The 112,180-nt window shown below is 68.4% G+C and carries 104 protein-coding genes and 2 tRNA genes (1 of these 106 cut by a window edge); 57 read left to right on the forward strand and 49 right to left on the reverse strand.

The features are described 5' to 3' along the window. Positions 1–266 (reverse strand): 3-oxoacid CoA-transferase subunit A (locus BM004_RS25135; protein ID WP_143072505.1); only part of this gene is annotated, 266 nt, incomplete at its 3' end. 138 nt (positions 267–404) lie between these two features. Here BM004_RS25135 and BM004_RS25140 point away from each other — a divergent pair. Further along, complete coding sequence (locus tag BM004_RS25140) at positions 405–1,196, forward strand: IclR family transcriptional regulator domain-containing protein (RefSeq protein WP_093217773.1); 792 nt, start codon at positions 405–407, stop codon at positions 1,194–1,196. A gap of 42 nt (positions 1,197–1,238) precedes the next feature. Here the strand turns inward: BM004_RS25140 and BM004_RS25145 are convergent, their stop codons facing one another. The 10 genes from BM004_RS25145 to BM004_RS25190 all read right to left on the reverse strand — a co-directional run bounded on the left by BM004_RS25145 (position 1,239) and on the right by BM004_RS25190 (position 11,577). Further along, on the reverse strand, positions 1,239–2,249 hold the full coding sequence (locus BM004_RS25145; RefSeq protein WP_093130357.1) for a Bug family tripartite tricarboxylate transporter substrate binding protein: 1,011 nt from the start codon (positions 2,247–2,249) through the stop codon (positions 1,239–1,241). Between the two features lie 130 nt (positions 2,250–2,379). After that, a complete protein-coding gene (locus tag BM004_RS25150; protein ID WP_256220040.1) occupies positions 2,380–3,393 on the reverse strand; it encodes a branched-chain amino acid ABC transporter permease in 1,014 nt (337 codons plus the stop codon). Positions 3,394–3,416: 23 nt separating this feature from the next. Further along, entirely contained in the window at positions 3,417–4,280 is an 864-nt protein-coding gene (locus BM004_RS25155; RefSeq protein WP_093130359.1) for a branched-chain amino acid ABC transporter permease, read from the reverse strand. Continuing rightward, positions 4,273–5,007: an ABC transporter ATP-binding protein gene (locus tag BM004_RS25160; protein WP_093217776.1), complete on the reverse strand. Its 735-nt coding sequence runs from the start codon at positions 5,005–5,007 to the stop codon at positions 4,273–4,275. Before BM004_RS25160 ends, BM004_RS25155 begins: the two co-directional genes overlap by 8 nt. Before the next feature lie 154 nt (positions 5,008–5,161). Further along, positions 5,162–5,881: an ABC transporter ATP-binding protein gene (locus tag BM004_RS25165; protein ID WP_093130361.1), complete on the reverse strand. Its 720-nt coding sequence runs from the start codon at positions 5,879–5,881 to the stop codon at positions 5,162–5,164. 11 nt (positions 5,882–5,892) lie between these two features. Next, a complete protein-coding gene (locus BM004_RS25170) occupies positions 5,893–7,146 on the reverse strand; it encodes an ABC transporter substrate-binding protein (RefSeq protein WP_093217778.1) in 1,254 nt (417 codons plus the stop codon). 50 nt (positions 7,147–7,196) lie between these two features. Further along, positions 7,197–8,660, reverse strand: coding sequence for an aldehyde dehydrogenase family protein (locus tag BM004_RS25175; protein ID WP_093217949.1), 1,464 nt, complete (start codon positions 8,658–8,660; stop codon positions 7,197–7,199). 134 nt (positions 8,661–8,794) lie between these two features. After that, the gene (locus BM004_RS25180; protein ID WP_093217779.1) at positions 8,795–9,802 is read right to left on the reverse strand and encodes a hydroxyquinol 1,2-dioxygenase; all 1,008 of its coding nucleotides are present in this window, start codon (positions 9,800–9,802) and stop codon (positions 8,795–8,797) included. Between the two features lie 142 nt (positions 9,803–9,944). Continuing rightward, positions 9,945–10,457 (reverse strand): cupin domain-containing protein, encoded by a 513-nt coding sequence (locus BM004_RS25185; RefSeq protein ID WP_093217781.1) that lies wholly within the window; start codon positions 10,455–10,457, stop codon positions 9,945–9,947. Between the two features lie 157 nt (positions 10,458–10,614). Further along, positions 10,615–11,577, reverse strand: a complete 963-nt coding sequence (locus BM004_RS25190) for a LysR family transcriptional regulator (RefSeq protein ID WP_093217782.1) — start codon at positions 11,575–11,577, stop codon at positions 10,615–10,617. Positions 11,578–11,707: 130 nt separating this feature from the next. Between BM004_RS25190 and BM004_RS25195 the strand changes: the two genes are divergently transcribed. The 16 genes from BM004_RS25195 (at position 11,708) to BM004_RS25270 (ending at position 28,306) form a co-directional block, all read left to right on the forward strand. Then, positions 11,708–12,841: a nuclear transport factor 2 family protein gene (locus BM004_RS25195; RefSeq protein ID WP_093217784.1), complete on the forward strand. Its 1,134-nt coding sequence runs from the start codon at positions 11,708–11,710 to the stop codon at positions 12,839–12,841. After that, positions 12,808–14,292: a L,D-transpeptidase family protein gene (locus BM004_RS25200; protein WP_093217785.1), complete on the forward strand. Its 1,485-nt coding sequence runs from the start codon at positions 12,808–12,810 to the stop codon at positions 14,290–14,292. Before BM004_RS25195 ends, BM004_RS25200 begins: the two co-directional genes overlap by 34 nt. A gap of 413 nt (positions 14,293–14,705) precedes the next feature. Then, positions 14,706–14,888, forward strand: coding sequence for a Flp family type IVb pilin (locus BM004_RS25205; protein ID WP_093130368.1), 183 nt, complete (start codon positions 14,706–14,708; stop codon positions 14,886–14,888). 1 nt (position 14,889) lies between these two features. After that, a complete protein-coding gene (locus BM004_RS25210; protein ID WP_256220042.1) occupies positions 14,890–15,396 on the forward strand; it encodes an A24 family peptidase in 507 nt (168 codons plus the stop codon). A gap of 72 nt (positions 15,397–15,468) precedes the next feature. Further along, on the forward strand, positions 15,469–16,482 hold the full coding sequence (gene cpaB / locus BM004_RS25215; protein ID WP_093217787.1) for a Flp pilus assembly protein CpaB: 1,014 nt from the start codon (positions 15,469–15,471) through the stop codon (positions 16,480–16,482). 208 nt (positions 16,483–16,690) lie between these two features. After that, positions 16,691–17,857 (forward strand): type II and III secretion system protein family protein, encoded by a 1,167-nt coding sequence (locus tag BM004_RS25220; protein WP_371270530.1) that lies wholly within the window; start codon positions 16,691–16,693, stop codon positions 17,855–17,857. A 36-nt stretch (positions 17,858–17,893) separates the two neighbouring features. Beyond that, complete coding sequence (locus BM004_RS25225; protein ID WP_093130371.1) at positions 17,894–19,177, forward strand: CpaE/TadZ family protein; 1,284 nt, start codon at positions 17,894–17,896, stop codon at positions 19,175–19,177. Positions 19,178–19,181: 4 nt separating this feature from the next. Beyond that, entirely contained in the window at positions 19,182–20,495 is a 1,314-nt protein-coding gene (locus tag BM004_RS25230) for a TadA family conjugal transfer-associated ATPase (protein WP_093130372.1), read from the forward strand. Beyond that, positions 20,488–21,492, forward strand: a complete 1,005-nt coding sequence (locus BM004_RS25235) for a type II secretion system F family protein (protein ID WP_256220043.1) — start codon at positions 20,488–20,490, stop codon at positions 21,490–21,492. Before BM004_RS25230 ends, BM004_RS25235 begins: the two co-directional genes overlap by 8 nt. 35 nt (positions 21,493–21,527) lie before the next feature. Further along, positions 21,528–22,445, forward strand: coding sequence for a type II secretion system F family protein (locus BM004_RS25240; protein WP_371270533.1), 918 nt, complete (start codon positions 21,528–21,530; stop codon positions 22,443–22,445). Continuing rightward, positions 22,442–23,332: a tetratricopeptide repeat protein gene (locus BM004_RS25245; protein ID WP_093217791.1), complete on the forward strand. Its 891-nt coding sequence runs from the start codon at positions 22,442–22,444 to the stop codon at positions 23,330–23,332. The genes BM004_RS25240 and BM004_RS25245 overlap by 4 nt, the downstream gene beginning before the upstream one ends. After that, positions 23,329–23,775, forward strand: a complete 447-nt coding sequence (locus tag BM004_RS25250) for a DUF3613 domain-containing protein (RefSeq protein ID WP_093217793.1) — start codon at positions 23,329–23,331, stop codon at positions 23,773–23,775. The genes BM004_RS25245 and BM004_RS25250 overlap by 4 nt, the downstream gene beginning before the upstream one ends. Before the next feature lie 36 nt (positions 23,776–23,811). Further along, positions 23,812–24,285: a TadE/TadG family type IV pilus assembly protein gene (locus tag BM004_RS25255; RefSeq protein WP_093130375.1), complete on the forward strand. Its 474-nt coding sequence runs from the start codon at positions 23,812–23,814 to the stop codon at positions 24,283–24,285. 14 nt (positions 24,286–24,299) lie between these two features. After that, on the forward strand, positions 24,300–24,824 hold the full coding sequence (locus BM004_RS25260) for a TadE family protein (RefSeq protein ID WP_093217794.1): 525 nt from the start codon (positions 24,300–24,302) through the stop codon (positions 24,822–24,824). A gap of 10 nt (positions 24,825–24,834) precedes the next feature. After that, positions 24,835–26,868: a TadG family pilus assembly protein gene (locus tag BM004_RS25265; RefSeq protein ID WP_093130377.1), complete on the forward strand. Its 2,034-nt coding sequence runs from the start codon at positions 24,835–24,837 to the stop codon at positions 26,866–26,868. A gap of 10 nt (positions 26,869–26,878) precedes the next feature. Then, positions 26,879–28,306, forward strand: coding sequence for a sigma 54-interacting transcriptional regulator (locus tag BM004_RS25270; RefSeq protein ID WP_093217795.1), 1,428 nt, complete (start codon positions 26,879–26,881; stop codon positions 28,304–28,306). Between the two features lie 53 nt (positions 28,307–28,359). Here BM004_RS25270 and BM004_RS25275 read toward each other — a convergent pair whose 3' ends face one another. The 7 genes from BM004_RS25275 to BM004_RS25305 form a co-directional block, all read right to left on the reverse strand. Then, positions 28,360–29,940: a TolC family protein gene (locus BM004_RS25275; protein ID WP_093130379.1), complete on the reverse strand. Its 1,581-nt coding sequence runs from the start codon at positions 29,938–29,940 to the stop codon at positions 28,360–28,362. After that, positions 29,937–31,253 carry an HlyD family type I secretion periplasmic adaptor subunit gene (locus BM004_RS25280; protein ID WP_093130380.1) on the reverse strand — a complete coding sequence of 439 codons (1,317 nt, stop codon included), beginning with the start codon at positions 31,251–31,253 and terminating at the stop codon, positions 29,937–29,939. Before BM004_RS25280 ends, BM004_RS25275 begins: the two co-directional genes overlap by 4 nt. Before the next feature lie 36 nt (positions 31,254–31,289). Continuing rightward, positions 31,290–33,107 carry a peptidase domain-containing ABC transporter gene (locus BM004_RS25285; RefSeq protein WP_093217797.1) on the reverse strand — a complete coding sequence of 606 codons (1,818 nt, stop codon included), beginning with the start codon at positions 33,105–33,107 and terminating at the stop codon, positions 31,290–31,292. Between the two features lie 75 nt (positions 33,108–33,182). Continuing rightward, positions 33,183–33,485, reverse strand: a complete 303-nt coding sequence (locus tag BM004_RS25290; protein WP_177206600.1) for a hypothetical protein — start codon at positions 33,483–33,485, stop codon at positions 33,183–33,185. A gap of 14 nt (positions 33,486–33,499) precedes the next feature. Beyond that, on the reverse strand, positions 33,500–36,697 hold the full coding sequence (locus BM004_RS25295; RefSeq protein WP_093217799.1) for a glutamate ligase domain-containing protein: 3,198 nt from the start codon (positions 36,695–36,697) through the stop codon (positions 33,500–33,502). A gap of 108 nt (positions 36,698–36,805) precedes the next feature. Beyond that, on the reverse strand, positions 36,806–37,309 hold the full coding sequence (pal, locus tag BM004_RS25300) for a peptidoglycan-associated lipoprotein Pal (RefSeq protein WP_093130384.1): 504 nt from the start codon (positions 37,307–37,309) through the stop codon (positions 36,806–36,808). A gap of 80 nt (positions 37,310–37,389) precedes the next feature. Beyond that, positions 37,390–41,280 (reverse strand): hypothetical protein, encoded by a 3,891-nt coding sequence (locus BM004_RS25305; RefSeq protein WP_093217800.1) that lies wholly within the window; start codon positions 41,278–41,280, stop codon positions 37,390–37,392. Between the two features lie 486 nt (positions 41,281–41,766). Between BM004_RS25305 and BM004_RS25310 the strand changes: the two genes are divergently transcribed. Then, a complete protein-coding gene (locus tag BM004_RS25310; RefSeq protein ID WP_081271722.1) occupies positions 41,767–42,201 on the forward strand; it encodes a DUF1841 family protein in 435 nt (144 codons plus the stop codon). A gap of 11 nt (positions 42,202–42,212) precedes the next feature. On the opposite strand, the gene BM004_RS25315 is transcribed toward BM004_RS25310, so the two are convergent. Further along, on the reverse strand, positions 42,213–43,214 hold the full coding sequence (locus BM004_RS25315; protein WP_093217802.1) for a LysR substrate-binding domain-containing protein: 1,002 nt from the start codon (positions 43,212–43,214) through the stop codon (positions 42,213–42,215). Between the two features lie 104 nt (positions 43,215–43,318). On the opposite strand from BM004_RS25315, the gene pcaH reads away from it, so the two are divergent. Both pcaH and pcaG read left to right on the forward strand, forming a co-directional pair. After that, positions 43,319–44,053, forward strand: a complete 735-nt coding sequence (gene pcaH / locus BM004_RS25320) for a protocatechuate 3,4-dioxygenase subunit beta (protein WP_093130387.1) — start codon at positions 43,319–43,321, stop codon at positions 44,051–44,053. Between the two features lie 17 nt (positions 44,054–44,070). Then, a complete protein-coding gene (pcaG, locus tag BM004_RS25325) occupies positions 44,071–44,682 on the forward strand; it encodes a protocatechuate 3,4-dioxygenase subunit alpha (RefSeq protein WP_093217803.1) in 612 nt (203 codons plus the stop codon). Between the two features lie 80 nt (positions 44,683–44,762). Here pcaG and BM004_RS25330 read toward each other — a convergent pair whose 3' ends face one another. Further along, positions 44,763–45,455: a c-type cytochrome gene (locus BM004_RS25330; protein WP_093130389.1), complete on the reverse strand. Its 693-nt coding sequence runs from the start codon at positions 45,453–45,455 to the stop codon at positions 44,763–44,765. A 151-nt stretch (positions 45,456–45,606) separates the two neighbouring features. Here BM004_RS25330 and BM004_RS25335 point away from each other — a divergent pair, with 151 nt between their 5' ends. From BM004_RS25335 to BM004_RS41545, 12 genes are all read left to right on the forward strand, one after another. Beyond that, positions 45,607–46,461: an AAA family ATPase gene (locus tag BM004_RS25335; protein ID WP_093130390.1), complete on the forward strand. Its 855-nt coding sequence runs from the start codon at positions 45,607–45,609 to the stop codon at positions 46,459–46,461. A gap of 4 nt (positions 46,462–46,465) precedes the next feature. Beyond that, positions 46,466–46,711, forward strand: a complete 246-nt coding sequence (locus BM004_RS25340) for a hypothetical protein (protein WP_093217805.1) — start codon at positions 46,466–46,468, stop codon at positions 46,709–46,711. A gap of 34 nt (positions 46,712–46,745) precedes the next feature. Further along, positions 46,746–47,333: a GNAT family N-acetyltransferase gene (locus tag BM004_RS25345; RefSeq protein WP_093217806.1), complete on the forward strand. Its 588-nt coding sequence runs from the start codon at positions 46,746–46,748 to the stop codon at positions 47,331–47,333. A gap of 63 nt (positions 47,334–47,396) precedes the next feature. Further along, complete coding sequence (locus BM004_RS40815) at positions 47,397–48,263, forward strand: tetratricopeptide repeat protein (protein ID WP_143072506.1); 867 nt, start codon at positions 47,397–47,399, stop codon at positions 48,261–48,263. 48 nt (positions 48,264–48,311) lie between these two features. Continuing rightward, positions 48,312–49,499, forward strand: coding sequence for a vWA domain-containing protein (locus BM004_RS25350; protein WP_093217808.1), 1,188 nt, complete (start codon positions 48,312–48,314; stop codon positions 49,497–49,499). A gap of 64 nt (positions 49,500–49,563) precedes the next feature. Then, complete coding sequence (locus BM004_RS25355; protein ID WP_093217810.1) at positions 49,564–51,519, forward strand: autotransporter assembly complex protein TamA; 1,956 nt, start codon at positions 49,564–49,566, stop codon at positions 51,517–51,519. 67 nt (positions 51,520–51,586) lie between these two features. After that, complete coding sequence (locus BM004_RS25360) at positions 51,587–55,678, forward strand: translocation/assembly module TamB domain-containing protein (RefSeq protein WP_371270625.1); 4,092 nt, start codon at positions 51,587–51,589, stop codon at positions 55,676–55,678. 63 nt (positions 55,679–55,741) lie between these two features. Then, a tRNA-Arg gene (locus tag BM004_RS25365) sits at positions 55,742–55,816 on the forward strand. A gap of 101 nt (positions 55,817–55,917) precedes the next feature. Continuing rightward, entirely contained in the window at positions 55,918–56,490 is a 573-nt protein-coding gene (locus tag BM004_RS25370; RefSeq protein WP_143072507.1) for a hemagglutinin repeat-containing protein, read from the forward strand. Beyond that, positions 56,474–56,971 (forward strand): hypothetical protein, encoded by a 498-nt coding sequence (locus BM004_RS40820; protein WP_143072508.1) that lies wholly within the window; start codon positions 56,474–56,476, stop codon positions 56,969–56,971. The genes BM004_RS25370 and BM004_RS40820 overlap by 17 nt, the downstream gene beginning before the upstream one ends. Positions 56,972–57,102: 131 nt before the next feature. Next, positions 57,103–57,504: a VOC family protein gene (locus BM004_RS25375; protein ID WP_093217813.1), complete on the forward strand. Its 402-nt coding sequence runs from the start codon at positions 57,103–57,105 to the stop codon at positions 57,502–57,504. 564 nt (positions 57,505–58,068) lie between these two features. Beyond that, on the forward strand, positions 58,069–58,224 hold the full coding sequence (locus BM004_RS41545) for a hypothetical protein (RefSeq protein WP_177206601.1): 156 nt from the start codon (positions 58,069–58,071) through the stop codon (positions 58,222–58,224). 93 nt (positions 58,225–58,317) lie between these two features. On the opposite strand, the gene BM004_RS25380 is transcribed toward BM004_RS41545, so the two are convergent. Then, positions 58,318–58,650, reverse strand: a complete 333-nt coding sequence (locus BM004_RS25380) for a YdcA family protein (RefSeq protein ID WP_256220045.1) — start codon at positions 58,648–58,650, stop codon at positions 58,318–58,320. Between the two features lie 75 nt (positions 58,651–58,725). Between BM004_RS25380 and BM004_RS25385 the strand changes: the two genes are divergently transcribed. Both BM004_RS25385 and BM004_RS25390 read left to right on the forward strand, forming a co-directional pair. Next, positions 58,726–59,349: a site-2 protease family protein gene (locus tag BM004_RS25385; RefSeq protein ID WP_093217816.1), complete on the forward strand. Its 624-nt coding sequence runs from the start codon at positions 58,726–58,728 to the stop codon at positions 59,347–59,349. Between the two features lie 44 nt (positions 59,350–59,393). Continuing rightward, on the forward strand, positions 59,394–61,070 hold the full coding sequence (locus BM004_RS25390) for a methyl-accepting chemotaxis protein (protein ID WP_093130399.1): 1,677 nt from the start codon (positions 59,394–59,396) through the stop codon (positions 61,068–61,070). Positions 61,071–61,117: 47 nt separating this feature from the next. Here BM004_RS25390 and BM004_RS25395 read toward each other — a convergent pair whose 3' ends face one another. Together BM004_RS25395 and BM004_RS25400 are read right to left on the reverse strand one after the other, a co-directional pair. Further along, complete coding sequence (locus BM004_RS25395) at positions 61,118–61,414, reverse strand: hypothetical protein (protein WP_143072509.1); 297 nt, start codon at positions 61,412–61,414, stop codon at positions 61,118–61,120. A gap of 101 nt (positions 61,415–61,515) precedes the next feature. Then, on the reverse strand, positions 61,516–61,767 hold the full coding sequence (locus tag BM004_RS25400) for a hypothetical protein (protein WP_093130401.1): 252 nt from the start codon (positions 61,765–61,767) through the stop codon (positions 61,516–61,518). A 235-nt stretch (positions 61,768–62,002) separates the two neighbouring features. Between BM004_RS25400 and BM004_RS41815 the strand changes: the two genes are divergently transcribed. Further along, the gene (locus BM004_RS41815; protein ID WP_177225562.1) at positions 62,003–62,152 is read left to right on the forward strand and encodes a hypothetical protein; all 150 of its coding nucleotides are present in this window, start codon (positions 62,003–62,005) and stop codon (positions 62,150–62,152) included. A 139-nt stretch (positions 62,153–62,291) separates the two neighbouring features. On the opposite strand, the gene BM004_RS25405 is transcribed toward BM004_RS41815, so the two are convergent. From BM004_RS25405 to BM004_RS25430, 6 genes are all read right to left on the reverse strand, one after another. Then, the gene (locus tag BM004_RS25405; RefSeq protein WP_093217819.1) at positions 62,292–63,038 is read right to left on the reverse strand and encodes a lysophospholipid acyltransferase family protein; all 747 of its coding nucleotides are present in this window, start codon (positions 63,036–63,038) and stop codon (positions 62,292–62,294) included. A gap of 49 nt (positions 63,039–63,087) precedes the next feature. Further along, positions 63,088–64,374 (reverse strand): dihydroorotase, encoded by a 1,287-nt coding sequence (locus tag BM004_RS25410; RefSeq protein ID WP_093217821.1) that lies wholly within the window; start codon positions 64,372–64,374, stop codon positions 63,088–63,090. A gap of 139 nt (positions 64,375–64,513) precedes the next feature. After that, positions 64,514–65,476: an aspartate carbamoyltransferase catalytic subunit gene (locus BM004_RS25415; RefSeq protein WP_093130404.1), complete on the reverse strand. Its 963-nt coding sequence runs from the start codon at positions 65,474–65,476 to the stop codon at positions 64,514–64,516. 89 nt (positions 65,477–65,565) lie between these two features. Further along, on the reverse strand, positions 65,566–66,063 hold the full coding sequence (gene pyrR / locus BM004_RS25420; protein ID WP_093130601.1) for a bifunctional pyr operon transcriptional regulator/uracil phosphoribosyltransferase PyrR: 498 nt from the start codon (positions 66,061–66,063) through the stop codon (positions 65,566–65,568). A 5-nt stretch (positions 66,064–66,068) separates the two neighbouring features. Beyond that, on the reverse strand, positions 66,069–66,527 hold the full coding sequence (gene ruvX / locus BM004_RS25425) for a Holliday junction resolvase RuvX (RefSeq protein WP_371270549.1): 459 nt from the start codon (positions 66,525–66,527) through the stop codon (positions 66,069–66,071). After that, entirely contained in the window at positions 66,524–67,123 is a 600-nt protein-coding gene (locus tag BM004_RS25430) for a YqgE/AlgH family protein (RefSeq protein ID WP_093130405.1), read from the reverse strand. Before BM004_RS25430 ends, ruvX begins: the two co-directional genes overlap by 4 nt. Between BM004_RS25430 and BM004_RS25435 the strand changes: the two genes are divergently transcribed. Beyond that, entirely contained in the window at positions 67,124–68,623 is a 1,500-nt protein-coding gene (locus tag BM004_RS25435) for a cryptochrome/photolyase family protein (RefSeq protein ID WP_093217822.1), read from the forward strand. 91 nt (positions 68,624–68,714) lie between these two features. Here the strand turns inward: BM004_RS25435 and BM004_RS25440 are convergent, their stop codons facing one another. The 6 genes from BM004_RS25440 to BM004_RS25465 form a co-directional block, all read right to left on the reverse strand. Further along, a complete protein-coding gene (locus BM004_RS25440; RefSeq protein WP_093217824.1) occupies positions 68,715–75,005 on the reverse strand; it encodes a hybrid sensor histidine kinase/response regulator in 6,291 nt (2,096 codons plus the stop codon). 32 nt (positions 75,006–75,037) lie between these two features. After that, the gene (locus BM004_RS25445; RefSeq protein WP_093130408.1) at positions 75,038–77,347 is read right to left on the reverse strand and encodes a methyl-accepting chemotaxis protein; all 2,310 of its coding nucleotides are present in this window, start codon (positions 77,345–77,347) and stop codon (positions 75,038–75,040) included. A 45-nt stretch (positions 77,348–77,392) separates the two neighbouring features. After that, positions 77,393–77,926, reverse strand: coding sequence for a chemotaxis protein CheW (locus tag BM004_RS25450; RefSeq protein ID WP_093130409.1), 534 nt, complete (start codon positions 77,924–77,926; stop codon positions 77,393–77,395). Between the two features lie 19 nt (positions 77,927–77,945). After that, positions 77,946–78,311: a response regulator gene (locus tag BM004_RS25455; protein ID WP_093130410.1), complete on the reverse strand. Its 366-nt coding sequence runs from the start codon at positions 78,309–78,311 to the stop codon at positions 77,946–77,948. Next, positions 78,311–78,709: a response regulator gene (locus tag BM004_RS25460; protein WP_007838399.1), complete on the reverse strand. Its 399-nt coding sequence runs from the start codon at positions 78,707–78,709 to the stop codon at positions 78,311–78,313. Before BM004_RS25460 ends, BM004_RS25455 begins: the two co-directional genes overlap by 1 nt. An 83-nt stretch (positions 78,710–78,792) precedes the next feature. Further along, positions 78,793–78,963 (reverse strand): rubredoxin, encoded by a 171-nt coding sequence (locus BM004_RS25465; RefSeq protein WP_007838397.1) that lies wholly within the window; start codon positions 78,961–78,963, stop codon positions 78,793–78,795. Positions 78,964–79,074: 111 nt separating this feature from the next. Here BM004_RS25465 and BM004_RS25470 point away from each other — a divergent pair, with 111 nt between their 5' ends. Both BM004_RS25470 and hemL read left to right on the forward strand, forming a co-directional pair. Continuing rightward, positions 79,075–80,037: a bifunctional hydroxymethylpyrimidine kinase/phosphomethylpyrimidine kinase gene (locus BM004_RS25470; protein ID WP_093130411.1), complete on the forward strand. Its 963-nt coding sequence runs from the start codon at positions 79,075–79,077 to the stop codon at positions 80,035–80,037. After that, entirely contained in the window at positions 80,037–81,317 is a 1,281-nt protein-coding gene (gene hemL / locus BM004_RS25475) for a glutamate-1-semialdehyde 2,1-aminomutase (RefSeq protein ID WP_093217825.1), read from the forward strand. Before BM004_RS25470 ends, hemL begins: the two co-directional genes overlap by 1 nt. Here hemL and BM004_RS25480 read toward each other — a convergent pair. Both BM004_RS25480 and BM004_RS25485 read right to left on the reverse strand, forming a co-directional pair. Beyond that, positions 81,304–82,737, reverse strand: a complete 1,434-nt coding sequence (locus BM004_RS25480) for an amidase family protein (protein ID WP_093217827.1) — start codon at positions 82,735–82,737, stop codon at positions 81,304–81,306. The genes hemL and BM004_RS25480 overlap by 14 nt on opposite strands. Positions 82,738–82,790: 53 nt before the next feature. Further along, positions 82,791–83,768 carry a Bug family tripartite tricarboxylate transporter substrate binding protein gene (locus BM004_RS25485; protein ID WP_256220046.1) on the reverse strand — a complete coding sequence of 326 codons (978 nt, stop codon included), beginning with the start codon at positions 83,766–83,768 and terminating at the stop codon, positions 82,791–82,793. Between the two features lie 173 nt (positions 83,769–83,941). Between BM004_RS25485 and BM004_RS25490 the strand changes: the two genes are divergently transcribed. Then, complete coding sequence (locus tag BM004_RS25490) at positions 83,942–84,838, forward strand: LysR substrate-binding domain-containing protein (RefSeq protein ID WP_093130414.1); 897 nt, start codon at positions 83,942–83,944, stop codon at positions 84,836–84,838. 192 nt (positions 84,839–85,030) lie between these two features. Continuing rightward, positions 85,031–85,507 (forward strand): hypothetical protein, encoded by a 477-nt coding sequence (locus BM004_RS25495; RefSeq protein ID WP_093130415.1) that lies wholly within the window; start codon positions 85,031–85,033, stop codon positions 85,505–85,507. Positions 85,508–85,535: 28 nt separating this feature from the next. On the opposite strand, the gene purH is transcribed toward BM004_RS25495, so the two are convergent. Genes purH through dusB form a run of 3 tightly spaced genes read right to left on the reverse strand, consistent with a single transcriptional unit; the run spans position 85,536 to position 88,475 of the window. Next, positions 85,536–87,143, reverse strand: coding sequence for a bifunctional phosphoribosylaminoimidazolecarboxamide formyltransferase/IMP cyclohydrolase (gene purH, locus BM004_RS25500; protein WP_093130416.1), 1,608 nt, complete (start codon positions 87,141–87,143; stop codon positions 85,536–85,538). Between the two features lie 16 nt (positions 87,144–87,159). Next, positions 87,160–87,396, reverse strand: coding sequence for a Fis family transcriptional regulator (locus BM004_RS25505; protein ID WP_007838304.1), 237 nt, complete (start codon positions 87,394–87,396; stop codon positions 87,160–87,162). Positions 87,397–87,413: 17 nt separating this feature from the next. Then, positions 87,414–88,475 (reverse strand): tRNA dihydrouridine synthase DusB, encoded by a 1,062-nt coding sequence (gene dusB / locus BM004_RS25510; protein WP_093130417.1) that lies wholly within the window; start codon positions 88,473–88,475, stop codon positions 87,414–87,416. Between the two features lie 194 nt (positions 88,476–88,669). On the opposite strand from dusB, the gene BM004_RS25515 reads away from it, so the two are divergent. Beyond that, positions 88,670–89,134: a YqaA family protein gene (locus BM004_RS25515; RefSeq protein WP_093130418.1), complete on the forward strand. Its 465-nt coding sequence runs from the start codon at positions 88,670–88,672 to the stop codon at positions 89,132–89,134. Here the strand turns inward: BM004_RS25515 and BM004_RS25520 are convergent, their stop codons facing one another. Together BM004_RS25520 and ychF are read right to left on the reverse strand one after the other, a co-directional pair. Continuing rightward, positions 89,135–89,809 carry a glutathione S-transferase gene (locus BM004_RS25520; RefSeq protein ID WP_093217829.1) on the reverse strand — a complete coding sequence of 225 codons (675 nt, stop codon included), beginning with the start codon at positions 89,807–89,809 and terminating at the stop codon, positions 89,135–89,137. 186 nt (positions 89,810–89,995) lie between these two features. Next, the gene (gene ychF, locus BM004_RS25525; protein WP_093130420.1) at positions 89,996–91,087 is read right to left on the reverse strand and encodes a redox-regulated ATPase YchF; all 1,092 of its coding nucleotides are present in this window, start codon (positions 91,085–91,087) and stop codon (positions 89,996–89,998) included. A gap of 208 nt (positions 91,088–91,295) precedes the next feature. Here ychF and BM004_RS25530 point away from each other — a divergent pair, with 208 nt between their 5' ends. Genes BM004_RS25530 through rbsD form a run of 6 tightly spaced genes read left to right on the forward strand, consistent with a single transcriptional unit; the run spans position 91,296 to position 97,400 of the window. Beyond that, the gene (locus tag BM004_RS25530; protein WP_093130421.1) at positions 91,296–92,249 is read left to right on the forward strand and encodes a sugar ABC transporter substrate-binding protein; all 954 of its coding nucleotides are present in this window, start codon (positions 91,296–91,298) and stop codon (positions 92,247–92,249) included. A 39-nt stretch (positions 92,250–92,288) separates the two neighbouring features. Next, the gene (locus tag BM004_RS25535; RefSeq protein ID WP_093217830.1) at positions 92,289–93,908 is read left to right on the forward strand and encodes a sugar ABC transporter ATP-binding protein; all 1,620 of its coding nucleotides are present in this window, start codon (positions 92,289–92,291) and stop codon (positions 93,906–93,908) included. Beyond that, entirely contained in the window at positions 93,905–94,903 is a 999-nt protein-coding gene (locus BM004_RS25540; protein WP_093217832.1) for an ABC transporter permease, read from the forward strand. The genes BM004_RS25535 and BM004_RS25540 overlap by 4 nt, the downstream gene beginning before the upstream one ends. A gap of 33 nt (positions 94,904–94,936) precedes the next feature. Then, a complete protein-coding gene (locus BM004_RS25545) occupies positions 94,937–96,025 on the forward strand; it encodes a LacI family DNA-binding transcriptional regulator (protein WP_093217833.1) in 1,089 nt (362 codons plus the stop codon). After that, positions 96,025–97,011, forward strand: coding sequence for a ribokinase (gene rbsK / locus BM004_RS25550; protein ID WP_093217835.1), 987 nt, complete (start codon positions 96,025–96,027; stop codon positions 97,009–97,011). Before BM004_RS25545 ends, rbsK begins: the two co-directional genes overlap by 1 nt. Continuing rightward, entirely contained in the window at positions 97,008–97,400 is a 393-nt protein-coding gene (rbsD, locus tag BM004_RS25555) for a D-ribose pyranase (RefSeq protein WP_093130426.1), read from the forward strand. Before rbsK ends, rbsD begins: the two co-directional genes overlap by 4 nt. Before the next feature lie 52 nt (positions 97,401–97,452). Here the strand turns inward: rbsD and BM004_RS25560 are convergent, their stop codons facing one another. After that, positions 97,453–98,334 carry an MOSC domain-containing protein gene (locus BM004_RS25560; protein ID WP_093217836.1) on the reverse strand — a complete coding sequence of 294 codons (882 nt, stop codon included), beginning with the start codon at positions 98,332–98,334 and terminating at the stop codon, positions 97,453–97,455. A 133-nt stretch (positions 98,335–98,467) separates the two neighbouring features. Between BM004_RS25560 and BM004_RS25565 the strand changes: the two genes are divergently transcribed. From BM004_RS25565 to BM004_RS25575, 3 genes are read left to right on the forward strand one after another with little or no spacing between them, the layout of a single operon-like run. Then, positions 98,468–99,604, forward strand: coding sequence for an FAD-dependent monooxygenase (locus BM004_RS25565; RefSeq protein ID WP_093130428.1), 1,137 nt, complete (start codon positions 98,468–98,470; stop codon positions 99,602–99,604). A 51-nt stretch (positions 99,605–99,655) separates the two neighbouring features. After that, entirely contained in the window at positions 99,656–100,378 is a 723-nt protein-coding gene (locus tag BM004_RS25570; RefSeq protein WP_093130429.1) for a DsbC family protein, read from the forward strand. Further along, a complete protein-coding gene (locus BM004_RS25575; protein WP_256220047.1) occupies positions 100,378–102,309 on the forward strand; it encodes a M61 family metallopeptidase in 1,932 nt (643 codons plus the stop codon). Before BM004_RS25570 ends, BM004_RS25575 begins: the two co-directional genes overlap by 1 nt. Here the strand turns inward: BM004_RS25575 and BM004_RS25580 are convergent, their stop codons facing one another. Next, positions 102,310–102,900: a DUF2325 domain-containing protein gene (locus BM004_RS25580; RefSeq protein ID WP_093217957.1), complete on the reverse strand. Its 591-nt coding sequence runs from the start codon at positions 102,898–102,900 to the stop codon at positions 102,310–102,312. A 66-nt stretch (positions 102,901–102,966) separates the two neighbouring features. Continuing rightward, entirely contained in the window at positions 102,967–103,302 is a 336-nt protein-coding gene (locus tag BM004_RS25585; protein WP_093130430.1) for an SMR family transporter, read from the reverse strand. Between the two features lie 106 nt (positions 103,303–103,408). Between BM004_RS25585 and BM004_RS25590 the strand changes: the two genes are divergently transcribed. Further along, positions 103,409–104,188, forward strand: coding sequence for an enoyl-CoA hydratase (locus BM004_RS25590; protein WP_093217838.1), 780 nt, complete (start codon positions 103,409–103,411; stop codon positions 104,186–104,188). A gap of 46 nt (positions 104,189–104,234) precedes the next feature. Here BM004_RS25590 and BM004_RS41550 read toward each other — a convergent pair whose 3' ends face one another. Both BM004_RS41550 and BM004_RS25600 read right to left on the reverse strand, forming a co-directional pair. Next, positions 104,235–105,509: a hypothetical protein gene (locus tag BM004_RS41550; RefSeq protein ID WP_177206602.1), complete on the reverse strand. Its 1,275-nt coding sequence runs from the start codon at positions 105,507–105,509 to the stop codon at positions 104,235–104,237. Continuing rightward, a complete protein-coding gene (locus BM004_RS25600; protein ID WP_093130433.1) occupies positions 105,506–106,171 on the reverse strand; it encodes a sigma-70 family RNA polymerase sigma factor in 666 nt (221 codons plus the stop codon). Before BM004_RS25600 ends, BM004_RS41550 begins: the two co-directional genes overlap by 4 nt. Before the next feature lie 137 nt (positions 106,172–106,308). Here BM004_RS25600 and BM004_RS25605 point away from each other — a divergent pair, with 137 nt between their 5' ends. After that, positions 106,309–107,829 carry a VWA domain-containing protein gene (locus BM004_RS25605; protein ID WP_093217839.1) on the forward strand — a complete coding sequence of 507 codons (1,521 nt, stop codon included), beginning with the start codon at positions 106,309–106,311 and terminating at the stop codon, positions 107,827–107,829. A 55-nt stretch (positions 107,830–107,884) separates the two neighbouring features. Further along, a tRNA-Met gene (locus BM004_RS25610) sits at positions 107,885–107,961 on the forward strand. Positions 107,962–108,059: 98 nt separating this feature from the next. On the opposite strand, the gene BM004_RS25615 is transcribed toward BM004_RS25610, so the two are convergent. Continuing rightward, on the reverse strand, positions 108,060–109,388 hold the full coding sequence (locus BM004_RS25615) for a hypothetical protein (protein WP_177206603.1): 1,329 nt from the start codon (positions 109,386–109,388) through the stop codon (positions 108,060–108,062). A 396-nt stretch (positions 109,389–109,784) separates the two neighbouring features. Between BM004_RS25615 and BM004_RS25620 the strand changes: the two genes are divergently transcribed. The 4 genes from BM004_RS25620 to BM004_RS25635 all read left to right on the forward strand — a co-directional run bounded on the left by BM004_RS25620 (position 109,785) and on the right by BM004_RS25635 (position 112,084). Then, on the forward strand, positions 109,785–110,135 hold the full coding sequence (locus BM004_RS25620; protein ID WP_093217960.1) for a DUF2946 family protein: 351 nt from the start codon (positions 109,785–109,787) through the stop codon (positions 110,133–110,135). A gap of 111 nt (positions 110,136–110,246) precedes the next feature. Further along, positions 110,247–110,873 carry an SCO family protein gene (locus tag BM004_RS25625; RefSeq protein WP_093217842.1) on the forward strand — a complete coding sequence of 209 codons (627 nt, stop codon included), beginning with the start codon at positions 110,247–110,249 and terminating at the stop codon, positions 110,871–110,873. A 35-nt stretch (positions 110,874–110,908) separates the two neighbouring features. Beyond that, positions 110,909–111,388, forward strand: coding sequence for a copper chaperone PCu(A)C (locus BM004_RS25630; protein ID WP_093217844.1), 480 nt, complete (start codon positions 110,909–110,911; stop codon positions 111,386–111,388). Positions 111,389–111,565: 177 nt separating this feature from the next. Continuing rightward, positions 111,566–112,084, forward strand: a complete 519-nt coding sequence (locus BM004_RS25635; protein ID WP_256220048.1) for a hypothetical protein — start codon at positions 111,566–111,568, stop codon at positions 112,082–112,084. 49 nt (positions 112,085–112,133) lie between these two features. Here the strand turns inward: BM004_RS25635 and BM004_RS25640 are convergent, their stop codons facing one another. Then, positions 112,134–112,180: the final stretch of a hypothetical protein gene (locus tag BM004_RS25640; RefSeq protein WP_093217845.1), read on the reverse strand. Its footprint extends 274 nt past the window's final position; only the last 47 of its 321 coding nucleotides appear in the window; the start codon falls outside the window, past its right edge; its stop codon occupies positions 112,134–112,136.

A 112,180-nucleotide genomic window follows, 5' to 3' on the forward strand; every position in this document is an offset into this window, starting at 1 on the left:
CCGTCGAACACCTGGCTGTCGGCCTGGCGCGGGAAGCTGCAGATGATCTTGCGCACGCGGCCGGCTTTGAGCAGCGCCGCCAGGCCGGTCTCGCCGTTGCCCGCGTTGTTGTTGACGACGGTGAGGTCCTTGGCGCCCTGCTCGACGAGGCCGTCGATGAGCTCGTTGGGAATGCCGGCCGTGCCGAAGCCGCCGATGAGAACCGTGGCGCCGTCCTGGATGCCTGCCAGGGCATCCGCGACCGAGCGCGCGATCTTGTTGATCATGAAGCTTGTCTCCGGGTGAAAGGAAAAAAGAACCAGAAGAAGAACCCGAACCGCGATCCCGCCGATTTTGCGAACCGCCGATTTGTTCGTCTAAAGAACATTTGTTCGTATAATGAATTCTAGAGAGGATCGCGCACCATGGCAACCCACCCGACACACCCCGACACACCCTCCCCCGCCCCGGGCGACAGCTACGTGCAGTCGTTCGCGCGCGGCCTGCAGGTGATCCGCTCGTTCAGCGCGAACGCGCCGCGCCAGACGCTCAGCGAAGTGGCCGCGGGCAGCGGGCTCACGCGCGCGGGCGCACGCCGCATCCTGCTCACGCTGCAGACGCTGGGCTATGTGGTGACCGACGGCAAGCTCTTCACGCTCACGCCGCGCATCCTCGACCTGGGGTTCGCGTACCTGTCGTCCATGCCCATCTGGAACCGCGCCGAGCCGGTGATGGAAGCGCTGGTGCAGCAGGTGCAGGAGTCGTGCTCGGCCGCCGTGCTGGACGCGACCGACATCGTCTACGTGCTGCGCGTGCCCACGCAGAAGATCATGCGCATGAGCCTGGGCGTGGGCTCGCGGCTGCCGGCGTATTGCACGTCGCTGGGCCGGCTGCTGCTGGCCGACCTGGAAGACGACGAGGTGCGCGCGCGGCTGGAGGCCTCCAGCATCGAGGCGATGACCAAGCACACGGTGACCGATGTCGACGCGCTCATGGCCAAGGTGGCGCAGGCGCGCAAGCAGCAGTGGTGCCTGGTGAACCAGGAGCTGGAAGAAGGCCTGATCTCGGTGGCCGCGCCCATCGTGAACCGGCAGGGCCGCATGGTGGCCGCGCTGAACATCAGCGGACAGGCCAACCGCACCAGCGCGAAGGTGATGCAGGAGACCATGCTGCCCGCGCTGGTGGACGCGGCGCAGCGGGTGTCGCAGCTGCTTTAGCGGTGCCGGGGCTCAGACCCCGAGCGCTGGCAGTGCGGGGGCTCAGCCCTCGGAGTGAATGCCCTTCATGATGATCACGCCGCCCAGGCGCGTGGTGTCGGCGCGCATGCGCTTGGCCAGCGTGTCGGGCGAACCGGGCTGCGCCTGCCAGCCGGTCTTGAGCAGGGCCTGGCTCACGTCGGGCGAGCTGATCACCTCGACCAGTGCCGCGTTGAGCCTGGCAACGGCCGCGGGCCTCATGCCGGCGGGCGCGGCCAGCGCGGTCCAGATCTCCAGGTCGGCACCGCGCACGTCGGCGTCGCGAATGGTTGGCAAGTCACCGGCCAGCACGCTGCGCTCGGGCGAGGTCACGCCAATGGCCTTGATCTTTCCGGACTTGATGTGCGGCAGGGCCAGGCCCGGCGGCAGCAGCGCCAGCTGGATCTCGTTGGCCAGCAGGCCGGCAATGACCTGCGGGTTGCCCGTGTAGGGCTTGTGCTGCGCGGTGATGGCCGCGCGGCTCTTGATGAGTTCCATGCCCAGGTGGCCCACGGTGCCCACGCCGGGCGTGCCGTACTTGCCGCCGCTGCCCAGGTTGCGCACCCACAGCAGCTGGTCGGCCGCGGTCTTGCCTTCGGCATTGCCCGACACCGCCAGCACCAGCGGCGCCGTGCCGATGAGGCCGACGGGCGCGAAGTCTTTCTCGGGGTCGAAGGGCAGCTTGGGGTTGAGCAGCTTGGCAATGGTGAGGTTGCCGTTGATCAGCGCGCCGATGGTGTGCTCGTCGGTGGCCTTGGCCACCAGGTCGGCCACGGTGTTGCCGCTGGCGCCGGGCTTGTTCTCGACCACCACCGGCTGGCGCAGGATCTTCGACAGGGGCTCCGCGATGGCGCGGGTCGCGAGGTCGGGCGAGGCGCCGGCGGGGAAGCCCACGAGGATGCGCACGGGCTTGGTGGGCCAGGCGGGTTCGCTGGCGGCGGGAGCGGTGCGTTGGGCCCACGAAGCCTTCGCGAAGAGCGATGCGGCAACGGCTGCCGCGCCGCCTTCGAGCAAGCGGCGTTTGGTGATCGTCAAGGTGACTCCAGAGAGTGAAAGACCGGGAAATGCAGGTGCGTTGCTGACAGCGAGCTGACGAACGTGCTTACAACACGTTACATGATCATGCTGCATTGCGCAAGTCAGACGGAAGCTTGCAATGGGGCTTTCACGGGGTGCGCACGGGTGGCACCTGCAGCAGCTTGCGTTGCGTGGGAAACAACGACCAGCCCCAGCGCTGCTGCGCGTAGCCCCACAGGCCCTGCTTGAAGAACAGCGTGACGAGGATGGCAAGCAGCCCCATGCCCAGCAGGTACCAGGTGCCGTAGTCGCTCAGGAACTTGTTGAGCGCCCAGAAGATGAGCGCGCCCACCAGCGGCCCCTCGATGCGGCCGATGCCGCCGATCACCACCATGAAGATGGCAAAGGCCGTCCAGTTGACGCTGAAGGCCGCGTCGGGGCTGATGCGCAGGTTGCCCACGAAATACAGCGCCCCCGCCAGCCCCGCGCCGAAGGCCGCCACCACGTACACCGCGAGCTTCATGCGCGCGACCGGAATGCCCTGCGACTCGGCCGCCACCTCGTTGTCGCGGATGGCCAGCAGCGCCAGGCCGCGCTTGCTGCGCAGGAACAGGTACACCAGCGCAACGGCCGCGACCACGCAGGCCAGCGCCATCCAGTAGGTGGTGCTTTCGCGCGTGGCCTTGTCGATGCCGCGCAGGGCCGTGAGCGTGGTGCCCGAGCCCCCGCCCACCGCCGACACGTTGGCGAAGCTCAGGCGGAACACCTCGGCGATCACCCAGGTGCCGATGGCGAAGTAGCCGCCCGACAGGCGGAACGCCACGAAGGACACGGGTATCGCAACGAGCCCCGCCGCCAGCGCACCCAGCGGTATCGCAACGAAGGGGTTGAGCCCCGCGAAGTTGCCGAGCATCAGCATCACGTAGCCGCCGAAGCCGAAGAAGGCCTGCTGCCCGATGCTCACCATGCCGCCGTAGCCCGCGAGCAGGTTCCACATCATCGCGAAGATGAAGTAGCAGGCGATCTCGACGAACTCGCGCATCCAGCTCGACTCGCCCCAGAACGGAAGGCTGGCCGCGACCAGCACCAGGGCAACGCCGATGGCGAGTACCGCACGGCTCGCGGCGGTCGCGCGCTCGACGGCGATGAGGGGTGGGGGCATGTTCGTCATTCGCGTGGTCCGCTTCATCCGCGTGTCTTGGGAAAGAGCCCCTGCGGGCGCAGCACCAGCACCACGAGGAACACGATGTGCCCGGCCCAGATGCCCCAGCCCGGGTCGAGCCGGAAGCCGATCTGCTGCGTGACGCCGAGGATCATCGCGCCGGCCAGCGTGCCCCAGAAGGAGCCCATCCCGCCGATGATCACGGCCTCGAAGGCGAAGAGCAGCAGCAGCGGGCCGTCGGACGGCGACACCGTGGTGCGCATGCCCTGCAGCGCGCCCGCCACCGCGATCAGCACGAACGCAATCGCGGTGGCGAAGGCGTAGACCTTCTTCGCGTCGAGCCCCATGAGCTCGGCGATCTCGCGGTCGTCGGACACCGCGCGAAACGACCGGCCCAGCGCCGTGCGCGCGAAGAGCCACTGCAGCGCGCCCGTGGCCGCTACAGCGACCACCAGGACGATGAGCGGCAGCACGCCGACGGACAGAGCGTCGCCCAGCGCCACGCCCTGCGTGCTGAGCCCGCCGGTCTCGATGGCGCGCGGGTCGGCCGAGAACAGCTCCAGCAGCAGGTTCTGGATGACGATCGACAGGCCGAAGGTCACCACCAGCGAAGGCAGCGGGTCCTTGCCGAGCGTGCCGTTGAGCACGAAACGCTGCAGCGCGTAGCCGAAGCCGAAGGCCAGTGGCAGCACCGCGAGCGCCACCAGCCACGGCGCCGCCGCGCCCGTCAGCGACACGCCCCCGATGACGGCGAACGCGCCGAGGATGATGAAGTCGCCCTGCGCCGTGTTGGTGAGCCGCATGACGCCGAACATCAGCGACTGGCCCAATGCGAACAGCGTGTAGAGGCCGCCGAGCAGCACGCCTTGCACGAGGGTTTCAAGCATGGGCGGCCTCCGTGCCTGTGCCACTGCCACTGCCGAAATAGGCCTGCGAGATCCGCTCGCGCGTGAGGTCGTTCGAACGGCCTTCGAGCGATACACGGCCTTCCTGGAAGCAGTAGATGCGCTGCGACACCTGGCGCGCCATCGTCACGTCCTGCTCGACGATGACCACCGTCATGCCCTCGCCGGTGATGGTGGGCATGGCCGCGTAGATCTCGCGGATGACGATGGGCGCGAGGCCCAGCGAGAGTTCGTCGCACAGCAGCACCTCGGGGTTGCTCATGAGCGCGCGGCCGAGTGCGACCATCTGCTGCTGGCCGCCCGACAGCGAGGTGGCCGGCTGGTGGCGCTTCTCCGCGAGGATGGGAAACAGCGCGTACAGGCGCTGCAGGTTCCACGGCCCCTTGCGCGCCGCGGTGGCGCCCATCAGCAGGTTTTCTTCCACGCCGAGGCTGGGGAACAGGCGGCGGCCTTCGGGGACCATGGCGAGGCCGCGGCGCACGATGTCGCCGGGAGGCAGGCCTCCGATGGATTCGCCCTTGAAGCGGATCGCTTCGCGCGGGGCGCGCACGAGGCCGGTGAGGCTTTTGAGGAAGGTCGATTTGCCGGCACCGTTGGCGCCGATGATGGCGACGAGCTCGCCTCGGGTCAGCGAAAAGTCGATGCCGAAGAGGGCCTGGGCGTCGCCGTAGAAGGCCTGGAGGGCGTGGGTGTCGAGCAGGGCAGTCATGGTCGTTGCTCCATCCCCTGTCTTGCTCCCTCTGCCCTTGGGGAGAGGGTTGGGGTGAGGGCCAGCGGCGATGGCAAGGCACGCGGCATTTGAAAGGCCGCTGCCCTCACCCTGGCCCTTTCCCCCAGGGAGAGGGAACAACACGCGAACGCGCTCATGCTTCCATCCCCATGTACACCCGCCGTACCTCCGCATCGTTCATCACCACCCGCGGCGCCCCCTCCGCCAGCTTCTGCCCGAAGTTGATGACGAACAGCCGGTCCGCCAGCGACAGCAGCGCATGCACCACATGCTCGATCCAGATCATCGTCACGCCGCGCGCCTTGATGCGCTTGAGTTCGTCGACCAGCACCGCGGCCTCGGGCTCCGTGAGGCCGCCCGCGATCTCGTCGAGCAGCAGCAGCTGCGGCCGCGTGGCCAGCGCGCGCGCCAGCTCCAGGCGCTTGCGGTCCAGCAGCGTGAGCCCGCCCGCGGGCTTGTTGGCATGCGCCATCAGTCCCGTCTGCGTCAGCACCTCGTGCGCCGTCTGCCAGGCCTCGCGTTCGGTCTGCTGCCCACCGAAGCACGCGGCCGTCACGAGGTTCTCGAACACGCTCATGTTGCCGAAGGGCTGCGGCACCTGGTAGCTGCGGCCGATGCCCGCGTGGCAGCGCTGGTGCGGCTTGAGCCGCGTCACGTCGCGGCCCGCGTACTCCACGCGCCCCGCATCAGCGCGCACGTCGCCCGAGATGAGGTTGAACAGCGTGGTCTTGCCCGCGCCGTTCGGCCCGAGGATGCCCAGCGTCTCGCCTTCGGCCACCGACAGCGTGATGTCGTCGGTGACCTTCAGCGCGCCGTAGGACTTGCTCACGGCATGCAGTGCCAGCAGCGTCATGGCGTTCTTCTTCAGAGCAGCCGCAGCGTGCCGCCGGTGGGAATGTTCGTCGCGGCCTCGTTGTTCACGATGGTGAGTTCGACCTTGTACTTCCTGCCTTTGCCCCACTGGCCGAGCACCAGCGGCGTCTTGCTCACATTCTTGAACGGGCCCTGGCCGCCCCACTTCACCGGACCGACCACCGAGTTGATCGAGGTCGCGGCAACCGCATCGCGCACGTCCGAAGCCTTCAGCGACCTGGCGCGGCCCAGCGCATTCGCTGCCACCTCGAACAGCGCATGCGCGAAGCCGATGGGCTGCGTCCACTGCTTCTGCGCGCCCGCCTCGTAGGCCTCGGCCAGCGCCTTCGCACTCTGCTGCGTGAGGCTGGACGTGAACGGGTGCGACGGGCTCCACCACACCTCGGTCGACAGGCCGTCGCCCAGCTCGCCCAGCGCCTCGATGGCACCCGGGAACAGCAGCGCCTTGCCCAGCGTGATGACCTTCGGCTTGAAGCCCTGCTGCCGCGCCTGCGTGAGGAAGGTCTTGGCGTCGGGAGGGATCACCACGCCGGTGACGATCTCGCAGCCCGCGCTCTTGAAGGCCGCAATCTGCGCGCTGAAGTCCTGCGTGCCGTTCTGGAAGCGGCCGGGGTCGGTGAGCGTGAAGCCCATCGCCGCGAGCGGCTTGGGAAAGCCCAGCTCCTTGTCGCCCCACGCATTGCCGTCGCCGTCGTTCGGGAACAGGCCGCCCACCTTCTTGTTGGTGGCCAGCGTCTTCCAGCCGTTGGTGAAGTTGGCGATGACGTCTTCCAGCCCCCAGAACATGTGGTACGTCCAATTGAAGCCCTTCGCCGGGTCGCCCTTGCGCCCGAAGAACCACGGCTGCCACGGCACCACGCTGGAGATGCAGGGCACCTCGTTGAGCTCGCACGCATCGCTGACGGGGTTCGCGGTTTCGGGCGTGCCGGCCGTGAGCACCAGCGCGACCTTGTCCTTCAGGATCAGGTCGTTGGCCACCTCGCCCGCGCGATTGGGGTTCGATTGGCTGTCCTTCAGCACGATCTGCACCGCGTACTTCCTGCCGCCCACGCCGATGCCGTCCTTGAAGGCGGTCTTCATCTGGTCGATGACCCACTTGTCGGCCTCGCCGAAGGGCGCGAGCGGGCCGGTCTGCGGCGACACGTAGCCGATCTTCAGCGTGTCGGCCGCGAACACCAGCGGTGCCGCGCCCGAGGCCACCAGCGCGGCCGTGGCCTGCGTGAACTGCCTGCGATTGAATGTCATGGCTGTCTCCTTCTCTTGTATGTATGTGCTTGCCGCAAAGGGCCCCGGGGTCAGCGCGCGAAGTGCGGCGGTATCTGCGCGTCGACGTTCACCCACACGCTCTTGACCTGTGTGTACTCGCGCATCGCGTCGAACCCCATCTCGCGGCCGTAGCCGCTCTGGCCGACGCCGCCAAAGGGCGAGCCGGGGTTCACGCGCTTGTAGCTGTTGATCCACACCATGCCGGCGTGCAGGTCGCGCGCGACCTTGTGGGCGCGCTGCAGGTTGTTGGTCCACAGGCCGCTGCCCAGGCCGTAGTCGGTGCCGTTGGCGATCTGCATGGCTTCTTCGTCGGACTTGAAGGTGAGCACGGTGACGAAGGGGCCGAACACTTCTTCCTGCGCGACGCGGTCCTTGTACGACCTGGCGCGCATCACGGTGGGTTCCACGTAGCAGCCCCCGGCCAGGTCGCCGCCGGGCGACTGGCCGCCCGCGAGCAGCTCGCCGCCCTCGCCTTGCGCCACCTCGACATAGCTCAGCACGCGTTCGCGGTGCTGCGCGCTCGTGAGCGGGCCCATCTCGGTGCTGTCGTCGAGCGGGTTACCGAGGCGTATGGACTTCGCGAGCGGAATGAACTGCGCGAGGAACGCATCGGCGATCTTCTCGTGCAGCATCAGCCGCGAGCCCGCGATGCAGGCCTGCCCCTGGTTGTGGAAGATGGCCCACGCGCTGCCGTTGACGGCGGCCTGCAGGTTCGCGTCTTCGAACACGATGTTGGGGCCCTTGCCGCCGAGCTCGAGCTGCACCTTCTTCAGGTTGCCCGCGCTGGCCTGCACGATGCGCCGGCCCGTGGCGGTGCTGCCGGTGAAGGCGATCTTGGCGATCTCCGGATGCTCCGCGATGTACTGGCCCGCCACGCTGCCCAGGCCCGGCAGCATGTTGACCACGCCGGGCGGCAGGCCCGCCTCGGCCATCAGCTCGGCGATGCGCAGCGACGACAGCGGCGTGATCTCCGCCGGCTTCATCACGATGCAGTTGCCGGCCGCGAGCGCGGGCGCCATCTTCCAGCTGGTGAACATCAGCGGGAAGTTCCACGGCACCACCTGCCCGACGATGCCGACGGGCTCGCGCAGCGTGTAGTTGAGAAAGCCCTCTTCCACCGGAATGGTCTCGCCCTGGAACTTGTCGGCCATGCCGCCGAAGTAGCGAAAGCACGCGGCCGTGCGCGGCACGTCGAGCCGGCGCGAGTCGCGGATGGGGTGGCCGGTGTCCAGCGACTCGAGGCGCGCGAGCTCTTCGGCGTTGGCCTCGATGAGGTCGGCGAGCTTCAGCAGGATGCGGCCGCGGTCGGCGGCGGCCATGCGGCTCCACCTCGGGAACGCGCGCTTCGCCGCGGCCACGGCCTTGTCGACGTCGGCCTTGCCGGCCAATGCGACGTTGACGATGGGCGTGTTGTCGTGCGGGTTGAGCGTGGCGAGGGTCTCGCCGGACTCGGCGTCGACGAAGCGGCCGTCGATGAAGAGTTGGTGGCGTATGGAAGAAAAAGGCATGAGCGTTCCTCTCCCTCCCCCTTGGGGGGAGGGTTGGGGTGGGGGCATCTTCAAAGAGGGCGCGGGCTCGCAGAGCCCCACCCCAGCCCTCCCCCCGGAGGGGGAGGGAGCAAGACCGGTCAGAACTCGACCGGAATCTCCGGGCTCTCGCCCTTCTGGATCTCGAACACCAGGCTCGGCGACCCGTTCTCCCACACCAGCAACATCGAGCGCTTCGGGCTGAAGCCCTGGTGCCGGCAGTAGGCGGGCATGGCGGCCATGTCGCCCGCCTTCATGATCACGCGCGCCATCGGCCGGCCGGTGTTCTTGTCGCCGCAGTCCCAGTGGATCTCGTCGGTCATCTGGAAGAACCACTCGACGCGGTCGTTGCCGTGGATGATCGGCAGGATGTGCTCCTCGGTCGTCGGGCACATGTAGCTGTGCTTCACCACCGAGGTGAAGCTCGGGTTCCACGTGACCTGCGAGCGGCTCAGGAAGCCGAAGAGATTGAAGGCATGCACCTCGTTCTCGAAGCCCGGCTCGGGGTGCAGCTCGGGCTCGCCCTGCGGCACGTCGGCGAAGGCGCGGTTCACCGGCGCGCCGCGCGCGTCGCTGCGCAGGTCGAGGTCGCCCTTCAGGCCCACGCAGCGCTTGGCCAGCTCGCGCGCCCGGGTGATCTTGGCGGTGTTGTTGCCGCTCTTGCGGCCGTAGGGAGAGCCGGTTTCCTGCGGCGCCGCGAAAGGGTCGAAGCTCTCGTTGGTCCAGTCGTCGAGCATGGCCTCGAAGGTGGCGCGGATCTGCGCGGTGGGGAAGTTCTCGAGCAGGTCGATGCCCGCGTCCTTCATGGTGCCGTTGAAGCTGCCGGCGTACAGGTCGACCGATTCGTAGTGATTGACCGTGCCGAACACGTCGTCGAAGTTGACCCAGCCGTAGAAGAAGCCCCAGGCCACGTCGCGCATGAGCGCGCGCAGGTAGCTGCCGGCGTCCATGGTGTGGCTCATGGGACGGCCGTCGCGGGTCTTCCAGCCGATGTGCACGAAGTATTCGTCGCGGCGGAAGCGGAAGCTGCCGAGCGAAAAGTCCTTGTAGCCGAGCGTGGCGTCGGGCTGCGACGCGATCACGCGGGCGAGTTCTGCGGGGGCGTTCATGGTGTTTTCCTCAACTGGTCTTGAATGTTCAAGTGCCGTGTCTTTCGTGGAACACCGCGGAACCGGCTTTGCCGGGCCGCTGGTGTTGCCCCCGGCAGGGGGTTGGCGAAGCGACACGAAGTGCGCGCAGACTGGGGGCGAGTCAATTTGATTGGCAGATGTCGGCCCACTTCTCTACCGAGAGGTCGCCCTTGCAGCTCTGCAAGACGATCACTCCAGGATCGCCCGCACTGCGGAACTGGTACGCGGTGTTCTTCGGCAGCAGGCCCTGCTGGCCGCGCGAGAGCTTCATCCAGCCCATCTTCTTGCCCTTGGGTTCGCCCTGTACGAGCACGGCGCCGTTCTTCTCCGTGTCGGCCACCGCCTGCGCGGCGTCGAGCTGCACCAGGTGCACTTCGACGTCGCCGTCCATCACCAGCGCGAACTCGTCGTGCGCACAGGTGTACCAGGGCGAGGTGCCCTCGGCGCGCAGCGTTTCCAGCACGTAGATCTGGTTCTGGCCGAACACGACCTTCTCGTACGGCCGGCTGATGCTGGCGATTTCGAAGCAGTTGGAAAACGCGTAGTGGCGCACGTCGTCGTCGATCGGTTCGACGTGGCCTTTCTCGAAGTGCTTGAGCGACCCGAAGCGGGTCTGGTAGGCGGCGGTTGTCATGGCTTGTCTCCTGGTGTCTCTTCGGATGAGCGAACTCTAGGAGCCCGGCGCCGCCGCCGGTAGGGACCAGTTTGGAAGCGGATTGTTCGGCGCTTCCGAATAATCGCGGGGGTTTACCCCTGTTCGGGCCCTCGCCCCTCCAGCGGCTGCTACGACCTCAGCCGCTGGAGCGGCTGAACTCGATGAGCTCCGCCGGGATCAGCCCACGCTCGATCAGCGTGGCGTCCCAGGGCGGCACGCGCGTGAAGCGCGTGGCGATGTGCTCGATGAACAGCCGCAGCTTGAGCGCATTGCGCGACGTGCCCGCATACACCGCGCTCAGCGAAAACGACGACAGCTGGTGCTCCGGCAGCACCACGCTCAGCTCGCCGCGCGCAATGGCGTCGCCCGCCACCAGCGTCGGCAGGCAGACGATGCCCGCGTGCTCCAGCGCGTATTCGCGCAGCAGGTGCACGCTGTTGGTCAGCAGCGCGGCGGCCAGGTAGATGGTGATCTGCTCGCCCTGGTGGTGAAAGGTCCAGCGGTCGCGCGTGGGGTAGCCCGAGTACAGGCCCAGCTTGTGGCGGTGCAGCTCGCGCGGCGTGGCGGGCGTGCCGTGGGCGTCCAGGTAGGCGGGCGTGGCGCACAGCACGCGGCGCACCGGGAACAGGTGGCGCGACACCAGCTCCTGCGAGGCGGCGGGAAAGATCTGCAACGCGCAGTCGACACCCGCCTTCACCGGGTCGGCCACCGCGTCGCTCACGATCAGCTCGAGGTGGATGTCGGGGTAAGTGGTCTGGAACTCGCGCAGCAGCGAAGCGAAGCGGCCCAGCACCATGCCCGTGAGCGCATGCACGCGCAGCGTGCCCGAGGGCGTGCCGCGCGCGTCGCGCATCTGGTCGACGATGTCGTTGGCGCGGCCCACCAGTTCGGTGCAGTCGCGCAGGAAGGCCTGGCCCATGTCGCTCAGGCGGACCACGCGCGTGCTGCGGTGGAACAGCGGCGCGCCCAGGAACTCCTCCAGCTGCTTCACCCGCGTGGTCACGACCGAGTTGGCCACGCGCAGCTGGCGCGCGGCTTCCGCGAAGCTCTGGGTCTGCGCCACACGAACGAAAGTTTCAATGCTTTGGAGTCGATCCACGGCGGCACTGTACTGCGGGGCGGCGCGTTGCGGGCGCGCCTCACGACTGTTGTCATCCCTGTGTCTGAAGGTTAACTGCCCCACTTACAATGCCTGCCGCATCTCCCACCCCTACGAGGTCTTGTCCGCAATGCCCAAGAGCCCCTGGCCGCGCGCCCGTTTCAGCCTTTCTCCCACCGTGCGAGCCCTTGTCCTGGCCGCTGCGGCCTGTGGCGTGGCCGTTCCCGCCCTTGCGGCGCTCGAGCACGAGGAAGTCGACAAGCTCATGCAGGCCGGCAAGCTCGACGAGGCGATGACCAAGGCCGACGCCTTCCTGAAGGACAAGCCGCGCGACCCGCAGATGCGCTTCCTGAAGGGCGTGATCCAGCTGGACACCGGCAAGCGCAACGAGGCCATCGCGGCCTTCACGCAGCTCACGCTGGACGCACCCGAGCTGCCCGAGCCGTACAACAACCTCGCGGTGATCTACGCGAGCCAGAACCAGTTCGACAAGGCGCGCAACGCGCTCGAAAGCGCGATCCGCACCAACCCCAGCTACGCCACCGCCCAGGAAAACCTCGGCGACGTGTATGCACGGCTGGCCAGCCAGGCCTACAGCAAGGCCCTGCAGCTCGACCAGGGCAACACGGCCGTGCAGCCCAAGCTGGCGGTGATCCGCACGCTCTTCACGCCGACCCCGCCGGGCGGCAAGCCGGCGGCGCTGGTCGCCTCGGCCGCCCCAACCGCTACGGCACCCGCGCCTGCACCGGCCCCCGTGGCCAAGGCACCGCCGCCGGCCCCGGCGCCCGCACCGGCCGCCCCGCCGCCGGCCAAGGTCGCGGCCGCGCCTGCGCCCGTGGCCGCCGCGCCCAAGGCGCCCGAGGCCGCAGCCCCGGCACCCGCACCTGCACCCGCTGCGGCGGCAGCCCCCGCGGCCAGCACCGCAGCCAATGCCGAGATCGAATCCGCCGTGCGCGCCTGGGCCTCGGCCTGGGCCAGCCAGGACATGGACCGCTACCTCGCGGCCTACGGCAACGACTTCGCCCCCGGTGGCGGCCAGAACCGCAAGAGCTGGGAGCAGGACCGCCGCGCGCGCATCGTCGGCAAGTCGAGCATCAGCGTGAACATCGAGAACCTGGCGATCAAGGTCGACGGCGATTCCGCCACCGCCAAGTTCCGCCAGATCTACCGCGCCGACAACCTCAATGTCTCCAGCCGCAAGACGCTGGAAATGCAGCGCTCCGGCAATCAATGGCACATTCGCAAGGAAAGCGTCGGCGGCTAGTGGCAGACATCGTCCGGCCGGGCCGGCTCCTGAATCCTCCATTCCGTCCGCGCAGCGGACAGCTGCTTGCAGCGCTGATGACCGCATCGGCGCTGATGCTGGCAGCTCCCGGCGCCGCGCGCGCATCGACCGCCGGCCACAAGCCCGCCGCCCCCTCGTCGAAGACGAGCGGCGCCGCCGGCAAGGCCAAGCCCGCAAGCGCCAACCGCGCCAATGCGCACACCGCCGGCAACCGCGCACCGGCCAGGGCGCCAGTGCAGGCGAAGGGCAAGAAGGCCGCAGCGCCCGAGGCCAAGACCGCCGCCAGGCCCGCACGCCGGGCCGCCGCCCCGCTCCAGGAAGCCAGCAACGCCGAAGCCCGCCTCATCGCGGTCTACGAGATGTTCGGCCGCGGCCAGACCCGCCCCGCGCTGGCCAAGGCGCGCGACCTCGTGCGCGACTATCCGAACTTCCAGCTCGCGCAGCTCGTCTACGGCGACCTGCTCGCGGCGCAAGTGCCGCCTTCGAACGCCCTGCCCGACACCGCCAGCATCGCCAAGATGCGCGGCAACCCGGCCATGGCCGACCTGCACGAGGAATCGAAGCGCCGCCTGCAGGCGCTGCGCGAGCGGCCGCCGGCCAACGCCATTCCCTCGCAGTTCCTGGCGCTGTCGACCCGCAGCCGCTACGCCATTGCCGTCGATGCCTCGCGCTCGCGGCTGTACCTCTTCGAGAACAGCGACAAGGGCCTGAAGCTCACGGCCGACTACTACATCTCGGTCGGCAAGTCGGGCACCGACAAGCTCACCGAGGGCGATGCGCGCACCCCGCTGGGCGTGTACTACGTCACCAGCAGCCTCGACCCGAAGTCACTCAAGGACTTCTACGGCGCCGGCGCCTTGCCCATCAACTACCCCAACCCGTACGACGTGCGGCGCGGACGCACCGGCGGCGGCATCTGGCTGCACGGCACCCCGCCCCAGCAGTTCGCCCGCGCGCCGCTGGCCAGCGACGGCTGCGTGGTCATGGCCAACCCCGACCTCAAGCAGCTTTTGCGCAAGGTGCAAATTGGCGCGACCCCGGTGGTGACCGCGCGCAGCCTGCAATGGATTTCGCAACCGCAGGCGGAAAAAGAAGCGCAATCGATTGCGGGCGCAATAAACGGCTGGAAAGATTCGCGGGCCGCCGGAAATGAAGCGCAATTGAAGAAATTCTATTTGCCCGATTTTCAGCGCGTCAGCAAGAAATCCACCGACGGTATTTCGGCTGTCGATGACGAAGTGAAATACGCGCAGGGCAAGCGCGTGCAGCTCAAGGACCTGTCGTACCTGCACTGGCGCGACAGCGAAGACACCATGGTGGTTACCTTCGGCGAGGTATTCGAAGGGGAGAAGAGCGGGCGCTCACGGCGCCAGTACTGGCTGCGCCAAGGCAGCGAGTGGAAGCTCTTCCACGAGGAAATCCTCGGCTGAAGCCCCCTGCCCGACCAGGGCACCCCCATCAAGTCGTGACATTTTGCTCACGCATTGGGGCTTTTTCAGGCGTTACATCTGGCCCTTTGTGGCCCCATGCTACGTAACGTGTAACGGGTTTTCGCCCGTAACGCGCCGCATTCGCACGTTCCCATCGACGTAACGCACCCTCCCATCTTCATGGGAGGTAACACAGTGCTTACAGAGGGAAAAATCAACCTGACCGCCATCGACCTGCTGACCCGGCCCGCGCCGGGATCGGCCGGAAAAAGGCTGGCAGCCATCCTGCTTACTCCTTTCGGCTAGCACGCCAAAAGGCTACGACTTGGTAGTTTCTCTTGTTGATACACAGAGTTACGCTGTATAACATTCATGTCGTCAGCCTTTGTTAACACTTCCTGGAAGGGGAAATCATGCTCAGCTCTATTGCTCGTTTTTGGCGCGATGAAGAAGGTGCTACCGCAATTGAATACGGAATTATTGCGGGCCTGATGGCAATCATCCTGATCGGGATCTTTTCCGAAACCACCGGTATCGGCAAGGCGCTGATCGATATGTTCGCGTATATCGGAGGCAAGCTTCCTACCAAGGATTGATTTGCGCGCGGATTCCGTCCTGCTGATCTGGCTGGCCCTGATTGCCGTCCATGACTTCCGCAGGCGCACTGTTCCCAACTGGCTCGTGTTGGCGGGCGCCGCGGCGGCGCTCGCACAACTCGCCTTCGGGCATCAGCCCGTGGGCCTCGGCTGGACGGACGCACTGCTCGGCTTCGCCGTTGGATTCGGCGCACTCCTTCTTTTCCACGCCGCAGGCGTCATGGGAGCGGGCGACGTGAAGTTCGCAGGCGCTCTCGGCCTGTGGGTCGGCCCCATGGCACTCATCCCCATCTGGGTCGGCGGCAGCCTCATTGCCGCCCTCCACGGCATTCTTTGGCTGGCGCTGCACCGCTGGCCCGTGTTTCCCCGGCTCGCGTTGATGCTCGCGCACCAACGCCCTGCTGCCGACGGCACGGCGCCGTCCGGGCGCCGGCCTCGTGTCGTTCCCTATGCAGCCTATCTGGCGCTGGCCACCGCGGCATGGCTGATCTGGGGGCGACAGAGTTGATCGCACGCGCCGCGGCAATGCCGCCGGTGGTCCGATTTCCGTTGCCTACCTTCCTTCTTCTACACGCCGCTCATGATCCATCTCACCAAGATAGTCGCCGCCATCCTCGTGCTGCTTGCCATCGCGCTCGGCGGCTATGCATGGATGCTCAGCCGCCAGGCCCCTGCGCCTGAAAAGACGGCAACGGCCGCGGCAGCGGTTCCCGCAAAGACCCAGGTGGTGATGACCTATGCGGTGGTCGTGGCATCGAAGCCGCTGCCGGCGGGACAACCCATTGCTGCCAACGCGCTGCGTGTCGAGCGCCTGCCGATCAATCCCGCCGGCGCCTTCCAGGACGCATCGGAGGCCGTCGGCCGTGTGCCGGTGATGGACCTCGGCGAGGGCACGCCGCTGCTCCAGGGCCAACTGGTCTCGGGACTCGCGTTGCGCGTGGCGGAAGGCGAGCGCGCGGTGGCGGTCAAGGCCGACGAGATCATGGGCGTCGGCAACAAGGTACAGCCCGGCGACTTCGTCGACGTCTTCGTGATGCTCAAGGCGGACAGCAAGGACATCGACCGGAGCCAGGCGCGGCTGCTGCTCGCACGCAAGCGCGTACTGGCATTCGGCAGTGCCTCCGTCGACGGCTTGCCGCCCAAGGGCGCGGACGCCAAGGCCGGCACGGCACAACCGCCGGCGCAACGCACGGAAGCCGCAAGAACCGCCGTGCTGGCGGTCACGGTCGACGAAGTCAATCGCCTGACGATCGGCGAATCGAGCGGGCGGCTGCTGCTGGCACTTCGCAATCCGAACGACGTGGCCGAACCCGATCCCAAGCTCTTCGCGGAGCTGCCGACCGCATTGCAACCTGCGCCCGCCAAGCCAGGCGCACCGCGACGCGCCCCTCTCGAAGGGCTGGACAAGGCACAGGCCGGCCTGGCCGCGGTGGATTTCGTTTCCGGCGGCACGGCCGACAGCGCGCGCCGCGCGAACGCCGTGGCCCGCAACGCAGCGCCGGCAACCCCGGGCCCTCGCGGCGCCTCTTCCGCACGGGGAGGCACCGAAGTCGAAGTGATCCGCGGCGAGCGCAGCGAAACCATGCGCTATTGATCGGCCAGACCCCATGACCGTCCAAGTTCAAGAAAGAAAACATATGCCGCACCTGTCCTGCCAATCCGCAAGGAATCGGCGGCCCCCGTTTCGTCTCGCGCTCGTTGCGCTGTGCCTGACCTCCTTCAGCCTCCTGACGCCGCTCTCGCAGGCCGCAGGCCCCGAGACGAAAACCCCTGCGGCTCGTCAGCAACCCGTGCCGCTCGTGATGCAGGCGGGAACCCAGCAGGAACTGCTGGTCGACAAGGGCATCGACCGCATGGCCATCGCCGACGAGGCGGTGGTCGGTGTCACGCTCACGCGCAAGGCGGTGGGCTCCGCCGGCGCGCGACTCATCATCACGGGCAAGGCGGCCGGCCGCACGACCTTGATGGTCTGGGAAAAAGGCAATGCCGCAGCCACCACGTATGCCGTCGAAGTACGGCGCCGCGCGGCGGTGCTGACGGGCTCCACCGACAGCCTTCCCGCGCACCAGCAAGCCACCGACGTTGCCCTCTCCAGCACCGACGACAAGACTGCGCTGGTCGATCGCTCCGTCGTCAACGTTCGCAGCCACACGGTCCAGGTCGAGGTCAAGGTCGTCGAATTCAGCCGGAGCGTGCTGAAGGAAGCGGGCTTCAACCTCTCCTCCTACGGCCCCAACAGCCACGGCTTCAGCTTCAGCAACAGCACGCCGAGCGGCGTGCTGGCCGATGCGTTCAGCCTTGCATTGGGCTTCGGCAATGCCAACAAGGGCCGCGGCATGTCGCTGACGCTGAACCTGCTCGAAGGCAACGGCCTCGCCCGCGTGCTGGCCGAGCCCACGCTGGTGGCGATGTCCGGCCAGAGCGCGAGCTTCCTGGCCGGCGGAGAGTTGCCGATTCCGGTGCCGCAGAGCCTCGGCGCCACCACCATCGAGTACAAGCCGTTCGGCATCGGCCTGTCGGTCACCCCCACGGTGCTGTCGAACGAACGCATCGTCTTGAAGATCGCGCCGGAAGCGAGCGACCTCGACTACACCAACGCACTGAGCATCGACGGCGTTGCGGTTCCCGCCATCACCACGCGCCGCGCGGACACCACCGTCGAGCTTGGAGACGGCGAGAGCTTCGTCATCGGCGGCCTGGTGAGCCGCACCACGTCGTCCAATGTCGACAAGGTGCCGCTGCTCGGCGACATTCCGGTTCTCGGTTCGTTCTTCAGGCAGAACAAGTACCAGATGAGCGAGAAGGAGCTGGTGATCATGGTGACGCCGCACCTGGTCAAGCCGATCGCCCGCAACACCGATCTCGCTCCGTTCCTGCCGGGCACCGCCGAACAACGCGACGGCGCGGTGTGGCGCTCGATCTTCCTGGGTGGCGCAGCCAACACCGCGCTTCCTGGTTTCTCGCGCTGAAGAGACACCGGCTTGAACGCCAGAAATGCTGACCTCATGAACGCACCACGCGACAGCATTCCAGAAACGGGCGCCGAGACCTACCTGTTCGCCTCGAGCAACGGCAGCCACATCACGTGGCTGACCGATGCGCTCGGTCGACTGGGCTCCGTGGTCGTGCTTGCCCCGGACACCCAGTCGATCGACGAGCGCATCGCGCTGCTCGGGCCGGTCGCCATATTCATCGACTTCTCATCCGAGCAGATGGCCGGTGCCGGCCAGCTTCACCAGCGCCTGAAACGGGACTGGCCCGCCTTGCCGGTGCTTGCCATGGGAACGTCGGCCGAGCCCGCTGCGATGCTCGCGGCGCTGCGCGCCGGCGTCGACGATTTCGTCGACGTCGCGGCGGCGCCGGCCGAGGCCGTGAGCACATTGAAAACGCTGCTCGAGCGGCGCAGCAGCCTGCAGGGCGGCAGCCGTGGCAGCACGCTCGCGCTGCTGGGCGCGCGTGCCGGCCTGGGCGTGACCACGCTGGCCACCAGCCTGGCATTGATGCTCAACGCCCAGTTGGCCCAGGCACCCGCACGGCCGCCGTCGCGCGCCACGCGGCACGGCGTGGCCCTGCTCGACCTGGGCCTGCCCGCACGCGACGGCTTGCTGTACCTGGACACGCAGAGCGGGTTCAGCTTCGTCGACGGCGTGCGCAACCTGCGGCGGCTGGACCAGACGCTGCTGCACACCGCGCTGGCGCACCACACCAGCGGCGTGGCCGTGCTGCCGCTGCCCGCGAGCCTCGCGCAGGTGCGCGAGATCTCGCATGCCGACTCCGTCGCGCTCATCAAGAGGCTTGCCGATTTCTTCGACTTCCAGATCGCGGATCTCGGCGGCTTCTCGACCATCGACTTCATCGCGCAGACCCTGCGCGAAGCGCAGCAGGCCTGGGTCGTGTGCGACCAGAGCATCGGCGCCATCGTCTCCACTGCCAACTTGCTGAAAGAGCTCCGCGCGCGCGGCATCGAGACCGAGCAGCTCTCGCTGGTGGTGAACAAGTTCGACAGCCACGTCGGCCTGTCGGCGAAGGACATTGCCGAGCGCCTCGAGCTGCCGCTGCTGCATGTGCTGCCCGCTCGCAGCGCGCAGCTGCTCGCCGCGGCGAGCCGCGGCGAAATGCTGGTGCGGACCTCGCGCAACGACCCCTACGCGCAGGCCGTCACGGGCCTCGCCCGGAGCCTGCACCAGCAGTACATGGCCGCGTCGGGCCAACCGCCGGCGAAAGATCAGCGCTGGGTTGCACTGATGTCGCAAATCACCGGGCTCTGGAAGAGTTCAAACGAAAGTTGAGCCAATGTCCACCGATATCGAATTTGCCGACGACGATCAGGCATTCATCAATTCGCAGCAGTTCCAGGACATCAAGAGCTGGACGCACGACCACCTGCTCAGCCGCATCGAGGAGCTCGGCGCGGAGTTCGGCCGCTGGTCGCGCGCATCGATCCAGCAGTTCGTCGAACTGGAAGTCGACAGCTTCGTGCGCCTGCGCCGCGTGCCGATCAACGACCGCGAGATGCAGCTCATCGCCGATGCGCTCACCAAGGAACTGGCGGGCTTCGGGCCGCTGGAGGACCTGCTCAACGATCCGGCCGTCGAAGACATCCTGATCAACGGCCACACGAACGTGTACGTGTCGCGCAACGGCATACTGGAACGCGAGACGCTGCGATTCGCCGACACCGAGCACGTGATGCGCATCGTGCGCCGCATCCTCGCGCCGCTGGGCCGCCGGCTCGACGAAGCCAACCCGATGGTCGATGCACGGCTGCCCGACGGCGGGCGCATCAACGTCATCATCGAGCCGCTGGCCATCGACGGGCTCTCGGTGTCGATCCGGAAGTTCCGCAAGGAACCGCTCACGCCCGCGGACCTGGTCAAGCTGGGTACCTTCGATGCCGGCATGGCCCAGCTGCTCGAGATCGCCGTGCGCTCGCGCTGCAACATCCTCGTCAGCGGCGGCACGAGTTCGGGCAAGACCTCCCTGCTCAACGCCCTTGCGAGTTTCATCCCGCCGGCCGAACGGGTGATCACGATCGAAGACACGGCCGAACTCTCGCTGGGCCACACCCACGTGGTGCGCCTCGAAAGCCGCCCCGGCGGCTTCGACGGGACCGGCGTGGTCTCGATCCGCGACCTGCTGCGCAACAGCCTGCGCATGCGGCCGGATCGCATCATCGTGGGCGAGGTGCGGGGCGCCGAAGTCATCGAGATGATGCAGGCGATGAACACCGGCCACGAAGGCTCGATGGGCACCATCCACGCCAGCTCGCCGCGCGAATGCCTCTACCGCCTGGAGATGCTTGCGGGCTTTGCGGGCTACCAGGGCAGCGAAGTGAGCCTGCGCCGCCAGATTGCCAACGCCATCGACTTCATCGTGCAGATCGGCCGCATGTCGGGCGGCCAGCGGCGCATCGTGTCGCTGAGCGAAATCACCGGCGTCAACGACAACGTCGTGGCAATGCAGGAGCTGTACCGCTACGACCCGATCGTGTCGCCGGACGGCGAAGAACGCGACCGCTGGATCTCCCTGGGCATTGCGCCTCACTCGCCGAAGATCACGCGCTTCCGCCAGCTGATGACGCGCGCGCAAGGGGATCGTCGTGGATGAGATCCTGCTGAGCATCCTGTGCCTTGCGCTGCTGCTCGCAGCGGCAGGCATGCTGCTCTGGCAATGGGCGCGCGGGCGCCAGGAACGGCAAGCGGTCCAGCGCCATCTGGCCCAGCAGCTCGAGGCCAAGGCCGTGGCCGTTGCGGTGGAGGCTTCGCTGTCGGCTTCGCCACGCACCTCGTTCATCGACGCGCCCGGCAACGGCATGGCCGCCGATCCGTGGATCAATGCCGACGGCGAGCCGCCGGTGGTGCCCAACCGAAAGGCACGCCTGCAGGCGTTGCTGCCGTCCTGGCTGGAAGGCGCTGTGTCGGTGCAGCTGATCGCACTGGCCGCCGTCCTGATCCTGGCCCTGAGCACGGTGGCCGGCTCGCTCGCCGGATGGATCAGCGCCGTCGGCACGTTCGTGGTCCTGCTGGCCTTGTCGGTGTTCGGCCTGTGGCTTCGGCTCCAGAAGTTCCGCCGCCACCTGGTCAGCCAGCTTCCCACGTTCATCGATGCGATGGTGCGCCTCATCACCATCGGCAATTCGACGCAGGCGGCCTTCCAGCTGGCGATTCCGTCGACGCAGGCGCCGCTGCAACACTATCTCGAACGCGCGGCGAACCTCGTGCGCGCGGGGGTGGACCTCGACCGTGCGTTGCACCAGACGGCGGCCAGCGTGCGCGTGGAGGAGATGTACCTCCTGGCATCCATCCTCGGCCTCGGCGTGCGCTACGGCGGCCGCGCGGACCTGCTGCTGGAGCGCGTCGCGAACTTCATGCGCGACCGCGAGCAAGCCCAGCACGAACTCGTCGCCATGTCGGCCGAGACACGGCTCTCGGCGTGGATCCTCGGCCTGCTGCCGTTGGGCGTGGGCGGCTTCATCATCATTTCCAACCCGGGCTACTTCCTGCGGATGTGGCACGACCCCACAGGCCAGATGATGATCTTCGGCGCGGTGGGCCTGCAGTTGCTGGGCACCGTGCTGCTCTATCGCCTGGCGAGGTTGACATGACGTTCACTCCCACGCAGCTCGCCATCGGCAGCCTCATGCTGCAGGCACTGGGCCTTTGCACCGCGGCCGCCGGGCTGCTCGTCAACGAGTTCCGGCGCGCGCAGCGCGGCAAGGCCATCGGCCGCGCGCTTCACCGCGACGATGCGGCCGTCCTGCCGGCCGTCGATGGACTGTCGGAGGTCGAGGCCGCAAGACGCGCGGACGCCGACCTGCCGCTGCATTGGCTCAACAGCCGGCTCGGCAAGGCATTGGTCGCCGACGAAGACCGGCGCCTGATCGACCAGTGCGGATTTTCCTCGGCGCGGTCCCAGCTCGTTTTCCTGGTGACGCGTGTCGGGTTGGCGATCCTGCTGCCCACGGTGGCGCTGTTGTTCTGGCCCGGAGAGGTATCGACGAGAAAGCTCACGATCATTGCGGCGTCGGGCATCGCCATCGGTTTCATGCTCCCGAAATGGCTGCTAGGCCGCATGGCCGCCAAACGGCGCGAGCGGGTGGCGCATGAGCTGCCGCTTTTCATCGACCTGCTGCGGCTGCTGCAAGGCGTGGGGCTGAGCCTCGACCAGAGCCTGCAGATCATGGCCACCGATTTCGCGCACGTCATGCCTGTGCTGGGCTACGAGCTGACGCTCGCCAACAGCCAGTACAGCCGCGGCCGCACCCGAGAGCATTCGCTTGCACGCCTCGGCACGCTGCACGCCAACGAGAACCTGGCGGGCATGGTCTCCCTGCTCGTGCAGGTCGATCGCCACGGCGGCGCCGTGCAGGAACCCCTGCGCATCTTCAGCGACCGGCTGCGCGAGCACCGCAAGTCGGAGATGAAGGCGCGCATCGGCAAGATCACGGTGAAGATGACCGGCGTGATGGTCAGCACGCTGTTGCCGGCCCTCGTGATCGTGACCGCCGGCCCAGGCTTCATCGCCATCATCCGTTCACTGGGAGCCATGTCCAAATGAACTCATTCCTGCAAGACGCCAGGTACACCGGCGCGCTGTTCGTCGCTCTCCTTGCGCTGGCCGGCTGCGGTGGGCCCAAGGGCCTGTACCCGGCGGCCGCCGATGCGCAACAGCGAATGGCCGCGGAGACCGCCGCGACGCAAAAGAACGCGGCGAGCATCGACACCGTTGCAACCTACATGAAGCTGGTCGAGCAGATGCAGACGGACGGCCTGTGGTTCGCCTCGCTCGCACACATCGACGCACTCGAGCAGCGCTGGGGCGTGTCTCCCGAATCGAGCCGCATGCGTGCCGACGCGTTGCGCCAGACCGGCGAGACCGCAGGCAGCGAAGCGGCCTACAAGCGCCTGATCGGCACGCCCCTGGAGGGCGCCGGCTACCACGGGCTCGGCCTGCTCGCGGGCGGCCGCGGCGACTATCCCGCGGCGGTTGCACTGCTGCAGGAAGCGCAACGCCGCAACCCCACCGATGCCGTGCTGCTGAGCGACCTGGGCTACGCGAACCTGCGCGCCGGATTCATCGCTCAGGCACGCCTGCCCTTGATGCAGGCCCTGCAACTGCGCTCCGACAATCCCCAGGCGCAAGCCAATCTTGCGCTGTACCTCGAAGTCACGCAGCAGAAGGCGCAAGCCGATGCGTTGATGGAAGTCCATCGCATGTCGCCCGCAACACGCGCTGCCATCCGCGAAAGCGCACGACAGCTGGGCACCGCGCCCCTCGCAGCGGCGCAGCCGGCACCGCGGGCAGTGAAGGTGGAAGCCTCGCCCCCCGACGACAACGCGACGCCGCTCAAGCTGAAGGCCGCGCGCTGGCCCGGCATGGGCGGCCAGCAAGCCAATGCAGGCGCAGCGACTTCCCGCAGTTCGATCTCACGAGGTACAGAATGAAGAACACCTTTCCCCGACTGCGCGCCGCCTGGCCGCTGGCCGGAATCTCTCTCGCGCTGATCGCCACCATCGCCTCGGCACAGGGCGCGCCAGCCGCGGTCGAGGCGAAGCCGGTGGCTGCTGCATCGGCCGACGCAGCGCGTCCGGCGGCACCCGCCGCCCAGAACACGGGTGCACCCGCACAAGACGGCATGCCCCAGGCAACGGCAGAGGAAGATGCGCCGTACGACGAAGCGCCGCCGCTGCAGGTGGGTGACGCCGCAACGAGCTTGCTCGCATGGCAACGCGACGGCGCGATCGCATCGCCCACGGCGCGGCCGATTGCGGGCGATGTCGCGCGCCGCAGCTACGAGCGTTACCTGAAGAGCTTCGAATACCCGATTCCCGAACGGCTGAACTCCACCGTCAAGACCGGTGGCAACAGCTCGAGCGGCAGCCGGTAGCGCTTGCGCGCCCTGCCCTTCGAATCACGGAACGCCATGAGACTCTCGCGCCCCCGGACGAACCCGCGCCACCAGCGCGGCGTTTATGCGATCGAGTTCGCCGTCGTGTTCCTGATCTTCTTCACGCTGCTCTACGCGATCATCTGCTACGGCGTTCTCTTCGCGATCCGCTTCGGCCTGCAGAACGCCGCGGAGGACGGCGCGCGCGCTGCCCTTCGCTACCAGGTCAGCGCAACCACGCGAGCCACCAAGGCGCACGACGTCGCACGCGACCAGGCCAGCGGCCTGCTGGCCGTTGCGCCCACCGTGGACGCCAGGATCTGCCAGGTGGCGAGCAACGACTGTTCGGCCACCCGTGTGTGCAGCATCCTCTGGGAACAGCGCTGCCAGATCGTGGTCACCATCACGGCGTCGGGCCTGAAGGACATGCTGCCGCCGCTGCCCGCATTCGCAGTGCCCGACACACTGGTCGCCAAGGCGAGCATGCTGCTCGACGGGAGGTCGCCGTGAGGAAGCACCCGACGATGGCACTGCAACAGGCCCGATTCGCACACAGCGGCCGGTGCGGCCCGTATCGCCAGCGCGGCGTTGCAGCGATCGAGTTCGCGTTCACGTTCACGTTCCTGTTCCTGGTCATCTACGGCATCGCCACCTTCGGTTCGGTGCTGTACGTGCAGCAGGCCGTGTCGCGGGCTGCCGAAGACGGTGCGCGCGCGCTGTCGCAGCCTTCCATGATGGGTCTTTCCGACGAGAGCATTCGCACGCAGCGGGTGCAGAGCATCATCCATGAATCGTTGGCGGGTTCGCTCGTCGTGCCGGAGGCCAGCAATGCCGACATGGCAAGCCGCCTCGGCTGGATCAAGACCCACGTGAACGTCAGCGTGCTGCTCACGGGCGCGGGAGGTTCGTCACCCGCCACCGGCGCGGTCGTGACCGTGGCCTATCCGTACAGTGCCAACCGCCTGCTGCCCTCGTTGCCTCTCCTGGACACCAGCCGCTGGATGCCGGACACACTGACCGGCAAGACAACCGCCGTGCTTCCGTCCTGAAAGGCACGACATGAGACACCCATCGGAATCATCCCGCCAACGGCATCGCGGCTCGATCGTGGTCAACACGGCCATCGCCATGAGCCTGATACTGATCGTTCTGATCAGCACGGAGCTCGGCTATCTGTTCTTCATGAAGCGGGAGCTCCAGAAGACAGTCGACCTTGCCGCCCTGGCGGGAGCCCAGGCACTCCAGCCCTCCGCCTGCAGCCCCGCACAGCAAGCGGCCAAGGCCAACGCGGCGAAGAATTTCCCGGTCGGCGTCGATCCGCTGACGGACGCCGAGGTGGAGTGCGGCAACTGGGACCCGGTGTTTCGTGCGCCCCCCATTCACTTCGGCGCGCCGAATGCCGGGGAGAAGCTGAATGCGGTGCGCGTCTCCATCACGCGGCGCCCGTCGATGCTGCCGCTCTCGTTCACCGGAAACGCCCAGCACTCGATCGTCGTTTCAGCCGTCGCCTACCAGTCGATTCCGCAGGCGGTGCTCAGCATCCGGAGCACGCTGCTGGCCGTCGATGCCAGCAAGTCCGCACTGCTGGACGCCGTCTTCGGAAAGCTCCTGGGCGGCAGCGTGGCGCTCACCGTGGCCGGCTGGCAGGGCCTCGTGACCACCCAGGTCAACCTGCTGTCGTTCCTGGATGCGATTGCGCTCGAGGTCGGCCTGCAGGCGGGGCAGTACGAGCAGGTGCTCAACTCGAAGGTCACGGCGGGAAAGCTGCTGCAGGCACTGGCCACGGTTCTGCAGAAAAACGGCGCGCTGGCGGGCGTGGCCCTCAGCGGCTTCAACGACATGGTCGGGCTGACGACCCAGGTCTCCAATGTCCAGCTCAGCGTTGCCGAGATTCTCGGCGTTGCCACGGGCACGCCCAGCAGCGCGCTGGACCTCAACCTGCAGGCGTTCCAGCTGACCCAGGCGTTCGTCCAGTTGGCGAACAGCCAGAATGCCGTGTCGCTCAGCGCCCCCTCGAACCTGCTGGGCCTTGCCAACGTGGTCACCACCGTCAAGGTCATCGAGCCGCCGCAGACCTCGGCCATCGGCAACCCGGAACTGGCCATGCTCGACCCGATGGGCGAGAACGGCATTCGCGTGCGAACGGCCCAGGTGCGTGCGCTCATTTCGGTGGATTTCACGAGCGCGCTGACCGGCATTACCAACCTGGTCAACGAGGTGCTCAAGCTGACGCAGCCCGTGACCGACCTGCTCAACAGCCTTCTGCATCTGGACCTGGTGGGTGTGTTGAGCAACGTGATCTGCATCGGATGCGAAAGCAAGGTGACCGACCTGCGCCTGGTGTCGTCGCCGTTTCGCATCGACATCAACCTCGACGTGGCAGCGGGCAAGGCGCGCGTCGACAAATACAGCTGCCCCGCCGACGGCAGCAAGACGCTGTCCGTGATTGCGGACACCTCGGCCGCCACGCTGCGCGTGGGGAAGATCGGCACCAGTGCCGCGGACGCCGCCAAGCAAGCCTTCTCCAGCAAGGACCCGCCGAACGTGGAGCCCATTCCGCTGGTCGATATCGGTTCGCTGACGGTCAAGAAGACCTGCCTGGTGCTTTGCTCCTACTCGTGGAAGAAGGGGAACACCTGGGTCGCCGACAAGAACACGGCCGATCGCCAGGCCTTTGCCGGCGGCGGCATCGGCCTGATGACCAACACGCCCGTGCTGGGCTCGAGCGACACGCTCCAGTTCGCGGCGCCCGCTGACGGCAACCTGCCCGACATCTCGGCCGCGCAGCTGCCCACGCCGTACCAGCCCGTCGTCGCGAGCAACCTCGTGGGCAGCCTGAGCCAGACGCTCGCAAGCATCGACATCCACATGTACAAGCCCTCGGTCGACAGTGCGCTGGGCGACCTGCTGGTGGGAATCGGCAGCACCATCGACGTGGTCGTCGGTCTGCTGCGCCAGGTGATCTCCTCGGTTCTCTCGCCTCTCCTCGACCCCCTGGTGAACACATTGATCACCGCGCTCGGCATCGATCTCGCAAAGACCGAAGTGGGTGCACGGCTCACGTGCCAGGGCGGCGCACAACTGGTTTATTGAATCGATCCCTATGAGCGGCGCCAATTTCGACGAACTCGACCTCTTTGTCTGGGAAGGCAAAGCCGACATCCTCGAGCGCATCGCGCGTTGCATGGCCAGCTTCGACGTGGAAGTGATCCGGGCCGACAACCTGGCAACACCCGACCCCGAGCGCGGCGTGGCCGCGCGGCCTTCGGTCGCGGTGATCAGCGTGACGGTGATCGACGGCGGCGGCCTGGCGCAGGCGACCGAGCGGCTGCAGGGCATGCCGGTGATCTGGGTGGCCGCGGGCTCGCGCGAGCGCGACTCGCGCACCTACCCGCCCGAGTACCTGCACGTGCTGCCCTTCGACTTCACCTGCGCCGAGCTGCGCACGATGGTCGCCAAGCTGGTGCGGCAGCTGCGCGCGCGCGAAGTGGCGCCGCAGGCGCCCGACGTGCTGGTGGCGCACTCCGAGGCGATGAAGGCGCTGCTGGCTGAAGTGGGCGCCTTCGCCGATTGCGACCACAGCGTGCTGGTGCGCGGCGAGACCGGCGTGGGCAAGGAGCGCATCGCGCAGCAGCTGCACCTGGGGCACAAGCACTACAGCAAGGGCGCGTTCGTGGCGGTGAACTGTGGCGCGATTCCCGACGGGCTGTTCGAGTCGCTGTTCTTCGGCCACAACAAGGGCTCGTTCACGGGCGCGGTGCACGCGCACCGCGGCTACTTCGAGCAGGCCACCGGCGGCACGCTGTTCCTCGACGAAATCGGCGACCTGCCGCGCTACCAGCAGGTGAAGCTGCTGCGCGTGCTCGAAGACAACGCGGTGACGCGGCTCGGCGCAACGGCGCCGATCCGCGTGGACTTCCGCCTGGTGGCGGCCACCAACCGCAACCTGCGCGAGATGGTGGCGAGCGGCGAGTTCCGCGCCGACCTGTTCTACCGGCTCGCAGTGATCGAACTGCACATTCCCAGCCTCGAAGAGCGCGGCGAGGTCGACAAGATCGCGATCTTCAAGGCACTGCTGAGCAACGTGCTCGGCGCCGAGCTCGACGTGCTCGGCGAAACACCGCACTGGCTCAGCGACGCGGTGGCCGAGACCTACTTTCCGGGCAACGTGCGGCAGCTGCGCAACCTCGCGGAGCGCGTGGGCGTGATCGCGCGCCAGTTGCATTGCTGGGACCAGAACCTGATCCAGCGCGCGATCGCGCTCACGCGCGGAACGCCGACACCTTCGCTCTCCGGCGAGCGCGGCGGCATGAACGGCGGCGGCGGCGGCGGCGCGTCGCTGGACGGCAGCAACGACCGCAAGGGCTGGAACAGCGGCGAGCGCAACCGCATCATCGCGGCGCTGGAGATCAACGACTGGAAGCGCCAGGACACCGCGCAGCACCTGGGCATCAGCCGCAAGGTGCTGTGGGAAAAGATGCGCAAGTACCAGATCCTCGACGGCGAACCGGGCATCCCCGAAGACGCCTGACGCCGGCTCAGGCCCCGCGCCAACGCCGGGGCCGAAGGATCGGCATCAAGGCCTCAGGGCGTCGACAGGCGCGGTGTCCTGCGCAGCGCGGGCGCAGCGCCCGCCGGGCCCACGGTGCGCTCGGCCACCGGCTCGCTCGCGCATGCGGTGTTGCTCGAGATGCACAGCGCGCCCAGCAGCCCGTCCTCGGTCAGCACCTGGCGACTCGGCGCGCCGAAGAGGCGGTCGATCCAGCCGTTCGGGCTCGCGGGGTCGATGCGCAGCTCACCGGTGGTGCGCGCCAGGCGCAGCTCCGAAATGCGCAGGTCGAACACGCCGTCGATGTAGTCGAACAGCAGCGTGTAGTAGTCGAGCTGCGCGTCGAGCACGTTCGGCAGGGTCTCGCGGCCGAACTCCATCAGGCGGCGGCGGCCGCGAAAGGCCTGGCCCGCGGTGCTCACGGCTTCCATCAGCTGGCGTTCGCGCTCGCGGCCCGACACGGTGCGCGACCACGAGGCCGAGGTGAGCTCGAACAGGTTGAGCTTCACGCCCTCGAGCTTGGCTTCCTGGTTGGCGACTTCGGCCAACGCCGTGCGCAGCCGCAGCTGCCGGTCGAAGCCGTTGCCGAAGTTCCAGTTGAGCTCGAGCGCGGCGCGCGTCGGGTCCTGCGGCGACACGCCGCGCGGGTCCTTGCTCTTCACGACCACGGCGTCCAGCGTCGGGTAGAGGCTCGCGTCCTGCTGGTCGGCCAATGCGCGCGCGCGCTCGATGCGGCCCTGCGCCTCCGCGATCTCGGTGCTGCGCGCCTCGGCGCGGCGCAGCGCCTCGTCCTGCGAGGCGATGCGCCACTGCGGCGGCGCCGCGAGCACGGGCAGCGACTCGGCGTTGGGCGTGAACTTGAAGTAGTTGCGGAACTTGGCAATGGCCTCGTCGCGCTGCGCCGCGAAGTCGGACTCGCGCGCAGCCACCAGCGCGCGGCGCGAGGCGGCCATGTTGAGGTCGTTGTCGCCGGTCACGCCCAGCTGCACGCGGCGGGCCTCGGCCTTGGAAAGCTCGGCGACCACCTCGGTGGCCCGGTGCGCGATCTGCTTCTTCAGGTCGAAGCGCTGCACCTGCAAATAAGCGGTGAGCGCGTCCAGCACCACCTTCTGCGAGGTGGTGACCACGGCCTCGTCGTCGGCCTGGCTGCCGGCCTCGGCGGCGCGTTGCGCGGCGCTCAGGGCACCGCCGTCGAGCAGGCTCATGCGCGCCTCGGCGGTGAGCACGGTGTAGCTCTGCGTCTTCGCGCCCTTCTCGCCGCTGTTGTAGTTGCCCGAAGACGTGCCGAGCTTGAAGCGCGGGTAGCGCGCCTGTTTGGCCGCATCGACGCCGTAGCCGCTGGTGTTGGCCGCGGCCTGCGCGGTCTGCACCTCCGGGTAGTCCTGCGACAGCACGATGAGCGCCTGCTTCACCTGCGCGGCGTAGCTGGCCGCGCCGAGCGAGGGCGGGGACAGCCGGCGCGCGAGCATCAGCGAAGGGCCGGGCTGCTGCAGCTCCTGCGCATCCGCCTGCAATTGCGCGAAAGCCGTTGGAGACAACGCGAAGCTCGCGCACAGTGCTGCGCAAACCACGCCGGGGCCGATGCGGCGCCGGTCGAGCGAGGTGCGGTACTTCATGGTTCGCGGAAGGCTTCGCGCCGCAGCTTGAGCACCGGCCGCAGGAGGTACCAGATGAACGGGTCGGTGCCCACGCGCAGGTCGACCTCCGACTCCATGCCGGAGGTGATGCGGTTCTCGTCGCGGCCCACGTGCGATTGCGACATGCTGATGAGCAGCCGGTAGTACGGCGCGCCGTTCGCAATGGCCGGGTCGCGGTCGGCGTCGGCGGCCACCAGCTTCACCTTGCCGTCGACCGCCCCGTAGCGCAGGTAGTCGTAGGCGGTGATCTTCACGCGCGCCTGCTGGCCCACTTCGATGAAGCCGCGGTCGTTCGGGTTGAGCCGCGCCTCGACCATGATCTCGTCCTCGTCGGGCACCACCTCGAGGATGGCCTCGCCGGGTTTCACCACCCAGCCGGGGCTGGAGTTGCGCAGGCCCTTGACGATGCCGTCGGCCGGCGCCTTCACCACGGTGCGCGAGCGCTGGGTGCGGGCGCGCGCGAGGTCTTCGCTCAGGCTCGCGAACTGCCGCTCGACGGTGGCCAGCTCGTCGGACGCGCGGCGCCGGAAGCGCCCTTCGGCCTCGGCCATCTTGGCCTGCGCCTCGGTGATGGACGCGTTGGCCGAGATCACGCCCTGGCGCGCCACCGCGAGTTCGCTGCGCACGCCCTCGGCCTGCCGGCGCTTCTCGAGCACCTCGACCTGGCCGACCAGCTTCTCGCTGAGCAGCTGCTCGGAAATCTCGAGCTCCTTCTGCATCAGCGCGAGCCGGTCGCCCAGGCCCTTGACCTTGGCCTCCTGCTCGAGCTTCTTGCTGCGCGCCTGCTCCAGGCCCGACACGGCGCCGGCCATCACGCCGCGCTGCTCGAGCGCGCGCGCCTGGTAGGCGCCGGTCTCGCCTTCGAACACGGCTTCGTCGATGTCCGTGGCGAACGATTCGCGCTTGAGCGGCTGGCCGCGGCTCTCGGCGATGAGCCGCACGCGCGTGGCCTGCGTGGCCGCATTGCGCGCGGTGAGCTCCTCGAGGTTGAGGCCGCTGCCGCCCAGGTCGATCTCGACCAGCGACTGGCCCTGCTTGACCTTGTCGCCCTCTTTCACCAGCACGCTGCTGACGATGCCACCTTCCAGATGCTGGATCGACTTGACGCGGTCCGAGGGGATCACGCGGCCCGGCGCGACGACCACGGTTTCCATCGGAAAGCCGAGGCCGATCAGCGCCAGCACGCCCACCGCGCCGCCGATGAGCCACCGCCTGCGCCTGCCCTGCGGCGAGTTGCGGGCCGCGCGCTTCTCGTTTTCTTCCTGAAGAATCTGCGGCAGATCTGATTTCAAGTCTCGTCCTCGGTCACTCTTCATTGACAAGCGGCGTCACGCCATCGAGCGTGAAGCCGCGGCTGCGGCGCTGTCGTCCGGGTCGCCCACCGCCACCAGCGGCTTCTTGACGCCGAACAGCTTGGGCACCATCACCGCGGCGGTGCCCTGCTCCACGTTGCCCTGCCCCGTGACGTGGTAGACCACGCTGGCGGCGGAGACGATGCGCAGCGAATGCGTGACCACCACCACGGTGCGCACCTTGGCCACCGCGAGCAGCGTGGCGAGCAGGTTGCGCTCGCTCTGGAAGTCGAGGTCGTTGCTGGGCTCGTCGAGCACCAGCACCGAGGGCTTGCGCAGGAAGCTCATGGCCAGCGCGAGCTTGCGCCGCTCGCCCACCGACACGCCGGTGCCGCCCTCGCCGATCGTGGTGCGGTAGCCGTCGGGCAGCCGCGAGATGAAGTCGTGCGCGCCCGAGAGCTTGCAGGCCGAGACGATCTGCTCGTCGCTCTGGCCCGGTGCGCCGCGGCGCATCACGTCGATCAGCGCACCGCCGAACCAGTAGACCTCCTGCGAGAGGTAGCTGATCCAGCGCGACAGCTCTTCGCGGCCGAACTGCGAAAGGTCGTACTCGCCGATGCTGATGATCCCGCGCGTGGGCGCGTACAGGCCCGACAGCAGCTTCACCAGCGTGGACTTGCCCGCGCCGTTGCGCCCGACGATCACATGCAGGCCGCCGGGGCCGATGTCGAGGTCGACGTTCTCCAGCACCGGCTGCTGCGAGTTCCCCGTGAAGCTGAAGCTCACGTCATTGAAGGTGATGCGCCCGAGCGGCTGCGGCAGCGTCATGCCCGTGGGCGGCTTCTCGACCGGCTCGCGCAGCACGTTCTCCAGCCGCTTGGCCGCTTCCTTGGCGGTGGCCAGCGAGCGCCAGTTCGACACCAGCCCGGCCACCGGCTGCAGCGCCTTGAGCGCCAGCATGTTCGAGGCCACCAGGCCGCCCACCGTCATCCATTGCTCCATGACCGAGATGGCGCCCACGCTCACCACGACCACCGAGAACACGGTCAGCAGCACGGTGGTGCCGTCGCGCGTGGTTTCGATCTGGCCGTTCTTGGTGAAGCTCTCGGTGAGCCAGGCGTTGTAGGTCTGGCGCCACATCTCGATGGTGGGGCCGTCGTTGGACTGCGTCTTGAGCGTTTCGCGCGCGTGGCAGATCTCCGAGGTCATGCGGTCGAGGCCGCGCCCGCGCTGCACTTCCTCGACGCGCCCGGAGCGAACTTCGTCGGCCCACCACCACGCCAGGAACGACATGATGGCCAGGAACAGCGCCACCACCGGCAGCACCGGCAGCGCGACGATGCCGATCACCACCAGCGCGAAGAAGGCCATCGGCAGGTCGAAGATCGATTGCGCGAGGCCGCCGGTGACGGTGCCGCGCACCGAGCCCACGTCGCGAAAGTACAGCTGCCAGGACGATGCGGGCCGCGCCTCGAGCGCACGCAGCGGACGCGACAGCATCGAGTTGAGCAAGGCGCCCGACACACCGTGGTCGATGATGGCGCCGGCATTGCGCAGCAGGCGCGAACGGCGCGAGCGCAACCAGAACTCGATGCACAGGAAGAACAGGATGCCGCTGACCAGCGCGGCGAGCGTGGAGAAGCCGCTGCGCGACAGCACGCGGTCATACACCTGGAGCAGGAAGATCGACGGCAGCAGCCCGAACAGGCTGATGGGCAACGAACGCCACGCCGCGCTCTTCACGAGCGGGTAGGCCGCGCGAAACGCCTCGTTCAGCGCACCCGCGTACGGGCTGGCTCCGGGCTCTTCGGGCGTGTCGGCGACCAACTGGCTGGGCAAGAGGAACTTGATCATGGAAAAGGGCCGATCCGTCGGGCAATGACGCCTGCTTCATTATCAACTGTTACCCCGTTGTTACAAGGCAAAGATTCACTCGCCGATCACTCGGCAGGACGTCATGTGCGCCTTCATCGGACCGGCCCGTTCCACTTGCACCGGTCCGTGTTGCGCGGGGCTTCCCGTGACCGCGCAACCGACCGGCTTCCCTGACGACTTCTCCCTTGTCTGTTCGCGTGCCCCCTCGGGCAAACCCTGTGCAAGCACCAATGCGATGTTGGCGCACAACAGCATGCACAGCACCCACGCGCACAGCAGCTGCATCCAGCCCAGCCACCAGCGCTTGGCCTGGCGCTGCATGCGCGGCGCGGCCTCGTGTTCGAAGTTCGGTTGCATCAGTGCGGTCCATCTCATGGGAGTGCTTTCAGAACCCGGGCCAGCCGGGACAGGCCGACACCGGCCGAGCTTTTCGCGAGCACCCAATCGCCCGGCTGCAGCAGCCCGCCGAGCGCGGTCGACAGGTCCGACACGTCGACGAACCAGTGCGAGCGGACCTTGGTGCGGATGCGTGCGTGCAGCGCGCGCATCATCGGGCCGCACAGCAGCACGCGGTCGGGTTGCGAGGCGAGCAGCTCGGCCTCGAGGTCGAGGTGATGGCGTTGCGCGGCGGGGCCGAGTTCCTGCATGTCGCCGAGGATCGCCACGCGCCGCGAGGGCTCGCACGGGGCCTGCGACAGCAGCTCCAGCGCGGCGCGCATCGAGCTCGGGTTGGCGTCGTAGGTCTCGTCGATCAGCTTGAAGCTGCCGCCGCCGATGTGAATGGTGTGCAGCGCACCGCGGCCGCCCGGCGGCTCGAAGTGCGCGAAGGGTTCGACCGCGGCGCCCAGCGGCAGGCGCAGTGCCTGCAGGGCCGCGAGCGCGGCAACCGCGCTGGCGCCCATGTGGCGCCCCGGTGCGTTGAGCCGCAGCTGGAAGGGCTCGCCCGCCACCAGGGCCTGCACCTCGCCGTGGTCGAAGGCGAGCAGGCGCACGTCGGCGTCCCTGTGTTCGCCGTAGGTGAGAACCTGCAGCTGCTGCGCCAGCGCGGCCTGCGCGAAGACCGCGAACTCGGGCATGTCGCGGTTGAGCACCACGCTGCCGCCCGCGGCCATGGCCTGGAAGATGCGGCTGTCCATGCGCGCGGCGGCTTCCGAAGGGCCGCGGTGCTTCTGCGACGCGGCCGACAGGCCGGTCACCACCATCAGCGACGGGCGCACCAGCTGTGCCGACGCGGGCATCTGCGAGGCGCCCATCTCGAGCACCCAGTAGGCCGCATGCCGCGGCATGCAGGTCATGTTCCAGGCGATGCCCGACGGCAGGCTGATGCTGCCTTCGGGCTGGCCGACCTCGCCCCACACGGTGAGCGCACCGGCCAGCATGGCGGCGACGGTGCCGCTGGTGGCGCCGCTGCCCATGGCGTTGCCCGTGCCGCTCCCAGAGCCCATCGCGCCAGTTGCGGCATTCGCGCCGCTGCCGAGCACGCCGCACACGCGGCCCGTGAACTCGGCGCGCGCATGGTCGCCGAGCTCGAGCACGGCCTGCAGCACGTTGCCCACCTTGAGCACGGGCACGCGCTTGTCCAGGTGCGGCTTGGGGTCGGTGCACAGCACCGCGGCGGCCGGCTGCAGCACGCCCTTGAGCGTGACGGCCGCCAGCGGCGTCTTCGATGCCCGCGCCTGGTGGTCGAACACCACGCGGCCCTTGCGCATGTACGAGCGCTGCGCCACGCCGGTGGCGCGCCAGCCGTCGTCGGGCCGCACCACCCATTCGCCGCCGGTGACGCGCGCCATCTCGCTGGCCGTCCAGGCGGCACCGTCGTCGCGCGTGCCGGCGTTGCCGGTGCCGCTGCCGATGCTGTTGCTGCTGGCGCTGCCATTGCCATTTCCGTTGCCGTTCAGGCCGGAGCCGGCGCGGCGCTCCAGCAGGTAGCGGTGGTATGCGGCAAAGCCCGACACGTACTGCTCGACGTCGTCGATGCGCACGCGAAACGAATGATGGCGCACGAAGAACGACCCCACCACCGACGACGGCCGGCGGAAGTACATCGCCATCTCGGGCCAGAAGAAGCCGTTGAGCAGGTAGTGCGCGCGGTAGTCGAGCGCGCGGTAGAACTTCTCGGTGTCGAGCTCGTCGAGCAGGTGCCGCATCGCGGGCATCCCTTCGAGCCGCTGGAGCATCTGCTGCGCGGCCAGCATGAGTTCGAGCAGCGTCGGGAAGGTGGTCTTCCGGTCGAGCACGAAGTCGAGATACCCCGCCACGTTCTGCAGGCCGAAGCGAAAGTACTTCTCCTGCGGGCTCCAGTGCGTGAGTTCGTTGACGCAGCAGCTGAGCCAGTGGTCGTGCGCCTGCCAGTGCTGGCTGGCAATGAAATGCTCGAAGGCCTTCTCGACCGCGGCCAGCCACTGCGGCTCGCGCGTGAGGCCGTACAGGCGCATGAGGCCGAAGACCGCCTCGCCGTCGTAAGAGACGATGCGCGAGGCCTGCTTGACGGTGAGGTCGGCGGCGTGCAGCACGTGGCTGAAACGGCCGGTGGCCCGGTCCTGCAGCGACACGATGCCCAGCGCGAGTCTCTCCAGCAGCGGCAGCCAGTGGCGCGTGTCCATCAGCTCGCAGTACTTCACCAGCGCGAGCACGCAGGCCGCGTTGCCGCCGAGCTTGATCTCGCCGCCCGTGTCCACCAGGAACGCCACCACGCGGCCGTCGGCCAGCGTGTAGTCGCGGATCAGCACGCCGGCCAGGTGGTCGAGCGCGCGGTCGATGGCGAAGCGCAGCGTCTCGTCGCGCGTGAGCTCCCACGCCTCGAGCATGGCGTGGAGCGTGCTCGCGTGGCGCATCGCGTCGTAGGTCGGAATGCGGCGGTCGAAGCACGGAAAGTAGCCGTACACGAACAGACCGTCGCTCTGCACCTGGCGCGCCAGGTACGACGCGCCGCTGCGCACGAGGTCGAGCACCGGCTGCGGGTTGAGCGCGGGCAGTTGCCGGCGGCCCGCATCGAGCCCCGTGCCCACCAGCTTGTGCACCACGCCGTCGGGCTGGCAGAACACGCCCACCGTGGCCAGCAGGTACACCGGCTGGTCGGCGGGCATGTCCAGCGGCGGCGTGCGTTCGAAGCGCGCCTGGCCGTAGACCTCGAAGTTGCGCGGGTTCACCACCGAATGCGGAATGGTCGAGTCGCCGCACAGCATGGCGTTGGCGTTGAGCTCCTGCTCGGTGAAGGCAAGCGCGAAGTCCTGGTCGAAGGCCAGCCCCAGGCGGAAGTAGTTGCGCTTGACGGCGGTGAGCTGGGTCTTGAACTGGGCCCAGTCCATCGGGCTCGCGCCCTCGACCCAGTCGATGCGCAGCCACGGCGAGACGATGCCGCGTTCGCGCACCCACTGCTCGACCTGCCCCGCGCCTTCGCGCCAGGCGGTCTCGAATTCGGCGGCGCGCGCGTGCACGACATGTGCGCGCTGCGAGCCGTCGCTCACGGAGAAGAACAGCGTGAACGCCGGGTACGGCGCCGGCAGTGCAGCGCACACGGACGCGAGGCGTTCGTGGCAGGCGTGGAGCTGGTCTTTGAAGGACATCATTCGGCCCCGTTCGGATGCGGGAGACCGGTCGCGCCCGTCATCGGCTCTCGCCTGGATGACGTGTGCGCGTGCCGGGGACGGCCGTCGAAATCATCGCGGGGGTCCGGTTCAGCGGTAGCTGAATTCGGCCCGGCGATTGAGCTGATAGCCCTCCTCGGTGAGTTCGAGGGACGCGGGTTTCTCCGTGCCCCAGCTGATGGCCTCGATGCGCTCGGCCGGCACGCCCAGTTGCGTGAGCGCGCGCTGCACCGACTCGGCGCGGCGCTGTCCGAGCGCGAGGTTGTACTCGCGCCCGCCGCGCTGGTCGGTGTTGCCTTCGATCACCACGCGGCTCGCCGGCCGGTTCCTCATGAAGCTGGCATGCGCCTCCACGATCTGGCGGTCCTGCGCGCGGATGTTGTATTTGTCGAAGTCGAAGTAGACGATCTTCGCCACGCCGGCCGGGCCGTTCTGCGGCGGCGGCGCCGGGGCCGGCTCCACCTTCGGCACCGCGGTGGTGGCCTTGTTCGAGTAGTAGTAAGTCGCGTCGTCGCGGCCCGTCTTGGGGGCCGCGCAGCCCACGAGGGCTGCGCCGAGGGCGACGATGGTCAGTATCCGGAAATTCTTTTTCATATCAATCCTTTCGGGGGACAGGCCGGTGGTGGCCTGTCCCGGGTGCAGCGACTCCCTCGCCCCTCCTTCGATGTTCTTGATCAGCCCAGCAGGCCGTGCAGGATGTTGGTCACGGGTGCCAGGGCACCGCCGACCGGGCTGTGCTCGACCAGGCTGGTGATCGGGGTCACCACGTCGGTCACCAGCGGCGTGGCAGCGTGCGTGACGCCGCCCAGCACGTCGCCGACCGGCGAGGAGGAACCCGAGGCACCGGCCAGGATGTCGGTGACCGGTGCGAGCACGTTGGACACCACCGGGGCGACCGCGTCGGTCACGCCGCTCGTCACGCTGGTGACGGGCTCCAGGATGTTGGCCACCGGGCTGCTGCCGCCCGACAGGCCGCCGAGCAGGCTGCCCACCAGGCCGTCATGGCCCAGGAGGCTGCCGACGAGGCCGTCGTTGCCGAGCACACCGTCGAGCAGGCCACCTGCGCCGCTGCCCGCGCCGCCGCCGGTCACGCCGCCGAGGACGCCACCCAGCAGGCCATCGCTGCCCAGCACGCCGTCGAGCACACCGCCCGCGCCGCCACCGGTCACGCCGCCGAGGACACCGCCCAGCAGGCCGTCGCCGCCCAGCACGCCATCGAGCACACCGCCCGCGCCGCCACCGGTCACGCCGCCGAGGACACCGCCCAGCAGGCCGTCGCTGCCCAGCACGCCGTCGAGCACACCGCCCGCGCCGCCACCGGTCACGCCGCCGAGGACGCCACCCAGAAGGCCGTCGTCGCCGAGCACGCCATCGAGCAGGCCGCCCGCGCCGCCATCGGTCACGCCGCCGAGGACGCCACCCAGAAGGCCGTGGTCGCCGATGACACCGTCGAGAAGGCCACCTGCGCCGCCGCCGGTCAGGCCACCGAGCACACCACCCAGAAGGCCGTCGTCGCCGAGCACGCCATCGAGCAGGCCACCCGCGCCGCCATCGGTCACGCCGCCGAGGACGCCACCCAGCAGGCCGTGGTCGCCGATGACACCGTCGAGAAGGCCACCTGCGCCGCCGCCGGTCAGGCCACCGAGCACACCACCCAGAAGGCCGTCGTCGCCGAGCACGCCATCGAGCAGGCCGCCCGCGCCGCCATCTGTCACGCCGCCGAGGACGCCACCCAGAAGGCCGTGGTCGCCGATGACACCGTCGAGCAAGCCGCCTGCGCCGCCGCCGGTCAGGCCACCGAGCACGCCACCCAGGAGGCCGTCGTCGCCGAGCACGCCGCCGAGGAGGCCACCGTCGCCGCCGAGGACGCCGCCCAGCAGGCCGCCGTCACCGCCAAGCACGCCACCCAGCAGGCCGCCGTCACCGCCAAGCACGCCACCCAGCAGGCCGTCGCCGGACACGATGTGCGCCACGCCGTCGGTCAGGTAGTCGACCTGCGACGCGACGCCGTTCAGCAGCGCGCTGGTCGTGCCGTTGCCGAGCAGCTGGTCGGCCACCGGGCTCAGCAGGTCGCCCGCCGCGCCCGTCACCTGGCCCACCACGCCGTCGACCGGGTCGAGCACGTTGGGGTTGTTTTCCGAGAAGCTGGTGCCGAGCACCGGGCCCAGCAGGCCGTCGACCGTGTCGGTGACGCCGTCGACCGCGCCGACGACCGGGCCGAGCACGTTGCCCAGGCCCAGGCCGCCCAGCACGCCGTCGTTCAGGCCGTCGGCCAGGTTGCCGGCGATGTTGTCGACCGGGTCGAGCAGCGCCGCGCCGGTGCCCGGGGTGCCGCCACCGCCGATGCCACCCAGCACGCCGCCGAGCACACCGCCCAGCAGGCCGTCGTCACCCAGCAGGCCACCGACCGGGCCGTCGTTGCCCAGCAGGCCGCCCACGAGGCCGTCAGGGCCCAGCAAGCCGCCGCCCAGGCCGTCGCCGCCGAGCACGCTGCCCAGCGGGCCGTCGCCACCCAGCAAGCCGCCGAGCAGGCCGTTGTCGCCGAGCACGCCACCCGCGATGCCGTCGCTGCCCAGCAGGCCGCCGACCAGGCCGCTGTCGCCCAGCACGCCACCCAGCAAACCGTCGTTGCCGAGCACGCCGCCGACGATGCCGCTGTCGCCCAGCAGGCCGCCGAGCAGGCCGTCGTTGCCGAGCACACCGCCCAGCAGGCCGTCATTGCCCAGCACGCCGCCCAGGGCGCCGTCGCCGCCGAGCAGGCCACCCACGAGGCCGTCGTCACCCAGCAGGCCGCCGACCAGGCCGCTGTCGCCGAGCAGGCCGCCGACCGCGCCACCCAGCAGGCCGTCGTCACCACCGAGCAAGCCGCCCAGCGGGCTGCCGGCAACGATTCCGGAGATCCCGCCGTCCTGGCCGAGCAGGCTGTCGACCAGGCCGCCGTGGCCCAGCAGTTCGCCGGTGAGGCCGCCGCTGCCGAGCAGGCCCGACAGTGCGCCGTCGCCGCCGAGCAGGCCGCCCACGAGGCCGTCGTCGCCCAGCACGCCGCCCAGGGCGCTGCCGTCGCCGAGCAGGCCGCCCAGCAGGCCGCCTTCGCCCAGCGCGCCGCCAAGCAGGCCGCCGAGGGCGCCGTCGTCGCCGAGCAGGCCGCCCACGACACCTTCGTCGCCGAGCACGTTGCCCAGCAGGCCGCCCAGGGCACCGTCTTCGGCCAGCAGGCCACCGACGACACCGTCTTCACCGAGCAGGCCGCCCACGAGGCCGTCCTCGGCCAGCAGGCCGCCGACCAGGCTGCCTTCGCCCAGCGCGTTGCCGAGCAGCCCGCCCAGCAGGCCGTCGTCGCCCACCAGCTGGTCGGTGACGGCGCCGAGGCCGAGGGAGTCGGTCAGGCCGCTGATGATGCCGTTGTCACCGATCAGGTTGGTCAGGCCGTTGTCCAGCGCGTCGGTCAGGTAGTCGACCTGGTGGGCCAGCGAGTCCAGGATGGCCTGGGTGGCGCCGGCGCCCAGCAGCGGGTCGAGCGCGGGGCTCAGCGTGCCGCCCAGCTGGTTCGTGACGTTCTCGACTGCGGTGTCGACCGGGTCGAACTGGTTCGGGTTGTTCGAGTTGAACTCTTCGCCGAGCAGCGGCGCGAGCACGTCGTCGAGCACGTCGGTCACGCCGTCGACCACGTGGTTGACCGGGGCGAGCGCACCGCCGAGGCCGAGCGCGCCGCTGGCATCGCCGATGACGTGGCCGAGGAGGCCGTCACCCGGATCGAGGAGGTGGTCGCCGTCTGCGTCTGCGTCTGCGTCGGCATCGGCATCTGCGTCGGCATCTGCGTCGGCGTCGGCGTCGGCGTCGGCGTCGGCGTCGGCATCTGCGTCGGCGTCGGCGTCAGCATCGGCATCGGCATCCGCATCCGCATCCGCATCGGCATCGGCGTCAGCGTCGGCATCCGCATCGGCATCGGCATCTGCATCTGCATCTGCATCGGCATCTGCATCGGCATCTGCATCGGCATCTGCATCGGCGTCGGCGTCGGCGTCCGCGTCGGCGTCCGCGTCGGCATCTGCATCGGCGTCCGCATCACCGTCCGCATCGGCATCCGCGTCCGCATCGGCATCCGAGTCCGCATCCGCGTCGGATTCGCCGGGGGTGGTCGGGTTGCCCGAGCCCACGAACAGCGGGAACGCGCTGTCGCTGCCGCCACCGCCACCACCGCTGAGCGCGGCGCCGAGTGCGGCGGCGCCCAGGGCGCCGAGTGCGAATTCACCCAGCCCGATGCCGCTGCCGGCCGCGAGCTTCTTGGTGACGGCCAGTGCGGCGGCGTCGGCGTCGCTGTCGGGCGGGGTCACCTGCAGGTCGCCCGAGGCGACGTCCACGTTCACTTGTTCAAGGCCGCCGGGCAACTTGGTCGAGCCGATGGTGGCGTCGGTGCCGCCGGTGAACACACCGGCCAGCGGGGCCTTGTTGGTGGCCGAGCCGGGGAAGAGGACGTTGGCGTGGCCGTCCTGCGGCACGATCACGCGGTCGCCGGGCAACAGCGTCTGATTGCCATCGACGGGAATGCTGACACCGTCGCGCATCACTGCGACCCCCGGCGTGGCATTCGATAATGTGCCGACGCTGGCGGGGCCAGCTGCGGCGGGTGCCGCCGAACCCATCGCGGCGGGACTGCCGAGAGGGGTCACGGTGGCTTGGGCGAGAACCACAGGAGCTGCGCCAGCGGCGGCAAGTCCTTCGGTCGAATTGGTCGATGCTTGTTGAGCGGTCATGGCAGCCTCTGTGAGAAAAGATGCCTACTCAGGGGCAACTAGCGTGCCGCTTTTTCCGAGCCCTTTTCCAGAGACGCTACCCAGCTCGCAAGCTATTGATTTTCAAGGGATTTTTCCAAATTTAGGGGTTAACACCAGGCCTTGGAAACAGCTCGTAAGTACCTCGTTCAGCGATTCGTTACGTAACGATGTAACGCGTTGTACCCGGAACGCCCGACACATCCGCAGGCCCCAAAAAGCAAGTTGCCGGCGGGCCCGCCACACCCTCCCCCACGCCCTCCTTTTCTCTACCTATATATGTTCAATCCTTCCCAGGAAGACGTGCGCCGCTTCTTCTGCGACGTGTACGCCAAGCACCGGCAGGGCCTGCCGATGGAAGCGCTCGAGACCATCGCCGCCGGCTGGATCGACCAGCACCCCGAGTACCACGAGGACCTGGCCGATGCCGACGCGGCCGTGGCGCGCGTCTATGACGGCTCCAACGGGCGCGAGAACCCGTTCCTGCACCTGTCGATGCACCTGTCGATCAGCGAGCAATGCTCCATCGACCAGCCGCGCGGCATCCGCCAGGCCGTCGAGCTGCTGGCCGCGCGCCGCGGCTCGCTGCTGCACGCGCACCACGAGGCCATGGACTGCCTGGGCCAGATGATGTGGGAGAGCCAGCGCGCCGGCCGGCCACCGGACGGCGAAGGCTATGTGGCCTGCGTGCAGCGCCGCGCCACCAAGGACTGAACGGGCCGGACTTACCGCGCCGCGCCGCGCGGCTTTCGCTGCCGCGGCGGCACCGGCAGCGCGCCCTGCGGCTTCGCGGCCTCGCGCAGCAGCGCGGCCATGGCGCCGCGCAGGGCCGAGGGCTCGGCGTCGCTGCGCTGCAACAGGCCGACCGGCTCCTCGGTGCCCGTGGTCTCGATGCGCAGCCGCACCAGGCGCCCGTCGGCCAGCTCGCCGCGCGCCGCGCCCAGCGGCGTGATCCACACCGCATCGGACACCGCCACCAGCGCGCGCGCCACCGCCACGTCGAGCGTCTGCAGCGCGTTGGTCGGCAGCACCAGCCCGCGCGCCGACAAGAAACTCTCGGTGTTGTGCCGCGGGATCGTGCCCTCGCCGTACACCACCAGCGGGTAGGCCAGCACCGCCTGCACCGACGCGCCTTGCGCCGCCAGCGGATGGCCGGCGCGCACCGCGAACACCAGCGGCTCGGTGTGCAGCAGCTCGAAGCTCAGGCCGCCCATGAGCCGCGGCTCGCTCATGCGGCCCACCACCAGGTCGAGCTCGCCGGCGCGCAGCTCGTCGAGCAGCGCGGCGTTGGCGGCGCTCTTCACCACGATCTGCACCTGCGGCCAGCCGTCGCGCAGCCGCGCCAGCGCCACCGGCAGCAGCGCCGGCGCCACGCTGGGCAGCGCGCCGATGCGCAGCCGCTCGATGCGCCCGCCCGCCGCCGGCGCCACCGCTTGCGCGCTGGCGTCCAGCGCCTCGAGCACGCGCAGCGCGTGCGCCAGCAACTGCTCGCCAGCCGCGGTGAGCCCCTGCACGCCGCGCCGCCCGGCCTTGCTGCGCTCGACCAGCCGCGCGCCCACGATGGCCTCCAGCTCGACCAGCGTCTTCGACACCGCCGGCTGGCTCAGCGCCAGCCGCTCGGCCGCGCGCGCAAGGTGGCGCTCCTGCGCCACGGCCACAAGGCAGCGCAAGTGGCGCAACTGCACGTTGCGCAGGAAATCCTGGCGAAGTTCGGCGGGGTTTTTCAATTACTGCTGGTTATTGAGAACGGAGCAATCTTCAATTTACATCATCGAACGGCGCTTCTAAAGTGGCGGCTTCCGGATTCGTCCCACGACAGGAGACAACGTTCATGTTGACCAAGACCAAAGATCCCCAGGGCGGCTCGCCCGTCCTCACCCCGCGCGACTGGGAAGCCCACCCCAGCTACGTGTACCCGGGCTACAAGTCCACCATGAAGCGCGGCCCGCAGAAGCCGCTGATTCCGCTGAAGGCCTCGCTCGGCGAACTGCAGCAGCCGGTGTACGGCCATGACAGCATCGGCGAGTTCGACCACGACCTCACGCGCAACGCGCGCAAGAACGGCGAGCCGCTGGGCGAACGCATGATCCTCACCGGCCAGGTGCTCGACGAGCATCGCCGCCCGGTGGCCAACACGCTGGTCGAGCTGTGGCAGGCCAACGCCTCGGGCCGCTACGTGCACAAGGTCGACCAGCACGACGCGCCACTCGACCCCAACTTCCTGGGCGCGGGCCGTTGCCTGACCGACAGCGAAGGCCGCTACCGCTTCCTCACCATCAAGCCCGGCGCCTACCCGTGGGGCAACCACCCGAACGCCTGGCGTCCGCAGCACATCCACATGTCGCTGTTCGGCCAGAGCTTTGCGAGCCGCCTGGTCACGCAGATGTACTTCCCCGGCGACCCGCTGCTGCAGTACGACCCGATGGTCAGCGGCACGCCCGAGCGCTACCGCAACCGGCTGATTGCCGACTTCAGCCTCGACATCACGGAAGAGGGCTACGCACTGGGCTACCAGTTCGACATCGTGCTGCGCGGCGCCGACGAGACGCCGTTCGAGAACCGCTGAGCCAGGAGACACAGACCATGCCATTGATGACCGCACAGGAAGCCGACTTCGGCCAGACCCCCTCGCAGACCGTGGGCCCCTACTTCGCCTACGGCCTCACCGCCACGCAGTACGGCTACGACTTCGACCAACCCTTCGACGCCGTGCTCGCGCTGGACAGCGCCAGCGGCGAGCGCATCCGCCTCGAAGGCCGCGTGATCGACGGCGACGGCAATCCGATCAACGACGCGCTGGTCGAGATCAGCCAGCCCGACGGCGAAGGCCGCTACCCGCAGACGCCCGACGAAGCGCGCGCCATGGGATTTCGCGCATTCGGCCGTGTCGGCACCGGCACCACCGAAGGCAACCGCTTCGTGTTCCACACCGTGAAGCCCGGCGCGCAATCGCCCGGCGAGGCACCGCACATCAACGTGATCGTGCTCATGCGCGGCCTGCTGCTGCATGCGTTCACGCGCGTGTACTTCAGCGACGAAGCCGAAGCCAACGCGAAGGACGCGGTGCTGCAGAGCGTGCCGGCCGAGCGCCGCCATACGCTGCTTGCCGAGCGCGTGGTGCAGGGCGGCGCGGTGAGCTACCGCTTCGACATCCACATGCAGGGCGCGGAAGAGACGGCGTTCTTCGACGTCTGAAACGCGCACGACTCGGGGAAAACCCGAGCAACAAAAAAGCCCGCTGCAAGCGGGCTTTTTTGTTTGCGCGGGGCGCCGGATCAGTCGGGGCGGTGGTGCATGCGCGACTCGGGCACCGTCTTCACTTCGCCGGGCAGCGAGCTGATGTAGCTGGCCAGCGTCTTGAGCTCGGCGTTGGTGAACTTCTTCTCTTCGACCTGCTGGCCCATCACCGCGTTCGAGCGGCCCAGGTGCGGGTTGTTCTTCACGCGGTACGACTTGAGCGCGACGAACAGGTAGTCGGCATGCTGGCCGGCCAGCTTGGGCACGGTGCCGTCGTTGGGCGTGTTGAAGTTCGCGCCGTGGCACTTGGTGCAGCTGTTGTCGGCATTGCGCGTGATGAGCGCCTCGACGTTGGCGGGCGTGGCCTTGGCCAGCGTGGCCGGCGGTGCGTCGCCCTGCTTCACGCCGAGCTGGCTGTAGTAGGCCGAGAGGTCGGCGATGTCCTGCTCGGTGAGCGTGTCGGCAATGGCACGCATGGTCGGGTGCTTGCGGTCGCCGCCCTTGTAGGCGGTGAGCGCGGCCGTGATGTACGTGGCGCTCTGGCCCGCGATCATGGGGACCTTGTGGATTTCAGGGAAGCTGGCCTGGTAGCCGATGATGCCGTGGCAGCCCACGCACATCGCAACCTTCTTTGCCCCGTCCTGTGCCTTGCCAGTGACTTGTTGGGCTTCAGCCGAGACCGTCACGCAAGCGACAGCAAGGGCAAACATCGTGGTCAACAACTTGTTCATTTTGCGCGCACAATCTCGTGGAGAGTACAGTTTTTCGGATCAACATTCGATTATATGCAGGGGTCTTCTGGAACCCTGTGCAGGCCAACCCTGAGGCCGCACAACGCATGTCGAGTGTGTTCTTTTCTCCACCCCAGCTTTCGACCCACCCATGAAATTCCAGGGCTCCGACAATTACGTTGCCACGCAGGACCTGATGCTCGCGGTCAATGCGGCCATCACCCTCAAGCGCCCTCTGCTCGTCAAGGGCGAGCCCGGCACCGGCAAGACCATGCTGGCCGAGGAAGTGGCCCAGTCGCTCGGCCTGCCGCTGCTGCAGTGGCACATCAAGTCGACCACCAAGGCGCAGCAAGGCCTGTACGAATACGACGCCGTGAGCCGCCTGCGCGACTCGCAGCTGAAAGACGTCGACGGCGGCGAGCGCGTGAAGGACATCCAGAACTACATCGTCAAGGGCGTGCTCTGGCAGGCCTTCACGGCCGACGAGCCGGTGGCCCTGCTGATCGACGAGATCGACAAGGCCGACATCGAATTCCCGAACGACCTGCTGCGCGAAATCGACCGCATGGAGTTCTACTGCTACGAGACGCGCGAGCTCATCCGCGCCAAGCACCGCCCGGTGGTGTTCATCACCTCCAACAACGAGAAGGAGCTGCCCGACGCCTTCCTGCGCCGCTGCTTCTTCCACTACATCAAGTTCCCCGACGCCGAGACGATGAAGCACATCGTCGCCGTGCACTTCCCCGGCCTGAAGCAGGAGCTGCTCACCGCCGCGATGAAGACCTTCTACGACGTGCGCAACCTGCCCGGCCTGAAGAAGAAGCCCTCGACCTCCGAGCTGCTCGACTGGCTCAAGCTGCTGGTGGCCGAAGACATTCCGCTCGAAGCCCTGCAGAGCAAGGACGACAAGGTGGCCGTGCCCCCGCTGGTGGGCGCGCTGCTGAAGAACGAGCAGGACGTGACGCTCTTCGAGAAGCTCGTGTTCATGCAACGCAACAACCGCTGAGCCCATGAGCGGACAACGTCACTCCACCCGGCAACTGATGAAGCTGGGCGTTGCCCAGGCCGTGCTGTTCGTGGTGGGCGCGCTGCTCGGCCGCGGGCTCGGGCTGCTGCTCGGGCTCGACGCCTTCGGCTCCGGCGGGTACGGCAACCGCGAGATCTTCGGCATTGCGCTGGTGGGCCTGGGCGGCGGCGCCGGCGCGCAGGCGGGACGCGTGTGGTACGTGCGCAAGTACGGCGACCCGCGCGGCTGAAGCACACACAACCTGCAAGAGAGTCGGAGAAAAGATGGCGTTCGTCGAACCCGTCACGCTGAAGGCCCGCGGCATCGCGCTGGTGCCTCTGTCGTTGGCCCATGAAGAAGGCCTGCGCGCCGCGGCCGCCGACGGCGAGCTGTGGCAGCTGCGCGTGACCTCCGTGCCCGAGCCCCAGGACACGCGCGCCTACATAGAGACCGCGCTGAAGACCGCCGACCGCTTCGCTTTCGCCGTGACCGACGAGGCCACCGGCACCGTGCTGGGCACCACCAGCTTCCACGACATTCTTGCGGGCGTGAAGCGCGTGGAAATCGGCTACACGTGGTACGCCGCGCGCTGCCAGCGCACGCATGTGAACACCACCTGCAAGCTGCTGATGCTCACGCATGCGTTCGACGCGCTGGGCTGCAACACCGTGGGCTGGCGCACCGACAACTTCAACTTTGCCTCGCAGCGCGCCATCGAGCGGCTGGGCGCGAAAAAAGACGGCGTCATTCGCGGCCACGCGATGCGCCGCGACGGCACCATCCGCGACACCGTGATGTACAGCCTGCGCGCGGGCGAATGGCCCGAGGTGAAGGCGCAATTGCTGTACCTGCTCGACAAGCCCCGCGGCTGAAGAGGACGTGGCTTGTACTGAGGCACTTCGACCCATAACAATTTTGATTCGCTGAATTGCCTCATGCTGAACTCGTCCCGCTACGCCAATCTCAAACGTTTTCTTCTGGTGGTTGCTTGCGGCTGGGTGTTTTCACAGCAGGCGCTTTCTCAGAGCCTGTCTCCGAAAGGCGTCGAGGACTACCACCAGATCATGGGGAATGCGGGGATCGCGTCCAGTCAATTCCTGAACGGCGCATCGTCTCCAAATGTGGAGCAGCGGGTCGCTTGGTATGAAAAGGCAGCAGAAAAAGGGAACGAAGAAGCCATTGGCAATCTCGCCATGTTTTTGTATTGCGGCGATGAGCGACCAAAAGATACGCAGCGTGCATTCGAGCTCTTGCGCCAGCTGAGCGAACTAGGGTCTGCACCTGCGCCCTGGCTCATCGGGATTACTTACTATTTTGGTGACAACGTCCCCCAAAGCTATGAGAAAAGCCTGCCATGGCTGGAACTGTCCGCACGGCGCGGCAACCCACATGCGGTCAAGCTGGTAGCAGAGATGTACGACAAAGGCCTTGGAGTACCCAGGTCTCAATCGAAAAATATGTGGTGGCTGGAGTTTGCTGCGGTACATGGGCAACAGCGGGCACAGCTGAAACTAGGCGAACAACTGTTCCGCAAGGCAGCTACCGAGAACGATTTCATTGCCGCCTATTACTGGTTGTTGGGTGCCAAGAGCCAAGGCGCGAATATCGACAAAACGACAGTCAAGCTGATTGAGTCGAAAGTCGATTCAAGAAAACTCGCAGTCATCAAAGAAGCTGATGCAGGGTCCGGCCCGTTTCGCTGGTCCAAATGGGATGAGGCATCGGTGATAGGCGCCTACATATTTCCATGCAACAGGCATCTTGAGAATCCCGTGCTGGCTCAGATGGTCCTCGAGCGTTGACTTGCACTCCAACGCAGCTTCGAAGACGAACTTAGGACTTCCACCGCCATGCTCATCGACTTCTTCTACACCCTGCGCTCGGCCAAGCTGCCCGTGTCGGTCAAGGAATACCTCACGCTGCTCGAGGCGCTGCAGGCCGACGTGGTGGGCCCCAATTCCGACGGCGCCTACGGCATCGACGACTTCTACTACCTCTCGCGCACCGCGCTGGTGAAGGACGAGAAGCACTACGACAAGTTCGACCGCGCCTTCGCCGCCTACTTCAAGGGCGTGGAGATGCTCACCGACTTCACCAAGGAAGTGCCGCTCGACTGGCTCAAGAAGACGCTGGAGCGCGAGTTCACGGCCGAGGAAAAAGCCAAGATCGAGAAGATGGGCTGGGACGAGCTCATGGAAACGCTGAAGAAGCGCTTCGAGGAGCAGAAGGAACGCCACGAGGGCGGCAACAAGTGGATCGGCACCGGCGGCACCTCGCCCTTCGGCAACGGCGGCTACAACCCGCAGGGCATTCGCATCGGCGGCGCGGGCAAGAACAAGAGCGCGGTGAAGGTGTGGGACCAGCGCGCCTACAAGGACTACGACGACACGCAGGAGCTGGGCACGCGCAACATCAAGGTGGCGCTGCGCCGGCTGCGCAAGTTCGCGCGCGAAGGCAACGTGGAAGAGCTGGACCTGGACGACACCATCCACTCGACCGCGGCCAACGCCGGCTACCTGGACATCAAGATGCGGCCCGAGCGCCACAACAACGTCAAGGTGCTGCTGCTGATGGACGTGGGCGGCACCATGGACGAGCACATCCAGCGCGTGGAGGAGCTGTTCTCGGCCGTGAAGACCGAGTTCAAGCACCTGGAGTTCTTCTACTTCCACAACTGCGTGTACGACTTCATGTGGAAAAACAACAAGCGCCGCTTCTCCGAGAAGTTCGCCACCTGGGACATCCTGCGCAAGTACAACAAGGACTACAAGCTCATCTTCGTGGGCGACGCCACGATGAGTCCTTACGAAATATTGCAACCTGGCGGCAGCGTCGAATACAACAACGAAGAAGCCGGCGCCGAGTGGATCCAGCGGCTCACCCACACCTTCCCCAAGTTCGCGTGGATCAACCCCGAACCGCAGGGCGTGTGGCAGTACCGCCAGAGCATCGCGGTGATGCAGCAGCTCATGTCCAACCGCATGTACCCCCTCACGCTGCGGGGCCTCGAGGAAGCGATGCGCATGCTGTCCAAGTAGGACGATGCCGTTTCTCCGGCCGGGGCCTTCAGGAACCGGCCGGCCTTGCTGTCAGAATTCGCCCATGGTCAGGGTGGTTCCAGTTTCCTTGCCGGCGTCATGGCCGGCTTTGCTTTTTTCAGGCGTCCTGCTCTTGCAAGGCTGCAGCCTGCTGCCGGGAAAAGGCAAGGACCCCGCCGATGGTCAGCCCGTGGCCGGCGTCGTGCGCAGCGGTCCCGCGGCGGACAGCGGCAAGGATGAAGACAAGAGCGACAAGGACGGCAAGACCGACAAGGACAGGCCCGCCAAGCGCGACGCCTTCACCGTCGACGTGCGCGGCCCCGAGGACGTGCGCGACTACCTCAAGCTGCACCTGGAGATCCAGCGCTACCGCGAGCTCGACGACCTGGGTGCCACCGAGATCTCGCGCCTCATGGTGGCCGCCGAGTCGAACGCGCGCGAGCTGCTCGGCACGCTGGGCTACTTCACGCCCACGCTGACGCTCGAGCTCAACGAGACACCCGAGAGCACCAAGGCCCCGCGCGAGATCGTCATCACCGTGTCGCCCGGCGAGATCACCAAGGTGAGCAACGTGCAGATCAGCTACGCGGGCGCCATTGCCGACGACCCGAGCGCCGAGGCGCAGCGCGATTCGATCCGCACCGACTGGGCCCTGCGCGCCGGCCAGCCCTTCACGCAACAGGCCTGGGACTCGGCCAAGACCACCGCGCTGCGCAGCCTCACGGCCAAGCGCTTTCCCACGGGCACCATCGAGATCAGCCGCGCCGAGGTCGACGCCGACCGCAGCGAGGCGCGCCTGAGCGCCACCTACCAGTCGGGCCCCGCCTACAAGTTCGGCCCGCTGGTGCTGCGCGGCATCCAGCGCTACGACCCCGACGGCGCGCGCCGCATCGCGCGCCTGCCCAGCGGCCAGGACTACGACCAGCAGAAGCTGCTCGACGCGCAGCAGCGGCTGGCCAGCAGCGGCTACTACGACTCCGTGTTCCTCACGCTGGACACCGACAGCGGCAACCCGCTGGCCGCGCCCGTCATCGCGCAGCTGCGCGAGGCGCCGCTGCAGAAGGTGGTGATGGGCGTGGGCTTCACCACCGACAACGGCCCTCGCCTGTCGATCGACCACATCCACAACCAGGTGCCGCTGCTGGGCTGGCGCGCCGTCTCGCGGCTGTCGGTCGACCAGGACATCAAGTCGCTGAGCACCGAGCTGAACGCCATTCCCGACGACCGCGGCTGGCGCTGGTTCACCGGCGCCGAGCTCAAGAGCGAGCAGTCGGGCAGCTACGTGGTCGACAGCGGGCGGCTGCGCGGCGGGCGCAACAAGTCGAGCGACCACATCGACCGCAGCTACTTCCTGCAGTACGACTACGCGCAGAACCGCGGCATCGACGCCCCGCCCTCGGCCTCGGCCGTCACCGCCAACTGGGGCTGGACCGGGCGCTACTTCGACGACAACTCCGCACCCACGCGCGGCTACGGCCTGGCGCTGGAAGTGGCCGCGGGCTACACGCTCACCGGCATGCAGACGCCCTTCACGCGCACCTATGCGCGCTGGCTCGGCGTGGTGCCGCTGGGCTCGGCCGAAGACAAGGAAAGCCGCGCGCGCCGCAGCCGCCTGCAGCTGCGCGTGGAGGCCGGCGCCGTGTCGGCCAAGGACAACGCGCAGATCCCGTCCACGCTGATGTTCCTCACCGGCGGCGACACCACCGTGCGCGGCTACAGCTACAAGCAGATCGGCACCGTGCGCACCGACGGGCAGATCGTGGCGGGCCGCTACCTCGGCGTGCTGAGCGCCGAGTGGCAGCGCCCCTTCGTCTACAAGGACAAGCTCACCGCCTGGGAGAGCGTGGTGTTCGTGGACGCCGGCGCGGTGGCCGACAAGCCCGGCGAGCTCAAGCCCAAGGTGGGCCTGGGCGTGGGCGCGCGCTGGCGCAGCCCCGTGGGGCCGGTGCAGGCCGACCTGGCCTACGGCGTGGACTCGAAGAGATTCCGCCTGCACTTCCGCCTGGGCTTCACTTTCTGATCGGGTGCCGATGAGCAACGACACCGACCCCACGCGCGAACCCACGGCCGCACCCACGGCCGCACCCATGGCCGCACCCACGGCCACACCCATGCCAGCCGAGTCGGCACCGGCCGTGCGCCGCCCTCGATCGCGCGCACGCCGCGCCGCGCGCGCCTTCGCCTGGACCCTGACCGGCCTGCTGCTCGTGGTGCTGCTGCTGGCCGCCGGCGCGTGGTGGTACATCGGCTCCAACAAGTCGCTGGCCTTCGCGCTCGCGCAGGCCGCGCAGCGCATGCCGGCCGGCCAGACCCTGGAGAGCCGCGACGTCACCGGCTCGCTGCGCACCGGCGGCCACATCGGCTGGCTCAAGTACCAGAGCGAGAGCATCGCCGTGGAGGTGAACGACGCCACCATCGGCTGGACGCTGGCGCCGCTGTTCCAGCGCAAGGTGCAGCTCGGCGAGGTGCATGCGAAGCAGGTGCTCATCGAGAAGCGCGGCGCGCCCGGCAACGAGCCCGTCAAGCCGCTCGAGCAGATCGTGCTGCCGGTGGAGGTCGAGCTGCCGTTTCGCATCGACGAAGTGCGCTGGGCCGGCCCGCCCGTGCTGCAGGCGCTCAACCTGTCGGGCAACTACAGCTACGACAAGGCCTCCGAGCATGCGCTGGAGATCAAGGGCGTGGACATTGCCGACGGCCACTACAGCGCGCGCGTGAAGCTGCAGGGCACCGCGCCCATGGCCATCGACGCCGCGCTCGACGGCCGCGTGAAGGCGCCGCTGGCCGAGGACCACGACATCGACGTGCTGGCCGCCGCCACCGTGAAGGGCACGCTCGCCGGCACCGGCGCGCGCCTGCAGGTGGCCGCCGAACTCAAGCCCGCCGAAGAGAACGCCGACGCGCCCATGGAAGCCAAACTGCAGGCGCAGATTGCGCCGTGGCTGCCGCAGCCCGTGATCGACGCCAAGGCCGACCTGCGCAACGTCGATGCGTCGAGCCTGTGGCCCGGCGCGCCGCAGACGCAGCTCACCGGCACCGTCGAACTGCAGCCCGACGCCGACACCGGCCCCGCCGCCTGGAAGGCCTCCGCCGACGTCCGCAACGCCGTGCCCGGCCCGTGGAACGAAGAGAAGCTGCCGCTCGAACAGGTGCAGGCCCGCGTCGGCTTCGACGGCACCAGCTGGACCGTTCCCGAAGCCACCGTGCGCGCGGGCGGCGGGCGCATCGACGCGGCCGGCAAGTGGAGCCCCGCGCCCTCGCCATGGCAGGCCCAGGCCACCGTGCGCGGCGTGCGGCCCGGCGCGCTGTACAGCGAACTCTCCGGCGCGCCCGTGAGCGGCACGCTCAAGGCCGAGCAGAAGGAAAGCACCATCAGCTTCGACGCCGCGCTGCGCGCCCAGGGCGGCGCGGGCAGCAAAGCCCTGCCCGGCTTCGCGCTCGACCGCGCGCTGGCCCAGGGCCAGTGGAAAGACCAGGTGCTCGACCTGCGCACGCTGCGCATCGAGGCCCAGCGCGCCAGCGTCGACGGCAAGCTGCAGGTGCGCGTGGCCGACCAGGCCGCGAGCGGCAAGCTCAGCCTCGTGCTGCCGGGCGGCAGCGCGCAGGTCGAAGGCCGCATTGCGCCGAGCACGGGCGGCGGCGACATCAAGGCCAGCATCGACGACGCCGACACCCTGCAGCGCTGGGTGCAGAGCCTGCCCGGCCTGTCGAAGGTGTTCGCCAGCGCCGGCGCCAAGGGTTCGGCCAGGCTGGACGCCAGCTGGCAAGGCGGCTGGCAGACCATCCAGCGCCGGCTGGAAAACGCCAACGCCCCCGCGCAGCGCGGCATCACCGAGCCCAGCCTGAAGGCCATGCTCGGCGTGCCGCGGCTGGAGCTCACATTGCCCGCCGAGCAGCCCGGCGCCGCCGCCACCACGGTGCAGCTGAGCGACCTGCGCGCCGACCTGGCCGGCAGCCTGGCGCAGGCCACGCTCACGCTGAAGGGCGAAGCCGCCACCGGCACGCAGAAGTTCAACATCGACACCCGCGCCAGCGGCGGCATCGCGGGCGCCGGCCAATGGCGCGCCGCGCTGACCAGCCTGAAGCTGCAGGCGGCGGACAGCACCCGCCCCGGCGATCCGTGGGTGGTGGAGCTGAGCCGCGAGGTCACCGCCACCATCCGCACCGCCGGCGGCAACGCGCCGCGCCTGGACATCGAGGCCTCCGCCGCCGCGGCCACGCTGCGCGGCCCCGTGCCCGGCACCGTGCGCATCGACTGGCAGCCGCTGCGCTTCAGCCAGAGCGGCGCGGCGCCCAATCGCGTGTTCCGCGTGCAGTCGAAGGGCCAGCTGCAGGGCCTGCCCATGGCCTGGGCCGGCGCGCTCGGCGCCAACACCACGCTGGGCGAATACGGCATCAGCGGCGACCTGATGTTCGACGGCGACTGGGACATCGACGCCGGCGACACCCTGCGCGCCAAGGCCCGCATCGCGCGCCAGAGCGGCGACATCCGCGTGCAGGCCGGCGAGGCCGCGCTGGTCACGCGCATCACCAGCAGCGGCACCGGCACCGCCAGCGAACGCACCATGAACTCCGCCTCGGCCGGCGGCGAGGCGCCCAGCACCCCGGCCGGCCTGCGCCAGGCCGAGCTACGGCTCGACGCCGAAGGCGACGCCGTGCGCGCCACCCTGGCGTGGGACAGCGAACGCGCCGGCAAGATCAACGCCGACATCAACACCCGCGTGCAGCAGCGCGCCGGCGGCTGGCAGTGGGCGCCCGACGCGCCGCTGGGCGGCACCATCAAGGCCGCGCTGCCCAACCTGGGCGTGTGGTCGATGCTGGCGCCCCCGGGCTGGCGCGTGGCCGGCACGCTGGACGCCAGCGCCACCCTGTCGGGCAACCGCGCCGTGCCGCGCTGGAACGGCACCCTGGGCGCCGACAAGCTCGCGCTGCGCGCGCCCGTCGAAGGGCTCGACCTGCGCGACGGCCGCCTGCGCGCCACGCTGAGCGGCGACAGCGTGCAGATCACCGAATTCACCCTCAAGGGCGGCGCCGGCAGCAACGCGCGCATCGGCGGCCAGAGCGGCAACCGCAGCACCGCGGCCAGCGAGGCGCGCACCGACGGCGGCACCCTGTCGGCCACCGGCAACCTCGCCTGGGGCCCCGCCAGCGGCACGGCCTCGGGCATTCGCATGGCGCTGCAGGCCCAGTTGCGCGCGCTGCGCGTGCTGGTGCGCACCGACCGGCAGGTCACCCTCTCGGGCGACCTGCAGGCGCGCCTGGACAACGGCCAGTTCAGCGTGCGCGGCAAGCTCAGGACCGACCGCGCCGTCATCATCCTGCCCGACGAGACCGCGCCCAGCCTGGGCAGCGACGTGGTCGTGCGCTCCGCCGCCAAGGACCGCGAGGCGGCCGAGGCGGCGCAGCGCGAGGCCGCCAGCGCCGATGCGCAGGCGGCCCAGGCCCCGAAGGCGCAGACCGCCAAGCCGCCGGACATCGTCGTCAACTTCGACCTGGGCGACGACTTCGCCGTGCAGGGCCGCGGCATCACCACCCGGCTGGAGGGCGACCTGGAGATCCGCAGCACCCGGCTGAACGCGCCGCCGCGCATCACCGGCGAGGTGAAGACCGTGAAGGGCCAGTACCGCGCCTACGGCCAGCAGCTCGACGTGGAAACCGGCGTGGCGCGCTTCAACGGCCCGTTCGACAACCCGGCGCTGGACATCCTGGCCATTCGCCCGAACCTGTCGCAACGCGCGGGCGTGCAGATCACCGGCAGCGCGCAGTCGCCGCGCGTGAAGCTGTATTCGGAGCCCGCGCTGTCCGACGCCGAGACGCTGTCATGGGTCATCCTGGGCCGCGCCTCGGCCACCAGCGGCGGCGAGTCGGCCCTGCTGCAACAGGCCGCGCTGTCGCTCATCGGCAAGATCGGCGGCAGTGGCAGCGGCGGCAGCCTGGCCAGCCGCTTCGGGCTGGACGAACTCGGCTTCAAGGGCCCGGGCAGCGGCGGCGACCTGCGCGAGTCGGCGGTGACGCTGGGCAAGCGGCTGTCGAAGGACTTCTACCTCACGTACGAGCGCAGCATCGGCGGCACCTTCGGCACGCTGTTCATCTTCTACGACCTGACGACGCGGCTCACGCTGCGGGGGCAGGCGGGTCAGACCAGCGGGGTGGACCTGATCTATACGGTGAAGTACGACTGAGGCACCGAATCACGGGCGTCAGGCCAAGCTGGTAAAGTCCGGGCCGCGATTCACCGCAAAGATGTCTTCGTAGTTCAATGGATAGAACGGGGTCCTCCTAAGACTCAGATACAGGTTCGATTCCTGTCGAAGGCACCAAATCATCGTCGCACACCGTCTCACTCCATCGCAAAGCCCGCGTGCCTCATCGGTACAGCGGGTTTTTCTTTGTCTCGCGTTGTCTCACGGCGTAGCGTCCCATATCGGTACTTTGCCGGTACTTCTGTAGGTACCGCGCGGCGACCGTCGAGGCCAACCGTGTCACCGCCAATGTGGGTGGCGACCTGAACATCACGACCCTGCAGGACGTGTGTGACGATGAGGCTGCGGCGTGTTGGGTCGCAAATGGCGCGTGCCGGGCAGCGGGCCATGCGGTCATTGGCAGTCTGAGCGGCGGTGTTGAGGGCGCGGCTGGCGGGGTGGTGAGTACTCAGGCGGCACCGCTGATCGATCGGGCGGCTATGGCGTTGGTCCTGACGGACGCAGCACACGATGCCGTGGTGGTGGGCCTGACCGCGACGGTCGGTGGTGCGCTGGGCGGCACATTGGGAGCAGCCGGGGCCTTCAACGAGGTCAACAACAACTTCTTGACGGGAAAACAAGTCGCTCAAAAGCAGAAGGAACTGGCGGAGTGCAAGTCAAATTGTCTTGCTATTCAAAATAAATGGGGTCGGCTCGACATCGAGCAGCAGACCCTGCTCGACGACCTTCAGGCTCAGATATTTCAGAATTCAATGACTGGAGGAGCTGCGTATCTTGAAGGTAAAGATTAAGGAAAATGCATTGAATTCATGTGATGTATACCTGATGAAAAAGACATTGGGGCGCGATATATTTTCCTCTGGAAGGCCTGCTGCAAGAGGTGTTGTGATTGATGAAAATTGCTACTACCAAGGTTTTCTGGGGTATAGCATTGACAGATTGCTGGGCGTTGCATTGATCATGTCTCTAAGAAGGGGCGGCATCGATGCATTGAACGTCCCCATTAGATACAGGGATGGCAATCTATTAAGCCTGGCAGAGGTCGCTGCCAGAGTGAAAGGGCAAGTGACAAAAGGAAGTGAGGTGCTTCCAGTGGAGGTTGATGTGAATCTGCTTCACCCCATGAGGGTCGCATTTAAAACGAATGCACCGGAATTTTCGATTGCCAATGGCGAGGGCGGGGGCAGGATTGTTGGCGATAGATTGGATGGCCATATTTGGAGTGACCATGAGCAGGCAGAATATGCCTACGACTACAACAATTTGCTATGACCCGGTATGCAATCTATTTTTGCTCCGTTGCACGCCGCTTTCCAAAAAAATAGATGCCGCGTCAACTGGATGGTGAATGCTGGAGAACAGGCGCTTGACCCGAGCGTGCCCAGCAAGGGTACGCTCCAGACATGCCGTCCCCCCTGCTCAGTCTCCTCGTACTCAAGGTCCGTGATCTCGAGGCGTGCTGCGCCTTCTACTCGTCGACAGGCCTCCAACTGGTTCGCGAACGTCACGGGCGAGGACCGGAGCACGTTTCCGCCAACGCTGGCGGGCATGTGTTGCTGGAGCTCTATCCGGCGAACGCCGACACCCCGACACCGCAGGTGCGCCTGGGATTCACGGTGACCTCCGTGGAAGCAACAATTTCAGCGGTCTTGCAGGCTGGCGGCACGTTGATATCGCCGCCGGTTCAGGGTGAATGGGGGCTTCGCGCCGTGGTCTTCGACCCCGAGGGGCATCGCGTCGAGTTTGTCGAGGCAACTGCTGGCGTCGATGCCGAGTCGTCCAAGCCGAACGCAGTTGAAACCTAGCCTGCGCACCAGCGCGCCAGCGAGTTGAAAAGCCGCCTGCCCTGATCGCGCAAGAGGGTACGTCGACGACTGTTTCCGAGCAGTGCCGACACCTCGAGTTCCCTTCGCGTCCGCGCCGCACGACATCCCCCGGCCTCGTCACCCCCGGCAACAAACCCAGTCTTTTGTGACCCCGCGCCCCCCGCAGCACATGCCCCAGCGTTTCGAGAACTACTGGGCATTTCCGTTTCCCGCGCCGCGCGGTTCCTCTCTAAAGTGGGCGCCCTCACCACCCAAAGCCTCACCACGCAGGCAAGGAGCGCATCACCTTCCCGCACTTGAATGAAACAGCCGCCTGCCTCGCAGCGGGTCATCGGATGCACGGCCGCACCGATGCAAATGCGAGGTCTCAAAAGGCGACGGCCGGGATGCGTCAACACCCCAGCCGTCTAACCAAGTGAAGTGCCCAACCTGCGAAAGGACGCACCCCAAATGGCTCCCCGGAATATAGCCCGCCCCTCCACGCCCCCACCTCCCCCCGAGGCCCCGCCAGACCCCGCGGCACTGCTGGAGGAAAAGAGCACGATGCTCCATTCGCTGCTGTGCTACTGCCACGGCAACGGCCCGCCGCAGCAGGAAGACGCGGGCCCCGTGCACCGCAACAACGTGTTCTGGCTGGCCTCCGTGCTCGCGAAGGACGTGGTGGACCTGGTGCAGATCTGCCTGAAGCAAGACCGATAGGCGCCAGCCCCGTCATCGCCGTGGGGGTCCCTCGGTCTGCGCTCGCGCCGACCGAGGGAGCTGACGCCTCGGCAACCCGACGCCCAAGCCCGATCACCTGCGCACGTAGCTCTTCGTGCCGCTGTCGCTCAGGCAGTACTGCCCGCCGCGCGGCCCGGTGCAGATGCGGCCCGACCGGCAAGAGCAATCGCCGGCGGCACCATTGCCACCATCGGCACCAGCAGGTGCCTGCGGCGCCAGCAGACCACGCATCGCATTCCCGCCGCCCTGCGGCCCCGTGCAGACCTTCTTCGATCCGCTGATCGACCCGTCATTGCACACGAACAACGCGCCGGAGCAATGCGACACGCCGCCCTTGCCTCCGGAGCACGGGTAGTTCGCAGCAGCAGCAGCAGTGGAGAAGGCCAGCGCGAACGCGCCGAGCATCAGCAGGACTCTCATGCGGGCGAAGCTAACATCGGCCGCCTCGCACGCGTCTGCGCGTGTTCCCTGCCTTGCCCCATGCTCCTTGCCCTGAAATTCATCGCTGCCATCGCGCTGCTGGCCGCGCTCCACATCACCGTCATGGCCCTGCTCGGCCGCTTGCTGGGCATTGCGATCCGCGAGGTGTCGCTCGGCCTCGGACCGACGCTGCTGGCCGTGGGCGTGCTGCGGCTGCGCGCATTGCCGCTTGGCGGCGCGGTCGACTTCGACGATTTCGAGAGCCAGCCGCGCGCGGTGCGCGTGCTGTTGCCGCTGGCGGGCGTGGCGTCGCTTGCCGTGGTGGCCTTCGCGCTGCATCCATCGGCGCTGAGCAGCATGGCGCACGGCTTCGCGCAGATCGTGGCCGGCGCGCTGGGCCCGACCTCGCATGCCCAGCAACTGATCGGCGGCGCCGCGCGCGTCGGCATGCTCGGCTTCGTGCCCTTGCTGGGCATGCTGGCCGCCAAGCTCGCCGCGTTCAACCTGATGCCGCTGCCGGCCATGAACGGCGGCGCTGCCCTGCTCGCATTGCTCGACCCGCGGCCGCGCGAAATGCCGCGCTGGAAAGAGACGCTCGTGCAAGGGTCCGCGTGGCTCATGGTTGCGCTGGCGTTGGCGTGGGTCGTTGCCATCGGCACCTTCTTGCTTGCGCACACGCAGTAAAAAGCAGTCAATGCCCAGTCACACGGCGCCGCTCTAATGCGCCCGTGACGAAAGAACACCCAACCTCTCCCCGCCCCCGCAACATCCTCGGCCGCCGCCTGCTCGCGACCTTCACCGTCGTGCTGCTGCTGACCCTCGCGGGCTCCGGCATCGGCATCTGGTCGCTCGCGAAGGTCGACGAGGCCACGCGCGAAGCCATCCAGGAACGCGGCGTGTCCGAACGCCTCGTGGTCGACGCCTACCGGCTGCAGGCCATCAACGCCGAGCGCTACAAGGCGATGGCGTTGAGCTCGGAGCCCGAGGTCGGCGAGATCCTCTCGGCCGATATCCAGGCGACCGCGGCCAAGTACGACGACCTGCTCAAGCAGGTGGGCCAGCGCCTGCAGGACGACGCCGACCGCGCCTTGCTCGCGCAGGCCGACGCCGCCAGCAAGGACTTCGCGGCCGCCGTGAAAGAGCTGATTGCCGCGCGCGATTCGGGCCTGACCGAGCGCATTCGCAACGTGTATGCGCAGCGCTTCCAGCCAAGCTCGGCGGCGCTGCTGGCGGCCGTTTCGAGGCTCGCGCAGTCGCAGCGCGAGGCCATCGACGGGGCCGGCGTGCGCATTGCCGAACTCAGCGCGTCGGCCCGGCTGGCGCTGATGCTGTTCAGCGCCACCGCGCTGCTGCTGGGCGTGGTGCTGGCGCAGTGGCTGGTGCGCAGCATCAGCCGGCCGATTCGCACAGCCAACGAAACCGCTGAACGCGTCGCCAGCCTCGACCTGCGGCAAGACATCGAAGGCCACGCGCGCGACGAAGCCGGGCAGATGCTGCAGGCCCTGGGCGCGATGCAGGGCGCGTTGCGCGAGCTGGTGCTGAGGGTGCGCGAGTCGGTGCAGAACGTGCGTTCGGCGGCCGGCGAAATCGCGCACGGCAACACCGACCTTTCAGCGCGCACCGAAGACGCCGCGGCCAGCCTGCAGCAGACGGCGGCGGCGCTCGAGCAGGTGATGCGCACGGTGCGCGAGTCGAGCGACGCCGCGGGCGAGGCCGAACGCATGGCCGGCGCCGCCGCCGCGGTGGCGGCACAGGGCGGCGAGGTGGTGTCGCAGGTGGTGAGCACCATGCAGGACATTCACCGCGCCTCGCACAAGGTGGCCGACATCACGGGCGTGATCGACAGCATCGCGTTCCAGACGAACATCCTCGCGCTCAATGCCGCGGTCGAGGCGGCGCGTGCCGGCGACGCGGGGCGCGGCTTTGCGGTGGTGGCGTCGGAGGTGCGGCTGCTGGCCACGCGCTCGGCGGCGGCGGCGCGCGAGATCAAGGGGCTCATCGACGACTCGGTGCAGCGCATCGAGGCGGGAACGGTGCTGGCCGACAACGCGGGCCAGACCATGGGGCGCATCGTGTCGTCGATCGGCCAGGTGGCGGGCACGGTCAGCGCCATCACGATGGCCACGCACTCGCAGATGCAGGACATCGGGCAGATCAACACGGCCGTGGCGCGGCTGGACCAGATGACGCAGCAGAACTCGGCGATGGTCGAGGAGTCGGCCGCCGCGTCGGAAGGCCTGCGCGACCAGGCGCACAACCTCGACACGCTGATCAGCCAGTTCGTGCTGCCGGGCGATGCGTCGGCCAAGGGCGAGTGGGTGCCGGGACAACCGCCCGATGCGGCGGGGCGCATGGGGCACCAGGGGCGTGCCGTGCGGCGGCAAGGCAGGTTGCTGGCGGCCTGAGCGGCGCCGGCCGGTCAACGGGCCGGGGGGCGGTCGGGGTCAGGGGGTCAGCGGATCAGGTCCATCGGCGCCACCTGCGGCGTGACCTTGACGGCGGTGGCGGTCAGCAGCTGGCCGTTCGATTCCTTCCAGCACATGATGGCCATCATGCCCGAGCCCAGCTCGCCCGGTTTCTGGATCGACACCGCCTTCCATCCCTTGCACGCGCCGCCCAAGGTGGTGGGCCGGTCGAGAAACACGTACTCGGTGCCCGCGTCGATGGGCAGCACGCCCACCACGCCGGGGGGAAAGGGTTTGCGCGTCTGCGCGGCGGCCCCGCACGCGACACACGCGACAGTGGCCATGACGATGCCTGCCAGGAAGATCCGTCCCATACCTGTCTCTGCCTCCATGTTGTGGAGGCCCGATGTTACTTTTGCGTTCAGGAGTTCAGGCGCTCAACAGCTCAGGCCCGCTGCCGCCAGGGCTTCTGCGCGCCTTCCGCGGACCGCACCCGCACGAACTGGCTGGCGCGCAGCTTCATGCGCGCCACGGCCGCTTCGAGCGAGGGCTGCTCCATGATCACGAGCTCCCCGTGCCGCAGGCCGTTCAGCGCGATCTCGGCCACGCCGGAATAGCCGCCGCTGGAGCCCTGCTTGAAGTGGAACGAGCAGGACCAGCCGCCCGGAAGATCGACGGAAATGGGATGTGTGGTCAAGGGTGGGCGGGCGCTCGGGGACGGCCCGCCGCAGCGCGGGCGGGCATGTCCCATGGATTGGTTTTCTTGTGGACCCAGTGTCGCCGTGGCATGCACGGGGTCAATCCCATGAATGGGTTATACGGAGCCGGCCCCGTCCAAGCCGTCCAGCCCGCTGAGCTTGGCCGGGCTCCGCGCCCACACCGGGGGCAGGCCTGCGCGCACGGCAATGTAGGCACGCGCTCACGCGCTTGAATTGCTTTATCCCGCACGCCGCGCGCACCAGCCGCGCCAACCTTCAGGCTTACCAGTTCAGGAGACACCGATCATGAAAAGCATCATTCTTTGGCTCTGCGGCGTACCGGTGATCGTGATCATCGGACTGAAGATCTTCGGCATCCTCTGACCGCCTGACAGTTTTTGCTCGAACTGCGAGATTGCGGTTCCTCCTCACGGCGCTTCGGCGTCGTTCAGCGCCTCCTCGGAGGCGCTTTTTTTATCCGGCGCCCAGAAGGCGGGAGAGGTGCAAGGGTGGCGAGGGTCGCTCAGTGCGTCTCGCGGCGCAGCTGCTGCACGTCTTCATGCAGCGACTGGGCCCACGCGCGGCGGTCGCGGCCGTGCGGGTCCTGCGGCTCGCCGAAACGCACGATGACCAGCAGCGGCGGCGCGCGCAGGGTGTTCCACAGCGAGGCGAGCAGGCTGTCGTCGTCGATGTAGCGCGGCGCCTGGCTGGTTTCGCCGGTGGCGGCATCGGCGAAGCGCAGCGCGGCGGGCAGCACGGGCGCGCCGGAAGAAATGGCGGCCTGCAGCAGGTTGGCATGGAACGGCAGCAGGCCGCGGCCGTCGCTGGTCGTGCCTTCGGGGAACACGCCGATCATGTCGCCGTTGCGCAGCGCCTCGGTCATGTGGTGCACCACGCGCAGCGCGTCGCGGCGGCGTTCGCGCTCGATGTAGAGCGTGCCCGAGCCGGTGGAGAGCGTGCCGATCAGCGGCCAGCCCTTGACGTCCGACTTCGACACGAAGCGCACATGGCGCGCCGCATGGATGCAGGTGATGTCGAGCCACGACAGGTGGTTGCAGATGAGCAGCACCGGCCCGCCGGACGGCGGCGTGCCCTGCACCTTGAGCGTGATGCCCATGATCCCGAGCATGCGTTTCGACCAGGCCTGCACGCGCGCGTTGCGCTCGGGCTGCGAGAGGCCGGGAAAGGTGAAGCGGATCGTCCACCAGCCGGCCAGCGCATGCACTACCGCATGCAGGAGGCGCCAGCAGGCCTTCAGTGAATGAACCATCGGGGCGCTTTTCTTTTGGTTTTTCTTTTCGGCTTGTCTCGGTCGCCGCTCAGCCGTGCACCACGCGGCCGGCCACCAGCGTGTGGCGCGCGCGGCCCAGCAGCGGGTAGCCGGAGAACGGCGTGTGCTTGCCCTGGCTCTTGAGCGCGTCGGGCTGCACCTGCCATTCGAGCGCGGGGTCGGCAATGCACAGGTCGGCCACGCCGCCTTCGACCAGGCGGCCGATGCCGGTGTCCGTGTCGGCGGCGCTCAGCAGGCGCGCCGGCGCCGAGGTGATGACCTCGATGGCGCGCGCCAGGCCCGCGCCGCTGCGCTCGCCCCATTGCAGCGCCAGCGGCAGCAGCAGCTCCAGGCCGGTGGCGCCCGGCTCGGCTTCGGCAAAGGGCAAGGTCTTGGCGTCGGCCTCGACCGGCGTGTGGTCGGACACCAGCGCGTCGATGGTGCCGTCGGCCAGCGCGGCCGAGAGCGCGTCGCGGTCGCCCTGCTGGCGCAGCGGCGGGTTCAGGCGCGCGCGGCTGTCGAAGTAGCCGATGTCGGTGTCGGCCAGGTGCAGCGAGTTGATGCTGACGTCGCAGGTCAGCGGCAGGCCCTGCGCCTTGGCTTCGCGCACCAGCGCCACGCCGCGGGCGCTGGAGATGCGGCACAGGTGCACGCGCGCGCCGGTGGCCTTCATGAGCTCCACGATGGTGAAGATGGCGATGGTCTCGGCCGACACGGGCACGCCGCCCAGGCCCAGGCGCGTGGCCAGCGGGCCGCTGGCGGCCACGCCCTTGCCGAGGTCGCGGTCTTGCGGGCGCAGCCACACGGTGTAGCCGAAGGTGCTGGCATACGACAGCGCGCGCTGCAGCACCTGCGTGTCGGCCAGCGGCACGTCGGCCTGGCTGAAGCCGATGCAGCCGGCCTCGGTGAGCTCGGCCATTTCGGTGAGCACGCCGCCGGCCAGGTTGCGCGTGAGCGCGCCCAGCGGGAACAGGCGCGCGCACTGCAGCTTCTCGGCGCGGAACTTGAGCATCTCGACCAGGCCGGGCTCGTCGAGCACGGGGTCGGTGTCGGGCGGGCACACCAGGCTGGTCACGCCGCCGGCAATGGCCGCGGCCATTTCGCTTTCGAGCATGCCTTCGTGTTCGTAGCCGGGCTCGCGCAGCCGCGCGGCCAGGTCCACCAGCCCGGGGGCGACGATGCAGCCCGCGGCGTCGATGGTGCGCTCGGCCTTGAAGCCGGCCGGAATGCGGCCGCCGATGCCGGCGATCTTGCCGTCGGCGATGGCGATGTCGGCCTTGTTGTCGGTGCCCGAGGCGGGGTCGATGACGCGGCCGTTGGTGATATGGATGTTCATGCGTATGGTCTTCCGATGGCGGTCAAGGCCGTTTCGGGAAACACCGTGGAACCGGCTTTGCCGGGCCACCGGTGTTGCCCCCGGTAGGGGGTTGGCGAAGCGACACGAAGTGCGCGAAGACTGGGGGCGAGCAACATGTCTATGCTTCGTTACCTGCGACGATGCTCATCACGGCCATGCGCACGGCGATGCCGAAGGTGACCTGCGGGAGGATCACGCTCTGCTTGCCGTCGACCACGGCGGAGTCGATCTCCACGCCGCGGTTGATGGGGCCCGGGTGCATCACGATGGCGTCGGGCTTGGCGAGCTGCAGCTTCTCGGGCGTGAGGCCGAAGGTCTTGAAGAACTCCTGCGACGAAGGCAGCAGCGCGCCGCTCATGCGCTCGTTCTGCAGGCGCAGCATGATGACCACGTCGCAGTCCTTGATGCCTTCCTCGAGCGTGTGGCACACGCGCACGCCCATGCCGGCCATGTCGGCGGGCACCAGCGTCTTGGGGCCGACCACGCGCACCTCGGCGCAGCCCAGCGTGGTGAGCGCGTGGATGTCGGAGCGCGCCACGCGCGAGTGCAGCACGTCGCCGACGATCGCCACCGTGAGGTTCGAGAAGTCCTTCTTGTAGTGGCGGATCGTGTACATGTCGAGCAGCCCCTGCGTGGGGTGCGCGTGGCGGCCGTCGCCGGCGTTCACCACGTGCACGTGGGGCGCCACGTGCTGTGCGATCAGGTACGGCGCGCCCGACTCGCTGTGGCGCACCACGAACAGGTCGGCGGCCATGGCGCTCAGGTTGGCGATGGTGTCCAGCAGCGACTCGCCCTTGGTGGCCGAGGAGCGCGCGATGTCCAGGTTGATGACGTCGGCACTCAGGCGCTTGGCCGCGATCTCGAAGGTGGTGCGGGTGCGCGTGCTGTTCTCGAAGAACAGGTTGAACACGCTCTTGCCGCGCAGCAGGGGCACCTTCTTCACTTCGCGGTCGCTCACGCTGGTGAAGTTGGCGGCCGTGTCGAGGATGTGCGTGACGATGTCCTTGGGCAGGCCCTCGATCGACAGCAGGTGGATCAGCTCGCCGTTCTTGTTGAGCTGGGGGTTTCGCTTGTAGAGCATTTACTTGCAGGCCTCCCGCCGGGCCGCCCCAAGGGAGGCCGGTGCCCCCTCGGGGGGCAGTGAATACACGAAGTGATGAACGTGGGGGTTCACTTGTTTTCCTCCACCTTGAGGCTGAAGGCCCCGTCTTCGGCGCGTGCGAGTGCGAGCAACTGGGTGTCGGGCAGCGTGAGCGTGGTGGCCGCGAAGTCGGCGGCCACGGGCAGCTCGCGCCCGCCGCGGTCGACCAGCACCGCCAGGCGCACGCAGGCGGGGCGGCCGAAGTCGAACAGCTCGTTGAGCACGGCGCGGATGGTGCGCCCGGTGTAGAGCACGTCGTCGAGCAGCAGCACGTCGGTGCCGTTCACGTCGAAGGGCAGCGCGGTCTGCGCGCTGGCCGACAGGCCGCGGCGCGCGAAGTCGTCGCGGTGCATGGCCGAGGAGATGATGCCGGGCGCGCCGCTCAGGCCCAGGTCCTTCTGCAGCCGCTCGACCAGCCAGGCGCCGCCGGAGGTGATGCCCACCAGCCTGGTGGCCGGGCGCATGAGCGTCTTCACGCCGGCCAGCAGTTGGGTGTAGAGCGCCTCGGCGTCCGGAATGGTGGAAATGGAACTCACGGGAGACTCCTCAAAAATTGCTCCAGGATGATGCAGGCCGAGGCGGCATCGGCATCGCGCGCGCCCGAGGACAGGGCCTCGGTGGTGCTGTAGCGCTCGTCGACCTCGAACACCTGGAGATTGAAACGCCCGCGCAGCTGGCGCGCGAACTTCTGCGCGCGGCGGGTGTTCTCGTGCGGGGCGCCGTCGGGGTGGTAGGGCACGCCGATCACCAGCGCGTCGGGTTGCCACTCCTTGATGCGCGCCTCGACCTGGGCGAAGCGCGCGTCGGCGCCCTCGGCCTTGATGGTGGCCTGCGGCGTGGCGGTGCCCAGCAGCCGGTTGCCGCTGGCCACGCCGGTGCGCTTGGTGCCGTAGTCGAAGGCCAGGAAGGTCTGGAAACTGGCGGGAACGGGAGCCGGAACAGGAACGGAAGCAGGAGCGGGCGTGGGCGCGTCGGACATGACGTCGCTCATGCGTGGCCCGCGTCGGGCGACAGCTTCCAGGCCTCGAGGCCCAGCAGCAGCAGGGCCTTGTCGTAGCGCTGCTCGACCGGGGTGTCGAAGATCACGGCCGGGTCGGCGCCGACGGTGAGCCAGCTGTTCTCGGCCAGTTCGGACTCGAGCTGGCCCTCGCCCCAGGCCGAATAGCCCAGCGAGACCAGCACCTTGCGCGGGCCGGCGCCGGTGGCCAGGGCCTCCAGCACGTCCTTGGAGGTGGTCATCTCGAGCCCGCCGGGAATGGTCATGGTCGAGGCGTAGACCGACTCCTCGGGTTTCTCGGCCTGCGTGAAGACCGGCTCGTGCAGCACGAAGCCGCGCTCGGTCTGCACCGGGCCGCCCTGGAAGACGGGGGCGTCGCCCAGCTCGGGGCGGGCCAGGTGAAGCTCGATCTTCTCGAACAGCACCTTGAGGTTGATGTCGCTGGGTTTGTTGATCACCAGCCCGAGCGCGCCGCGCTCGCTGTGTTCGCAGAGGTACACGACGCTGCGGTTGAAAGTTTTGTCTTCCATCCCGGGCATCGCTATCAAAAAATGATGCGTGAGGTTCATCGGGGCAGAATCGGCAGCCATATGCCTCCGATTTTACTGGCCGTCGACAAGACCTATCCCAAAGGGCTCATGTGGTTCCGCCGCGACCTCCGCGTCGACGACAACGCCGCCCTCTACCGCGCATTGCGCGCCTGCCGCCAGGTGGTCTGTGTTTTCGTCTTCGACAAGGCGATCCTGGACGCCCTGCCCTCGGCCGACCGGCGGGTCGAATTCATCCGCGAGTCGCTGGTGGAGCTCGAATCCGAGCTGCGCGCGCTCGGCGGCGGGCTGATCGTGCGGCACGCCGCGGCGGTGCAGGAAATTCCGGCCCTGGCCCGCGAGCTCGACGTGCAGGCGGTGTTCGCCAACCGCGACGACGAGCCCGAAGCCCTGGAGCGCGACGCCAAGGTGTTCGGAGCGCTGGCCAATGCCGGCGTGACCTTCCACACCTACAAGGACTCGACCGTCTTCGACCGCGACGAGGTCATGACCAAGACCGGCCAGCCCTACACGGTGTTCACGCCGTACAAGCGCGCCTGGCTGGCCAAGGTCGATTCGTTCTTTCTCAAGTCGTACCCCGTGCGCAGCCACGCCGACGCGCTGGTGCCCTCGCCCCAGGCCTACGGCGAGCCGGTGCCCGCGCTGCGCGAGATCGGCTTCGAGAAGACCAACCTCTCGGCGTTGGAGATTCCCACCGGCACCAAGGGCGCGGGCGCGCTGTTCGAGGACTTCTTCGAGCGCATCGACCGCTACGACGAGGCGCGCAACTTCCCCGCGGTGCGCGGGCCCAGCTACATGGGCGTGCACCTGCGCTTCGGCACGGTGTCGATCCGCCAGCTGGCCAGCGTGGCGCACCAGCTCTCGCTGCAGGGCAACCCGGGCGCGGCGACCTGGCTGAGCGAGCTGATCTGGCGCGACTTCTACTTCCAGATCCTGGCGCACTTTCCGCACGTGCGCCCGAACGGCGAGTCGAAGAGCTTCCGCCCCGACTACGACAAGATCCAGTGGCACCACGGCAAGCACGCCGACCAGCTGTTCGAGGCCTGGTGCGAGGGCCGCACGGGCTACCCGTTGGTGGACGCGGCCATGCTGCAGATCAACCAGAGCGGCTACATGCACAACCGCCTGCGCATGGTGGTGGCGAGCTTCCTGTGCAAGGACCTGGGGCTGGACTGGCGGCGCGGCGAGACCTACTTCGCCACGCACCTGAACGACTTCGAGCTGGCCTCGAACAACGGCGGCTGGCAGTGGGCCAGCTCCAGCGGCTGCGACGCGCAGCCCTACTTCCGCATCTTCAACCCGGTGACGCAGAGCGAGCGCTTCGACCCCGAGGGCAAGTTCATCCGCCGCTACCTGCCGCAGCTGGCGGGGCTGTCGAACGCGGCGATCCACTCGCCGTGGACGGCGTCGCCGGTGGAGCTGGAGGCGGCCGGCATCAAGCTGGGCGAGAACTACCCGAAGCCGGTGGTGGACCACGCCGAGGCGCGCGAGAAGACGCTGCAGCGCTACGGCGTGGCGAGGGCGAAGACGCTGCAGAAATAGGCGCCGGGCCGAAGACCTCGGCACCGCAGCAGAAAAAGAAACGGGGCCCGAAGGCCCCGTTTCTCTTGTGGCTGACGCTCTCGACGCAGCGTCAGGCCGCGGCCGCCAGTGCCGGCTCGCTCGTGTACGCACGCACCAGGCGCAGCAGTTCCTCTTCCGAGTACGGCTTGCCCAGGTAGTGGTTCACGCCCAGCGTGCGCGCGTAGTCGCGGTGCTTCTCGGCGATGCGCGAGGTGATCATGATGATCGGCAGCTCGGCCAGGGCCGAGTCGGCGCGGATGTTGCGGGCCAGGTCGAAGCCGTCCATGCGCGGCATCTCGATGTCCGACAGCACCACGGCCGGGCGTTCCTGCTGCAGCCGCTCGAGCGCCTGCAGGCCGTCGGCCGCGAGCGACACGCGATAGCCTTCGCGCTGCAGCAGGCGCTGGGTGACGCGGCGCACGGTGATGGAGTCGTCCACCACCAGCACGAGCGGGATCTGCGGCACCACCGGCGCCAGGGCCACCGGCTCCTGCGGCGCGCCGGGCTCGCCCGATGCGGCGTGCGCCGATGCCGCGGCCAGCGCGGCGGCCTGGCGCTCGCGCGCCAGTTCGCCGTGCACCGCCGCCAGGGCCACCGGGTTGTAGATCAGCGCCACCGCACCCGACGCCAGCACCGAGATGCCGGCCAGGCCGGGCAGCCGCGCAAGCTGCGGGCCGAGGTTCTTCACCACGACTTCCTGGTTGCCCAGCACTTCGTCGACGTGCAGTGCCACGCGTTGCGCCGCGCTTCGCACGATGACCAGCGTGTTGGTCTTGGTGGCGCTTTGCTCGCTGCGCGTGGAGTGCTGCAGCAGCGCGCCGGCCCAGTAGAACGGCACCTGTTCGCTGCCGAAGGGGTGGCTGTTGTTCAGGTAGGCGGCCTCGAGGTCGGTGGCGCCCACGCGCTGCACCAGTTCCACCAGGTTCGACGGCACGCCGATCGACACCTCGCCCGCGCGCAGCATCACCACGTGCGTCACGGCGGTGGTCAGCGGCAGCACCAGCTTGAAGGTGGTGCCCTGGCCGGCGACGCTGTGCGTTTCGATGCGGCCGCCGAGCGCCGCGATCTGCGCGCGCACCACGTCCATGCCGATGCCGCGCCCGGACAGTTCGGACACCTGGCCCGCCGTGGAGAAGCCGGGCTTGAAGATCAGCTCGGTTGCCTCTTCGGGCGACAGTTCCTGGTCGTGGCCGAGCAGGCCCAGCGTGCGGGCACGCTCGGCGATGCGCTTGTGGTCCAGGCCGGCGCCGTCGTCGCGGAAGCTCACCGAGACGTCGTTGCCTTCATGGTGCAGGTCGATGACGATCAGGCCGCTGGCGTCCTTGCCGGCCTTCTCGCGCGCCGCCACGTCTTCGATGCCGTGGGCCACGCAATTGCGCAGCAAGTGCTCGAAGGCGGGCGTCATGCGGTCCAGCACGCCACGGTCCATCTCGATGGAGCCGCCGACGATGTCCAGGCGCACCTGCTTGCCGGTGTCCTTCGAGGCCTGGCGCACCACACGGTACAGGCGGTCGGAGATGCCTTCGAACTCCACCATGCGCGTGCGCAGCAGGCCGCGCTGCAGTTCGCGCGTCTGGCGTGCCTGCACGTTCAGGTCGTCTTCCGTGGCCTGCACCGTCTTTTGCAGCGTGCGCTGCACGGTGGCCACGTCGTTGACCGACTCGGCCATCATGCGGGTGAGTTCCTGCACGCGGGTGAAGCGGTCGAACTCCAGCGGGTCGAAGCTCTGCTGCGAGTCCTTGGCTTGCGCCAGGCGGGACTGCATCTGGCTTTCGGCCTGCACTTCGATGTCGCGCAGCTGCTGGCGCAGGCGGTCCAGGTTGCCCGTGAGGTCGGCGAGCGAACCGCGCAGCTGGCCGAGTTCGGCCTCCAGGCGCGAACGCGTGATGATGACCTCGCCGGTCTGCGCGACCAGGCGGTCGAGCAGCTGGGTGCGGATGCGAACGGCCTGGCCCGTTGCCGAGCGCAGCGGCGAGAGCAGTGCCGGCGCGGGGCGCGGCTGCAGCATGGCGGGCGCGGCGGCTTGGGTGCCGGCGGCCTCTTCGACGCTGCCTGCAACCGATGCAGTTGGTGTGGCCGCTTCGTCGTTCGCCGGCTTGTCGGTGGCCACCTGCACCAGCTGGGTGGCGGGTGCGGAGGCGGCGGCCGAGGCCACGATGTGCGCGAGCTCGACCTGCGTGGCGTCGTCCGCCGCGCGCAGCGCGTCGAAGGTGGCCTGCAGCGCGTCGAGGCGGCCGAGCAGCTTTTCGATGTCGGAGCGCTCGGCGCCCTGGGAACCCAGGACTTCGATCTCGGACTCCATGCGGTGCGCGCGTTCGCCCAGGCGCATGGCGCCGGCCAGTCGTGCACTGCCCTTCAGCGTGTGCAGCGTGCGCAGCACCGACGCGCGCGGCGCGCTGTCGTCGGGGTGGTGCGCCCACTGGCGCAGCGCTTCGCCCAGTTGCGGCAGCAGTTCGGCGGCCTCTTCCTCGAAGATCGGGAACAGGTCGACGTCGACCGCGTCGGCCATGTCGATGGCGTCTTCGGAATCGTCCAGCGCCACGTCGGCGAAGCTTTCGCTGACCACCACCTGTTGCAGCTGCCGGGCTTCGGCGCGCATGGCGAGTTCGGTCGGCATCGGCGAGGCGGCGATGTCGCGCAGCGCCTGCAGCGTGCCTTCGGCCGGATCGCGCAGGAAACCGACGGCGAACTGGTGCAGCAGGCGGCGCAGCTCGTCGGCCGCGGCCACCAGCACCAGGCCCTGTTCACGCGTGCCGCGGCCCTGCATCTGCAGGTGCTGCAGCGCGGCTTCGAGCAGGCGGGCCATGCCCGACAGGCTGTGGAAGCCCACGGTGGCCGAGCTGCCGGCCAGCGAGTGCGCCAGCGCAACGGTCGAATCAGGCAGGCGTTCGTGCGTTTCGAGCGCCCATTCGCCGACGTCGGTGGCGAGCTGGCGGGACCATTCGTCGGCCTCGTTGAGGTAGACGTTGTACAGCGCGATGCCGATGCGCAGCGGACCGATCACCTTGACCTGGTCGTCCGCGCTGACCGCGACGATGATTTCCTCGACGGCCGGCGCGGGGGCGGCGGCGACCACGGGTTCCGGGTCAGGCTCGGGCTGGGATTGCAGTGCCGGCACTTCGTCGGCAACGAGGATTTCCGGCTCGGCGGGTGCCGAGGGAGCCTCGAGGATGGGCGCGATCACCTCTTCGGCCGCGGCCGGGGCGGCGGCATGGACGGGTTCAGGCTGCGCCTCGACCGTCAGTTCCGGTTCCGGTTCGGCCACGGCGATGACTTCGGCGACGACTTCGGGCGACGGCTCGATCGCCAGCAGCGGTTCGGGCTCAGGCTCGGCTGGGGCGACCAGCGCCACGGGCTCTTCGAGCGCCTCGGGTGCGTCCTGCGGCGCTTGCGCGGCTTCGACGACTTCGGGCTCCGCGGCCTGCACGGCTTCCCAGTCGAAGTCGGGCAGCGCCGCTTCGCTCGGGAGGGTCGCCTCGACGGCGGGTGCGGGCTCGACCGGTTCAATCGATTCAATCGATTCAATCGATTCAATCGATTCAATCGACTCGACAGGCTCGATCGTGCGTTCGGGTTCCGGCTCGGCCTTGGCAACCACGGGCTCGGCGCGTGCCGGCGTCTTGGCGTGGGCCAGGAAGTCGAACTCGTCGCCGCTGGGCAGGCTCAGCAGTGGTGCCGGCGCGGTGTCCTGCTTCGAGTCGAAGTCCAGGAAGTCGGTCGAAGCGAAATCGTCGTCGCTCTCGGGCGCGGCGGGCTTCTCGGGCTCCTGCCAGGCGATGGTTTCCAGCTCCGGCTCGGCCGGTGCGGCGACCGGTGCGGGCGCCTGCACTTCGTCGGCCAGCGACAGGTCGGGCAGCGGGGGCATGACCAGCGGCGCCACAGGCTGCGCAGCCGCCACGGGCTCGGGTGCGGCGACAGGCGCCGGTGCTTCCGCCGCGATGTGGCGCGCGGCGACCGCCAGGGCCTCCGCATCGGCCACGCGCACGGGCGGGGGCACGGGCTCGCCGGCCAGCAGCGCGTTGGCCACGCGGCTGAACGATGCGGACTGCCAGTTGTGGGCTGCGCCCGAGGCAATGGCTTCGACCCACTCGCTGAATTCCTTCAGCGTTCTTTCGGTGCCCGACAGCAGCTCCGGCGTGGCGGCGCGCTGGTCGGCCAGCCAGGTGTTGAGCACCTGCTCGAGCGACCAGGCCGCGTCACCGAATTCGGTGAGGCCGACCATGCGCGAGCTGCCCTTGAGCGTGTGGAACGCGCGGCGCAGGATCGTGAGTTCTTCGGTGTCGTCCGGGTAGCTGCCGAGCTCGGCGATGGCGGCCAGGCCGGCCTCCACCACTTCGCGGGCTTCGTCCAGGAAGATGTTCTGCAGGTCGTCTTCTTCGAGCTCGGTGACTTCGGTGTCGGGCAGCGCCGACGGTCCGGAAATCTTGTGGGTCCAGCTGTCGGCCTTGTTGCTGAACTCCTCGATCGGCGAGACCTTGGCCTTGCGGTTGGGCGTGGCGAGCGCGGCGAGCTTGGAGGCGATCTGTGCGTCGACCTCCTCGATGCTGAGCACGGACTGCGCGGCCGGCGCCTGCACCGGCGCGGCGCCTTCGGCCACGGGCGTGTCGGTGGCCTGGCGGCCCATCAGCGGCTTGAGCTCGCCGGCTTCGGCGTCGAACACGAACAGGCGCTTGGCCAGTGCGGGCTGGTAGCCCAGCATGTCGATCAGGAAGCCGAGCGCGCCCAGGTTGTTGCCCAGCGCGTCGAAGCCGGCCATTTCCTCGGCCGGCGAGGTGCTCACGAGCATCGCCTCGACGTCGTCGCGCATGCGCTGCACGGTGAGCGCGGCCTGGTCGAGGCCGAGCACGGAGAACACGCCGCGCATCTGCATGAGCTGCGTCGGCACGGTGCGCAGCAGAGTCTTTTCGGCGGGGCGGCGGAAGTACTGGTCGAGCGACTTCTCGAGCTCGCTCAGGTGGCTGCGCAGCTCGTCGACCACGGTGCCCATGGTCTGGCGGTCGCTCACGCGGCGGTAGAGGTCTTCCATCCACGGCTCGAGCGGCTCGGAATGGCCGCCTTCGCGCACGCGTTCGATGCGCCCCGACAGCTGCAGCGTGCGGGACGTGAGTTGCGGGTCGCTCGGGTCGAGGTCTTCGAGCGCGGCTTCCAGGTACAGCACCGAGGTGGCGACTTCCATCGCGAGTTCGGTGCCGGGCGCCTGGCCGGAGCGCACGGAGGCGTCGACCGCGTGGTTCAGCGCCTGCACCATCGGCAGGCTCGGCGGATGCAGCTTCTGCAGCGACTCGCCGAGCTGGGCGAAGGTGTCGGCCACCTGGCGTGTGCGGGTGACGTCGCCGCCCGAGAGCGCCGACCACATTTCCTTGGCGGTCTCGATGCGCTTGCGGGCCTGTTGCAGCACCAGCGGATCGAAGCGGCCGAACTGCTCGACGGTGTAGTCGATGTGCGGCTCGCTGGCGATGCCCCATGCGTTGCGCACGGTGCGCAGCGTGTCGGCGTCGTCGGTGGCGGCAGGCACGCCCTGCGCGCAGAAGAAGAGCAGGTCCTGGCCGAGGCGGTCGGACACCAGGCTGTCGCCGCGCGCGAGCGTGGCGTACTGCAGCAGCACGCGCGAAGCGGCGCGCTTGACGTACGAGTCAGGCGCGATCAGGCCGGTGGCCAGCGCTTCGAAGAAGCCGGCGGCCAGGGTCCAGAAACTGGCGACGCGGGGCAGCAGCGCGCCGCGTCCGAGGCCCAGGCACAGCGCATGCAGGCGCCGCGCGGCCTGCGGGTCGCCGGTCTTGACCATCTGCAGCACTTCGCGGTCCAGCCGCGAGCGCACGGCCGGGTCGTAGGCGACGGCGGCCTGCGTGAACGCGGGCTTGACCTCGACCCAGCGCCAGGTGGCGCCCCACAGGTCGGCCGGGTGCACGCGCTCGTTGCCCACCAGCTCCAGCACGTCGCGGTACTGCGGGAACAGCGCCACCGACGACACGGGCTTGCCGGCCAGCAGGGCGTTGAGGAAATCGGTGACGGCGAAGCCGGCACGCTCGATCTTGATCACGGCAGCTTCGGTGCAGCGCAGCGGTTCGGCAATGAAGCCCTGCACCGCGAACTCGATGGCGCCGAGCACCAGCGCGGGCGAGGGATGCCCCACCATCTGGAGGGCGCCGACGGCCTGGTGCAGTTGCTGGCGGGCCATTTGCAGCGGGCCGCTGTCGGGCTCGGCAGCGGTGCCCACGTCGCGCACGAAGCGCCGCAACGACTTGCCCACAACGTCGAGGGATTTCTGGATTTCTCCCAGCACCCAGGCCAGCGGCCCCAGGTCTTCGGTGGCCGGCACGTTGCCGGCAAGAGGGGCCGTGGCAGGGGTTTGAATCGACACGTTGGGTGCTCGCCGTTCTTATCTATCGGGGATCAGGCAATCTTGAAACGGGCCACCGAGCGGCGCAGTTCTTCGGCCATCTGCGACAGTTCGCGCACCTGCTGGGCGGTGGTACGCGTGCCTTCGCCGGTTTGTTCCGTCACGGCAAAAATGTGCTGGATGTTCGCGGCCACCACGTTGGCCGAATCGGCTTCGCGGGAGGCGGATTGCGAAATCTGCTCGATCAGGTCGGCGAGTCGGCGCGACACGCGGTCGATCTCGGACAGCGCGGTACCCGCGTTGTCGGACAGCTTGGCCCCTTCGACCACACCCTGCGTGGAGCGCTCCATGGCGCCCACCGCGTCCTGGGTGTCGGTCTGAATCGCCTTCACCAGCGCCGAGATCTGGCGCGTGGCGTCCGCGGAGCGTTCGGCCAGTCGCTGAACTTCTTCCGCCACCACCGAGAAGCCTCGGCCGGCTTCACCGGCGGATGCGGCCTGGATGGCTGCGTTCAGCGCCAGCACGTTGGTCTGTTCGGTAATGTCCGAGATCAGCTCGGTGATTTCGCCAATTTCCTGCGACGACTCGCCCAGGCGCTTGATGCGCTTCGACGTTTCCTGGATCTGGTCGCGGATGGAGTTCATACCGCCGATGGCGTTCTGCACGGCCTGCAGGCCCGACGATGCGGCTTGCAGCGACTGGCGCGCCACCGTGGCGGACTCTTGCGCTTGCGAGGACACGCCGTTGATTCGCTCGGCCATGGTCAGCACCGACTGGCCGGTTTCGCGAATTTCGCGCAGCTGTTCGGTCGAGGCGGCCAGCAGTTCGGTCGAAGTGCTTTCCACCTGCGACGTGGTTTGCGCCACGCGGGTGGCCGTGTTCTGCACGTTGCCCACCAGCAGGCGCAGTTCTTCCACCGTGTAGTTCACCGAGTCGGCAATGGCGCCGGTGATGTCCTCGGTCACGGTGGCTTCCTGCGTCAGGTCGCCTTCGGCCACTGTCTGCAGTTCATTCATCAGGCGAAGAATGGCGGCCTGGTTGGCGTTGTTCACGCGGCCGGCTTCGTCGGAAGCCTGCTCGGCCGCCAGACGTTCGCGTTCGGCGACGGCGGCACGTTCACGGCCTTCGCGCACCTGCACGAAACCGATGGCGCCGGCCAGCGCCAGGGCGGCCAGCGACAGCACGAACAGCAGCACGATGGTGCCGGCGCCCAGGCCGGTACGGGCCGAGAGCTTTTCCTGCAGGTCGCCCAGCGCCTTGCGCAGGGGTTCGCTGTCGGTCAGGATGGACGCTTGCGCTTCACGCGCGGCCACCAGGCCTTGCAGGTTGCCCAGAATGGCGGAGGCCTGCGTGCGCATCTGCTCGTAGGTCTTCAGGATGGCTTCGAGCTGTTCGCGCGTCTGCGGGTCGCGCGAGCCGGGGAAGCGCTGTTGCGCATTGCCGTCGAGCAGGCCGCGGGTGGTTTCCTGGAAGGTGTTCAGGTCCTTGCCCAGCAGGAACACGGCGTCGGGGTTCACACCCTCGACCGTGAAGAACTCGTTGGTCGACTTGCCGATGCGCTGCGTCAGCATCACGAGCTGGCCGGCGGCCGAGATCTCGGGCAGCGTGGCGTTCTGCTGCATCTTCAGCGACGCGACGGTTTCCGTCATTTCGAGCAGCGTGGACGACTGCTGGTTGATGTCGCGCAAGGCGGCACCCACCTGGGTCAGGATCTGGCGCTGGGCCAGCACGGCCTTGGCGCTGGTGTCGGCACGGGTGACGAGAGGGTTGATCTTGCTCATCTCCTCGTCGTACTGGTTGCCCACGCGTTCCAGGCGCAGCGAGTCGTCGCCGTTGGTCAGGCCGGCAACGCGGCGCGAGAGGTCGTCCGCGCTGTCCTTCACTTCGACGAACGCCGAGGCGCTGCCCACGAGGGCCTGCGAGATCGACTTGGCCAGACGCTGCGACTGCATCAGCGACTGGCCGGTGGCCGCCACCTGCTGCGCCAGGCGTTCCGCGCGAAGAATGGCGGAGCCGGCCACCAGCAACAGCAGCAACACGACCACGGCCAGCAGGATGGCCAGGATCCGCTGCTGCTTGGCCAGGCCGGAAGCCGCGCGGCCGCCGGAGAGGTCGAGCACGGGCTCGGGCGCCACTGCGGCCGGCTCGTTGGCGGCGTCGCCGCCGCCCGGCAGGTCGAGGTCGCCGAAGCTGGTGTCGGTGGCCGCGCCCTTCCTGGCGAGGCGCACGGTTTTTTCGTCCGGGACCTGGACCGTGTCGACGTCGTCGATCGACAACGTGGAACCGGAGCCGTCGACGCGGGCCTTGTCATTGCCGTTGTTGGCGGGCAGTAATTTCTTGAACTTGTCGGCGATCGAGCTCACGGTCGGTCCTTCAGGTGGTTGCCGGTACGGCGTGCGGAAGCACTGCTACGCACCAATACTCAAAAACTGGGGTTGCTGCGAAAGCGCTTGCAGATTGACTTCCTGCCAGCGTTCTCCTGCTGCGTCGGTGTACAGCTGCCCGTGCCAGGCAGGTGCTTCTGCGCCCGGGGGTTCGGCGGCCGTGAAGGCCTCCGCGCCCCGCAACCCCGCCAGTCGATCGACCAGCAATGCGCAGTTGACTTCGAGCAGCTCGTTGAAGGCAACGAGCCGCGACTGGATGCGCGCCGCTTCGGTGGCGGCCAGCGCGCGCGGCGCGCCGGCGGCGAACGCCGAAAGCTGCACGACGCCGTACAGGCCGCCGCGCAGGTTGGCAACACCGAGGAACCAGGGTTCCGTGTAGGGCACGGGCTGGGGCGGCGTCCAGGGAAAGATTTCGCCGGCGTGTCCCAGCGGGAAGAGGTACTTGCCCTCACCCGCCTCGACGGCCAGCCACGTGGCGGCCACGCCCGTCGTGCGAGCAGCCTGCAGGCGGCTCGCCAGCCGGGACTGGAAGGCTCTCAGAGCATCGCGATTCGCCATGGACTCGGCGGGCTTTCGGTCAGGCCAGCGCGCTGATCTTGGACATCAGATCGGCTGCGTTGACTGGCTTGACGATGTAGTCGCGGGCGCCCTGGCGCATGCCCCAGACGCGGTCGGTTTCCTGGTTCTTGCTCGTGCACAGGATGATCGGGATCGCGGCGTACTTGGGGTCGCGGACGATGGCGCGCGTGAGCTGGAAGCCGTTCTGGCCGGGCATGACCACGTCCATGAGGATCAGGTCGGGCTGATCTTCTTCCAGGCGGCGCATGGCGTCGTCGGCGTTCTCGGCGGTCTTCACGGCGTAGCCGTTCTTCTGCAGCAGGTCGGACAGGAACATCAGTTCCGTCTTGGAGTCGTCGACGACGAGGATTTTTCGAATAGGCATTACTGCGCTTCCTGTTGAACGATGCCAAACTGCTGCACGGCCTGCAGCAGCTGGTCTTTGGTGAAAGGCTTGGTCAGGTAGTCCTGGGAGCCGACCATGCGGCCGCGGGCCTTGTCGAATACGCCATCCTTCGAGGACAGCATGACGACCGGGACGTTGGAGAAATTGGCGTTGCGCTTGATGATGGCGCAGGTCTGGTAGCCGTCGAGCCGCGGCATCAGGATGTCGCAGAAAATCAGATGCGGCTTGTGGTCGTTAACCTTGGAGAGCGCGTCGAAGCCGTCTTCCGCGAGAAGAACCTCGTGCCCACCCTGCTTCAGAAAAATCTCGGCACTGCGCCGGATGGTGTTGCTGTCGTCGATGACAAGCACCTTGTAACCTGATCCATTCGGGCCCATTGCAAACGCTCCTGCTCATGAGACTTGGAAGCCCGCCGCGCCGACATCGACGCAGACCGCGTAGCTCTATCTATGCCATGCTTTCAGATTTCAACCATTTCGAAGTCTTCCTTGCGCGCACCGCACTCAGGACAGGTCCAGTTCATCGGAACATCGGCCCAGGCCGTGCCTGCCGCGATGCCGTCTTCCGGTACACCAACCGCTTCGTCATAGATCCACCCACAAATCAGGCACATCCAAGTTTTCGTGTTCATCGGAGCTTAAAGTCCTTGTTCATTAAATGCAACGAGTGTATCTATGCGTATCTCACTGGCGGACCGTAAACGTCGCGCCTATGCCACCATCCAGGGGATCCAGCCCGGCGTATGACCATCTACTTACTTCCAGCAGATAACGCCCGCAAACCGGGCGATCTTAACGACCCCTCGCAGGATGACAGCGAGCTGGCCGAACGCGACCTGAATCCCCCCTGCGTGCTGGTGTTCAATGCCAGCGATCCCAGCGGGGCGGGCGGCCTGGGCGCCGACGCCCTCGCCATGGCGTCGGTGGGCGCACACATCCTGCCCGTGGTGACGGGCGCCTACGCCCGGGACACGGCCGAGATTTTCGACCACTTCCCGTTCGACGAGGAGGCCATCGCCGAGCAGGCGCGCGCCATCCTGGAGGACGTCGAAGTGCAGTTGATCAAGGTCGGTTTCGCCGGCACCACCGAGGCGCTGAGCACCATCGCCGAGACCGCCGCCGACTATCCGGACGTGCCCGTGGTGGCCTACATGCCCAACCTGTCGTGGTGGGACGAAAACCTGATCGAGCCCTATCTGGACGCGTTTCGGGAACTTGTTTTGCCTCAAACAACGGTGTTGGTCGGAAACCACAGCACCCTGTGGCGCTGGCTGCTGCCGGACTGGAGCGGGGAGCGTCCGCCCGGCGCGCGCGACATCGCCAAGGCCGCCGGCGAGTTCGGCGTGCCCTACACGCTGGTGACCGGCATGGTGCTGCCCGAGCAGTTCATCGACAACGTGCTGGCCTCGCCGCAGTCGGTGCTCGCCAGCGAAAAGTACGAGCGGCTGGAGGCCGTGTTCGCCGGTGCCGGCGACACCCTGTCGGCCGCGCTGGCCGCCCTGCTGGCCAGCGGCACCGACCTGGTGGCCGCCACCTCCGAAGCCCTGGCCTACATGGATCGCTGCCTCGACGCGGGTTTCCGCCCCGGCATGGGCCATGTGCTGCCAGACCGCCTGTTCTGGGCCGAACCGGAGGACGACGACGACGACGATGCCCCCGACGCCGAGCCCGATTTCGCCCTCCCCCCCCACGACACCCGACACTGATGACCGACCAGAACGACATTCTTTTCGAGCGCGCCCGCGCCGTGATTCCCGGTGGCGTGAACTCGCCCGTGCGCGCCTTCAAGGCCGTGGGCGGCACGCCCCGCTTCATCCAGCGCGCGCAGGGTGCCTATTTCTGGGACGCCAACGACAAGCGCTACATCGACTACATCGGCTCCTGGGGCCCGATGATCCTGGGCCACGGCCACCCCGCGGTGGTCGAGGCGGTGCAGAAGGCCGTGCTCGAAGGCTTCTCGTACGGCGCGCCGACCGAGCGCGAGATCGAGCTGGCCGAGGCCATCCTCGCGCTGGTGCCGTCGATGGAAATGGTGCGCCTCGTGAGCTCGGGCACCGAGGCCGCCATGAGCGCGCTGCGCCTGGCGCGCGGCACCACCGGCCGCAAGAGCATCATCAAGTTCGAGGGCTGCTACCACGGCCACGCCGACGCGCTGCTGGTGAAGGCCGGTTCCGGCCTCGCGACCTTCGGCAACCCGACCTCGGCCGGCGTGCCGCCCGAGGTGGTGCAGCACACCATCGTGCTCGAGTACAACAACCTGCAGCAGCTCGAAGAGGCCTTCTCGCTGCACGGCAACGACATCGCCTGCCTGATGATCGAGGCCATCGCCGGCAACATGAATTTCGTGCGCGCCACGCCCGAGTTCGCCAGGCGCTGCCGCGAGCTGTGCACGCAGCACGGCGCGCTGCTGGTGTTCGACGAGGTGATGACCGGTTTTCGCGTGGGCCTGCACGGCGCGCAGGGCGTGCTGGGCGTCAAGCCCGACCTCACGGTGCTGGGCAAGGTCATCGGCGGCGGCATGCCGCTGGCGGCCTTCGGCGGCCCGCGCGCCATCATGGAACAGCTCGCGCCGCTGGGCCCGGTCTACCAGGCCGGCACGCTGTCGGGCAACCCGGTGGCCACGGCCTGCGGCCTTGCCACGCTGAAGGAAATCGCCAAGCCCGGTTTCTACGAAGCGCTCGGCCACAAGACGCGCGCGCTGGTCGACGGCCTGAAGGCCGCTGCAGCCGCCGAGGGCCAGCCCTTCAACGCCGACAGCGAAGGCGGCATGTTCGGCTTCTTCCTGATGAAGGACCTGCCGCAGAACTACGCGACCGTGATGACCACCGACAACGCGCAGTTCAACGCGCTGTTCCACGGCCTGCTCGACCGCGGCGTCTACATTGCGCCGGCCCTCTACGAAGCGGGCTTCGTGAGCGCGGCCCACACCGACGAAGACATCGCCGCCACCGTCGAGGCGGCGCGCGACATCTTCAGGAAGCGCTGACGCGCCTTGCGCCGCAGGGGTCGACGACCGGGACCAGCCCGGCGTCCGCCTCGAGCACCTCGGCCGCGGCCATGCACAGGTCTTCGCGGAACCTGTCGCTCACCAGTTGCACGCCGGTGGGCAGGCCGTTGCGCAAGCCCATGGGCACCGACAGCCCCGGCAAGCCCAGGATGGCGGTGGACAGCAGCGGGCTCTGCGCATCGAGCAGGCCGCGCATGGCGGCACTGCCCTGCTGGTCCGCGTCGACCGGAAACGGGTGGCGCCAGGACACCGGCAGCAGCACCAGCGGATGGCGCTGCAGGAACAGGGCCCACTCACGCATCAGCCCCGTGCGCGCGGCAAGCGCACCCATGTAGCCCGCCGTGTCGAACTGCGGCGCATGCGCGTCCATGGCACGGTAGGCCTGGCGGATGGTCTCGTCGCCGTCGCGCAGCAGCGCGGGTTCGACCAGCAGCCGGCTGTCGGCCATCGTCAATGCGAGCCAGAGGTCCGCGGCCTCGCGCAGGCGGGGCGGTTGCACGGGCTCGACCTGGTAGCCGGCCCGTTCGAGGCTGCGTGCCGCGCGCTGCAGCGCATCGGCCACCTCGGGATCGCAGGCGTAGCCGGGCAGTTCGGTGCACAGCGCCACGCGCACCGGCGCGGCGGCATCCGCGGCCTCGAGCGGCGCGGGCACCCACCAGGGGTCTCGCACGTCGCGCGCGGCCATCGCGGCGAAGGCGATGCGCAGGTCCCGCACGTTGCGCGCGAGCGGCCCCTGAACCGAACTCAGCTGGACCACGGGCGGGCGCTCGCCCTTGCCCGAGGGATTGAACGCGGGCACCCGCCCGAAGCTGGGACGCAGCCCGTACACGCCGCAGGCGTAGGCCGGATAGCGGATCGATCCGCCCTGGTCGTTGCCATGGGCGATGGCGCCGATGCCGACCGCAACGGCCGCCGCCGCGCCGCCGCTCGAACCGCCCGGCGTCACGCCCGCGTCGTGCGGATTGAGGGTGCGCCCGTGGGCGGCGTTGTCGGTGAACCAGCGCATCGAGAACGCGGGCGTGTTGGTGCGTGCTATCACGATGGCGCCGGCACGCCGCAGGTTCGCGACCACCGGGCTGTCTTCGCCGGCCACGACGCTCCGGTACGCCTGCACGCCGTTGGTGGTGGCGTGCCCGCGCTGGTCGACGTTGACCTTGACCGTGACCGGCACGCCGTGCAGCGGCCCGGTCTTTTCGCTCTTTTCGCCTTTCGCGAGAGACGCATCGGCCTGCGCGGCTTCACGCAGCGCTTCTTCCGCGCAGCTGTCGACCACGGCGTTCACCTGCGGGTTGACCGCGTCGAGCCGGGCGAGGCTGCTGCGCACCGCCTCGACGCACGAGATCTCGCGCGCCTTGATGCGCTGCGCCAGTTCGGCAGCGTCCAGTTGCCATGGATGCATGAGGTATCTCCTGGGGAAAAAAATGGGAACAGGGAACAGGCAAGAGGCGGGCGTCAGTCGCCTTTGACGCCCGCGCGCCGGACCGCTTCGGCCCAGCGCGGTGTCTCGCGCTTCATCAATGCACTGAGCTCTTCCGGGCTCGAAGGCAGTGCCTCGACCGACAGGGCGGCGTAGGCCCGCAGAACGGCCGGATCGGCCAGCGCGGCGCGCAGCGCGGTGTTCAGGCGGTCGACGACCTTGCGCGGTGTTCCCGCCGGCGCCACCATCGCGCCCCACGCGACCACGTCGAAGCCTGGAACGCCGCTTTCGGCCACCGTCGCCACATCGGGCAGCACCGAGGCGCGCTTCGCGCTGGTCACGGCGATCGCCTTCACGCGCCCCTGCTGCACGAAAGGCAGCACGGCCGCGATGTTCTCGATGGTCACGTCGAGCTGGCCGTTGACCATGTCGCCGACGGCCTGGGTGCCGGTCTTGTAGGGCACCTGCACCATGGCCAGCCCGGTCTCCGCCTTCAGCAGCTCGCCGGTGAGGTGGCCCGCGCTGCCGATGCCGGGCGAGCCGACCGACAGCTGGCCCGGATGGGCGCGGCCGTAGGCAATCAGCTCCTGCAGGTTGCGAACCGGCAGGTCCTTGCGCACGATGACCACGTACGCATTCGACGAGATCAGCCCGATCGGCACGAGGTCCTTCGCGGGGGCGTACGGCAACTTGGAAAAGAAGGCGGAGTTGATGCTGAGGGTCACCAGGTTGCCGTAGCCGACCGTGTAGCCGTCGGGCGCGGCGGTGACCACGGCCTGCGTGCCGACGATGCCTCCGGCGCTGGGGCGGTTGTCCACGGCAATGGCCTGGCCCAGCTCGCGCCCCATCGCGTCGGCCACCGGCCGCATCGAGACGTCCACGCCCGAGCCCGCGGCATAGGGCACGATGAACTTCAGCGGCCGCTCGGGGTACTCGGCCCACGCGCCCATGGCGGCGGCGGCAAGCCCGGCGACGGCGATGCGGCGGGCCCACGCGGATGACGATGCAAACATGGCGCTGTGTCCTTTGAGAGTTCCGCCGCTCGCTGGATGGATGGATGGATGGAGCCGGCCGGTTCGCAAAGTCTAGGAAGCGGGCCTCGATCGCAAAAGACAATCGCTTGTCGCGATGACAACCTGCGCCTGTCTGGGGATCTCCCGATGGCGCCCCCGGGCAGAATGCGCGGATGAAGGACCACCAGCTCAAGGCCTGGCTGCGGCTGGCCGACACCGGCAGCATTCGCGCCGCCGCACGCAGCCTGCACCTGAGCCAGGCCGCGGTGACCAAGGCGATCCGCGAACTCGAGGCCGAGGTCGATGCGCAGCTGGTGCTGCGCAGCTCGCGCGGCATCGAGTTCACCGAATGCGGACGCCAGCTCACGGTGCGCGCCCGGCTCGCGCACCAGCAACTCGAACTCGCGCGGCAGGACATCCGCATCCTGCAAGGCGGCCAGCACGGGCGCGTGTCGGTGGCCGTCACGCCGATGGTGTTCCTGGGCGCGCTGCCCGAGGTGGTGCGCGCCTTCCGCAAGGCCATGCCCCATGCGCAGCTCAAGCTGTACGACGGACTGATCCCGCAGGTGCTGCCGCTGCTGCGCGAAGGAATGGTGGACTTCGCGGTGGCCGGCCCCGTGGCCGCGGCGCTCGAAGCCGACTTCGCCTTCGAACGGCTCGACGCGCTGGAGATGGCGGTGCTGTGCCGGCGCGGCCATCCGCTGCGCCACGCCACGCGCTGGGAGGAAGTGGCCGGCGCCGAATGGCTGATGCATCTGGCGCCGGGCAGCCAGCACAGCTTTCTGCTCGAGCAGTACGCCGAGCAGGGCCTGCCGCTGCCGGAGCACCGCATCGAGGTGGCCTCGTTCGGCGTGAGCTGGGGCCTGCTCACGCGCAGCGACGCGCTGATGATCGGGCCCGCGGGCATGCTCGAACTGCCGCCCTACGCGGACATGGTGGAGCGCATTGCGCTCGCCATGCCGGTGCCGCCGCTCGAGCTGGGCATCGTGTCGCCGCGCGGCAAGCCCTTGTCGCTGGCGGCCATGCGGCTGGCGGAGCTGTTTCGCAAGTACCTGGCGCGGCCCGCCTGAGCCGGCCGGGCGGAATCACGGTACGGCATCACGGCCCGGTGTCACGGCCCGGTGTCACGCATTTCGGGTTTGCGCCGTGTATATTGCCCCGGCACTCGACGAAGCGCACTTCGCGGGCAGCACCAGGGGATCAAGAAAACGCGGCCGCCATCGAAGCGGCCCGCCCAACAGATATCGAGGACGTTCCAGCCCATGACCCCCCTGCGCATGCTGCCGATGCTGAGTGCCCTTCTCTTGCCGGGCCTCTCGCTGGCACAGTCCTTCGAGCCGAAGAACATCTGGGTCAACCCCGGCTTCTACTCGGCCCACTTCGACAGCGGCAAGGGGCTGGAGAACGTGAACCAGGGCCTGGGCTTCGAGTACCCGCTGAGCGACACCTACCGCATCACCGCGGGCACCTTCCACAACAGCGACCGCAAGCAGTCCAACTACGTCGGCCTGTACGTGCTGCCCTTCGAGTTCTACGGTGTCAAGTTCGGTGCCGTGGTGGGCGGCTTCGACGGCTACCCCAACTACCGCAACGGCAACTGGTTCCCCGCCATCCTTCCGACGGCGGCCATCGAAGGCAAGAACTGGGGCCTGAACATCGCGTACGTGCCGACCATCAAGAACCGGCTGTACGGCGCCATCACCTTCCAGCTGAAGTACCGCTTCGGCAACCACGAGTAAGGCTCGCGGCCGCCGGAGCTTTCGCCGCTCAGTGGCGGAAGTGACGCACGCCCGAGAGGACCATCACCACGCCGCGCTCGTCGGCCGCGTCGATCACTTCCTGGTCGCGCATCGAGCCGCCCGGCTGGATGACGCAGCTCGCACCCGCATCGACCACCACGTCGAGGCCGTCGCGGAACGGGAAGAAGGCATCGCTGGCCACGGCCGTGCCCTTCAGCGACAGGCCGGCATGCTCGGCCTTGATGCTGGCGATGCGCGCCGAGTCGAGGCGGCTCATCTGGCCCGCGCCCACGCCCATGGTCATGCCGTCGGCGCAGAACACGATCGCGTTGCTCTTCACGTACTTCGCGACCTTCCATGCGAACAGCAGGTCTTGCAGCTGCTGCGGCGTGGGTTGCTTCTTGCTGACGACCTTGAGGTCGCTGGCCGCGAGCTCGTGGTTGTCGGCGGTCTGGATCAGCAGGCCCGAGCCGACGCGCTTCACGTCCATCGCGTTGCGGCCGTTGTCCCAGTCGGTGGCGCCGCCCTTGGGCAGTGCGATCTCGAGCACGCGCACGTTGAGCTTGGCCTTGGTGGCCTGGAACACCTCGAGCGCCTCGGGCGTGTAGCCCGGTGCCATCAGCACTTCGACGAACTGCTTGGCAATCTCTTGCGCGGTGGCGCCGTCGACCGGGCGGTTGAAGGCGATGATGCCGCCGAAGGCCGAGGTCGGGTCGGTCTTGAAGGCCTTCGAATAAGCCTCGGCTGCGTCCTTGCCGATGGCCACGCCGCAGGGATTGGCGTGCTTCACGATCACGCAGGCCGGCACGTCGAAGCTCTTCACGCATTCCCACGCGGCATCGGCGTCGGCGATGTTGTTGTAGCTCAGCTCCTTGCCTTGCAGCTGCCTGGCCGACACCAGCGAACCGGGCGCCGGGTACAGGTCGCGGTAGAACGCGGCCTGCTGGTGCGGGTTCTCGCCGTAGCGCAGGTCCTGCACCTTCACGAAGCGGCCGTTGCTCTGCGCCGGGAACAGCGAGCGCTTGGGCGCGGGCTGGCCGATGCTGGCGTCGAAGTCGATGGCCGAGAGGTAGTCGCTGATCGCGCCGTCGTAGTCGGCGATGCGGTTGAACGCAGCCACCGAGAACGCGAACTTGGTCTTGTCGCCGAGCTTGCCGTCGGCCTTCAGTTCGGCCAGCGCCACGGCGTACTGCGACGCGTCGGTGAGCACGCCCACGTCCTTCCAGTTCTTGGCCGCGCTGCGCACCATGGCCGGGCCGCCGATGTCGATGTTCTCGATCGCATCTTCGAGCGTGCAGCCGGGCTTGGCCACGGTGGCTTCGAACGGGTACAGGTTGACCACGAGCAGGTCGATGGTGTCGATGCCGTGCTGCTTGATCGCAGCCACGTGCTCGGGCAGGTCGCGGCGCGCCAGCAGGCCGCCGTGGATCTTCGGGTGCAGCGTCTTCACGCGGCCGTCGAGCATTTCGGGGAAGCCGGTGTGGTCGGCCACCTCGGTGACGGGCAGGCCGGCGTCGGCCAGCAGCTTGGCGGTGCCGCCGGTGGACAGCAGCTTGATGCCCAGCGCGTGGAGCGCCTGGGCGAATTCGAGGATGCCGGTCTTGTCGGAAACGGAGATGAGTGCAGTCTGGGCCATGGGATATGCCGTGGAGTTATTTCAAAAGTTTGTGTTCGACCAGCTTCTTGCGAAGCGTGTTGCGATTCAGGCCCAACCATTGCGCGGCCTTCGACTGATTGCCTTCGGCGCGCGTCATGACGACATCGAGCAGGGGCTTCTCGACCACGCGCACGAGCATTTCGTACATGCCGTCGGGTTCGGTGCCGCGCAGATCGCGAAAGTAGCTGTCCAGACTGGTGCGCACGCAGTCCTCGATGTGTTTCTTGCTCATTGCTTCTTCTCTTCTTCTCAATCGACGGCGCAAGCCGCCTCCTCTTCACCGGACAGCTCTTCGTCTGCCTGGTGCTGCACGGGCATGCGGTCCATGCGGTCCGCGAGCCCGTCGAAATAGTCGCCGACCGCGCGCAGCTGCTCGGCACAGTCCTCGATGGTGTTCATCTGCGCGCGGAACGCCTCGCCGTCGGGCAGCGTGCGCACGTACCAGCCGATGTGCTTGCGCGCCGTGCGCACACCGCTGTAGTCGCCGTACAGCGCATAGTGCTCCACCAGATGGTCGAGCAGCAAGCGGCGCACTTCCACCACGAGCGGCGGCGCGCGGTGCGTGCCGGTCTCCAGGAAGTGCGCGATCTCGCGGAAGATCCACGGCCGGCCTTGCGCCGCGCGGCCGATCATCACCGCGTCGGCGCCCGTGGCCGCCAGCACGTCGCGCGCCTTCTCGGGCGAGCGGATGTCGCCGTTGGCCACCACCGGCACGCGCACCGCGGCCTTCACGGCGGCGATGGTGTCGTACTCGGCGTGGCCCTTGTAGCCTTGCTCGCGCGTGCGTCCGTGCACGGTGAGCATCTGCACGCCGGCGGCTTCGAAATCGCGCGCCAGCTTCACCGCGTTGCGCTGGTCGTGGCTCCAGCCGGTGCGCATCTTCAGCGTGACCGGCACGTTGAAGGGCTGCGCCGCATCGACCACGGCCTGCACGATCTCCAGCGCCAGCGGCTCGTCGCGCATCAGCGCCGAGCCGGCCCACTTGTTGCAGACCTTCTTGGCCGGGCAGCCCATGTTGATGTCGATGATCTGCGCGCCGCGCTCGATGTTGTAGACCGTGGCCTCGGCCATCATGGCCGCGTCGGTGCCGGCGATCTGCACCGCGATGGGACCGGGCTCGCCGTCGTGGTTCGCGCGGCGCGAGGTCTTCAGCGTGCCCCAGAGTTCCTTGCGCGACGTGACCATCTCGCTGACCGCATAGCCCGCGCCGAGTTCACGGCACAGCATGCGGAACGGCCGGTCCGTCACGCCGGCCATGGGCGCGACGAACAGGCGGTTTTCCAGCGTATGGGTGCCGATCTGCAAGGTCATTTGGAAGGGGAGCGGTGCGCGTTCGGCTGCTGAAAAATGAGGCACGATTGTAGCCACGCCGCATTTCAGCGACTGAAACGATTTGCGGCCTGGGTACCCGAGTAAACACCGGGTCGCCGCGGGGCTTTCGGGGCCTTCTCCCACGCGGTTGCGACGTGAGCACTGCCTATACTTCGCCGACTTCACCCGACCTCATGCAAGCCTGGCTCGACTCTCTCATGGCGCTGCTGGCGCTGCCGCAATACGGTCTCTCGACCTTGTTCGTGGCGGCTTTCGTCTCCGCGACGCTGCTGCCCGTGGGCTCCGAGCCGTTTCTCTTCGGGCTGCTCAAGCTCAACCCCGACATGTTCTGGCCGGCCATCGCGGTGGCCACCGTCGGCAACACGCTGGGCGGCGCGGTCGACTGGTGGATGGGCTACGGCGCGCACAAGGTCGCCGACAAATACTCGCACTCGAAACACCATGTGCGAGTTTTGGGCTGGCTGGAACGGCTCGGCCCGAAGGCCTGCCTGCTGAGCTGGCTGCCGCTGGTGGGCGATCCGCTGTGCGCGGTGGCCGGCTGGCTCAAGCTGCCGTTCTGGCCTTGCGTGGCCTACATGGCCATCGGCAAGTTCCTGCGCTACATCACCATGACGGTGGCGCTGCTGCAGATCTTCTGATCAGCTCAGCAGCCCGTAGGGGCCGCCGCGCTCGAGCGCGCGCTTGTACGCGGGGCGCGCGTGAACGCGCTCCAGGTAGGCCATGAGCTTCGGGCGCTTCGCGTCGAGCCCGCCGCGCGCCTGCGCCGCTTCCACCGGGAAGCTCATCTGGATGTCGGCGCCGCTGAACTCATCGCCGGCGAACCACTCGCTCTTGCTCAGTTCGCCTTCCATGAAGTTCAGGTGCCCCACGATGTTCGGGTTGATGAACGCGCCCTTGGCCTTGGCCGCGATGGCCTTGGCGATCGGCTTCGCGAAGAACGGCATCTTCGCGGTCTCGATGCGGTCGAACACCAGCTTCAGCAGCAGCGGCGACATGGCCGAGCCTTCGGCGAAGTGCAGCCAGTAGCGATAGCGCAGCGCCTCCGGCGTGCCGGCCGCGGGCGCGAGGCGGCCCTGGCCGAAGCGCTCGATGACGGTCTCGATGATCGCGCCCGATTCCGCGAGCGCGAGTCCGTCATCCGTGGTGACAACCGGTGACTTGCCCAGCGGATGAACGGCCCGCAGCGAAGCGGGCGCCAACATGGTCTGCGGATCGCGCTGGTAGTGGACGATCTCGTAAGGCAGCTCGAGTTCTTCGAGCAGCCAGAGCACACGTTGCGAACGCGAGTTGTTGAGGTGGTGGACGGTGAGCATGAAGGCGGGCCTTGTGAAGGAATTCGGGGCGCGCGCAGTCTACCGAACAACTCTCCCGAAAAGAGCCGCATGGCTCCTTCCAGGAAACACCGAGGAACCGGCTTTGCCGGGCCTCAGGTGTTGTGCCCCCGTGGCAGGGGAAGGCGCAGCGACACGAAGTGCGCGCGGCCCGGGGGGCGAGCCCTTTCAGGAGCTGAACAGGAAGTTCATCACGTCGCCATCCTTCACGACGTATTCCTTGCCTTCCGAACGCATCTTCCCCGCGTCCTTCGCGCCCTGCTCGCCCTTGAAGGCGATGTAGTCCTCGAACGCGATGGTCTGGGCGCGGATGTAGCCCTTCTCGAAGTCGCCGTGGATCACGCCGGCGGCTTGCGGGCCGGTGTCGCCGATGTGGATGGTCCAGGCGCGCACTTCCTTCACGCCGGCGGTGAAGTAGGTCTGCAGGCCCAGCAGCTTGAAGGCCGCGCGGATCAGGCGGTTCAGGCCCGGCTCTTCCTGGCCGATCTCGGCGAGGAACATCTTCTTGTCTTCGTCGTCCATCTCGGCCAGGTCGGCTTCGATCTTGGCGCAGATGGCGACCACGGGCGCACCCTGCTTGGCGGCGTATTCGCGCAGGCGGTCGAGGTAGGGGTTGTTCTCGAAGCCGTCTTCGGCCACGTTGCCCACGAACATCGCGGGCTTGGCGGTGATCAGCGTGAAGCTCTTCACCAGCGGCTGCTCTTCCTTCGTGAACTCGAGCGCGCGCACCGGCGTGTTCTCGTTCAGCGCGGCCTGGCAGCGCTCGAGCAGGCCGACGAGCTTCTGCGCGTCCTTGTCGCCGGAACGCGCCACCTTGGTGTGGCGGTGCAGCGCCTTCTCGACCGTGGCCAGGTCGGCCAGGCAGAGTTCGGTCTGGATCACTTCGATGTCGGAGATCGGGTCGACCTTGCCGGCCACGTGGATCACGTTCTCGTCGTCGAAGCAGCGCACCACGTTCACCGTGGCATCGGTCTCGCGGATGTGCGCGAGGAACTTGTTGCCCAGGCCTTCGCCGGTGCTGGCGCCGGCCACCAGGCCGGCGATGTCGACGAACTCGACGATGGCGGGCACCACGCGCTCGGGCTTCACGATCTCGCTCAGCTGGGCGAGGCGGGGATCGGGCACTTCCACCACGCCGACGTTCGGCTCGATGGTGCAGAAGGGGTAGTTTTCCGCCGCGATGCCGGCCTTGGTCAACGCATTGAAAAGGGTGGATTTACCGACGTTGGGCAGGCCGACGATGCCGCATTGCAAACTCATGGGAGGTCCTCTTGGGTAACCGGCGATTTTAGGCGAGCATGGCTGCACGCCCGCGCGGCGGGGCTTCGGACCCCTTTTTGCCTGCCTTCGGCATCAGGGTTAAACCCGATTAGCAAACGTTTGCGCAAACGTTTCCCTCAGCTAACATCGGAGCCCCCGGCCCAGACCGGCGTACCGCTCTGATCAACCACCTCAGGAGACATTCACCATGAAGTTCACCCGCCGTACCCTGCAAAGCGCTGCCGCTCTCACGCTGTTGGGCGCCATTGCCGCAACGCCCGCCTTCGCCCAGGACAAGCCGAAGGTCGCGCTGGTCATGAAGTCGCTGGCCAACGAATTCTTCCGCACCATGGAAGACGGCGCCAAGGCGCACCAGAAGGCCCACGCCGCCGAGTACACGCTGGTGGCCAACGGCATCAAGGACGAGACCGACACCGCCGCGCAGATCAAGATGGTCGAGCAGATGGTGGCGCAGAAGATCAACGCGCTGGTCATCGCGCCGGCCGATTCGAAGGCGCTGGTGCCGGTCATCAAGGCGGCCATCGACAAGGGCATCCTGGTGGTCAACATCGACAACCAGCTCGACGCCGCCGCGCTGAAGGAAAAAGCCATTCAAGTGCCCTTCGTGGGCCCCGACAACCGCGCCGGCGCCAAGCTGGTGGGCGACGCGCTCGCCAAGGACCTGAAGTCGGGCGACAAGGTCGGCATCATCGAAGGCGTGTCGACCACCTTCAATGCGCAGCAGCGCACGCTGGGTTATCAAGACGCCATGAAGGCCGCCGGCGTGACGGTGGTGGGCGTGCAGTCCGGCCAGTGGGAAATCGACAAGGGCAACACGGTGGCCGCCGGCATGATGCGCGAGCACCCCGACCTGAAGGCCCTGCTGGCCGGCAACGACAGCATGGCGCTGGGTGCCGTGGCCGCCGTCAAGGCCGCGGGCAAGACCGGCAAGGTGCTGGTGGTGGGCTACGACAACATCGGCGCCATCAAGCCGATGCTGAAGGACGGCCGCGTGCTCGCCACCGCCGACCAGTTCGCCGCCAAGCAGGCCGTGTTCGGCATCGAGACCGCGCTGAAGGCCATCGCCGACAAGAAGAAGCAGTCGGAAATGCCCGCCGAGGTGAAGACCGACGTGGTGCTGGTCACCAAGGACTCGAAGTAAGCGGCCGCCAAAGTGCAGACGTCGACAGCCTCCGCCGCCATGAATCCCCCTGCCGCCCAGCCCGTGCTCTCCCTGAGCGCCATGGGCAAGGACTACGCGGCGCCGGTGCTGGACGACGTCTCGCTGGTGCTCAACGCCGGTGAAGTGCTGGCCCTCACGGGCGAGAACGGCGCCGGCAAGAGCACGCTGTCGAAGATGGTCTGCGGCCTGGTGCAGCCCACGCGCGGCCAGATGCTGCTCGACGGCCAGCCCTTCGCGCCCGGCTCGCGCCGCGACGCCGAGCGGCTGGGCGTGCGCATGGTCATGCAGGAGCTCGGCCTCGTCACCACGCTGTCGGTGGCCGAGAACCTGCTGCTGGACCGCCTCCCCCACAAGACCGGCTGGATCCGTCGCGCCAGGCTGCACGAGCTGGCCGCGCTTCAGCTGGCCAAGATCGGCATGCAGAACATCGACCCGGCCACGCCGGTGGCGCGGCTGGGCATCGGCCAGCAGCAGATGGTCGAAATTGCACGCAACCTGCAGGACGACACGCGCGTGCTGGTGCTCGACGAGCCCACCGCCATGCTGACCCCGCGCGAAACCTCGCACCTGTTCGAGCAGATTGACCTGCTGAAGGCGCGCGGCGTGGCCATCGTCTACGTGTCGCACCGCCTCGAGGAACTGCAGCGCATCGCCGACCGCGTGGCGGTGCTGCGCGACGGCCGCCTGGTCGACGTGCGCGCCATGGCCGGCGTGCGCGAATCCGAACTGGTGCAGCGCATGGTCGGGCGCGAGGTGCACGAGCACGAAGGCCGCGAACGCCGCGTGGCGGGCCCGGTGCTGCTGAGCGCACGCGGCATCGGCCGCGCGCAGGCCGTGCGCGGCGTCGACATCGACCTGCGCGCGGGCGAAGTCATGGGCCTGGCCGGCCTGGTCGGCTCGGGCCGGACCGAACTCGTGCGCCTGCTGTTCGGCGCCGACCGTGCCGACCGCGGCGAGATCACGCTGCACGAGAACGGCAAGGTCACGCATCACGCCCGCAAGGGCTGGCGCTCGCCGATGCAGGCCATCCGCGCCGGCATCGGGCTGGTCACGGAAGACCGCAAGTCGCAGGGGCTGCTGCTGCCGCAGTCGATCCGCGTCAACGCGACGCTGAGCGACCTGGGCGCCGTCTCGCGCGCCGGCTGGCTGCAACCGGCCAAGGAGCGCGGCATTGCGCAGAAGCTGGTGGAGCTGCTGCGCATCCGCTCGCGCAACATCGAACAACCGGTGGCCACGCTCAGCGGCGGCAACCAGCAGAAGGTGGTGTTCGCGCGCTGGCTGCACCGCGAATGCAAGGTGCTGCTGCTCGACGAGCCCACGCGCGGCGTCGACGTGGGCGCGCGCGCCGACCTCTATGCCCAGCTCGACCGCATGACCGACGACGGCCGCGCGCTGCTCATGGTGTCCAGCGACCTGCGCGAACTGATGGCCATGTGCGACCGCATCGGCGTGATGAGCGCCGGGCGCCTGGTCGCGGTGTTCGAGCGCGGCGAATGGAGCGAGCAGTCGCTGCTGGCGGCCGCCTTCAGCGACGCCACCGGACGCGCCGCCAATCCGCAGGCGAGCGCCGCCCCTTCAACCGAGTCAACCGCTTCAGCCGTTCCCGACCAGACCGCGGTCACCGCCGACACACCATGAACGCAGCCACCAAACCGACATCGACCGCCACGCCTTCGGCGCCCTCCGCGCTGAAGGGCCAGCTCGGCACGTACCTGGGCCTCACGGTCGTGCTCGTGGGCATGATCGCGCTGTTCGGCTCGCTGAGCGAATACTTCCTGACGCGCGAGACCTTCGTCTCCATCGCCAACGAGATTCCCGCGCTGGCCGTGATGGCGGTGGGCATGACCTTCGTGCTGATCATCGCGGGCATCGACCTGTCGGTCGGCTCGGTGCTGGCGCTCAGCGCCGCAGTCACCGCCGCCGCCATCCTCGAATGGAAGCTCTCGGTGCCCGTGGCCGCGGTGCTCGGCCTGGTCACCGGGCTCATCTGCGGCACGGTCACGGGCGCGGTGTCGGTCGCCTGGCGGCTGCCGAGCTTCATCGTCTCGCTGGGCATGCTCGAAGCCGTGCGCGGCGGCGCCTACCTGGTGACCGACTCGCGCACGCAGTACGTGGGCGACGCCATCTCGGGCCTGGCCGCGCCGTGGATCGGCGGCATCTCCGCCGCCTTCGTGCTGGCCGTGGTGCTGGTGGTGATCGGGCAGCTGGTGCTCACGCGCACGGTGTTCGGCCGGCACGTGGTGGGCATCGGCACCAACGAGGAAGCCATGCGCCTGGCGGGCGTGGACCCGCGCCCCATCCGCATCATCGTGTTCGCCGTGACCGGCCTGCTGGCAGGCCTTGCGGGCCTGATGCAGTCGGCCCGCCTCGAAGCGGCCGACCCGAACGCCGGCGTGGGCATCGAGCTGCAGGTGATCGCGGCGGTGGTCATCGGCGGCACCAGCCTGATGGGCGGGCGCGGCTCGGTCGTCAACACCTTCTTCGGCGTGCTGATCATCGCGGTGCTGGAGGCCGGCCTGGCCCAGGTGGGCGCGAGCGAGCCGAGCAAACGCATCATCACCGGCGCCGTGATCGTGGTGGCCGTCATCATCGACACCCTGCGCCAGCGCCGTGCCGATCGCCGCCTGGCTTGACGACACCCCACCTCACGAGGAACTGCAAGAACCATGGCCACCATCAAGGACGTCGCACTGAAGGCGGAGGTTTCCGTCACCACCGTGTCGCACGTGGTCAACGACACCCGCCACGTGAGCCCCAAGGTGCGCGAGCGCGTGGAGCTGGCCATTCGCGAGCTGGGCTACGTGCCCAACGCGATGGCGCGCAGCCTGAAGAGCAACACCACCTCGACGCTGGGCATGCTCATTCCGAACAGCTCGAACCCCTACTTCGCCGAGATCGTGCGCATCGTGGAAGACCGCTGCTTCGGCGCCGGCTACACGCTGGTGCTGTGCAACACCGACGACGAGCCCCACCGCCAGAGCGTGTACCTGCAGGTGCTGGCCGAGCGCCGCATCGACGGGCTGATCGTGGTGTCGACCGGCGCGGGCGACGACCATTCGCTGGTGCAGCAGCTGCACGGCCTGCGCGTGCCGACGGTGCTGGTCGACCGCGAGATTGCCGACCCGAGCTGCGACCTGGTGGAAACCGCGCACATGCAGGGCGGCCTGCTCGCGGTGCGCCACCTGCTGTCGCTGGGCCACAAGCGCATTGCCTGCATCGGCGGGCCGGTGGGCGTGATGCCCAGCGAGCAGCGCATCGAGGGCTGGCGCATGGCGCTGGCCGAGGCCGGCGCCACCCCCGACATTGCCGACGCCAACTCGCTGCTGTGGCGCGGCGGCTTCACGAGCCAGGGCGGCTACGAGGCCATGCACGCCATCCTGCGCACCGAGAAGAAGCCGTCGGCCGTGTTCGTCTGCAACGACCTGATGGCCATCGGCGCGCTGCGCGCGGCGCATGAAAGCGGCGTGCACGTGCCCGACGAGCTCTCGATCGTCGGCTTCGACGACATCGAACTCTCGGCCTACACGAGCCCCGCGCTCACCACCGTGGCGCAGCCCAAGGAGCGCATCGGCGCGCTGGCGGTCGACATGCTGCTCGAACGCGTCGGCGGCAAGCGCCGCGACGCGCGCAAGGTGGTGCTGCAGCCCGAGCTGTGCGTGCGCGCCTCGACCGCGCGGCACGCGAGCTTCCGCGAGACCACCGTGCCTGCCAGCGAAACGCCTGCAACGGCAACCCGAAAGTCCCGAACCCCGTGATGTCCGCGAACCCTGTGAGCTCCGTGAACCCGAAGACCGCCTCCAGCAGCCCCCCGCCGCCGCGCATCGTGGTGCTCGGCAGCCTCAACATGGACCTGGTGCTGCGCGTGCCGCACGCCCCGGCGGCCGGCGAGACGCTGCAGGGCCATTCGATCGCCACCATTCCCGGCGGCAAGGGCGCGAACCAGGCCGTGAGCTGCGCGCGCGAAGGCGCCCAGGTGCAGATGATCGGCTGCGTGGGCGACGACGCGCACGGCACGGCCCTGCGCACGGCGCTGGAGAACGACGGCATCGACACCACCGCGCTGCGCACCGTGGCCGGCGAGCCCACCGGCACGGCGCTGATCCTCGTGGAGGACGGCGGCCAGAATCGCATCGTGATCGTTCCCGGCGCCAATGCGAAGGTCCGGATCGACGAGGCCGCGCTGCAACGGCAGGTGCAGGGCGCCGCCTTTCTCGTGACGCAGTTCGAGACGCCGATGGACCAGGTCGCGCGCGCCATCGCGGTGGCGCACGCCGCGGGCTGCAAGGTGCTGCTGAATCCGTCGCCGGTGCAGCCCATTGCCGCGCCGCTGTGGCCGCAGATCGACACGCTGGTGGTCAACGAGATCGAGGCCAAGGCGCTGTGCGGCCAGTCCGCCGACACGCCGCAGGAAGCGGCGCAGGCCGGCCAGGCCCTGCGCGCCAGGGGCATCGCCCGCGTGGTGGTCACGCTCGGTGCGCGCGGCGCGGTGGCGGTCGACGCCAGCGGCGCGCGTCACCACCCCGCGCCGAAGGTGCAGGCGGTCGACACCACGGCCGCCGGCGACACCTTCCTGGGCGCGCTGGCGGTGGCGCTGGGCGAAGGCCAGTCCTTCGACGAGGCCGTGCGCCTGGGCATCCGCGCCGCGGCGCTGTGCATCCAGCAGGCCGGCGCCCAACCCTCCATTCCGCTGCGCGACGCCGTGCTGCGCAGCCCCATGCCACCCGACTGGACCTCGCTGTGAAACGTACCGCCCTGCTGCATGCCGAACTGTCCCACGTGATCGCCTCGCTCGGGCACGGCGACATGCTGGTGCTCGGCGACGCCGGCCTGCCGATTCCCGACGGCCCGCGGCGCATCGACCTGGCCGTGGCGCGCGGCGTGCCGCAGCTGACCGACGTGCTGCAGGCGGTGCTGTCGGAAATGCAGGTGGAAAGCATCGTCGTGGCCGACGAGGCGCTGGACGGTGCGAAGCAATTGCCGGGCTGGTATCCGCGGTCGCTCGGCATCGCGCCGCAGACGGTGTCGCACGAGGAATTCAAGCGCCGCAGCGCCAAGGCCCGCGCCGTCGTGCGCACGGGCGAGTGCACGCCCTACGCCAACATCATGCTGATCGCCGGCGTGCACTTCTGACTTTCGATTTCTCACCTCTGACTTCCGAGCCGCCGGCCCGGCGCCGGTCAGGTCATTCGAACCTGTAGTTCGCGCCCACGGCCTGGCCCACCTTGAGCGTGTATTCCACGCCCTGGATCACGATGCAGTTCATGCCGAAGGTGATGCCGCCGTCCACGCGCGGGTCCTTGCGGTAGGTGCGCAGCATGTCGCCGACCTCCGGGCTGCTCAGGGCCGTGGCCGGGTCGATGTCCGGAATCGGACAGCGCGTGCAGGGCTTGACGGGGCGCAGCTCGGCCTCGCCCTCGGCGGTGCCGATGTGCAGCGCGTCGACGCGGTCCTCGTCGTGCGACTCCATGCCCGACAGCACGATGTTCGGGCGAAAGCGCTCGATGCCGACCGCGTCGTGGCCGGCCGCGGCCAGCCGCTCGTTCAGGTCGGCCAGCGAGCCCTCGCTGGCCACCAGCACCGGGAAGCCGTCGGCGAACTGGTTCTCGGCCTCCACGCCGTCGGTCCACTTCATGCTCGACAGGCGCTTCTGCTCGGGGTCGAAGCGCACCAGCCGCAGGGTCTGCGGCTTGCCGGGCTCGGAGAGAAAGTCGCTGAACCACTGGGCGGCGATGTCGCCCATGTCGTAGGCCGCCACTTCGTCCTTCCACACGCGCACGCGCACCGGCTTCTCGACCCGGTCGAAGGCCAGGTGCAGCGCCAGCATGCCGGGGGCGCGCAGCACCACTTCCATGTGCTTCATCTGCGGCTTGACCAGCGCCATGCGCGGCAGCTGCCGCTGGGTGACGAATTCGCCCTGGGCGTCGACCACCATCCAGGCGCGGTCGAACTCCAGGCCGGTCTCGGTCAGCAGCATTTCGGGGAGCTCGACCCCGGCGCAGGACTTGACCGGGTAGATGAACAGGCGCGCGATGGTGGCTTCGAGGTCGAAAGCGGGCTGGGACACGGTGGGGGTTCCTTGAAATTCGGCGGCAATTGTCCCGCATCGTGTCTCGCGCGCCGCGGCGGCCGGAAGACCTTCGCTTCCCGGGGGAAAGGCGCGGGGCGCGCCCGGGCGGGCTTGTTCTTACAATCGTTTCATGGCTCTCCCCCCAGAAGTTTGCATTCGCGGCGCCGGCATCGTCGGCCGTACGCTGGCCCTGCTGCTCGCGCGCGAGCGGGTGCGCGTCGCGCTGGTGGTGCCGCCGGCCACGCCGGGCAAGGAAGACATCCGCGACATCCGTGCCTATGCGCTGAACACCGCCTCTCGCACCCTGCTCGAATCGCTGCGCGCCTGGCCCGACGCGGCCCACGCCACCGCGGTGCGCGAAATGCTGGTGCACGGCGACGAAGGCGGCCGGGTTCAGTTCAGCGCCGCGCGCCAGAAGGTCGATGCGCTGGCCTGGATCGTCGACGTGCCCGCGCTCGAACAGCAACTGGCCGACGCGGTGCGCTTCCAGCCCCAGATCGAGGTGGTGAGCGCCCCCGTTGCCGCGCCGCTGACCGTGGTGTGCGAAGGCAAGGCCAGCACCACGCGCGAGGCGCTGGGCGTGAGCTACGAGGTCACGCGCTATCCGCAGCACGCGATTGCTGCGCGCATGGAGGCCGAGCAGTCGCACGACGGCATTGCGCGCCAGTGGTTCAACGACAGGGGCGAGGTGCTCGCGCTGCTGCCGCTCGGCGGCACGCACGGCAAGACGGTGGCGCTGGTGTGGTCGGTCGACCAGCTGCGCGCGCCCGAGCTGCTGGCGCAAAGCGACGAAGCGTTCGACACCGCCATCACCGAGGCCAGCCACCATGCGCTGGGCGCGCTCAAGCTCACGAGCGAGCGCGGCGCCTGGCCGCTGGCCCGCGCCATTGCCGACCGCTGGACCGGCGCCATGCCCGGCCAGCCGAACCGTTCCTGGGCGCTGGCGGGCGACGCCGCGCACACGGTGCACCCGCTGGCGGGCCAGGGCCTGAACCTGGGCCTGGCCGACGCGGCCGCGCTGGCCGAGGTGATCAAGAACCGCGACTACTGGCGCAGCGTGGGCGACCCGCGCCTGCTGCGCCGCTACGAACGCGCCCGCCGTGCCGACGTGCTGCAGATGAGCCTGGCGACCGACGGATTGCAGCAACTTTTCTCGCACAACCTGGGTCCATTGCCTGCGTTGCGCAACTGGGGCATGCGCGGTTTCGACCGCACGCGCCTGGTCAAGCACTGGATCACGGCGCAAGCCATGGGGCTGAAGGCCTGACGGCCCGCGGCTTTCGCACCTCTTTTTCGAACCGAACCAACGGATCTCCCGATGACACTCGTACGCAACCTCCTTCTCGCCGCCTGCACGCTGGGCGCGGTCGTGGCCGCCACCGCCGGCGAAGCCGAGATCCGCAAGAACCTGCCTGCGCGCATTCCGCAGTTCCCGCCCATCGAGGAAGTGACGAAGGCGCCGGTGCCGGGCCTGTACGAAGTGCGCGTGAACGGCGCGCAGATCTTCTACACCGACGAACAGGGCAACTATCTGATCCAGGGCAACCTGATCGACGTGAAGACGCGCAAGAACCTGACCGAGGAACGCGTGGAGAAGCTCAGCGCGGTCGCCTTCGACCAGCTGCCGCTGAAGGACTCGATCAAGATCGTGCGCGGCAACGGCAAGCGCAAGCTGGCGGTGTTCGAAGACCCGAACTGCGGCTACTGCAAGCGCTTCGAGAAGGACATGAAGGCGGTCGACAACGTCACCGTGTACCTGTTCCTGTACCCGGTGCTGGGCCCCGATTCGAACGTCAAGTCGCGTGACATCTGGTGCAGCAAGGACAAGGGCAAGGCCTGGGGCGACTGGATGGAAACCAGCGCCAAGCCGGTCACCGCGCCCAGCAGCTGCGACGTGACCGCGCTGCAGCGCAACGTCGACTTCGGCCGCAAGTACAACATCACCGGCACGCCCACGCTGATCTTCAGCGACGGCACCCGCACGCCCGGCGCCATTCCCGCAGAGCAGGTCGAGAAGCAACTCGCCGCCTCGTCCAGCTGATGGCGACGAAGACCCGGACCGCACCGCGCCGCGCCACCGCAGCCGCCACGCCAACAGCCCCCACCGCCCCGGCCACGCCCGCCACCCGCGCCACACGCGCGGCGGCGACGGCTGCCAAGTCCACCGCGGGCGTGCGCTACCGCGTCGAATGCGCGGACCTGCATGCGCATCTCTTCTCCGTCACGCTCACCATCGATTCGCCCGCCGCGCAGCAGCGCGTGGCGCTGCCGGTGTGGATTCCGGGCAGCTACCTGGTGCGCGAGTTCGCCAAGAACCTGCAGGGCCTGCGCGCCACGCAGGGCCGCCGCAAGCCGGCGTTGATGCAGCTCGACAAATGCAGCTGGCTGGTCGAATGCACGCCCGGCCAGCCGCTGGTGCTGCACTACCAGGTCTGCGCCTACGACAACTCGGTGCGCACCGCCTGGCTGGACACCGAGCGCGGCTTCTTCAACGGCACCAGCGTGTGCCTGCGGGTCGAAGGCCAGACCGACGCGCCGCACGCCATGGACATCGTGGCGCCGGCGCTGCCCGCCGATGCGGCACGCTGGTCGTGCGCCACCGCCCTGGTACCGGTGAAGGCCGACAGGTACGGCTTCGGCAGCTACCAGGCCTCGGGCTACGACGAGCTGGCCGACAGCCCGGTCGAGCTGGGCGCCTTCTGGAGCGCCGAGTTCGACGCCTGCGGCGTGCCGCACCGCTTCGTGGTCGCGGGTGCCGCGGCCTCGTTCGACGGCGACAGGCTCATCGCCGACACGCAAGCCATCTGCGAAGCCGAGATCCGCTTCTGGCACGGCGACAAGGCCGGCAAGCGCGGCGGCCCGAAGCTGCCGATCGACCGCTACGTGTTCATGCTCAATGCGGTGGACGACGGCTACGGCGGGCTCGAGCATCGCCACTCCACGGCGCTGATCTGCAACCGCCGCGACCTGCCCCAGCGCGGCGAGAAGAAGAAGCAGCCCGAGGGCTACACCACGCTGATGGGCCTCATCAGCCACGAGTACTTCCACACCTGGAACGTCAAGCGCATGCGGCCGGCCGAGTTCGCGCGCTACGACTACAGCCGCGAGAACTACACGCAGCTGCTGTGGTTCTTCGAGGGCTTCACCAGCTACTACGACGACCTGCTGCTGCGCCGCGCCGGGCGCATCGACGACTCGGCCTACCTGCGGCTGCTGAACAAGACGCTCAACCAGGTCATGCAGACACCGGGCCGCCTCGTGCAGCCGGTGGCCGACGCGAGCTTCGACGCCTGGGTCAAGTACTACCGCCAGGACGAGCAGACGCCCAACAGCACGGTGAGCTACTACACCAAGGGTGCGCTGGTGGCGCTGTGCTTCGACCTGACGCTGCGCCACGAAGGCAAGGGTTCGCTCGACGACGTGATGCGCCACCTGTGGACGCACAGCGGCGGCGGCCCGATCAGCGAGGCCGACATCGCGGCCGCGCTGGAGGCCGTGAGCGGCCGCTCGTACGCGGACGAACTCGCGCGCTGGGTGCATTCGACCGACGAACTCCCGCTCGCGCAACTGCTGCGCGTGCACGGCGTGGCCACGCTCGAAGACCCGTCGCAGCAGGCGCAGACGCTCGGCATGCGCGTGACCGAAGCCAGCGGCAGCGTGCAGGTGAAGGTGGTGCTGCGCGGTGGCGCCGCCGAGAAGGCCGGGTTCTCCGCCAACGACGAGTGGATCGGCATCGAGCTGCCCGCCACCGGCAAGAAGAGCTCGAGCGGCTCGCAACGCCCGGCGCAGGCCTGGCGCATCGCCAAGCTCGACGACCTCGCGCTGTACCTGGGCGATGCCACGAAGTGCACGGCCATCGTCGCGCGCGACCGCAAGCTCATCAAGCTGCCACTCGTGCTGCCGGCCGGCGTGACCACCTGGCGCCTGTTCGCGCACGACGCCACCAAGGTGGCGAACTGGTTGAAGGGCTAGCTAGGCGCTTTCCGCCGCGGCGGGGTTGCGCACGAACAGCATCGGCTGCGGCTCGCCCACCAGCACGCAGGGCTTGCCGGTGCGCCGGCAATGGTCCTGCACGCGCCAGTAGGCGCCGTGGCTCACGCAGCCGGTCTGGCAGATCACGAGATCGGCCGCGCGCAGGCTGGCTTCGAGCGCGGGGTCGTCCGCGTCGTCGCCGCCGTCGTGGTGCAGGTAGCGGCCGCCGGCAATCTCGACCAGCTGGCGTGCCAGCGACGGTGCCTCTGCTTCATCCTGGTGGCCGACGCACAGCACGGCCTTCTCGCGCAGGTCGGCCGGCACTTGCGGCGCAGGCGTCATGAGGTGGCGCCGGCTGCCCGGCGCCAGCAAGCCGCTCAGCCGCTTGGGCAGCGCCGCACCGGCGGCGGCCCGCACCGCAAGCTCCTCTCGCACGATGGCAATGGCCGAGTCGCGCGCCACCAGGGCGCCGCGCAGGCGCACGATCTGCGCCTCCAGCCTCTCGACGAGCGCGGCCTGCTCGACCAGCAGGCGCGAGCAACGCTCCTGCACGCGGGCATAGGCCCGCAGCAACACGGCATGTTCTTGCATCGGCAACTCCATGCCTGGCATTCTAGATGAGAGCAATTCTCAACTAGAGACGGTCGCCCTTGCCGCTCAGTGGGAAACCGACTTCGAGAACACGTTCACCACCACCACGCCCGCAATGATCAGCCCGAGCCCCGCGATGGCCGGGCCGTCCAGCTTCTGGCCGAACCACAGCCAGCTCACCAGCGAGATCAGCACGATGCCCACGCCCGACCAGATCGCGTAGGCGATGCCGGTCGGAATGGTGCGCAGCGTGAGCGAGAGAAAGAAGAAGGCCACCACGTAGCCGGCCACCGAAGCCAGCGTGGGCCACAGCCGCGTGAAGCCGTCCGAGCCCTTGAGGAAACTGGTGGCGATCACTTCGGCCACGATGGCGACGAACAGGTAGGCGTAGTTGGAACTCATGGCGGGCACTCTATGGGAACTCGCAGCGCCCTGCCACCCGCACCGGCCATGCTGGGTATAGTGAAGCGCGTTTTTCCCCGTTCCCCCCGTTCCCCCCGGAGACACCATGAGCTACGAAAACATCGAAGTGCGGACCGAAGCAGGCAAGGTCGGCATCATCACCCTCAACCGCCCGAAGGCACTGAACGCGCTCAACGATGCGCTCATGACCGAGCTGGGCCAGGCCCTGAAGGCCTTCGACGCGGACGAGGCCATCGGCTGCATCATCCTCACGGGCAGCGAGCGCGCGTTTGCCGCCGGTGCCGACATCGCCGCGATGGCCAAGTACAGCTTCATCGACACGTACAAGGGCGACTACATCACGCGCAACTGGGAAACCATCCGCTCGATCCGCAAGCCGGTGATCGGCGCGGTGGCCGGCTTTGCATTGGGCGGCGGCTGCGAGCTGGCGATGATGTGCGACTTCATCATCGCGGCCGACACCGCCAAGTTCGGCCAGCCCGAGATCAAGATCGGCGTGATCCCCGGCGCCGGCGGCACGCAGCGCCTGCCACGCGCGGTGGGCAAGAGCAAGGCCATGGACATGGTGCTCACCGCCCGCATGATGGACGCCGCAGAAGCCGAGCGCGCGGGCCTCGTGAGCCGCGTGGTGCCTTACGAAAAGCTCGCCGACGAGGCGCTGGGCGCCGCCCTGATCATTTGCGGCTTCTCGCAGATCTCGGTGATGGCGGCCAAGGAATCGGTGAACCGCGCCTTCGAAGGCGGCCTGAGCGACGGCGTGATGTTCGAGCGCCGGCTGTTCCACGCGCTGTTCGCCACCGTCGATCAGAAGGAAGGCATGGACGCCTTCCTGAACAAGCGCGCACCGGACTTCAAGAACGCCTGACCGCCCTGATCGCAGGCTCGCCCGGTCGCCTGCCGGGGTCTTTCGTTCAGCGCGCCAGCAGCGAGCGCAGCGCATCGAGCGCCTGCGCCGGCGGGGTGCCGACCCGTGCGGTGCCGCCGGGCTGCGGCGTCCAGCGCACCTGGTCGCCCGCGATCTCGAGCACCGCGACCAGCGTGTCGCCGCGATAGAGCGACAGGCGCGCCTCCACCGGTGCGTCGAGCGATGCATCGGGTGCGGTGGCCGAACGCGCCACGGTGCCCACCAACGCAGCAAGCCCTTCGACATCGCCACGCGCGCGCCGCGCGCCGGCGCCTGAGCTGAGAGACGTCCACCGCTCCAGCGCGGAGAAGGACGACGGTGCGGCGGCTTGAAGCGGCGCCGCTTTCGCCGCGCGCGGTGCGCTGTCGCGCAACGCGCCGGACGCCTGCGCGTTGGCGCCGCCGCCCTGGCTGGCGAGGGCCGATGCGTCCTGCGATTGGCGCGCGAGCGGTGCGGCGGCAATGGCCGGCGGGGGTGCCGCGGCTGGAGCAGGAGCAACGGGGGCTGCGGGAGCAGCAGGTGCGGCGTAGGCGCGCTGGCGTTCGCTTTCCACACGCGCTTCGCGGCGTTCGTCCTGTGCGGGTGCGGGCGCCGACTGCTCGGCCACGATGGCTGGAGGCTCAGGGGCCACGGCCACGGCCACGGCCGCGGGCGCGGGCGCCGCCTGCTTGCGCGACGGCTGGGCGCGCTCGGTTTCCTTCGCTGACGCTGCTTCGCGCAGCGCCTTGGCGCGCTGCTCGGCGGCAATCGCGGGTGCAGGTGTGGCGGGAGTCGGCGCGGCAGCCGGCGCCTGCTTCGCCGCAGCCGGTGGTGGCGGTGCGGGTTCAGGCGCGGTGGCCGCCGCGGGTGCCGCGGGTGCCGCGGGTGCCGAAGATGCGGCAGGCGCTTGTGCTGCGGGCGAAGCCGCCCCGCCGACACGCGCCTCACCGTCGAGCCACGCCTCGGGCACCGGCTCGCTGCGCCACAGCACGGTGACGAACGCCGCCACGAGCACCGTGGCGAAGGCCGCATTCCACGGCATGCGCGAACGCGGCTCACCAACGCCGAACAGGCGGCGCCACCACGGCAGCACGCTGGCGCTGTTGGCGGCAGCGCCCGACGCCGGCATCGGCGCCGCGGCCAGGTTGTGCGCCATCTTCAGGATCGCGTCGCGCGTGCGCGGATCGGGCGCGGCGTCGCGGTCGGGCGCGTGGTCCAGCGCGCGGCGCAGCGCCGGGTCGCGCAGGTCATCGCCGCGATCGCGATCGTTGTCGTTGTCGAAGCCGGTGGTGTTGCCGCTCATGCCCGTTGCTCCAGCACCGCCAGGTAGCGCTCCATGCAGGCACGCAGTTTCTGCAAGCCGTAGCGCAACCGGCTGCGCACGGTCTCGAAGCCGATCTCCAGGCTCGACGCCAGCGCCTCGACAGTCAGCCCGTCTTCATGGTGCAGCAGGAACGCGGCGCGCTGGTCGGTCGGCAGTTCGTCGAGGCAGGCCAGCAGCCGCCGGCCGGCGGCGCGCCAGAACGCGAGTTCTTCGGCCGACGGATGCGCGGCTGCATCGACCGCGCCGCGCACCCCGCGCTCGAGCGTGGGCACGGGGTCGCTGTCGTCGTCGGCATGCGCGTCGAGCGTCACTTCGCGCCCGCTCACGCGCAGGCGGTCCATGGCCAGGTTGTGCGCGATGGTGAAGGCCCAGGTGCGCCAGGTCGCGCCCTGCGGCGAGAAGCTCTCGCGCGCCGAGATGATCCGCACCCAGGTGTCCTGGAACACCTCGTCGGCCTGCGCCGCGAGCCGCGCACCCAGCAGCCGCTTGACGAAGCGGAACAGCCCGCCTTCGTGGCGCGCATAGAGCACGTCGAACGCGGCAGCGTCGCCTTGCGCGTAGGCCAGCATCAACTGGTCGTCGGGCATGGCCTGGCGCTCGAGGGCGTTCTTGGCGGAAGGGGCGCGGGGGAGCGCGGACATCGAAGGATTCTCACCCGAGCTTGTACGGGCGGCGAAAGGCATCGGGGTTCGGAGCGGCAAAAAAAGATCGCGCGGGCTTGACCCCGTTCCGCACGGCCCGCCGTATCAGCCTGCATCCAACCACCCGGAGTCCTTCCATGACCCACGCTTTCGCCCCTCGGTTCCGCAGGCCGCTCGTCGTGCTGCTGTGCGCCCAACTGCTCCTGTCGGCCTGCGGCGCCACCGAGCCCCCGGCGATGGCCGGTGCCGTGCAGTGGCCGACGCCGGCGCCCGACAGCCGCGCGCAGGTGATGCAGGCCGTGCCGAATTTCGAGGCACCGTCGGCCACCGGCTGCGCCCGGCCGATCCAGACGCACGAGACGCCGGGCATGCAGCGCAACGCGCAGCTCGAACGGCGCGACACGCGGGAACGGCGCGCGCTGGCCGATGCGTCGGCGCCGCCGGAGGCGCTGCGCAAATCGTCGCGCGCGGAGGTCGCGGGTGCGCTGGCCGCGCCGGTCGCGCCGATGGCCGAGGCGGCTGTTGCGATGCCTGCGCCTGTTGCTCCCGCCTCTCCTGCTTCTCCCGCCGTGCCGCGCATCGCCGCCCAGCCGCCCGCCCAAGCCCCTCGCCCCGCCAACGAACCCGTCACCGCCGGCATGGTCGACGACAACGCCGACTTCGGCGAGTACACGGCCTTCCGCGAGCGCACGCAGGTGGTCCACCGCGAACGCGACATCAGCGCGCGCTACCTGCTGCAGGTGCGCGACGCGCGCGGCACCGTCGTGCCCGATGCCGAAGTGGCCGTGCAGGCGCCGAGCGGCGCCGCCATGTGGGCCCGCACCGACGCCGGCGGGCGCGCCTGGCTTCACCCGAACGCCTTCGACAAGACGCACAGCGAGGTGTATGAAGTCACCGTGCGCAAGAACGGGCGGCAGGGCACGGCCTTCCTGCAGCGCGGCCAGAAGAACGCCGTCGACGTGGTGCTCGACGGCAAGCCCGGCGAGGCGCCGAAGCGCGCAGCGCTGGACCTGGTCTTCCTGATCGACGCCACCGGCTCCATGGACGACGAGATCGCCAAGCTCAAGACCACGCTGCGCACCATCGCCGACCAGGTGGCCAAGCTGCCGAGCCGTCCCGACACCTGCTTCGGCCTGGTGGCCTACCGCGACCGCACCGATGACTTTCTTGTGCGCCGCCACGACTTCACCAACGACCTGAACGCCTTCCAGGGCGTGCTCGACAGGCTGCAGGCCGCGGGCGGCGGCGACTACCCCGAGGCCATGAACGAGGCGCTCAACGAGACCGTCCACAAGCTCAGCTGGCGCGGCAACGGCACCACGCGCCTGGTGGTGCTGCTGGCCGACGCGCCGCCGCACCTGGACTACGGCGGCCCGCAGTACGACGACGACATGGTCGCCGCGCTGGGCAAGGGCATCAAGGTGTTCAGCGTGGGCGCGTCGGGCCTGGACAAGCAGGGGGAGTACATCCAGCGGCAGATCGCGCAGTACACGGGCGGGCGCTTCGTGTTCCTGACCTACAAGGAGGCGGCGAACCCGGCGAGCGGTGCGGGAACGCAGACCGTACACGACGTCGGCAACTACTCGGTGCAGACGCTCGACAAGCTGGTCGTGCGCCTGGTTTCCGAGGAATTGGGGAAGTTGCCGGCGGGGAGTTGAACTCGGCCCAAAACCTGGGCTATAATTTTTGGCTCGGTGCTAAACAGCATTGAACGGCTCTTTAGCTCAGTCGGTTAGAGCGATGGAATCATAATCCACAGGTCCGCGGTTCGAATCCGTGAAGAGCCACCAACAATAAAAGCCTTGCAGGTCAATGACTTGCAAGGCTTTTGTCTTTTCCGCCGCAGAACGAAACCACAGGCGGGTCGGCCTGCGGTTTCCCTGAGCGTTCAGAGGTTCTTCAACGTGTCCAGCTGCGCCTGCGTCAGGCCGCGCTGGTAGGCGAAATTGGTCTTGAAGTTGTTGGCGATGTCCGCGGCCACCGTGTCGATCGCGGTCGCTCGCGCGTTGACATCGGCAGCGGTGCGGCCGGTGTCCGTTCCATCCGTCAACAGGAAGTTGACCAGCGTGACGCTGCCTCCCGCCGGCACCGTGATGTTGAACTTGAATATCAGCGCGTCGTCGCCGTCCGGGGTGTGCAGCGCCGTCGCGGACAGGTAGGTCACGCTGTCTGCCGCACCGAACACAAAACCGACGTCGCGATCGCCCGGAGAGCCATCCCAGGTGGTCAAGGCCTTCGAGGTGGCACCGGGCGTGGGATAGATGATGCCGCTGCTGTCCGAACCCAGGTCGGATGCGTAGGCCACCTCGGCCACGATCGCTGCCGCACTCGGATTGTGGAAGACGTCGGTGAACCGCCCCCACAGCACATTGGGCTGCGTGTAGAAGGTTCGTTGCACCTCGAGGCCGCCCGCGGTGCGCACGCCGGAGCGCACGTTCTGCGACATCTTGGAAGCCGACACGGTCCAACCTGTGCCCTGCGCCTCGAAATCGCCGTTGACAACAAACTCATGGCTGGAGCCGTCCTGCACCGAGACGTTGTCGATGACCATGCCGCTCACGACCACACGCTGCTCGAACGACAGCACCACCGTCTGCCCGGCGAACGAGGTGAGCGAGGCCGAGCCCCACGTTCCCGTTTCACCGTTCACGTCCAGCTTGTACAGCGTAGCCAGGATCGCGCCCGCCGTGTCGCGCACGACAACTTGCCCAAAAATCGTGTCGTCCCGCAAGCTGCCGAGGTACCGGTTGCCGAAACTGCGATTGCCGACCCAGGACATCGAGATGCCACCGGTCGCGGTGCCGAGGTTCAAGGTTTGCTGCAGGCGCACTTGCGTGCCCGGATGCAGCAACGCGTACCCGCCTGTGCCGACGCCCGAAAAACCAGGGTCGGAAGTGAACGAGACCAGGAGCTGGCCATCCGCCGCGCCCAACTCCGGACCCAGCGCCGTCAGTTCCGCATAGAGCTGGTCCGAAGGGAATACATCGGTGCTCGCGCCGACCTTTACCGAGAGCGCCAAGGCGGTGTCGAATTGATCGTCGCCACCGTCTTCCAGCGAAAAGTCCAAGTTCAGGTCCCAGACATTGGCTTGGCCGGGCGCTTGCGCGCCGCCGCTGTCGGTGGCGGCGATGGTTTGCAGGAACGCGACGCCTGCGGGCAGCGCCGTCGGCGTCGCCAGCTCCGGTCCGGCCGGCACCACCGGCACCTCCGGCACCACCTCTGGCGGCGCCGGGGGTGCCGCAGGCGGCGGCTCCGCGGGTGGCGCAGCCGCGATGGGAGGGAAAGCGAATCCGCTTGCACCACCGCCGCCCCCGCCACATCCAGCCAACACTGCTGCCCCGACCATCGTGAGAGAAAACTTTCGCCGATCCATTCGCAAGCTCCTGAGTAAGAACTGAAAAGCAGGACGCAGCCCAAAATGCAACCGAAGCGGATCGCATGTAACCAAACGTCCATTCAAGGGGAGCGATTGAATCTGCTTTGGGATTGCGCAGATATCCCCGGAACTAGGGATAAGTGCATCGATTTCGCGAAATTCCGCTGTGCCCGATAATCCGCGCCGATGCCCACGCCTTCCCGCCCCGCACCCCAGGCTCGCGCCACGCGCGCGGGCATGCGGCCTCCCGGCGCCGGGCTGATCCGCTGGGTCCTGCTGTGGTTCGCCCTGTCGATCGGCGTGGCCGTCGCCTCGCCGGTGGTGCACCCGCAAACGGTCGAACTGGTCTGCTCGGCCACCGGCTCGGTCAAGGCCATCGTCCACACCGACGACGGTGCGCAGGAGTTCGGTGCTGGCCACATGGACTGCCCGTTGTGCGTGCTGGCCGGCGCGCCGCCGGCAACGCCGGCCGTCGAACTGCCCGTGCTCATGCCGCTGGCCCGTGCGGTCCAGCCGATTCCGTCCGCGCACATCGCCGCGGCCACCGCGGCGCCCTTGCCGGCGCGCGGGCCTCCTTCGCTCTCCTGACCTTTCGTCTTCAGTTCGTCCGCGCGTGATGCCGCCTCCTGGCGAGGCGCATCGCGTGCGTTCCCGCAACGAGCCGGCGCCAGCCGCGGCGCCGCAGAGAGCTTTTCTTCCATGAACCACGTATCCCACACCACCCGCCGCGGCCTGCTGCTGGCCGGCGGCGCAACGGCCGCGCTCGCCGTGCTGTCCCTCGCTGGCTGCGACCGGATCCTGCCCGCCAGCTTCAACGGCGTCGACATCACCGGCGCCAGCTACGCGCAGGACTTCCGCCTGACCGACGCCGACGGCCGCGAGCGCACCCTGGCCGACTTCAAGGGCAAGGCCGTGATGATGTTCTTCGGCTTCACCCAGTGCCCCGACGTGTGCCCCACCGCACTCGTGCGCGCGGCCGAGATCAAGCGGCTGCTCGACGCGGACGGCGATCGCCTGCAGGTGATCTTCGTCACCGTCGACCCCGAGCGCGACCTGCCGGTCGTGCTCAAGGCCTACACGCAGGCCTTCGACCCCAGCTTCATCGGCCTGTACGGCGACCTGCAGAAGACCGCCGAAACCGCCAAGGCCTTCAAGGTGTTCTACAAGAAGGTGCCCACCGGCTCGTCGTACACCATGGACCATTCGGCCTTCAGCTACGTGTTCGACCCCAAGGGCAAGATCCGCCTCGTGCTGCGCCACGAGCAGGGCGCGCAGGAATGCGCGCAAGACCTTCGCCAGATCCTCGGCAAAGCCGCGTCCGCCTGACTCTCACCTCCAGCCAACCCAAGGAAATCACTTTCATGAAAACCATCGCATACATCGCCCTCACCGCAGCCGCCTTGCTCGCAGCGGGCGCCCACGCCCAGGTCACCGTCAAGGACGCGTGGGTGCGCGCCACCGTGCCGCAGCAGAAGGCCACCGGCGCGTTCATGCAGATCAACGCCGCGAAGGACACGAAGCTCGTCTCGGCCACTTCGCCCGTCACGCCCGTGGTCGAGGTCCACGAGATGGCCATGCAGGACAGCGTGATGCGCATGCGCCAGGTGCCCGCGCTCGACGTGCCGGCCGGCAAGACCGTCGAGCTCAAGCCGGGCGGCTACCACGTGATGCTGCTCGACCTGAAGCAGCAGGTGAAGGAAGGCGACACCGTGCCGCTCACGCTGGTGTTCGAGGGCAAGGACGGCAAGCGCGAATCGGTCGAGGTGAAGGCCCCGGTGCGCGCGCTCAATGCGTCGGCGCAGCCCGCGCCGTCCATGGGGCACGGCGACCACAAGCATTGAGCCGGCGAATGCAAGCGGGCAGGCGCCCGTTTGTCAACATTTTGTGAACTAAGACCGAAGAAATACCCTGTTCCGGGTATGGCCCTTGACCACCATGTACACAAGAATGATCATTTGCTAACAATTGTTGACATTTGATCCCGCTCGTCGGCGGGGAGCGTAGACAGGGGATCTTCGGTGCCGCTTACCTACCTGCTCCACCTGGAGCACGCGCGCTTGCCGCTGCACGTGACCGACGCGCAAGACGTCCGGCGCGTGTCGGTGTTGAAAGCCACAGGCCTGGTCGAGGCCGAAATCGATCCGGCGTTCGACCCGGGCGGCAACTACAGGCTCGCTCAGGCCGCGCTGGTCGTGTGCATCACCGACGACGGGCATGCCGAGATCGCCAGCATGCGCAGCCGCAAGCGCGGCGCGAAGATCAGCAGGGCCTCGGCGCCACAGCCGCCACAGCCGCCAGCCAGGCCCAAGGGTCCGGACGCGCTCGCCTACCTGCACCGGATCGCCGGCGCGTCGTTCCCGCTGCGCGTGGACAACCACGACGAGATCAACTGCATCGAGGCGCTGAAGCAGGCCGGGTTCGTCGACGCGGCCATCAGCCCCGCGTTCACCTGGAAGGACAGCAGCGAACCGCAGGAGCTCGCGATCGTCCGGCGCATCACGCCGCTGGGGCGCGCGCAGTTGAAGCGGGGCAGATAGCCGACGATCCGTGCTTCGAGGAACTACAGCCGCGATGCGGTGCGACCGTTCAGGGCCTGGGGGCGGACAGCGCTTCGCACTGCACTTCAATGTCGG

It is taken from the genome of Variovorax sp. OK212 (assembly GCF_900112425.1).
GTDB lineage: Bacteria > Pseudomonadota > Gammaproteobacteria > Burkholderiales > Burkholderiaceae_C > Variovorax.

What these genes read in the sequence shown, in the direction of transcription:
- BM004_RS25140 (WP_093217773.1), top strand. Translation starts at nt 405, where the DNA reads ATGGCAACCCACCCGACACACCCCGACACACCCTCCCCCGCCCCGGGC.
- BM004_RS25150 (WP_256220040.1), bottom strand. Translation starts at nt 3,393, where the DNA reads ATGCCCCCACCCCTCATCGCCGTCGAGCGCGCGACCGCCGCGAGCCGT.
- BM004_RS25155 (WP_093130359.1), bottom strand. Translation starts at nt 4,280, where the DNA reads ATGCTTGAAACCCTCGTGCAAGGCGTGCTGCTCGGCGGCCTCTACACG.
- BM004_RS25160 (WP_093217776.1), bottom strand. Translation starts at nt 5,007, where the DNA reads ATGACTGCCCTGCTCGACACCCACGCCCTCCAGGCCTTCTACGGCGAC.
- BM004_RS25165 (WP_093130361.1), bottom strand. Translation starts at nt 5,881, where the DNA reads ATGACGCTGCTGGCACTGCATGCCGTGAGCAAGTCCTACGGCGCGCTG.
- BM004_RS25170 (WP_093217778.1), bottom strand. Translation starts at nt 7,146, where the DNA reads ATGACATTCAATCGCAGGCAGTTCACGCAGGCCACGGCCGCGCTGGTG.
- BM004_RS25180 (WP_093217779.1), bottom strand. Translation starts at nt 9,802, where the DNA reads ATGAACGCCCCCGCAGAACTCGCCCGCGTGATCGCGTCGCAGCCCGAC.
- BM004_RS25185 (WP_093217781.1), bottom strand. Translation starts at nt 10,457, where the DNA reads ATGACAACCGCCGCCTACCAGACCCGCTTCGGGTCGCTCAAGCACTTC.
- BM004_RS25195 (WP_093217784.1), top strand. Translation starts at nt 11,708, where the DNA reads ATGCCCAAGAGCCCCTGGCCGCGCGCCCGTTTCAGCCTTTCTCCCACC.
- BM004_RS25200 (WP_093217785.1), top strand. Translation starts at nt 12,808, where the DNA reads ATGGCACATTCGCAAGGAAAGCGTCGGCGGCTAGTGGCAGACATCGTC.
- BM004_RS25205 (WP_093130368.1), top strand. Translation starts at nt 14,706, where the DNA reads ATGCTCAGCTCTATTGCTCGTTTTTGGCGCGATGAAGAAGGTGCTACC.
- cpaB (WP_093217787.1), top strand. Translation starts at nt 15,469, where the DNA reads ATGATCCATCTCACCAAGATAGTCGCCGCCATCCTCGTGCTGCTTGCC.
- BM004_RS25220 (WP_371270530.1), top strand. Translation starts at nt 16,691, where the DNA reads ATGCAGGCGGGAACCCAGCAGGAACTGCTGGTCGACAAGGGCATCGAC.
- BM004_RS25225 (WP_093130371.1), top strand. Translation starts at nt 17,894, where the DNA reads ATGAACGCACCACGCGACAGCATTCCAGAAACGGGCGCCGAGACCTAC.
- BM004_RS25230 (WP_093130372.1), top strand. Translation starts at nt 19,182, where the DNA reads ATGTCCACCGATATCGAATTTGCCGACGACGATCAGGCATTCATCAAT.
- BM004_RS25240 (WP_371270533.1), top strand. Translation starts at nt 21,528, where the DNA reads ATGCTGCAGGCACTGGGCCTTTGCACCGCGGCCGCCGGGCTGCTCGTC.
- BM004_RS25245 (WP_093217791.1), top strand. Translation starts at nt 22,442, where the DNA reads ATGAACTCATTCCTGCAAGACGCCAGGTACACCGGCGCGCTGTTCGTC.
- BM004_RS25250 (WP_093217793.1), top strand. Translation starts at nt 23,329, where the DNA reads ATGAAGAACACCTTTCCCCGACTGCGCGCCGCCTGGCCGCTGGCCGGA.
- BM004_RS25255 (WP_093130375.1), top strand. Translation starts at nt 23,812, where the DNA reads ATGAGACTCTCGCGCCCCCGGACGAACCCGCGCCACCAGCGCGGCGTT.
- BM004_RS25260 (WP_093217794.1), top strand. Translation starts at nt 24,300, where the DNA reads ATGGCACTGCAACAGGCCCGATTCGCACACAGCGGCCGGTGCGGCCCG.
- BM004_RS25265 (WP_093130377.1), top strand. Translation starts at nt 24,835, where the DNA reads ATGAGACACCCATCGGAATCATCCCGCCAACGGCATCGCGGCTCGATC.
- BM004_RS25270 (WP_093217795.1), top strand. Translation starts at nt 26,879, where the DNA reads ATGAGCGGCGCCAATTTCGACGAACTCGACCTCTTTGTCTGGGAAGGC.
- BM004_RS25275 (WP_093130379.1), bottom strand. Translation starts at nt 29,940, where the DNA reads ATGAAGTACCGCACCTCGCTCGACCGGCGCCGCATCGGCCCCGGCGTG.
- BM004_RS25285 (WP_093217797.1), bottom strand. Translation starts at nt 33,107, where the DNA reads ATGATCAAGTTCCTCTTGCCCAGCCAGTTGGTCGCCGACACGCCCGAA.
- BM004_RS25290 (WP_177206600.1), bottom strand. Translation starts at nt 33,485, where the DNA reads ATGCAACCGAACTTCGAACACGAGGCCGCGCCGCGCATGCAGCGCCAG.
- BM004_RS25295 (WP_093217799.1), bottom strand. Translation starts at nt 36,697, where the DNA reads ATGATGTCCTTCAAAGACCAGCTCCACGCCTGCCACGAACGCCTCGCG.
- pal (WP_093130384.1), bottom strand. Translation starts at nt 37,309, where the DNA reads ATGAAAAAGAATTTCCGGATACTGACCATCGTCGCCCTCGGCGCAGCC.
- BM004_RS25305 (WP_093217800.1), bottom strand. Translation starts at nt 41,280, where the DNA reads ATGCGCGACGGTGTCAGCATTCCCGTCGATGGCAATCAGACGCTGTTG.
- BM004_RS25310 (WP_081271722.1), top strand. Translation starts at nt 41,767, where the DNA reads ATGTTCAATCCTTCCCAGGAAGACGTGCGCCGCTTCTTCTGCGACGTG.
- pcaH (WP_093130387.1), top strand. Translation starts at nt 43,319, where the DNA reads ATGTTGACCAAGACCAAAGATCCCCAGGGCGGCTCGCCCGTCCTCACC.
- pcaG (WP_093217803.1), top strand. Translation starts at nt 44,071, where the DNA reads ATGCCATTGATGACCGCACAGGAAGCCGACTTCGGCCAGACCCCCTCG.
- BM004_RS25330 (WP_093130389.1), bottom strand. Translation starts at nt 45,455, where the DNA reads ATGAACAAGTTGTTGACCACGATGTTTGCCCTTGCTGTCGCTTGCGTG.
- BM004_RS25335 (WP_093130390.1), top strand. Translation starts at nt 45,607, where the DNA reads ATGAAATTCCAGGGCTCCGACAATTACGTTGCCACGCAGGACCTGATG.
- BM004_RS25340 (WP_093217805.1), top strand. Translation starts at nt 46,466, where the DNA reads ATGAGCGGACAACGTCACTCCACCCGGCAACTGATGAAGCTGGGCGTT.
- BM004_RS25345 (WP_093217806.1), top strand. Translation starts at nt 46,746, where the DNA reads ATGGCGTTCGTCGAACCCGTCACGCTGAAGGCCCGCGGCATCGCGCTG.
- BM004_RS40815 (WP_143072506.1), top strand. Translation starts at nt 47,397, where the DNA reads ATGCTGAACTCGTCCCGCTACGCCAATCTCAAACGTTTTCTTCTGGTG.
- BM004_RS25350 (WP_093217808.1), top strand. Translation starts at nt 48,312, where the DNA reads ATGCTCATCGACTTCTTCTACACCCTGCGCTCGGCCAAGCTGCCCGTG.
- BM004_RS25355 (WP_093217810.1), top strand. Translation starts at nt 49,564, where the DNA reads ATGGTCAGGGTGGTTCCAGTTTCCTTGCCGGCGTCATGGCCGGCTTTG.
- BM004_RS25360 (WP_371270625.1), top strand. Translation starts at nt 51,587, where the DNA reads ATGGCCGCACCCACGGCCACACCCATGCCAGCCGAGTCGGCACCGGCC.
- BM004_RS25375 (WP_093217813.1), top strand. Translation starts at nt 57,103, where the DNA reads ATGCCGTCCCCCCTGCTCAGTCTCCTCGTACTCAAGGTCCGTGATCTC.
- BM004_RS41545 (WP_177206601.1), top strand. Translation starts at nt 58,069, where the DNA reads ATGCTCCATTCGCTGCTGTGCTACTGCCACGGCAACGGCCCGCCGCAG.
- BM004_RS25380 (WP_256220045.1), bottom strand. Translation starts at nt 58,650, where the DNA reads ATGCTCGGCGCGTTCGCGCTGGCCTTCTCCACTGCTGCTGCTGCTGCG.
- BM004_RS25385 (WP_093217816.1), top strand. Translation starts at nt 58,726, where the DNA reads ATGCTCCTTGCCCTGAAATTCATCGCTGCCATCGCGCTGCTGGCCGCG.
- BM004_RS25395 (WP_143072509.1), bottom strand. Translation starts at nt 61,414, where the DNA reads ATGGCCACTGTCGCGTGTGTCGCGTGCGGGGCCGCCGCGCAGACGCGC.
- BM004_RS25405 (WP_093217819.1), bottom strand. Translation starts at nt 63,038, where the DNA reads ATGGTTCATTCACTGAAGGCCTGCTGGCGCCTCCTGCATGCGGTAGTG.
- BM004_RS25410 (WP_093217821.1), bottom strand. Translation starts at nt 64,374, where the DNA reads ATGAACATCCATATCACCAACGGCCGCGTCATCGACCCCGCCTCGGGC.
- BM004_RS25415 (WP_093130404.1), bottom strand. Translation starts at nt 65,476, where the DNA reads ATGCTCTACAAGCGAAACCCCCAGCTCAACAAGAACGGCGAGCTGATC.
- ruvX (WP_371270549.1), bottom strand. Translation starts at nt 66,527, where the DNA reads ATGAGCGACGTCATGTCCGACGCGCCCACGCCCGCTCCTGCTTCCGTT.
- BM004_RS25430 (WP_093130405.1), bottom strand. Translation starts at nt 67,123, where the DNA reads ATGGCTGCCGATTCTGCCCCGATGAACCTCACGCATCATTTTTTGATA.
- BM004_RS25435 (WP_093217822.1), top strand. Translation starts at nt 67,124, where the DNA reads ATGCCTCCGATTTTACTGGCCGTCGACAAGACCTATCCCAAAGGGCTC.
- BM004_RS25450 (WP_093130409.1), bottom strand. Translation starts at nt 77,926, where the DNA reads ATGGCGAATCGCGATGCTCTGAGAGCCTTCCAGTCCCGGCTGGCGAGC.
- BM004_RS25455 (WP_093130410.1), bottom strand. Translation starts at nt 78,311, where the DNA reads ATGCCTATTCGAAAAATCCTCGTCGTCGACGACTCCAAGACGGAACTG.
- BM004_RS25460 (WP_007838399.1), bottom strand. Translation starts at nt 78,709, where the DNA reads ATGGGCCCGAATGGATCAGGTTACAAGGTGCTTGTCATCGACGACAGC.
- BM004_RS25465 (WP_007838397.1), bottom strand. Translation starts at nt 78,963, where the DNA reads ATGAACACGAAAACTTGGATGTGCCTGATTTGTGGGTGGATCTATGAC.
- BM004_RS25470 (WP_093130411.1), top strand. Translation starts at nt 79,075, where the DNA reads ATGACCATCTACTTACTTCCAGCAGATAACGCCCGCAAACCGGGCGAT.
- hemL (WP_093217825.1), top strand. Translation starts at nt 80,037, where the DNA reads ATGACCGACCAGAACGACATTCTTTTCGAGCGCGCCCGCGCCGTGATT.
- BM004_RS25480 (WP_093217827.1), bottom strand. Translation starts at nt 82,737, where the DNA reads ATGCATCCATGGCAACTGGACGCTGCCGAACTGGCGCAGCGCATCAAG.
- BM004_RS25485 (WP_256220046.1), bottom strand. Translation starts at nt 83,768, where the DNA reads ATGTTTGCATCGTCATCCGCGTGGGCCCGCCGCATCGCCGTCGCCGGG.
- BM004_RS25490 (WP_093130414.1), top strand. Translation starts at nt 83,942, where the DNA reads ATGAAGGACCACCAGCTCAAGGCCTGGCTGCGGCTGGCCGACACCGGC.
- BM004_RS25495 (WP_093130415.1), top strand. Translation starts at nt 85,031, where the DNA reads ATGACCCCCCTGCGCATGCTGCCGATGCTGAGTGCCCTTCTCTTGCCG.
- purH (WP_093130416.1), bottom strand. Translation starts at nt 87,143, where the DNA reads ATGGCCCAGACTGCACTCATCTCCGTTTCCGACAAGACCGGCATCCTC.
- BM004_RS25505 (WP_007838304.1), bottom strand. Translation starts at nt 87,396, where the DNA reads ATGAGCAAGAAACACATCGAGGACTGCGTGCGCACCAGTCTGGACAGC.
- dusB (WP_093130417.1), bottom strand. Translation starts at nt 88,475, where the DNA reads ATGACCTTGCAGATCGGCACCCATACGCTGGAAAACCGCCTGTTCGTC.
- BM004_RS25515 (WP_093130418.1), top strand. Translation starts at nt 88,670, where the DNA reads ATGCAAGCCTGGCTCGACTCTCTCATGGCGCTGCTGGCGCTGCCGCAA.
- BM004_RS25520 (WP_093217829.1), bottom strand. Translation starts at nt 89,809, where the DNA reads ATGCTCACCGTCCACCACCTCAACAACTCGCGTTCGCAACGTGTGCTC.
- ychF (WP_093130420.1), bottom strand. Translation starts at nt 91,087, where the DNA reads ATGAGTTTGCAATGCGGCATCGTCGGCCTGCCCAACGTCGGTAAATCC.
- BM004_RS25530 (WP_093130421.1), top strand. Translation starts at nt 91,296, where the DNA reads ATGAAGTTCACCCGCCGTACCCTGCAAAGCGCTGCCGCTCTCACGCTG.
- BM004_RS25535 (WP_093217830.1), top strand. Translation starts at nt 92,289, where the DNA reads ATGAATCCCCCTGCCGCCCAGCCCGTGCTCTCCCTGAGCGCCATGGGC.
- BM004_RS25540 (WP_093217832.1), top strand. Translation starts at nt 93,905, where the DNA reads ATGAACGCAGCCACCAAACCGACATCGACCGCCACGCCTTCGGCGCCC.
- BM004_RS25545 (WP_093217833.1), top strand. Translation starts at nt 94,937, where the DNA reads ATGGCCACCATCAAGGACGTCGCACTGAAGGCGGAGGTTTCCGTCACC.
- rbsK (WP_093217835.1), top strand. Translation starts at nt 96,025, where the DNA reads ATGTCCGCGAACCCTGTGAGCTCCGTGAACCCGAAGACCGCCTCCAGC.
- BM004_RS25565 (WP_093130428.1), top strand. Translation starts at nt 98,468, where the DNA reads ATGGCTCTCCCCCCAGAAGTTTGCATTCGCGGCGCCGGCATCGTCGGC.
- BM004_RS25570 (WP_093130429.1), top strand. Translation starts at nt 99,656, where the DNA reads ATGACACTCGTACGCAACCTCCTTCTCGCCGCCTGCACGCTGGGCGCG.
- BM004_RS25575 (WP_256220047.1), top strand. Translation starts at nt 100,378, where the DNA reads ATGGCGACGAAGACCCGGACCGCACCGCGCCGCGCCACCGCAGCCGCC.
- BM004_RS25580 (WP_093217957.1), bottom strand. Translation starts at nt 102,900, where the DNA reads ATGCAAGAACATGCCGTGTTGCTGCGGGCCTATGCCCGCGTGCAGGAG.
- BM004_RS25585 (WP_093130430.1), bottom strand. Translation starts at nt 103,302, where the DNA reads ATGAGTTCCAACTACGCCTACCTGTTCGTCGCCATCGTGGCCGAAGTG.
- BM004_RS25590 (WP_093217838.1), top strand. Translation starts at nt 103,409, where the DNA reads ATGAGCTACGAAAACATCGAAGTGCGGACCGAAGCAGGCAAGGTCGGC.
- BM004_RS41550 (WP_177206602.1), bottom strand. Translation starts at nt 105,509, where the DNA reads ATGAGCGGCAACACCACCGGCTTCGACAACGACAACGATCGCGATCGC.
- BM004_RS25600 (WP_093130433.1), bottom strand. Translation starts at nt 106,171, where the DNA reads ATGTCCGCGCTCCCCCGCGCCCCTTCCGCCAAGAACGCCCTCGAGCGC.
- BM004_RS25605 (WP_093217839.1), top strand. Translation starts at nt 106,309, where the DNA reads ATGACCCACGCTTTCGCCCCTCGGTTCCGCAGGCCGCTCGTCGTGCTG.
- BM004_RS25620 (WP_093217960.1), top strand. Translation starts at nt 109,785, where the DNA reads ATGCGGCCTCCCGGCGCCGGGCTGATCCGCTGGGTCCTGCTGTGGTTC.
- BM004_RS25625 (WP_093217842.1), top strand. Translation starts at nt 110,247, where the DNA reads ATGAACCACGTATCCCACACCACCCGCCGCGGCCTGCTGCTGGCCGGC.
- BM004_RS25630 (WP_093217844.1), top strand. Translation starts at nt 110,909, where the DNA reads ATGAAAACCATCGCATACATCGCCCTCACCGCAGCCGCCTTGCTCGCA.